This is a genomic window from Pedobacter sp. GW821-FHT01D05 (assembly GCF_059422505.1).
Genome location: NZ_JBWKXA010000003.1, coordinates 219,244 through 334,586, shown reverse-complemented (window position 1 = coordinate 334,586; position 115,343 = coordinate 219,244). Strand labels below are relative to the sequence as shown.

Below are 115,343 nucleotides of genomic sequence, written 5' to 3'. Positions count from 1 at the left end.
AATTTTAAACCTTCAGTTTTAAGTTTAGTGGCCGAAGTGTCGGTTTTTGAAACGACTTTAATGGTATCAATTAAGTAAACTACAGAATCTACTTTTTGCTCAGCGCCAAACTGCACTTTAACCTCAAATTCATTTCCTGACGGCACATTAAGACCTGTCATTGGAGAAAGAAAACTACGGTAAGTTATGGTAGAACTGTCTTTACACGAACTTACGAATGCAAGCGCGATTCCGATAAATATAAAACTTTTGATGGGGTTAATCTTCAGGCCAAAACGCATCTTCAATATGGTTTAAATTATAATTTTTATTTTTTGTAAATGTAATTGCAATAATATCAAAACGGACATCATTTTGATGGTTCATTAATTCAATATAGGCATTAGCGGCCAATTCCATTTGTATTTGCTTGGCTTTGTGTACAAATTCTTCCGGTTCGCCAAAAGCAACCGAGCTCCGGGATTTAACTTCGACAAAAATCATGATCCCGTTTTTATAAACGATTAGATCTACCTCGGCTTTACCATGTGTCCAGTTTTCATCTAAAATCTCGTATCCCTTATCTTCCAGATACCGTTTGGCAATACTTTCTCCTTCTTTACCTAGATCATTGTGAAGTGCCATCCCTAATAATTATTGAATGAATGAATTTTATAGTTTCTTTATCTAGGACGATCGTCATGATTGAAAAGCCGTCATTTCGAGCGGAGTGCAACGCAGTCGAGAAATCTGTCTTTGTAGATCTCTCCCGACTTAATGTCGGGACTACACTTCAGTCGAGACGACGACATCTCTACAAGGCTCCTGGCATTTGTAATTTATTTAACAATAACAGAACCCAGGAACTTAGAAATCTCTCGTTCAACCCCTTTAATTACCCCATAACGCTGCATTAAAATCATTTGGTTATCTTCGTTCTTCTCCTCTTTAATTTCTTTCAACAGGTTCATCAATATTTTTTCGACTTTACGTTTTTTAAGGTGAAAAATACCGCCTAAAATAGTGGCTTTTAAATTCATCGATTCATCTTTAACATAGATAAGATGTTTATTTAACCAGTTCTCACTTAATGCATATTCTGAGGTTGAAAGTGTAATGGCCAGATCGGCAATATCCCTATCCTCATGTTTAACAAAGTGGTTCGATGTGGGTAATCTGCCATTGTCGATTTCTGATTTATAATAATCGATAATTCTTTTGCAAAGTGGATCATCAAATTCTACATCGCTCAGGTTTTGCATGATGAATGAACCGATGTACATATCATCAATTTTATCCCAGTTTACAAATTCGTGTCCGAAAGCCAGTAATAAGCGCACAATTTCTTTTTCCTGATGCTCATTCTCTTCTACGGGTTGTTCGTAACCCATAGGGCCTGCACTATCATCCCATAAATCATCGGGTGGACCAAGTGGCTCAGGTGCACCTGAAAAATATGGTTTTGGACTTGATGACGGATTTGCCCGCTGGTTATTATCAAAGCTTTTTTTGAGCTTAGTCGAACGCATTTTGTTTAATTCGCTCAGTAGGATATGCTCATCAATTTCGAGCAAACTGCTACACTCGCGGATAAAAACAGAAGCTTTAATTGGGTCAGGAATTTTGGCAATACTCTCCACAATATCGCGGATAATGCCTGCTCTTTTAATCGGATCATTACCCGCATCTTTAAGCAGCACATTCGCTTTATATAAAATAAAGTCTTTCCTATTTTCCTCGAGATAGGTTTTAAAAGCACCTGCCCCAACATGGTGCATATAAGAATCGGGATCATGACCATCGGGAAAGGAAACAATTTTCACGTTCAGACCCTCTTCCAAAATCATATCCAAACCACGGAGCGAGGCCTTAATACCCGCAGCATCGCCATCAAATAAAATGGTAATATTCTGGGTAAAACGCCCGATCAGTTTAATCTGCTCTACCGTTAACGAAGTACCTGATGAGGCCACTACGTTTTCTATTCCAGCCTGATGAACGGAAAGCACATCGGCATAACCTTCCGCCAGGTAACAGTTATCTAAATCGCGAATGGCTTTTTTAGCATGAAATAAACCATACAGCACATTCGACTTGTGGTAAATCTCACTTTCCGGTGAGTTTACATATTTCGGAACGTTTTTATCCGTTTTTAGCGTTCTGCCACCAAAACCGATAATCCGGCCTGTAAAATTATGGATCGGAAACATTACCCGGCCGCGAAAGCGATCGTAAATTTTGCCGTTATCGTTTTTGATCGATAATCCGGTGGCTTCTAAAAACTCTAATCTATGTCCGGCGTTGATTGCGCTTTGTGTCATCGCATCCCAAACGTCGGGAGAATAACCCACCTCGAATTTCTTCAGGATATCTTCTCTAAAGCCGCGCTCTTTAAAATAGCTCAGGCCGATCCCCTTACCCTCATCCGTCTCCCAAAGTTGTTTTACAAAAAATGCAGCAGCGTACTGCGAAACTACGTAAAGACTTTCTTTGGCACTTAGCGCTTCGGCATCCTGAGGGCTTAGTTCGGCTTCCTCAACCTCTATATTATATTTATTGGCTAAAAATTTAAGTGCCTCCGGATATGAATATTTTTCATGATCCATAATAAAGCGCACTGAATCGCCTCCTTTACCGCAACCAAAACATTTGTAAATACCTTTAGTTACTGATACGTGAAAGGAAGGGGTTTTTTCGCCATGGAATGGGCAATTACCAATTAAACTGGTTCCGCGTTTTTTTAAGTGCACAAAATCCCCAACTACCTCCTCAATGCGGGCGGTATCCATTATCTTATCTATCGTTTCGCGGTTTATCATATACGCACAGCTCTTTCCTCTTCTTATTTAACCACAAAGATAACAGAGAAAAAACACAAAGAACACAGAGAAAAAATTCTTTGTGTTCTTTGCGAAAATACTTTGCGCACTTTGCGGTTAAAATGCCTACTACTTCACCATAGGCAATAACTGATCAGCAACCAATTTATTACCTGTTTCATTTAAGTGTACCCTATCAACGGTTAAAATTCCTTTTTCTTTATCTTCCGGATTGTTTTTCGCTTCGTATTCGGCAAAAATTTTCCTTAAATCGCATACAGGGAGATTATTTTTCGCTGCTAATGTTCTAATCCCTTCAGCATATTTATTCAAATCGGCATCTAGCTCATTCGTACCATCTTTTTTCTCACCAACAACTGATGGAGTAACCAATACCACTTTGCTACCTACACCCTGAATTTTATTGATCAAAGCCTGATAAAACTTTAAATATTTGTCATAATCGGTTCCGGTATGAGAAGATTGTTTATGCCAAACATCATTAATACCGACATAAATCACCACTAAATCGGGTTTCTTGTTGAGCACATCATCTTCTAAACGCAGGTATAAATCGTAAACCTTGTTGCCGCCAACTCCGGCCCCAATTACATCATATTTAGTAGAATCAAGCGATTTTTTGATCAGGGTTACATATCCGTTTTTAGAAACACCCTGTTGGGTAATCGAGTCGCCAAAGAAGATAATGCGTTTTGGTTTAAATGTCATTGATGTTAATGCAAGTAAGCAAAAGCTTAGTAAAATACTCGTTTTAAATAATGTTTTCATTGTATAATTGGTTAGGTTATTTTTTATCGGTCTTTTTAAAATCCAGGTCCTGAAAATCGAAACTAAAATCGGTTAGCGGCGAAATCGCTTCTATTTTAAAACCATCGGCCAAAGCATTGTTATCTAAACTAAAATTAACAAAAGCATCGGCATCTAAACTTCTATCATACCATTTTACAATAAAGGTATTTCCTTTGTAATAAGTCATGTCGCCTTTCAATTTTGGAGCGTTTTTGGCCTGAAAATGCATCTTGCCGTTCACTTCACTAATGGTCACATCGCCAAACCATGAATCGTGGAAAGTGCCATAATAATGTTTAGCATCTGGCTTTGTGGCCGACAGTTTTTGCTGAGCCGCAATATCGTTCCAAACTTTGCTCACCATTTCATCGGCCTGTTTTTCGTTTCTGAGCCTGTTATCGTTATAGGTTTTAATCCTATCTTGTCCTTTAATACCAAGATAACCATCTTTAATCGAATTGGTGATCGAATTAAAAGCAGCACCGGATTGCTGGTTGGTTAATACAATAATGCCCAATTTCATTTCGGGAAGAATGGTTACCTGCGTTACGATTCCAGATAGACCGCCAGTATGCGTAGCCTGAAAATTGCCGTTTACATTGCTTAAAAACCAACCTAAGCCATAACTACTGAAAGCTGCCGGATTACTACCTGCAATAATGGTCTGTGGGGTCCAAAGTTCTCTTGCTACAGCAGGGCTGAATAATTTCTTGTCCAATGCCTCACCGTATTTCCCACCATTAATCATCGCCATTACCCATTTGCTCATATCGGTGATGTTCGAATAAATTCCACCGGCGGCATTTGCGATCTCTCCGAAGCTTAGTCCTACGGGAAGCAGTTTACCTTCATAAGGGGCATGGCCGTCAATTACATTCGATTTGTCTTTTAAGCGGTACCAGGAAGCTGCAGTTTTGGTCATGCCCAACGGTTTAATGATCCTGCTTTCAATAAAATCTTCATAGGTAATACCCGAAACCCTTGCTACCACATCGCCAGCAACAATATACATCAGGTTATCGTAATCGTATTTGGTACGGAAAGACGAAACTGGTTTTAAATAGCGGAGGTTGTGGATCAATTGCTTTTTATTTACTGTTGAAGAATCTGGCCAGATCATTAAATCGCCAGCCCCTAAACCTAAACCACTGCGATGTGTAAGCAGATCGCGTATGGTAAATTCGCTGGTTACATAGGCATCGTACATTTTGAACTCGGGAATTACATCGGTAACTTTAGTATCCCAGGTGATTTTCTTTTCATCAACCAGCATACCCAAAGCGGCCGCGGTAAAAGCCTTTGTATTTGATGCCACGCCAAAAAGCGTATACTCATCAACCTTTTTATTGGTTTTGATAGAACTTACGCCATAACCTTTTAAATGGATTATTTTACCATCTTTAATTACAGAAACTGCAATTCCGGGAACATTAAAGATGGTGAGTGTTTTTTCTACAACACTATCGATCTGTTTTGAAGTGAGCACCTGTGCATGCACATGAATGCCAAAAAACAATGATAAAGCAAATGATATTTTAAATTTCAATGAAGAAAAGAGTTGCATATTAATCGGTTTAAATAATCGTTTAAAGATAATAACCTGAGTTCGATTAATATTTATTCATATTGATTATTTTTTACTCTTTATCCCAGTGCGATCGTCATCGACCACTTACCCAAAGCCTTATTTGTCCTTTTCGAGTTTATAATCTTTGTGTACGATTAAAAAACTTGCTCTTTCTTCTTTTTTGAAAGGATAATCCCAGTTACCCTGATAGGTAATTTTGGTTGGTAATTTATCCTCTCCGAAGTAACCCATTTCTATATTCATCTGCACATCAAAATCAAAAAGCATGTTGCTGTATTTCATATCAACATAACGCCCCAAAATATTGAAATTTCGTTTATCGAAAATGGTAACCAGTTCTTTGATCATAATGCCATCTTTTGTCCAGCTGCTTAAATCGGGTTTAACTGAAACCTTAAAACGGTAAACCGGAATAGAATCGAGATAGGTACCGCTAGTGAAACCATAATCGTAGTACTGGCGCATATTGGCTGAAAATATTTCGGTTTTACTGCCAATAAAAGGAACTTTTACAGGCCTACCTGGATTAAAAATCAGTGTTTTGAGCTTGTCTTTATAACTTTCGTTTGTTCCACCCTTTCCGTCAGGCTTGGGTGCATTGGGTACAAAATCAGTATTATAGGCATTCATAAAAATGTAATCGAACATCTCTACGGTATAAAGTTGGTATTTGCCGTTTTTCTTGTAAATTTTTCCGGTATCCTGTTTTACCAGATACTCCATTTTATAAGGGCCATTATTGTTATGTCTTATTTTACGGTAAATTTTTCCATCAACCTTGTTCTTTTTATCGTAACTATAAATCCTGTTTTCGGCAATGAAAGTATAACGTTTCATATCCCTAAACGACTGATAAAAAGAAGTATCGTACATCACCTTTCTGATAAATGTTTCTACATTTAATTTTTCGGCCTTGATATTTACTGCAGAATCGAGCGTAATGGTTTTAATTGTATCAGGATTAAAACGGTTGATTTCCTGAGCAAAACCTGTGTTAAAGAGCGAAGTTAGCAGTAAAAACAAAAATACTTTTTTCATGGAAGGTAGATGTAAAAGGTAAAATGGATAATGTATCATGAAAGATGTAAAATAGGAGAATAATCAATTACGTCCATCTTACATCCTTCATCTTATCATTAATTCCCTAGTTGTTTTAAAGCAATATAAGCCATTAATCCTGTTGATATTTTCAAAGCGTCTTCATCAATATCAAATCGCGGGGTATGTACTGAATATTGCGTGTCTTTTGCGGCATTACCAGTACCTAAACGGTAAAAACAGGCATCTGTTACCTGCGAGTAGAAAGAAAAATCTTCAGCAGCCATCCAGATATCTAAATCAACCACATTGTCTTTACCCAAAAATTCTTCAGCAAAGGTTCTTGCATTTGCCGTTAACTTTTCTTCGTTAATTAAAAATGGATAGCCTCTATGGATATCAAAATCGCAGCTTCCCCCCATACTTTCGGCAATACCTTCAGCCATTTTTTTCATGCGTTTGTGTGCTTCATCTCTCCAGTTTTCATCTAAGGTTCTAAACGTACCTTCAATTTTTACCTCATTTGGAATGATGTTAGTTGCTCCATTGGCATTTACTTTACCAAAAGATAAAACCGATGGTGTACGTGGATCGGCATTGCGACTAACAATCTGTTGCAAAGCAATAATGATGTGCGAAGCGATTAATACCGGATCGATATTTTGGTGAGGTTGTGCACCATGACCGCCTTTCCCGGTTACCGTAACATACAATTCATCGGTTGAGGCCATGTAAATCCCTGAACGAAAGCCTACTTTACCAGCATCAATTAGCGGCATTACATGCTGACCAACAATATAATCAGGTTTTGGATTCTCCAATACACCTTCTTTAATCATGATACTCGCTCCACCTGGCAATAACTCCTCTGCGGGCTGGAAGATCAATTTAATGGTTCCACCGAATTCATCTTTCATCTGATTTAGGATATGAGCGGTTCCTAAAAGTGAAGAAGTATGAACATCATGTCCGCAGGCATGCATTACACCATGGTTTTTAGAGCGGTAAGGCTTATCATTGGCTTCATGGATAGGCAATGCATCCATATCGGCACGTAAGGCAATTACTTTATCAGATGAAAGGTTACCCTTAATTAAACCTACCACACCTGTATTGGCACAGTCGGTATATTCAATTCCCCATTTTTTTAATTTATCCTTGATGAACAATGACGTTTCGAATTCTTTGAAAGATAATTCAGGATTGGCATGGATATGTTGACGATAAGCTACTACATCGTTAAAAATGTTGGCGGCCAGTTCTTGGATTTTATTTTTGATCATTGTTTGTTGTGGTATCTAAACTTGGTGCATTAATTTTCTCCCTAAAAATAAACAGTGTCGGGAAGTTTGGTCTGAGTTCGTTTATGAGGCGTTGCGCTTCTAAGCGCGTGCGGAAGTCACCAACCCGAACATAATAATTGGGTTCTTTATAAACGAGGTAGGTATTATATTTAGGATAAAGTCCTTTAAACCTTGCCTGTTCGTTAAAAACCTCGCGCCGGTCTGACCCATAGAAAATCTGTACGCGATAACCATAGGCGGAAACAATGGGTTTGCCCGGTTTTACCTCTCCAGAAGTTTTATAAACTGCCAAACGTTTGGCAATTAAACTATCAATTAAGGGATCTTTTATAACCGTTACCTCCCCTTTTTGTGCAAAAGCAGCAGTAAAAAGAAACAAACAGCATATAAAAGTTAGTATTATTTTCATGTGTAAAAATCCTGGCATTTAGTGAGTAGATGAATAAAATATCATCTCCTTTCTTCTTAACAACAAGAATGCCGAAATCGTTGCAAAAATCGGCATTCTTTATGGGTTAAGCAAATAGTTATTATTTGGGCAGATTTTTTCGGTTCGTCATTTCGAGTGCAGCGCAGCGAAGTCGAGAAATCTTTTAAACTAGGTAATCGGCTAGGGTTAATTCAAAAATTCTAAAGTACGGCCGAAAATCAGTTTCTCGGAAAAGATTTCTCCATTCCGCTGCCATGAAAAATCGGCATGCTTCAGTCGAAATGACGATTAATTTATGTGATGACATAATAAAAAAGCCCTGACAAAAAATGTCGGGGCTCAATAAGCTATTATAAGTATTGATTATAAATTAGCGCCGTGGCAATTTTTGAATTTTTTACCGCTACCGCATGGGCAAGGTTCGTTTCTGCCAACGGTTACTTCCTTACGGATTGGCTGTTGTGGAACGGCCTCGCGCGTATCGCCAAACTCGATACCTGGTTCTTCTCTACCAAATTCTTGTTTAGTAGTTTGCAGCTTCGGTTGTTTTACCGGGGCTGGTGCCTCTCTAACCTGATCTGGTTCTTGTTGAACCGGAATACCGCCTTTATATAAGAAACTTACCACTTCTTTATTCACCGCATTAAGCATGTTTTTAAACAAGTTGAAAGCTTCCATTTTATAAATTACCAATGGATCTTTCTGTTCGTAAACCGCATTTTGTACGGATTGCTTCAAATCATCCATTTCGCGTAAATGCTCTTTCCAGCTATCATCGATCAAGGCAAGGACAATGGTTTTTTCGAATGAGCGAACCACTTCTTTTCCTTTATTATCGATAGCTTTCTTCAAATCAACCGCTACCTGAATACCGCGGATACCATCAGTAAACGGAACCACAATCTGTTCGATGTGTTCACCACGTTCCTGATAAACCTGGGTTAAAACTGGTAATGATTGTTGGATAATGGCTTCCGATTTACGTGCGTAAAATGCTTCAGCTTCGTCGAATAACCTTTCAGTTAACTGAGGAATACTGGTTGAAGTAAATTCTTTTTCGGTAATGGCCGTATCTAAAGAGAAGTTTTTGATTACTTCCAGTTTAAAACCATCGTAATTTCCTTCTTGTTTATATTCGCTTACGATATCTTCGGCAACATCGAAAACCATATTGTTCATGTCTACATCTAAACGTTCGCCAAATAAAGCATTTTTACGTTTAGCATAAATTACGGTACGTTGCGAGTTCATCACATCATCGTACTCCAATAAACGTTTACGGATACCAAAGTTATTTTCTTCTACTTTTTTCTGTGCACGTTCGATAGATTTGGTAATCATTGAGTGTTGGATCACTTCGCCATCTTCGATACCCATGCGTACCATGATACCAGAAATACGCTCTGAACCAAATAAACGCATTAAGTTATCTTCTAATGAAACGAAGAACTGAGATGAACCTGGATCACCCTGACGACCCGCACGGCCACGTAACTGTCTATCTACACGACGAGACTCGTGACGCTCGGTACCAACAATGGCTAAACCGCCAGCTTCTTTAACACCTGCACCCAATTTAATATCGGTACCACGACCAGCCATGTTGGTTGCAATGGTTACGGTTCCTGCCTGACCAGCTTCGGCAACAATATCGGCCTCTTTCTGGTGCATTTTCGCATTTAATACATTGTGTTTAATTCCACGGAGTTTAAGCATACGGCTTAACAACTCGGAAATCTCTACCGATGTTGTACCCACTAGTACCGGTCGACCAGCTTTTGGCTCTAGTTGCCCTGTTTCAGGATTAACCGCAGGAATTAATGCGCCTTTAGCATCGAGCTTAGGCACAGCTCTACCTGTTGGATCGTATTTAATTACCGGTTTGCCATCTTTTTGTTTCGGATTTCCTTCTTTATCCAGCTCATATTCGGTTTCGTAATGAGAATACGGAAAAACAAGGAACTGAATTTCTGACGCAACGGCGTTATATTTTTCACGAACAGTACGGTAAACGTAATCCTGCTCATCTTTTCTAGAAATATTTCTGTTGGTTGGAATTTCTACTACGTCTAATTTGTAGATAGACCAAAACTCACCAGCTTCCGTTGTTGCAGTACCCGTCATACCACAAAGTTTGTGATACATACGGAAATAATTTTGCAGGGTTACGGTTGCATACGTTTGGGTAGCATCCTCAACTTTTACATTCTCTTTAGCTTCAATTGCCTGGTGTAAACCATCAGAGTAACGACGGCCATCCATAATACGACCTGTTTGCTCATCAACAATTTTAATCTTTCCTTCATCGATGATGTACTCTACATCAATCTCAAATAAAGTATAAGCTTTTAACAATTGGTTAACCGAGTGGATGCGTTCTGCTTTAACAGAATAATCGCGCATTAAGGCATCTTTTTGAACGACTTTTTCTTCTAAAGGCAGGTCAGATTTCTCTAAATCTGCCACTGCAGTACCTACATCAGGCAATACGAAGAAATTTGGATCTTCACCCGATTGGGTAATCAGTTCGATACCTTTTTCGGTTAATTCAACCTGGTTATTTTTCTCATCTATATAGAAATACAATTCAGAATCTACCTTAGGCATATTCTTAGATTGATCTGCCATATAGTGGTTTTCGGTTTTCAACAACAAACCACGAACGCCACTTTCGCTTAAAAACTTAATTAAAGCTTTGTTTTTTGGCAAACCACGGTATGCACGTAATAAAGCTAAACCACCTTCACCTTCTTCGGTTCCGCTGTTTCCTGCGTTGATTAATTTCTTCGCTTCGTTTAATGCTTGCGTTACGTATGCTTTCTGTGCATTCACTAAACGTTCGATGCGTGGCTTTAATTCATAAAACTCATGCTCATCACCACGTGGAATCGGACCTGAAATAATCAAAGGTGTACGGGCATCATCAATCAACACTGAATCGACCTCATCCACCATTGCAAAGTGCTGCTTACGCTGTACTAACTGGTCAGGTGTCTGCGACATATTGTCACGCAGGTAATCAAAACCGAACTCGTTATTGGTTCCGTAGGTAATATCTGCGGCATAAGCTTTTCTTCTTTCCTCAGAGTTTGGCTCATGTTTATCAATACAATCTACACTTAAACCATGAAATTCGAACAATGGCCCATTCCACTCACTATCACGACGGGCTAAGTAATCATTCACGGTAACGATGTGAACACCTTGTCCGGCCAATGCATTTAAATAAGCTGGTAATGTACTTACCAGGGTTTTACCCTCACCGGTAGCCATCTCGGCAATTTTACCGCTGTGCAATACAATACCACCAATTAACTGTACATCGTAATGTACCATGTTCCAGGCAACTTCAGTTCCTGCAGCATCCCATTTATTGGCCCATTGTGCCTTATCGCCAACAATTTTAACATTGTTTTTTCTTGCAGCATAATCTCTATCGAACTGGGTTGCGGTAACCTCTAAATAATCGTTTTCGCTTAAACGACGAGAAGTTTCTTTAATCACAGCAAAAGCTTCAGGAAGGATTTCCAAAAGTACTTTCTCCAATTCTGTATCGCGCTCTTTACCTAAGGCATCAACCTGGTCATAAATCGCTGTTTTTTGGTGAAGATCTAAATCTTCGCTCTCTGCATCAGCTTTTAGTGCTGAAATTTTCTCATCAATTTCGGTTAAAAAGGCCGAAATTTTTTCTTTAAATTCTATGGTTTTACCACGTAACTCATCGTTACTAAGCACAGACAGTTTACTGTAGTGTTCGTTAATTTTAACAACCAATGGCTGAATAGCCTTTATATCTCTTTCTGATTTACTTCCGAAAACCTTCGCTAAAAATCCTAACATTATAATATTTTAAATCGTATTTATTATTAAAAAAATGGTGTGTTACAACAACCAAGCCATTGTCTTTTTTAAGTCAGCTTGGCAGTTATTGCTATAAATGGGGGATAAAATCTTGTAAAAGATCTTTTAAGAAAGAAAGCTAGGGGCTGTTATTCTTTGGTTTTTTCCTGATTGTTAAATCAGCAATTACCTGATTTACGCTCACATATTTTGCAACTTTTAACGGGGCTTGGGTGCCTATTAATGCGAGCTTGGTATACGATAACAAGTATGGATTACGATCCTCATTAAGTTGAACCGATTCTTTACCCGTTGAATTAATACTGATATTATGCTCATTACAATATTCGTTTAATATCCTTAGCCCTTCAACACGTTCGGCTTTTGCCAAATGTGTTAAGCTAAAAAATACAAGCGATATGGTAACCAGGTGTTTCATTAATAGCGGCAAAGCTAGTTTTAATCTTTTATAAAAAGAAATTACATCATCGCAAAAAGCATACCTCAATTTTCTAAGCTTTATATAATAATAACTCCATCATAATGACAAACGATGGAATCATCCATACAAAAGCGTAAATTACCGATACCCATTAAATAAATTTTGTGGATATATGTTAATTTGTTTATGCTTAAGAAATTAAACTTTAGGATAATTATTCAAGTTATTGCCGCTATATTTCTGTTAAGTCTGCCGCTTCTTTTAGTTTCAGATCAAAACATTAAATACATCCTTACGACTTCGGGATTAGTACAATATTTACTTTTTTGCCTGATTTTTATAGCAATTTATTTTATACATGCCCTTTACTTGTTCCCAAAATTATATGACAAATCACGATATGTTTTATACTTATTTGGATTGATGATTATTTTGGCCGGTATATTAGAACTCAGGCCTTTTGATAAATTTATTTTTCAAAACAGGAACTTTGCTGAGCGACCGGCCACATTTGACCGCCCTCCGATGCCTCCAGATCAGAAACAAATTCTACCATTTAACGGCAAACCATTTCCAGGCGGCCACCAAAGAGGCGCTAAGACCGGCCCACGAATTGATGTGGCAAGTCTTTTTCTTTTTTTCCTAACCATTATAATTAGTTTTACCAAGGAAACAAATAAACAGTTAAGTCTAACTACACAAAGGGCATTGATTGCAGAAGCCGAAAAAGCGCAAGCAGAGTTGTCTTTTTTAAAAGCCCAGGTCAATCCACACTTTTTATTTAATACACTCAACAACATCTATACACTTGCCGTAATTAAAGATACAAATACAGCACCCTCGATAATGAAGTTATCCAACATTATGCGCTATATAACCGATGAGACCAAGCATGATTTTGTAAGTTTACAACAGGAACTGGATTGCGTTACCGATTTTATTGATTTACAAAAATTAAGGCTAACCCAAAAAACAACCTTATTATTTGAACTTGAAGGTGACTTTGAAAATAAAAAAATTGCCCCTTTAATATTAATGGCCTTTATTGAAAATGTTTTTAAATATGGCATCAGTAATCACAACAGCAATAAATTAATCATCAAAATTTTTAGCAGGCAAAATTCATTAATTTTATTTTGTCAAAATACTTTATATCCCGATAAGATCAATACCGAACGAAGTGGTATTGGTTTGAAAAATACAAAACAACGTTTAAACTACATTTACCAAAATAAGCACATTTTAAGCGTAGATAACAGCAATAACCTATTCACAGTTAATTTAACGATTCAATTATAATGGCTAAAACCTTAAAATGTGTAGTTATTGATGACGAACCACTAGCTGCAGCCCTGATAAAAAGTTATGTAGAAGCATCGGATAACCTGGAAGTTGGAAGTGTATTTGAAGATGCAATTGCGGCTTCAGAATATTTAAACAACAATAAAACAGACCTTCTTTTCTTGGACATCAATATGCCAGATATTACAGGTATAGATTTATTTAAATCGTTAAAAAATAAACCAATGTTAATTTTTACTACGGCATATAAAAACTTTGCTTTTGAGGGATTTGAATTGGAAGCCATTGATTATTTACTCAAACCAATAGATTACCCGAGGTTTAAAAAAGCGGTAAACAAAGCTAAAGAGTTTTATAGTTATCAAAATAATAAACAAGCTACAGATTTTGTAGAAAGCATATTTGTTCATTCAGAATACAAGCTTATTAAAATTAATTTGCCTGATATTTTATTTGTCGAAAGTTTGGAGGATTATGTCAAAATTCATTTACAGGGCAGCAAGATGGTTTTAACCTTAATGCCGCTAAAAAAAATGATGGATAAACTCCCTGCAGATCGTTTCAAACGTATACACCGGAGTTTTGTGGTATCTACACAAAAAATTAAAGCCATACATAACCGAAAAATAGAATTGATAACCGGAGAAATACTCCCAGTTAGTGATAGCTATGCTGATGTTATAAATGAATGGAAAAAGAGTTAATCTCTCTTAACACTTTTTAACTAAATTTTAACTGACCGATACAAAACTTCTCCTTATCGATACACACTTGCCTGGTTTATAGAATCTTTCGACTTTAGAATCAGTAACTAACAAGAAGATAATAGCATGGAAAGAAAAAATTTCATCAGGAGTTTAATGATTGGAGCAATCTCTACTCCTGTAATAATTGAAGCATGTAAAAAAAGTAGTGTTACTGATGAAACTTCATCAGGCTCGGGAACAGCTGGAACAACTACCAGTACAAACGGAACCTGTACTGTAGCACCTACTGAAACGGAAGGGCCCTTCCCTACAAAAGTACCTGCATCATATGTTCGCAGTGATATTACCGATGGACGTACAGGTTACAAAATGACAGCTAAAATTACAATTGGCAACTTGAATAACAATTGCGCTGCTTTGGCAGGAGCTATAGTAGATATCTGGCATTGTGATGCAGAGGGAAATTATTCTGAGTATGGCGGCACAGGTATGCAGAGCACAAATTATCAATCAGTCCATTTTTTACGCGGTAGGCAAACCACTGATGCAAATGGACTGGTAACTTTTACCACGATCTTCCCGGGCTGGTACAGTGGCCGCGCAACACATATCCACGTACATGTTTATAATGCAGCCGGCACATCATTAAATGTAACACAAATTGCTTTCCCCGAAGGTGCAGGAACATCATTGGCTTTAGTAAATGGCTATAGCAAAGGTATGACGGGCTATACCTATAATAATGCCGACAATGTTTTTAGCGATGATAAAACGGGTGTAGAAATTGCAGCCGTAACGGGAACATTGACGGCAGGTTTCGAACTCACATTTAAATTGAACGTAAAAGCATAGCATAATCCTTATAATTGTTTTATTTTCATAAAGACGTTAGGATTTCTTAGCGTCTTTTTTAATTTTATGCCATGTCGAGGAAAGTAATTACGCTATGTTATCGAAAAATAATTGATGCAACCAATACCAGCGCTTGGGACAAGTTTGTACATGAAGACAGTTTTGCTGAGTTTAAAATGCAGGCACAGTTTTATAATCAGGAAGAGCGATTTACTACTTTTGCCGAAATGGTATTGAATGTTCCAGAGGCTGAGAAATTACATTTTCTGGTCAGCGCAGCAATTACTGGCTATTTGCGCCAGTTAAATGGAATTATCCCTGATGTACTGGATAATTTAGGCAGACGTTTCCTGTTTTTTGAAAACTTTAAATTCGAATTAATCAATTCGGATATTAACAGTCTTGAAAAGCATAAAGTGGCCATCAATTTTTTCTCAAAACCGCTGGTTTGGCACGATACAATAGATAATTTGCTTTTGGTATCGCAATTTAAAGAAAGTAATGAAGATGAAGTTTTCACAAATCTTTTTCAGATCCAGCCTTTCGTAAGTATCCATGCCATAAAAAACATTGATTAACGATGGAACTCAAACCTGGAAAAATATTTTTAGCCGATGAGCGGGGCTTAACAGAAACCTCGGCACTAAGAAGATACAGCACCTTTAATTTTGAGAAATATTACAGCGAACACAGAGAAGCTTTTGGTAACTTATTTTTATGCAATGATGAATCGATTGCTGGCGGAAAGGTTACCTTTTTTCTATGCAAAGAAGATTCGCTCCAGATATTTATGCCCATTACCGGCGGAATTGATATTGTTGCCAATGGAAAAGAATTTGCTTTAGAAACCGGGCAAATACAGGTGTTGAATATGGGTAAAGGTGAAGTATTGGAAATCAGCAATCCTTATCAAAACGACACAATTAATTACATGCAATTTGGAATTAAAACCGATATGTTTTTAATGCGGGCAAGCGAAATGCTTTTCAACTTCGATTTTGAAAAAAACCAGAACCAGCTACTCGAAATTATTGCGAACCCGAAATTGCCTTTTAAATTAAGTGCAGGCATTTTTGCTGGTCGCGAAGAAGCAGTTTATAAAATGCAAAGCCCAAATCATCAGTTTTATGCTTTTATTATTGATGGGGCTTTCGAAATTGAAGGCCGCTTGATGCATGCAAGAGACGGTTTAGCACTCTGGGATATTGAACAGGTAGCGTTGGAGGCCTTGAGCAATAATGCGATTGTGGTGGCTTTGGAGTTTGGATTTTAGTTTTTTTGTCATTCTGAACGCAGTGAAGAATCTTTAATTTACTAATAGATTCTGAAACAAGTTCAGAATGACGGATGGAATGAAAGGATTTCTTTGTTTCGTCGTGAAGTCAGATGTTACCATCTGACTTAGTGCATATCTAAAAAGATTTGATGCAGTGTAAGATGGTAACATCTTACACCACAAATAAAAGCCTATTATTTAAAAACTACTTCCGTAGCGCCATAGCCAAACTTTTCTTTTCTGGCATCCATATATGTTTTCACATGTGGGTTTTTACTGATCAGTTTATGGATTTTATCTCTCAAAGTACCATTACCAGAACCATGGATAAAAACGATTTTATCGAAATGATGAACAACCGCAGCATCCATGGCGGTTTGAAAATGATTGACCTGGATCTGCAGCATTTCATCAGCTTCTAAAAAATGATGATCATCTCTCAGTTTTTCGATATGTAAATCGATTTCTTTTTGAGGAGCTGCCACCGTTTTTTTCTCTTCGGTAGATTTGAAAAAACTTTCTTTTAATTTCTGTGGATCGATGGTTACCGGAACCAGATCATCCAAACGGATTAACCAGCCCTTATTTCTCAATTGAGGTAATTCCTTTTGTTCGGTGCTAAAATCTTTTGCCCTAAATTTCTTACGGATTACTAAAGGGTCGATAGGTTTCACATCAGCTTTGCTAAATACCAAAACCTGAAAGTTAAATTCTGGCCAAAGGTCAAGATCGGCCAAGGAAGCAGAATAAACTAAAGTAGAGCCGTAAGATTCGATTATCCCATGAAAAGCACCTGCATATTTCTCTTTACGCTCAGTGGTTAAGCTTACCAGTAAAATATTTGGAGAATGGTTCTGCAGGTGAAAATGCACCACATTACCGGCCTTATCATCGGTAGCAATAGCTATATAAATACCGTTTTCGATTTTGTTAATGCCGGGGATATTTACCTGGATGGGTTTGGGGGCATCCAACGCTTCGGCTACCACACCATGACCATGCACAGAAGTTAAATTACTCACCGCAACAGGTATCTCGAAACCATCTTCATCGGTAACACCCAAAGTTTGGCTATCGATAATTTTAGTTACATAACCTTCACGTTTTTCATCAACAAAACGCACAAAATCTCCCAGTTTAAATTTCATTTTCTTTATTTTTTTGGCAAAGGTTTAGTCCCATGCATTTAATCAGATTATATCTTCGGACCTCAGACTTCCGAGCCCTGACTCAATTAATGACGAGTATCGTTTCCGTGATAAATGCTCAGGTAACTTTCATACCTCGAAACGGCAATTTCACCATCGTTTACTGCTGCTAAAACGGCACATCCAGGCTCGTTAACATGCCTGCAGTTGTTAAAACGGCAATCGTGCGAGGTTTTAAAGATTTCTCTAAAAAAATGACCTAGTTCTTCTTTTTCAATATCAATAACTCCCAGTTCTCTAATTCCAGGAGAATCGACAATGAAACCGCCCTGTGGCAGTTCGAACATTTCGGCGAAAGTAGTGGTATGCTGCCCTTTATCGCTCCAGTCTGAAACCTCCCCCGTTCTTAAATCGCGATCGGGCAATAATGCATTAATCAAACTCGATTTCCCCACACCCGAGTGACCAGATATCAGTGTAATTTTATCTGTAATCAATTCCTGAATAACCGGAATATTAATACCTTTTAAAGCCGAAACTTCATAGCAGGCATAACCGATATTCTCGTATATATCTTTGAACTCCTGAAGAATTTCTAAACCCTCTTTACTAAACAGATCGAGTTTATTAAACACCAAAACTGCAGGTACATCGTAAGCCTCGGCCGTAACCAGAAAACGATCGATGAAACCTAAAGATGTACGGGGCGAAGCTAGCGTAACCACCAGCATGGCCATATCCAAATTTGCAGCCAATATCTGTGCCTGCTTACTTAGGTTGATCGATTTGCGGATGATGTAGTTTTTACGTGGTAGCATTTCGTGTATCAAACCCTGGTTACTATCCCGTTCCAGATCAAATTTCACCCTGTCGCCAACCGCAATCGGATTGGTGGTTTTAAGTCCTTTAATCCTGAATTTCCCTACAATCCGGCAATCATAGCGTTCGCCATTATCGGCCAAAACACTATACCAGCTCCCTGTAGATTTAATAACTAATCCCTGCATATTTGCGGTAAAGGTATGAATATGATTTCATTGGTAGAAGCGGCTAATCAGGATAAAAGTTTGTACATTAATGATGGAGAATAAAAAGGAATACAGACATTTCGGCGATATATTTTGTTATCCATTAAATATCTTACATAAATCCAACGCTTTAAAAGGCAAAAAACCTAAATTTGCGACAACAAAAATCAAAAATATAATGAGTTTCAGAATAGAACACGATACCATGGGCGAGGTGCAGGTACCAGCCGACAAATACTGGGGTGCACAAACCGAACGCTCACGCAATAACTTCAAAATCGGACCAGAAGGTTCGATGCCAAAAGAGATTATCCACGCTTTTGGATATCTGAAAAAAGCAGCTGCGCTTGCCAATACCGAGCTGGGTGTATTATCAGCAGAAAAAGCCGATTTAATAGCTAAAGCATGTGATGAAATTATTACTGGACAGTTAGATGATCAATTCCCATTGGTAATCTGGCAAACTGGTTCGGGTACGCAAAGCAACATGAATGGTAACGAAGTGATCGCAAACCGTGCTCATGTAATTAACGGTGGTTCATTAGCTGACGATAAAAAAGTGCTTCACCCTAATGATGATGTAAATAAATCACAGTCATCAAACGATACTTACCCTACTGCAATGCACATTGCAGCCTATAAACTTACGGTAGAAAATACCATTCCAGGTTTAGAGAAACTAAGAAATACTTTAGCTCAAAAAGTTGAAGAATTCAGTACAATTGTTAAAACTGGGCGTACACACTTTATGGATGCTACGCCACTTACCTTAGGGCAGGAATTTTCGGGTTATGTACAGCAGATCGACAATAGCATCAGGGCCATTAAAAATGCTTTGGTTATGGTTGCCGAACTGGCTTTGGGTGGTACCGCGGTTGGTACAGGCTTAAATACGCCAAAAGGATACGATGTTTTAGTGGCTAAAAAAATTGCCGATTTAACCGGATTGCCATTTGTTACGGCTCCAAATAAATTTGAGGCTTTAGCAGCACATGATGCAATGGTAGAGCTTTCTGGCGCTTTAAAACGTACGGCGGTTGCTTTAATGAAAGTAGCTAACGATGTAAGAATGTTAAGCTCTGGCCCACGTTGTGGTATTGGCGAAATTGTAATTCCTGATAACGAACCGGGATCTTCAATTATGCCAGGTAAAGTTAACCCTACGCAACCAGAAGCCTTAACGATGGTTTGTGCACAAGTAATCGGTAACGATGTTGCCGTTTCTGTGGGCGGGATGAGCGGCCATTTTGAACTGAACGTATTTAAACCGCTAATTGCGGCTAACGTTTTGCAATCCGCCCGCTTAATAGGTGATGCCTGTGTTTCTTTTACCGATAAATGTGCGGAAGGAATCACCGCTAACTTGCCAGAAATTGAGAAACATTTACAAAATTCTTTAATGTTGGTTACGGCTTTAAATCCGCATGTGGGTTACGAAAACGCTGCTAAAATTGCAAAGAAAGCGCACAAAGAAAATAAAACTTTAAAAGCCGCAGCTGTAGAGTTAGGCTTGTTAACCAACGAACAGTTTGATGAATGGGTTCGCCCGGAAGACATGGTTGGCAGTTTGAAATAATTAATTTTCAAAGATGTTATAAAATATAAAATTTGTCATCCTGAGCCTGTCGAAGGACCCGCTATAAATTTATAATTAAGCGTTTCGACAGGCTCAACGTGACAAATCCAAGTGAAAGTATTTTATGCTACAACCTCTTTGCTAGCTTCAACAATTACAGTTCTAATCAATACGGTTAATTAAAACACAGGTAAAATGAATTCAGTACTCTCTACATTGCTCAGCTTAGTATCCATCATATCGCCTTGCATCGTATTTGGAACCTGTTGCTTTTTTTTAATAAAAAGATCTTCAGTTGAGGCCATTTTAATGACCATTGGCTCGGGTATTGGCCTGCTCATTAACCTATTTTACAGTTTTTTAATGCCATTACTAATTTCAGCTCAACATTTAGCTTATACAGAAGTTTCAAAGTACTATTCTATCGTAGGCGTCATTAGCTTTATAGCCAGTCTTTGTTTTGCAGCCGGGCTTTTCATTTTGGTTTACAATACCGTTAAAAAGGATGCTGTCATCCACGATCAATTTCCTAAAAGCATCGATTAACAATACAATGAACAAGCTGCACCCCGGTTTAAAGAATTTCTACATCATCCTTACATTATCTATCTTACATGTAGCTTGTAGTCCGCGGCCTAATATACAGGGCAAAGGTGAAGATTTTATGCAAGGTGTCTGGAATGAAGATTCTGTCGCTTTTAGCAATAAACTGAGCAACTACACACAGCACCACTTCAAATTTACCTGCGATTCTGTTTATATTGATATGGTTACCCACAGCAAAGTGAATTTTTACGAAGATTCCTGCTACAACAATGGCATTTGGAAAGAATATGCCAAAGGTGTTTACGTAGTTAAAGGTGATACCCTATTTGTTGGCGCCACCTTTACGCATGCTAATCATAAACAAAAAATATCGGGATGTTACCGCATTGGCCGATACGATAAGAACTTCCTGATCAAAAAGAAATCTGCAGATACCTTATTCTTAGAAAGTTTAAGCGATCAGCGCGAAATCAAATTAATCCTCAAAGAAAAAATTACCTGTATACAAAAAGAATTATAAAATGATTTTAACATCCATTAAAAAGAAATTAACCATTGCGCTGGTTTTTGGTTTTTTAGCCTATTTACCAATTCAGGCAAATGCCTGGGGGACTATTGGTCACCGGGTAGTTGGCGAAATTGCCGATAGCTACCTAAAAGCTAAAACACGCAAGGCTATTCAGGGCATTTTAGGTTACGAAACTTTGGCCATGAGTGCCAACTGGGGCGATTTCATCAAATCAGACTCTACCTACAATTACATGTATAACTGGCATTTTGTTAATCTTCCTGTGGGGCTCAACAAGGATGGTGTTTACAACTTTTTAGAAACTGAAAAATCGCCTAATCTTTACAACAAAATACCTGATCTAATTGCTGTATTAAAGAAAGTAAGCAGCACCCCAGCCGAAAAGAAATTGGCTTTACGCATGTTGGTGCACCTGGCTGGCGATTTATCTCAACCGATGCATGTTGCCCGTAAAGAGGATTTGGGTGGTAACCGCATTTCGGTATTATGGTTCAATGAAAAATCGAATATCCACAGGGTTTGGGATGAACAGCTTATCGAGTATCAGCAGTTAAGCTATACAGAATATGCGAAAGCAATTAATCATCCTTCGGCTGTTCAACTTTACAACTGGCAGAACACAAACTTGAAAGATTGCATTTATGAATCGTACACCATTTGCAACAAAATTTATGATACCACCAAACCGGATGCTAAATTAAGCTACCGCTACAATTTTGATTGGGTTGAAACCCTCAACAGCCAGTTACTAAAAGGTGGTGTGCGTTTGGCTAAAATGTTAAACGATATCTACGGATAATATTTCAGATATTCTTCGATGCCCTAATGCTAAAAGCTTGGGGCATTTTTTTTGTCTGTAGCATATCAACCATAAAACTCGTTTAATTAGATATAAACCAAAACCGATTATAAACCATGAAAAAATTAATACTTATTTTAACTGTTTGTTTAGCGTTCGGCTGCAAAAAAGATCTTGACAAAACATTAACCCAAAAAGACTGGCGCATCGAATCGGTTACAGTTAGCCCGGCAATGACCATTGGCCAAAAAACGAGCACCAACTATATGGAACTGATGGGATCAGCCAGTTGTGTGAGTAATTCCATGATCTCTTTTTCTCAGGATGGCACATACACTTCAGGTTCCAACGGAGCGCTTTGCGATATGATATCTGACACAAGCATTAGAACCTGGAGAAGGGATGGTGATCAGATTTTTTTATCTTATGCGCCACAATCACCAATGACATTAAAGGGAGATAGATTAACACAAAGTACTTCAAACCCAGGAGAAGGGGGAATTATTTATACATTTGTTTTTGTATATAAATCCAAATAATATTGAAAATTTTAATGGTCTGCCTTGGTAACATCTGCCGTTCACCGTTGGCTGAAGGCATTATGCGCCATCTGGTTAATGAACGAAACTTAAACTGGGAAATTTCTTCGGCAGGAACGGGTAACTGGCATATCGGCAAAGCCCCGGATCACAGGAGTATTTCGGCAGCGAAAGCGCTAGGTTACGATATCAGCAAGCAGCGGGCGCAACAATTTAACCATTCCATGTTTGCTAAATACGATCTGATTTTGGTTATGGACAGGAATAATTTAGCTGATGTTCAAAGTCTCGCTAAAACCAATGAGGAGCGGAAAAAGGTTAAACTTTTCCTTGATAACGACGAAGTTACAGACCCATATTGGGATAATGCCCTGTTTAACCCCGTTTGCAGACAGGTTGAAGAAAGGTGTAGAGAAATTATCAAACAACTTTCTTAAATTTAAAGCTCAATATCAATCACTAACCAAGTCAAAAATGAAAAAGTACCTGTCAGTATGTTTGTTAATTACATCCGTTTTTTTATTCCAAAGCTATACCACTGCTAAGAAATCGGCAAAAGTTTTAGTTTTTTCCAAAACCAAAGGCTTTAGGCACAACTCTATTGAAACCGGAAAAGAAGTTATCCAAAAATTAGGCACCGAACATCATTTTGATGTAGATACCACAGAAAATGCCGATCTGTTTACAGAAGATAACCTTAAAAAATATGCTGCTGTTATTTTTCTAAATACAACAGGCGATGTTTTAGACAATAAACAACAGGTAGCCTTCGAAAGATATATCCAGGCAGGTGGAGGTTATGTGGGCATCCATGCCGCAACGGATACTGAATACGATTGGCCTTGGTACGGCAAATTGGCCGGCGCTTATTTCATCAGTCACCCGGCCGTACAGGAAGCTAAATTTATCATTAAAGACAAAAAACATCCTTCGACCAAATTCTTTGCCGATTCAGTTTGGATGAGAAAAGATGAGCTATATAACTTTAAGGATATCAATCCAGATATTAAAGTGCTGATTACTTTAGACGAGAAATCGTATACTGGTGGTAAAAATGGCAATTTCCATCCTTTTAGCTGGTACCACAATTTTGATGGCGGCAGGGCTTTCTATACCTGTATGGGCCATACTAAAGAAGGCTGGACAGAAGGTAAATTCCAGAACCATTTATGGGGCGGCATTGAATATGCCATAGGCGGACAAAAGAAACTGGACTACAGTAAGGCTCATTCAAAATTATAAGATCAAGGTTGAGCCCGCTGAACAATTAGCAGCGGGCTCAACCTTTCATCCCTATCTAATAAAACAACTGAGAAAGCACATTGCTTGCACTTGGAGCCGCAGGTTTCAGGAATAAATATTTATGAAGATCTGGCTTTTTTCAGATTAACCAAATAAATATAATTCAGCATACAGAAAGAAGCTACGGCCCCGAAAGTATGCCATAAAAAGTGAGTACCAATTGTAAACACATCCCATTTATCGGCAATGCGAAAAGTTAGCGCAAAAATGAAAGCAATTAGCGCAAAGCCAACCCATTTGCCATTTTTCCATTCTGTTTTGATCAGATAGCCAAATACAGGAAATAAAACCAGCCCAGCCATAAAAGCATAATTGATATTGATAAAAATCTGAAAATCGCCATTGCTAAAAAGCCTTCGGACATAAAACTGAAAGAAGGCATATATCGCTACAATTAGAACGGCAAAATACCACTTGGTTAACTTCGAAAGAAAGTAAACACCAGCCGAAAGGCACAAAATCATAATCGGCATCCAGTCCATCATAATAAAAATTGGCCAACGCCTCAATCCATGATAAGTGGTGCCTCCAATTCCACCTATATAAAGTAAAACCAGGGCAATGGTCAGAAAAGTATGCTGTTTAAAATTCCCCCAAATTTTTATTGTCCAATACACTGCAATAGCTAAAAAAAAGCAACTAGTTATAGTATTAAATGGCTCAGGAAAAAGCTGGCTAAGATTCGTTTCAGTATACATTGTACCTCCATCGGGAGGATTCTGGATAAAAGCGCTCATAGTTAATTAACGTAAACTGAAATTAAATGTTTGGTGAATCCATGTAACGATCAAGATGTAAAAATAATTTCGTGTTTACATTTTCAAGACGTTAAATATTGATTAACTCTTTTCCTTCAGCTGTTATTTTTTTGTACTTTAGTTAGATCTAAGCTATAATGATGATGAAACCCATATTAATTCTTTTTCTATTCTTAACAACAGCAATTTACGCCCAAACACCGCCTAAACCTTACGGTGTACTACCATCAAAAAGGCAACTGGCCTGGCATGATATTGAAGTTTACGGCCTAATCCATTTTACGCCAACTACATTCGAAAACAAAGAATGGGGCTTCGGCGATGCGGATCCGAAAACATTTAACCCGACAGATTTTAACGCCGATCAAATTATTAAAGCAGCTAAGGCTGGTGGATTAAAAGGCATTATCTTAGTTGCAAAACATCATGATGGTTTTGCTTTATGGCCAACCAAAACGACCGATTATAATATCAGTAAAAGTCCTTTCAGAGCAGGAAAAGGAAATTTAGTTAAAGAAGTGGAGCTGGCCGTACGTAAAAATGGTTTAAAGTTTGGCGTATACTGCTCGCCATGGGACAGGAACAATGCGCTTTATGGTACCGATAAATATCTGGCCATTTATCAGGCCCAGTTAAAGGAGCTTTATAGCAATTTTGGCGAACTTTTTATGAGCTGGCACGATGGTGCAAACGGTGGTGATGGCTATTATGGTGGTGCAAAAGAAAAACGCTCTATAGATAACACTACCTATTACGACTGGAAAAATACCTGGGCGATTACCCGTAAAATGCAACCGATGGCCAATATTTTTAGCGATATTGGTTTGGATATCCGTTGGGTAGGCAATGAAGATGGACATGCTGCACCAACCTCCTGGGCTACCTTTACACCAATGGCTCCTGATGGAAAAAATGAAGCTGTTCCCGGTCAGGCAAATTATCCGCAAAGCCCTGAAGGAATACGAAACGGTAAATTCTGGATGCCTGCCGAATGCGATGTTCCTTTAAGAAAAGGGTGGTTTTACCATGCCAACGAAAAACCTAAAACCCCAGAAACACTGTTCGATCTATATTTAAAAAGTGTTGGCCGCGGCGCGGGTTTAGATCTGGGTTTAGCACCCGATACCCGTGGACAACTTCATTATGATGATGTAACTGCTTTGAAAACTTTTGGCGATATGGTTAAACATACCTTCGAGCGTAACCTGGCCAAAAATGCATCGATTAAAGCGAGTAATGGCCGGGGCAAAAAGTATGATGTTGCTGCCTTGCTCGATGGCAACAGGGAAAGTTACTGGGCCACGCAGGATGATATTCATCAGGCAAGTTTAGAAGTAGATTTAAAAACAGCTAAAACCTTTGATATCATTAGCCTGCAAGAGTATATTCCTTTGGGTCAGCGAATAGAGGCTTACACCATTGAGGTATTTGAAAACAATGCATGGAAAAAAGTTTACGAGGGCACGAGCATCGGCGCGAAACGTTTGATTAAATTGGAGAGCCCTGTTACAACTAATAAAATAAAAATAAATATTACCAAATCGCCTGTTTGTATTACTTTAAGTGAAATTGGGATATATAAATTCACAAACTAATTTTGATTTGCCCTGCTTAAGCTATCGCTAAGTTTGAAAGTGAGTTCTGCAACATTGGATATTTCTTTGGATGTTTCTTTACTGTACTTTGATACGCTATCAGCTTGAATATCCCTTAACATCAAAGCAACAGCAAGAGACATTTTTTTTGCAATTTCCGCTTTCTTCGAACGATCGTAAGCCTCTAAATCTTTAAGCTTAAGAGGCTTCATCTGTTTGATAATTTGCAGGTTATTCTGGCTGGGGATAATGCCATAATCGTTCACTTCTCTAAGTTTTTCCTCTTTTGATAAGGAGGCCTTCAAATATAAAAGCTGATTAAAGGAAATCAGGTTATCGCTAAAACTATCCCTTAGCTTCTTGTATTGTTGCGTTTGATAATTCGGAGTAAAAAAGGCTACTCCAAACGAAAAAGCAATAAATAAAATAAACACGCCCGCATAGCGCAATTGAGTATTCTGCCAAGGCTGCTTTTGTAATTTAAAGCTAAAAATATAACAGATTATAAAACCAGCTATCATGCCTGCAATATGTGTTGCATTATCAGTTGATTTAGATAATGATCCGTTTAAAATAATTATCGCAGTTACAAAAACTGTACTGATCAACAATGCCCGGCCTGCATTTTTCTCAAAATATTTATTGAGCAAAAGTGCTATAAGTGCACCCATTACGCCCATAACCGCACCAGAAGCGCCAAAAATATAACCCGATTCGTGAAAAAGTAAACTGATAAATCCGCCACAAATGCCACTTAACAAATAAATAGTTAAGAATTTTTTCCAACCTAATTTATTTTCAACCATTAACCCTAAATAGATTAATGCGTACATGTTAAAAAACAGATGAGAAAACGACACATGGATAAATAAGCTTGAAATTAGTCTCCAATATTGCCCATCAAGCACCAGGAATTTATTGCTCACACCAAAATAAACCAATAAGGTTTGTATTTTTTCAACAAAACTTTCTTTAGAACCTGTTTGGTAGGCTTGTGTTAGTAAGTATTGCCTGTAAACAAATGTTACAAACGTTATTAAAACCCAATACAGAACATTCAATGCAACCAGGATTGGGGTAACGATATAACCCTTTTGAGGAAAAAACAGGAAGAAAACATTTTTGATCTTATTTTTAATGGCTAATGGGGCCTTTTCAAAATAAGTACCATCGGAAGTGGCAACTAATTCATGGAATTTAACTCTAATTTCATCCCACGAATCCTTTAGGTGATACTCCACGTATTCAAATTCATGAAAGAACTTTTCGAGGTTTGCATCATTCTTCCCATAATCATTTAAAAGCAGCTGAATACCTACGCATTCGCTTTTTACTACGGCAAAATTGCGGATAATACGGATCGAGATCTCCTCACTATAGGATTGAAAAGATAATGGTGTATAAGCAATAATCCCGGTTTCTGATAAGTGACTTAACTTCCATCCCAGATTTTCAATGGCCTGCCTGGCAATGATTAGGTATTTATCTGCCGGAAAATCGGCCAAAGGAATATATTTTTCAATTTTAGGCGAGTACCCCCAACTGATTGACATAGCGCGTTATATTTTTTTCGCTACTAAGATAATATAAGGTGATAGATTTTTGCTTTCGAATGGGATAATCTTTGTAAATACTTTTCCGGTCAGCCAAACTACTTTCTTAAATAAACGAACGCCTGCCGATTTCTGGCTTTCATTTTCCAGCCACACACTAAAACGACCAAAATAACCAGATTTTACTTCTTTAAGTCCGGCCTGCTCGCAGATAGATTTCAATAACACTGGGTTCATGCTATCAATATTGTGTTTATCGTAGTTTTCCTTATCAAAATTCTTTTGGAACCAGCCGTTAACCGCCTTAAAATTTGGCAGCGTGATAAACAAAGTGCCGCCTGGTTTTACGAAAGCGATATGACGGTTAATAATATCAGCAGTATCGTTAAAATGTTCAATTAAACCGCAGCTTAGTACAAGATCATACTGCTTTTCGGGCGTGTAATTAAAAAGATCAGTTTCAATGATATGGATATCCTTTTCGGTTAAGCCGTTCTTTTCTAAAAGCTCATTTACAACCGGTGGATGAACAAAATAATCGAGAAGGGTAACATCAAGCTGAAAATATTTTTTCAGGAATACGGCATAATAACCCGGAAAACCACCCAATTCTATAGCGGTTTTAACATTATCTTTCTGAATAACATCTGCCAGTTGCTGATGAAATAAATAGTTTGAAGGTAACTGAACCGCTAGTCCTTTTTTACTTTCCCAATAATTTACCCAAAAAGCCCTGTCGGTTAATAAATTTGCCATGTTTTAAATAATTCCACTCCCAAAGAAACGGAAAAATTTGGTTAACTGCCTAAAATGGTTAACTGTTTAAACTGATAAAAAATATCACATTGAAACTTCATCGTCATTTCGACCGCAGTGGAGAAATCTTTTAAAGTCGCAGAAAAGATTTCTCCATTGCAGTTCATCTGATAGCTATCGGATCGAAATGACGATTTTGAGCGCTTAATTAACTTTATTTCAAATCTTTCAAAATCTCTGCCACCGCTTTTTCGAGTTGAGGATCTTTATCTGCCAGACGGTCTTCAAAAGTATTTTTCACGAAGATATCTGGCTTAACGCCTTCTTTCTCGATGTTTTTGCCATCCATGGTATAACAGCCCCACGATGGCAAACGGTAAGAAGAACCATCAACCAATCCTTTAGCCGAAGTAAAAATAATCCAACGGTAGGTTTCTGTACCGATAATCTTACCCAATTTTAATTGTTTAAACCCTGCAGCCGTCATTTCAGCATCACTTAAAGATTGTTCGTTAATAAGCAATACAATTGGCTTTGCTGCCGGGCCAAAATTACTTTGTGGCGCCATTTTACCGCCGCGGTATTTCCATTGTAAATAAGGGCGCTGAGAAAGGAATTTTAGCACATCATCATGTACGTTTCCTCCGGTATTGTAACGCAGATCGAGGATAATGGCTTCCTTATTTTCTTCTTGAGCAACCATATCCAACAAGAAAGTTTCCAATTCTCCACCACCCATGTTTTTCATGTAAGAATAAGCAATCCTGTTGTTGCTCCATTTATCAACATTTTTATGGTTTTGAGTGATCCACTCATCGTAAAGATTTCCACGCAAAGTACCTGAACTTTCAGGATGTACGTTTACAAAAACATCTTTTCCGTTACGCTTAAAGGTCAAAGTGATTTCTCTATCCAATGATGGTTTACTAAAATAATAATCGCGGTCTATTTTTTCATCTACCTTAACACCATTTACTTCTGTAAGAATATCTCCTGCCAAAATATTGGTTCCGGTACGGGCGGCATTACTTTTAGCCGCAATACGTTTAACCTTTAAAGGATTTTCATTATCGAAGATGATTCCTGTTTCGTTGGTGATGTAAGTAAGGTTTTTACGTTCCTCTGCCCCTGCACTGTTAAAGCCCATATGCGAAGAATTCAGTTCGCCCAACATATCGTTCAATAAAATCCTCAGGTCACTGCGGTTGTTCACATAGGGCAGATAAGCGGCATAACGTGTTCTCATTTTATCCCAGTCTACACCATGAAATTTTTCATCATAGAAATTTTCATCCAAACCTACCCAGGTTTCGTAAAACATCTGGTTAAACTCGGCATTCAGGTTTCTGGTAAATTTATAACCGTGGTCTACGCGGTCAAGCTTGTTCCCTTCTAAGGTATATTTATTGATTGCACCTCTTGATAAAACGAAAAATTTATCCCCTGATGAAATAATCGAATAATCGCCCCCATCAGCAACTTTTTCTGTTTTATTGGCTTCAAAAGGCTCAATAGTAGTGCGGTAAAGGCCTGGGGCGCCACCTTCGTGGTTAGATGAATAAAAAACATAAGTTTTATCGCCTTTTGCAAAAGCATCAGTTCCGTACTGGCCACCAAATGAAGGGCCAACCAGTTCTACCCGATCTAAAATATCCTGTGTATTAATGGTAATTACATTTGCTGGTTTTGGCGTAGGTTTTACCTCAGTTTTCTTTTTAGCTGTATCTGCTTTTGCTTTTTTATCATTTTTATTATCAGTTATTGCAGGCTTAATTTCAGTTGGTGCAGGTTTGGTTTCTTTAAACAGGTCATCAAACTTATCAGAACGGTAAGGTTCATCATAATTGTTCAATGCCATCCGGTAAATGTGCGCATTCTGCATTCCCGTTGGGTAAGAAGGCTTGGTACGGGCGCTGGTAAAGAAAATATACTTGCCATCTGGCGACCATGCAGGCCCTGTTTCGGTAACACCTGTATTGGTTAAATTAATGGTTTTATTGCCTTTAATGCTGTGTACCATAATGTCCTGCTCGAAATTCCGGTATACCGTAAAAAGCACATATTCATCATTAGGTGAAAAGCTTGGCGCAGCGCTTTGTAGGGCCCAAAACTCGTCGGTTACCAACGTTTTAGCATCAAAAGTTTTAAGATCCATTAGCTTGAGTTCGTTTCTGCCGCTCAGGTACACCGCCATGGTTTTAGTTTTGTTCAAGGTAATATCGCGTACATTTGCTTTATCCTTTGTAAGCTGTTTTACAGATCCTTTTCCATCACCAGTAATGGTAAACCAGTTTTGATAGCCATTTGCCGTTTGACTGAATAGAATTGTTTTGTTATCGGCCAGCCATTTGCATTCTAAAGCACGTTCACCACTGTTGGTAATCTTACGGATAAATTTTCCGTCTGCATCGCTTACAAATACTTCACCACGTGAAATAAAAGCCATTTTTTTCCCGTCAGTAGAAACATCAAAAGCCGAAATATTTCCGCGAACATCGTACTCCTGCTCCTTACTCAACACCTGGTTACGCGAAGTACTGATATTGATTTTCTCGGTTTTCTTCGAAGCTACATCGTAGGTATACAATTGATAATCCTTCTCAAACACAACTGTAGTTCCATTGGCCGAAACAAAGGGGCGTTTAATGGAAGTATCAAAATTAGTCAGACTTGTTTTTTTGCCACCAATAAAAGTGTACAGATTGTATTCCTCATTGCCCTCATCTGATACAAAAAAGACATTCCCTTTTTGATCAACACTGGTCCAGAAATCTTTCCCGATATAATCGGTATAACTTTTATAACTTTTCGATTTTGGGTTGTACGATTGAATATCTGGATTGTAGGCTCCTTTGTAGTGTTTGCGGTTTGCAAATCGGTAACTCTCCCAGGTATCGTTAAAAAACAGTTCACCACTTGGCGATTCGGCAATATGGTGCGTAGTATTGAAATAATTATCGAATAAACGAACGGCAGTACCACCGTTTACACTTACTTTATAACTCGAAAAAGAATTATAGCGACCAGATGTGAAATAAATTGTTTTTGAATCCCAGCTCCAGTTATCCACTTCATCCGCAGCGTCGTTAAAAGTTAATTGTTTAATATCACCACCGGTTAAAGGCATAACATACACGTCGTAATTACCAAACTGATTGGATGAAAAAGCCATCCATTTCCCATCAGGAGATATTTTCGGATTAATCTCTTCGCCCTGCATGGCGGTAACCCTGGAGGCTACACCTCCTTTTACAGGTACTTTCCAGATATCGCCATCATAGCTAAATACTATTGTTTGTGCATCGGGCGTTAAAGCAGGGTATGCGGCAAAGTAGGTTTGGCCTTGAGCAAATGAATGAATGGGCAACAAAAATGCGAATGTTGCAAGCGATTTCAACAGCGATTTGATCATGATTTATTTTGTTTGGCTTTGGATGCCTTAACCCGGCTTGTTTAAAATAACCATCAAACTTTGAGACGATTATTTTAGACATTAAAGGATACATCCTACAATAAAAAAGCGATAAAAAATATTAATATGAAATTACGCAACAGATTTTATATTCGTAAACAATAAAATGTATTTTTGATTGATTTGAAAGTAGTACACCTAAATACCTATGATGGAAATGGCGGAGCAGGGCGTGCCTGTTTGCGCTTAAGTGATGCCTTAAAGGCCAGTGGAATCGATTCAAAAGTATTGGTTTACTATAAATTTGGTCAAAACCCGAAGATAGATACCTTTAGCAAGTCGCCTTTTCAAAAAGCGAAAGCCATTTACAATATCCTATCCGAAAGATATTATTCAAAATGGTTAAGCAAATCAATAAAGACGCCTTTCAGTTTACAATGGTTCGGCCGTTCGGTAATTAACCACCCCGATGTTAAAAATGCTGATATTATCCATTTACATTGGGTAAACCACGGTTTTCTTAATCCTAAATTTTTAGCCCAGCTTGATGAGCTGGAAAAACCGATTGTATGGACTTTTCATGATAGTAACGCTTTTACAGGTGGGTGCCATGTGCGTTATGGGTGCGAAAATTTTCACCAGCAATGCGGCAACTGCCCGATTTTAAAAATAAGCGGCAAAAATGATATTTCTCATAAAACCTGGGTACGTAAACAAAAGGCTTATACCGAATTGAATTTTCACATTGTGGCACCTAGCAAATGGATGGCTGCATCGATAAAGTTCAGCAGTTTGTTGGGCACGAGGAAAGCTACAGTTATCCCGAATACGATTGAAACAAAAATTTTTAAACCTTATGTTAAATCGGAGGCAAAAAAAATCTTAAAGATCAATCCGGATAAGTTTGTATTGATGAGCGGATTTATGCCCTCAAAAAACGACAAACACAAAGGAACGCCTTATTTAATCGAAGCTTTGGAAATCCTTTCGCGCAGAGCAGGGATACAAAAAGAAAATATTGAACTGGTTATTTTCGGTAATAAGGAAAATGCAGAAATGCCCGAATTTCCTTTCAAAACTACATTTTTGGGTACCATTAATAAAGACGATCATTTGGCAAAATGTTATTCGGCCGCCGATGTTTTTATTACGCCTTCTCTCGAAGATAATCTACCCAATACAGTAATGGAAAGTTTGTCATGTGCTACGCCTGTTGTTGCTTTTACTACGGGAGGGATTCCGGACATGGTGAAACACATGCAGAACGGTTACCTGGCCGAGTATCAAAATGCGGAAGATTTAGCTAACGGCATTGAATGGCTATACCACCGCCCGAATAAAGAAGAAATCCAAAAGGCGGCCAGATTGAGTATTTTAACCGATTTCTCGGAAGAAGTAATCGCTGCGGAGCATATCCATCTTTACGAAACATTGATTGATTTACAGCCGAAGTAAATTAAGCGCCACAAAAACACAGAAATCAAGGGAATTTAGATTGACTACAGCGCGTTTTGATGCAAAATGTTTCCCCAATTTCATTTTCACATTGAGGCAGAAAATTCGCACAATCTTTATTAAATTTACTCCAATCCAAAAAAGCATCCCTTGCCAAAGCTAACTGTCATCACCATTGTATACAATAACGTTCGCGATATCGAACGTACCATTCAATCTATCCTTAAACAGACCTATGAAAAAATCGAATATATTGTAATAGACGGCGCATCAACTGATGGCACTTTGCAGGTTGTGGAACGTTATAAAGATCAGATTACAAAAATTGTATCAGAACCCGATAAAGGGATTTATGATGCCATGAACAAAGGTTTAGCATTAGCAACGGGCGATTATGTTTTATTTATGAACTCAGGTGATGAGATTTATGATGAACAAACAGTAGAAGATGTTTTTGCCTCTGCCCCCGGTGCCGATATTTATTACGGGGAAACGGAAATGTACAATGATAACTGGGAAAATTTAGGCCGTAGAAGGCACGAAGCGCCCGAAGAATTCGACTGGACCAGCTTTAAATATGGCATGAACATCAGCCATCAGGCCATTTACATCCGCCGCAGTATTATTACACCATACGATTTAACTTATAAGTATAGCTCAGATATTGATTGGATTATCAAAGCAGCAAAAAAAGCCTCTAATATTGTTAATGTTCACCGTTATGTAGCCAAATACCTGGTTGGTGGCATGAGCAAGAAAAAACACCGCGAAAGCTTAAAAGAACGGTTTAAAATCTTCACCAAATATTATGGTTTAGTACCGAATATCTTTAATCATATTATCATTGCAGGTAATTTAGCTTTGTATTTTGTAAAACACCGTAGAACCAACGATTAACCAATCTCCAGCAGGTCGTCATTCTGAACTTGTTTCAGAATCTATCCAGCTAGACAGTATTATTACCTTAAAGATGCTGATCCCGAAGATTCGGGACAGCATGACGATCGGGTTAATTAATATGGCAATCTCAAATTTTTAAAAACAATAATTTTCCCTAACTGTCTTTAATACATCACCTATTAAAAATTTAAAGATTATGGGACAATTAAGTAACCGCACTATTGCTGTACTTACAGAAAGCGGATTTGAAGAAGTAGAATTAACCGAACCAGTTAAAAGGTTAAAAGAAGAGGGCGCAACCGTTCACATTATCTCCTCAAAAAGTGGAAAAATAAAAGCCTGGGACCATGATCATTGGTCGATAGAAGTTGATGTAGACAAAACCATTTCTGAAGCAAATGCCGAAGATTATAATGGTTTGCTGCTACCGGGCGGTGTTATTAATCCCGATCAGCTTCGTGTTAACGAAGATGCGATAGCATTTGTAAAATCTTTCTTTGCCGATGGGAAACCAGTTGCGGCAATCTGTCATGGGCCTCAAACCCTAATTAATGCAGATGTGGTTCAGGGCAGAAAAATGACCTCAGTAAAAAACATTTCACAGGATCTGATCAATGCAGGTGCACTTTGGTCGGATGAGGAAGTGGTTGTAGACCAAGGTTTGGTTACGAGCCGTACACCAAAAGATTTACCAGCTTTTAATGATAAAATTGTAGAGGAATTTGCCGAAGGTGTTCACGAAGGGCAGCACGCCTAAAAACTTTGGACGCTCTTTCTAGATTCACTCAAAAACGGTTGGCAAATTGTCAGCCGTTTTTATTTTGTCTTTTCCGCGCTCCGTCAGACGTTACCATCCGACGGAGCGTTATTCTCAATAAATAGGATTACCTTGTTTAATCCTTTTCAGTGTCGGATGGTAACATCCAACACCACGCTAACATCTGACACCACAGCACTTTACAATTTAACCTGCCTAATAATATTTTTGATGTTCAATTCAATAATGTCGGTCATGGTTTTACAGCGCAAATAATTTGTATCCTTAAAATAATCGCTCATACTCTGTTTTAGCAGCGCGATATTTTCCGGTGTGGTGAGTTCTTCTTTGTTCGAAACGTCGCGGAGATCAGTTAATCGATGGCGTTCGCTCCTAACCCTGTGCACAATAGACGAGCGTTCTTCCTGTTGATATTGGAGTACGGTTTTCTCCGTCAGCTGCTCCATGCTCATTTTAACATAAGGTAAATTCTCTTTAAAAAACTGGGGCAGATAAACCTTTAAATTTCCTTCGTAAAACTGTTGGTCGAAATCTATTGCACGGATACGGAACTGAATATCATCAAAATCGGGTGTTATCTGTACTACAAAATTATAAGCCCGCATATCACCTAAAAGCATAATTAAACAACGTTCGTTAAACTTAACAAACTCTTTTGCAATACGGGTTGGATTAAACTCTGGTGTATACAACTGCCCTTTTGTAAAAACATCACCTGGAATCCCCGCAATATGTTCTTCCACTAAGGTATTGCCATCAACAAGATAATTTACCTGATTGGGCGAAAGGATTTCTTCCATTTCCAGGCCATAAATACGCGAAGCATCGGCTTTTTTAATGTAGAAATAATCGTAAACATCATTTAAACGATTTACAATGCGGATACGAAATGGATGGGTATTTCCGAAGGTGCAATATTCTATTTTATCGATGTACTTATGCTCCACAATCCGCAGATTGCCAGATGCTTTTAAGTTTGCATAAATTTCCTTTAAACCATCATGCAAAGTTTCAATTAAATCCTGTGCATAAATCGGCCCTTCCCAGAGCGAATCTTTCCCAAACTTATCCATTAAAGGGAAAGCTTCGTTAAACTGCATTAAATCATTATAACCGATGGGTAATTTTGCCTCCCGTTGGTAAGTGCGTAAATATTTCTGCAAAGCAGGCGTTACCGGAAAAATCGGTTTCTTTTTCGAAATTCTTACATCGTTGTTTTCCATGCAGCGGCAATGTACAGTTTTATAGAAAATATATTAATTTTTTTGCCATGAATATTAACCACAGCGCGCACCGAGAACGTCACAGAGCTAACAGCGTATAGTTTAAACCAGTAAAAATGCTTTGTGGCCAACAAAAAAGAAAATCATCCATTCTCTCTTTTGTCTCTGTAAAACCTTAGTGTGCTCGGTGGTTACTAACGATTTGGATAGCTAAACGGCAATGCACTCAAATACCTGCTGATTTTTCGATAAGGATAATTCCCTGCGCCGTGATCGGCAAACTGAACAATAATGGTATTCGTTTTCGGATCAATGTATAACCTTTGGCCCAGCATGCCTTCAGCAGCATAATCGCCGTTATCACCTTCTTGTGGAATCCACCAGAGATAGTGATGGGCTGATTTTTGCCAGCCTTTTGCCGATGCAGGTTTTTCTGAACCTATATTTATCGATTGATTTACCCAGCTTTCTGGAACGACCTGTTTGCCGTTGTATTTGCCTTTATTTAAATACAACCGGCCAATTTTAGCGAAATCGATAGCCGTAACCTGCAAACGGCTCGCTGTATTTGTTAAACCGTTAACCTGATCCAATCCCCAGGTTGCGTTATACTGTGTTCCCATCTGTTTCCATACATTGGCTTCGAAATATTGAGCTACCGATTTACCAGTTGCCTTTTGCAAAACCCAACCCAATAAAATCGGATCGATACTTTTGTACTTCCAAACCGTACCGGGTTTATTTACCAGTTTAACTTTCATCAATTGGGCTTTCATATCATCCGTATAATAATATTTGGCTTCATCAGAAAAAAAGGCTTTAACAATTCCACCTACAGCATCCTGAAACTCCAGGCCTGATTTCATATCTAAAAGGTTTTTTAATGTGATCTCCTCAAAGGCGGAATTCGGTTTTAATTCTGGAATATACTGAGTTACTTTATCGTTTAAACTTTTAATGCTATGCTCATTTAATGCTTGCCCGATCATAATAGAAAGCATGCTTTTGGCACCAGAAAATATGGTGGTTAAGGTGCTATCACGATAACCCTTATCATATTTTTCGTATAAAACACTGTCATTCCTGATCACGATAAAAACATTGACCTGTCCGTTTTTTAAATATTCTTTCAATGGAATAATTTGATTATTTCCGTCCAGGACATGAAGTGTATCTAAATCGTTCCGTTGCCTGGCCGATCTGATAAAATGAAAGGCAGAATCACTTTTATGCGAAATTTCCTGAGGGAAAATTTTATATGTTTCGGCACCAGGTGTTCTATTTTTTAGCACACTTAATAGGTAGGGCTTCCAAAGAAATAGCGCAAACAGCGATAAAAAAAATGAATAAATCAGAATTAAGAGTATTTTTTTGAAAGTTTTCATGGGTAGGCGTTATACCAACAAATATAAAATATTTAGGAAATTATGCCTGCTTTAGCAATTCATTTGTGGTAAAAAGAAGTTGATGTTTAGGTTTATATTTCCACCTTTTATGGCTCCACAACCAATACTCGGGCTTTGCCCTGATAATTTCTTCCAAAAAACGGGTGTGCATTTCAGTAATTTCGAACTCAGCGGTCCCGGCCGGATTTAAACAAAGAGGCACACAATTTACCTCGTAAAAGCCGCGTTTAAGCACCTTGATTTTAAAATAAAAGATAGGCTGGTTGGTACGTTTTGCAATTTTTTCAATCCCTAACTGAACCGAGCTGGGCTGATGCATAAAACTTGTCCAATAATGAGATTCATCTTTCGAGGGTGCCTGGTCATTCCCAAAACTAAATATGCTCGGTTTATCTTTACTCGCCTGCAAAGCCCTCATGGTTTGTCGCATGGCAATTAATTTGTTGCCGAATTTGCTTCGTACTTTTTTAAACCAAGTATCGAAAACTGGATTGGTTAAGGGCTTATAAATAGGATAATGATCTGCAGAAAAATTGAGCCCGATACCTAAGGTACCCCATTCCCAGTTTCCATAATGTGCTGAACAGACTAATACACTTTCTCCCCGATCTAAATATTCCTGAACCTGTGCTTTATTTTTAAATATGAAACGCCTTTCGATTTCTTTTTTTGAGATATTGCTCATTTTAATAATCTCGAAGACCAGCGAAGCCAGGTATCGGTAAAAGCGTTTTTCGATAACCAAAATCTCTTCTAATGTTTTATCAGGAAGCGCATTTAATAAATTTTCCCGAACAACTTTACGCCGGTAGCCGAAAACAAAATACAGTAGTAAATAAGCTCCATCGGCCAAAATGTATAAAGCAGATAATGGAAGCAGAGATAATACGCCTAAAAAAAATATTCCCAAATGGGAAATCCCCTTTTTAATCATACCAGAAATTTAAAGTGCTAATTTAAAAAGCACCTTAAAAAATTATGCCACGAAAATGTTAGATTTCATATTTAGACAGATGGATTAGCTAAGCCATGGCATCCATTATGTTCTGATCTTTTTTGATGACTTCTGAAATCTTTTGCTCAGGTTTATATTTCCATCTGCGGTGACTCCATAACCAATATGAAGGTGCTTCATTAATCATATCCTCTAAAAAGTGCGTATGCATTTCGGTTATTTCGAACTCAGCAGTTTCTGCTGGGTTTAAACAGATCGGCACACAATCTACTTCGTAATATCCTCTTTTTAAATAATTTATTTTGAGGTAAAACACTGGTCGGTTTGTTTTTCTGGCAATTTTCTCAACCCCTAACTGGATGGAAGATTCCTGATTTAAAAAGGTCGTCCAGTAGTTCGATTCATCTTTTGAAGGCGCCTGATCGCTTCCAAAAGTAAACATGGTCGGTTCATTTTTACTCGATTGAATAGCCCTTAAAGTTTGACGCATCGACACCATATGGTTGCCAAATTTGCTTCTCATCGTCAAAAACCAATTATCAAAAGCTTCGCTGCTCAACGGTTTATAAATTGGGTAATGTTTGCCAGAAAAGTTTAATCCGATAGCCATGCACACCCATTCATAATTGCCATAATGTGATGAACAGAAAAGCACACTTTCGTTATTTTTGAGATAGGCTTCTACCAGATCGGTATTTTTAAATTTTACCCTTTTATTTAATTCCTTTTTAGAAATGCTTTTCATTTTAATCACCTCAATAAAAAGTGAAGAAAAAAATTTATAAAAACGTTTCTCTATGGCATTGATTTCAGCAGTATTTTTCTCGGGGAATGCATTAACCAGATTTTCTTTAACCACTTTCCTACGGTAGCCAAAAACATAAAATATTAACACATAAAAAGCATCCGCCAATCTGTATAAAATAAATAGCGGCAACAACGAGAGCATATTTAATAAAAATATACCCATTTTGGATAACCCTTTATTAATCATGATGTGGGATGATTAGTTTGCTTGCAAAAACACAAAATTAAAGCTGAGCGCAAAATTAATTGCCATATAATTGTTAGTTTTTTTATTCCCAAAGGTTTTATGAAAAAATGCTGACAAAAAATCGCGCACTTGATTAACAATTTAACTGGCCAGCAACGACTTGCCTGATGTTGTTCTCCACTTGCCATTAGAACCCGCAACTTTGGTGATCAGACGAATTACCAACCCAACCTATTAGCACAACCCTAACGATTCTAAACCTTATTGCAGCGGTATCCCCCGATTCTTCATCGGGGATTTAGCGGAAAGAAGGACTAACATTAAAAAATGTACTGAAACTGCTTTCCTTATTATTTTTATCACCGCCTAAGAATCTAATTCCTTCAATTGACAAATTCAGGGGTTCTTACTATTAAGTTGTCAACCCCAATAAAACCTTTAAACGCAAAAAAGCCCCGATTTCCATCGAGGCTTTAGTAATCTATATTTTTAAGTCCCCATTAGGGGATTTAGGGTTTAAGCGAATTGCTTTCCTTTAACTTTACGTTCTTGTTCTGTTAAGAAGATTTTACGTAAACGCATGCTTTGCGGCGTAACCTCGATATACTCATCAGCCTGGATATATTCCATTGCTTCTTCTAAAGAGAATTTAATTGCCGGTGCAATACGGGTATTATCATCAGTACCAGAGGCACGCATGTTGGTTAATGCTTTACCTTTTACCACGTTTACCACTAAATCGTTATCACGGATGTGCTCACCCATAATCTGACCTTCGTAAACATCAGTTCCCGGATCGATGAAGAAACGACCTCTATCCTGTAACTTATCGATTGAATAAGCAGTAGTTTGTCCTTTTTCCATTGAAACCAATACACCATTTAAACGACCAGGGATTGTACCTTTCCAAGGCTCATAAGCTTTGAAACGGTGAGCCATAATCGCTTCTCCTGCTGTAGCAGTTAAAACGTTGTTACGTAAACCTATGATACCACGTGCCGGGATTTCGAATTCTAAGTGCTGTAAATCGCCTTTTGGCTCCATAATTAACAACTCACCTTTACGTTGAGTTACTAATTCGATTACTTTACCAGAAACTTCGCCAGGAACATCAACGATTAAAGTTTCAATTGGCTCATGTTTCTTACCATCAATTTCTTTAATGATAACCTGAGGCTGACCTACCTGAATCTCATAACCTTCACGACGCATCGTTTCGATCAGTACAGATAAATGGAGAATACCACGGCCATAAACCAACCATGCATCAGGAGAAGCTGTTTCAACAACTTTTAAAGCTAAATTTTTCTCCATCTCTTTGTACAAACGTTCTTTAATACGTTGAGAAGTTACTAATTTACCTTCTTTACCAAAAAATGGAGAGTTGTTAATGGTAAACAACATGTTCATTGTTGGCTCATCAATGCTGATAACCGGTAATTGTTCTGGTGCTTCAAAATCAGCGATTGTATCACCAATATCAAAACCATCAATACCTACAACTGCACAAATATCACCTGAACTTACTTCAGTAGTACGGATTTTACCTAAACCTTCGAAAGTATAAAGTTCTTTTACTCTTGATTTTACGATTTTACCATCGCGTTTGATTAAAGTAACCGGTTGGTTTTCTTTAATTGTACCACGGTGTACACGACCGATTGCGATACGACCTACGAAAGATGAATAATCTAACGAAGTGATCTGCATCTGTAAAGTACCGTCGTTAATTGGTGCAGGTGGAATGTTTGCCACAACCGCATCTAACAAAGCAAAAATATCGGTAGTTGGTACTTTCCAATCTGTACTCATCCATCCTTGTTTAGATGAACCGTAAATTACAGGAAAATCCAACTGATCTTCAGTTGCTTCAAGGTTAAAGAACAATTCGAAAATCTGCTCATAAACCTCTTCTGGGCGACAGTTCTCTTTATCCACTTTGTTTACTACCACAATTGGTTTTAAACCAAGGGCTAGAGCCTTTTGCGTTACGAAACGCGTTTGAGGCATTGCACCTTCAAAAGCATCGCAAAGTAAAAGTACACCATCTGCCATTTTCAGAACACGCTCAACCTCACCGCCGAAATCCGCGTGACCAGGAGTGTCAATAATGTTAATTTTTACGTCTTTGTACTGAACGGATACGTTTTTAGATACAATCGTGATGCCACGCTCGCGCTCCAAATCGTTGTTATCCAATATCAAATCTCCTGTTTGTTCGTTGTCACGAAAAATAGAACAAGAATGTAAAATCTTATCAACCAAAGTAGTTTTGCCGTGGTCAACGTGTGCTATAATAGCTATATTTCTAATCTTTTGCATAAAATGCGCCTCAAATTTGGCGCAAAGATAGTGTTTTGAAATGGATTTTCTACTATATCTATCACTATTTAATATGATGATAATGTTGTAATTATCTCATTTTAAACAGAAAAGCGAATACCATATTTTTCACCTTTATTACAGCCCTTACCTTTCCGTCGGATTGTTAGAAAATCCTGAGCAAGCTTAAACTAAATTTAGTTTTAGATTCAGTTGTAGAACATAATTAACAGATTTTTAACCAGATTCTCCTGTTAAAAGCATAATTTTTATATTATGAATATCATTACTTTTACCTGCCTATTAAAATCAACAGATGAAAATTGAATCGCACACGTTAAACAATGCCAATATTGCCGAAGTTCTTTCAGAAGAAATAATTATTAATAATGCAGCCGATGGATTAGACTTATTGGGAAACCTATACTACCAGGGATTTGATAAAATTATGATACACGAACAGAACATTACACCTGCTTTCTTCGACCTGAAAAATGGAATAGCAGGAGAAATTCTACAAAAGTTTTCAAATTACCGGGTAAGCCTCGCAATTATAGGCGATTTTACCCCATATCAAAGCAAAAGCATTAAAGATTTTATTTACGAAAGCAATAAGGGCAAACACATCAATTTTTTGGGTTCGACAACTGAAGCCCTAACAAAGCTAGCTGGATGAAGTTTATGATATGCTTAACCAATCCCCGTAAGAGATTACGCCTAGCTCTGGCCTTGCCTTTCCTTCTAAAATGGCAATAAACTCCAATGCATGTCCGTCAGGATCATTAAAGTAAATGGCCAAAGCAGGCATCCAGGCGAAAACCATGGGTTCGCAGCTTCCACTTTTAAGAAAGTTATAGGGCTTCAGGTTTTTAGATCGGAGAAAGCTGACAGATTTATTCAATACATCATCTAGATCACAGCTGAAGGCAAAGTGCCTGATATCGATTTCGTCTTTAGGTTTTTCCCAGATCCCCAACATGGCTTGCTGGGGTTTTCCGATCCAGAAAAAGGCAATTTTGCGTTCTTCTTCGTAATGGCACATCGTTAAGCCCAATGTATTACTGTAAAAATCAATCGACCTGGCTAAATCTTCTACATAAATATGTGTTTCAAACAGTCCTTTTATCATATAGTGAAGGTAGAGATAAGTTATAGGCACAAAAAATCATGTTTTTCGATACTGCCATCAATAAAATCGATATCTGAAGCCGAATGGGTTACCAAAACTCAAATGCTGCATTAAGAATAAATAACACGATCGAAATGAGCAAAAGGTTTTTAAAATATGCAGGCAGGTGCAGCATTACTTTTATCGCATTGATTGGGCTTTATTTTCTGATCGCCTTTTGTTGCTCACGCATTACCATAAATGCCAGCCCTTCAAATCCCAAAGAGGTTGCCATCTACATCATGACGAACGGCGTACACACCGATATCATTGTTCCGGCTGTTAGTGCAGAAATGAACTGGACAAAAGAAATCAGTTACCAAAATACACTTGAAGCCGATAACACTTATCAATACCTGGCTATGGGCTGGGGCGATAAAAAATTCTACCTCGAAACACCAGAATTTTCGGACCTTAAACTCAGTAACGGCTTACGGGCAATCTCTGGACTAAGTACATCTGCCATGCACACCACCTATTACAAAAACATATGGGAAGATGCGAACTGCAAGAAAATTATCATCAGCAAGGCGCAATACCGACAACTGATCGATTATATTTTAAATAGTTTCAAAAAAGACGAAACCGGACATTTGATCAATGTTAAATCAAACATCCATTATGATATTGGCGATGCCTTTTACGAGGCAAAGGGAAGTTACAGCATTTTTAAAACCTGCAATACCTGGGCTAATGCAGCACTAAAAGCATGCGGACAAAGAAGCTGTTTGTGGACCATTTTCGACACCGGTATTTTTTTAAAATATCAGTGATAAGAATACCGTGAAATAACTATACAGGTATTTTACACCTTTAAGCAATTCTGCGTACAAATTTACTTGTCATATTAATCGGACAGCACAAAGCGTTAATTTTATTCTTAAACGAAGTATTAACCTTAACGCTATGCTGTTCAACTCTTTTAGCTTTGCTGCTTTTCTGCCCATAGTTTTTATACTTTATTGGGTTTTGGGAAAAGAACGTTTAAGATCTCAAAATATATTATTGCTGGGGGCAAGCTATTTCTTTTATGCCTGCTGGGATTGGCGTTTTATGTTCCTGCTCATTTTTTCCACCCTACTGGATTATTTCACCGGCTTAAAAATGACGGAAAGTAAAAACGGAAGGTCCAAAAAATTTTGGTTCTGGCTGAGTATTTCCATTAATCTCGGTTTTTTAGGCGTATTTAAATACTATAATTTCTTCGCCGATTCTTTCGCTGATGCTATTGCAAATTTTGGCCTTCAGGTAAACCCATGGACATTAAAAGTCATTTTACCTGTTGGTATATCATTTTACACTTTTCATGGCCTGTCATACGTAATCGATATTTATAAGAACCGTATACCGGCAGAAAAGAACTTTATTGATTATTCTTTATTTGTGAGTTTTTTTCCCCTACTGGTTGCCGGGCCAATAGAACGGGCAACGCATTTACTTCCTCAGATCAAAAAAGAAAGATCTTTTGATTACAGCGGGGCGATTGATGGTTTACGACAGATTTTATGGGGCTTGTTTAAAAAAATCGTCATTGCCGATCAATGTGCCAATTACGCCAATATGATTTTTAATCATTCCGGAGAATACTCGGGGAGCACATTATTGCTCGGCGCCATTCTTTTTGCCTTTCAGATTTACGGCGATTTCTCGGGCTATTCGGACATTGCCCTGGGTACAGCACGGTTATTTGGGATAGAGCTGTTAAGAAACTTTGCCTACCCCTATTTCTCCAGGGATATTGCCGAATTCTGGCGCAGGTGGCATATCTCCCTCTCTACCTGGTTCAGAGATTATTTGTATATCCCATTAGGTGGGAGCAAAGGTGGAACCTGGATAAAAGTACGGAACACATTTATCATCTTTTTGGTAAGTGGTTTTTGGCACGGGGCCAACTGGACATTCATCATCTGGGGCTTATTAAATGCGCTGTACATTATGCCGTCGATTGTTTTTAACACTAACCGATCGAACCTGGATACCGTTGCTCAAGGAAAAATATTCCCAAGCTTAAAAGAATTAGCAGCGATTGTATTAACCTTTGGTTTAACCATTTTCGCCTGGATATTCTTCAGGGCAAATTCTGTTCAGCATGCTTTTAATATCATATCAACCATTGGTTCCGAATCATTTTTCTCCATTCCTCAAATACTGCCAATTAAACTATTTCTATTACTGGCTTTATTTATTTTAATCGAATGGAATGGCAGGATGGAGCAATATGCCATTGCCAAATTTGCCTTGTCGTGGCCAAAACCAGTAAGATGGGGCATTTATTACGGCCTTGTTCTGGTGATATTCTTTTTCGCAGGCGCCGAACAACAATTCATTTACTTTCAATTTTAGTTATGAAAAAATTCACTAAATCTATCGTCATCTTTCTGCTTCCAATTATCTTTCTGGCTGTTTTTTGCGAAGTTTTGATCCGAAGGATTCCAAACGATTACGAGTACAAAAAAAGTTACCTCGACCATCACGCCAAAGAGGTAAGTATTTTGTTTCTGGGCAGCTCTCATGTCTATTATGGCATCGATCCGAAATACATCAAATCAAGTTTTAACGCGAGTTACATTTCGCAGTCTTTTGATTATGATCTGGAAATTTTAAAAAAGTACAGTCAACAATGGGATCATTTAAAATACATTGTCATCCCTGTTGATTATTTTTCCTTTTATGGCCGCTTAGAAAATAGTCCCGAAGCCTGGCGGGCAAAAAATTACCGCATTTATTACAACATCAATACTGATCATAAAATTTTTAACAGTACGGAAATACTGAGTAACAAATTAGACATCAATTTAAGCCGGCTTTTAAACCATTATGTTAGAGGGGAAAATGACATTAGCTGCAGCAGCCTGGGTTGGGGCTCGAGCTACAAAGCGATTCATCACAAAGACTTAATCAAAAGTGGCGTAACAGCCGCAGCACGGCATACTGCGAAAGATAATCTACAATATTCAACTAACCTGCATTTACTGGATGAAATTATCGCCTTTGCAGAGCATAAACATATTAAGGTGGTATTGTTTACCAGTCCGGCTTATAAATCTTATGTATCGCATTTAAGCAAAAACCAGTTGAAGACTACGCTTTCTACCATTAAAAAACTGAATACTTTTCACTCCACAGTCAGGTACTTTAATCTTTTGCAGGATAGTTCATTCCATGCGCAGGATTTTTATGATGGCGATCACCTTAACGAAATCGGGGCTAAGAAACTCAGTTTAAAAATGAATGCGCTTTTGGCTGAGATATAATCCGCTAAACCTCAAATGCCCAATCTAAAAAGGCAGGCATTACACTTTCCCAGGTGGGGACATCGTGTCTGCCACCGACTTTTTCGTAATAAAAAACATTTTCAGGTCGTTTATAACCTTTATTCAGGAGTATTTTAACAACATCGATCGTATCATCTATCGAGTCGATGATCATATTTTTATTCCGATCAGCTTTCTCATCTTCCGTTCCGGTCATTAACCAGAATTTCATATCGGGCCTGGTAGAGGTGCTTTCCAGCTTTGCATGCATAATGCGATCTGCATCAGTATACCCTTCGCTCAGGTCTTTTTTTCTCCACCAAAATGCTCCAGAAAAAACACCGATGGCATCAAAAGCAGAAGGATTATTCCAGGCAATATCAAAAGCAGACAAACCACCCAAAGAAAACCCCGCGAAACCTACTTTACCGGTTATCGGCATTGCAATTTTCTTTTTAACAAAAGGTAAAAGCTCTTTCATCACAAAATCAGTGTATAGGTTAGCTTTCGCTCCACGTCCTTTAAAATCGGGAACATCCGCAACACCATATTCCATTAATCGGTCTTCTGATGCTTTAATGGCCACAACAATTAACCTGTGGTTTCTTTTGCCATGATGGGCTTCTTCCAAAATCCGGCTAAAATCCATTTTGGCCACATCCTGTCCATCATTTAATAAAAGAAGCTCTATTTTCTCATTCCCTAAAATACCTTCGGGTGTATAAATATCTATTTCTACCTCGTGCTTTAAATAAGCCGAGGGTATTTTAAAGTTACTGGTATTAACTTTTACCGATAAAATTGTGGTGTACATCATAATCAAAATCCCTATCACATGGCTATCGCCTCAGAATTAGGGTGCAAAGGTACAAATCTCCGTAAACTATTAATTATCATGGGTTAATTTTTACAATACGCCTTTAATCTGCATCATTTTACTGCTTAAACTATTCTTTTTGTAGATTTAAATTTATACCTTAAATCATTCAATTTTTATTATGGTTAAAGAAGAACATAAGAAATGGTACAGCCCGAATTTAAGTGGCGAAATCGACATGCTCATCTTTGGTCACGGTGGTATCCCTATCCTACTGTTCCCGACAAGCATGGGTCGATATTTTGAAAACAAGGATTTCAAACTGATAGATTCTGTTGAGGGATTTATCAATGAAGGAAAAATTAAGATCTATTGCCCCGATGGTGTCGATAAATTAAGCTGGTACAACAAAAGTATTCATCCTGCCGACAGGGTTAAAAACCACATCTGGTACGACAAGTATTTACTGGAAGAAGTAGCCCCTTTGGCAAGGCATGAAACCGGGCACAGCAAAATTATTACTGCTGGCTGTAGTTTCGGGGGCTATCATGCTGCTAATTTCGCCTTCAGGCATCCCTGGCTGGTTAGCCATATGTTCAGTATGAGCGGCGCTTTCGATATTTCTGGCCAGTTGGATGGTTTTTATAATGATGATGTTTATTTCAATAATCCGGTTGATTATCTGCTGAACAATAGTAACCCCGAACTGCATTATATGAAAATTGTTTTAGGCACAACAGATCGTGATATGTGCAGGCCAGATAATGAACGTTTATCCGACATCTTAAACAAAAAGGGCATCGACCATTGGCTTGATATCAGACAAAATGCTGATCACGATTGGCCCATCTGGAGGGAAATGTTTCCAGATTATATTGCACAGCTTTAGTTTAGTCCAAAGTCGGCAATCTTAAGTCCCGAGTCGATTTAGGATTAATTATCAAACAATTAACCGATTAACCAGTTAAACATTTAAACTAAAGTTTACCAATGAAACCATCATGAGCAAACAAGTACAACCAGCAACACTGCTCATGATTGCTTCATCACCATTGAAAGACAAATTTAAAACGATGAAAAAAATAGGGATTTTATTTGGACAGGAACGCTCTTTTCCTGAAGCCGTAATCGAAAGAATCAATCAAAAAGCAGAAAAGGGTATAACCGCCGAAGCAGTCAAAATCGACAAAATATTTCAGAATGCACCATTAGGTTATTCGGTAATCATTGATCGTATTTCACAAGATGTACCATTCTACCGCGCATCATTAAAAAATGCCGCCATTACCGGAACTGCCGTAATCAACAATCCATTTTGGTGGAGTGCCGATGAGAAGTTTTTCAATAATGCGTTGGCCGAACAGATTGGCGTACCTGTTCCCAAAACGGCATTAATCCCATCACGGGAGCACCCTACAGGAACCACAGGAGAATCTTTTTCTAATTTAACCATGCCTTTAGATTGGGATGCCATTTTTGAATACACTGGTTTTCCGGCCTATATGAAACCCTATGACGGTGGAGGCTGGAGAGATGTTTATAAACTTCATGATAAAGAAGATTTTTTTGATAAACACAGTGGCACACAACAATTGGTGATGCTTTTGCAGGAAGAAATCATTTTTGAAGAGTATTTCAGGTGTTATTGCATAGGCGGCAAATACGTTCGTATTATGCAGTACGATCCACGGAACCCACATCATTTACGCTATGCAACAGAAGGTAAATCGCCAGATCCAAAACTGCTTAAAACTGTACAAGAATACACCTTAAAACTATGTAAGTATTTAGGATACGATTTCAATACGGTAGAATTCGCGGTGCGTGATGGAGTGCCTATTGCAATTGATTTCTGTAACCCTGCTCCCGATGCAGATATTAAAAGCGTTGGTCAGGAAAATTTTGACTGGGTAGTGGAAACCACGGCAAATTATGCTATTGAAAGGGCTAAAGCGCAAAAAGACGGACAAGATAATTTAACCTGGGGCGAGTACATTAAATCGTCGGTTAGTGGCAAACCATTAATTGCGAAAGTTACTCAGAAAGTGGCTAAAGCGGCCGCTCCAAAGAAATCGGCAACAGCAGAAAAAACACCAGCAAAACCTAAAAAAGCTGCGCCAAAAAAATAATTGGGATTTAAATTTTAATCAATACTAAGGATGAACGAGTTTACGCTGGGCATAGAAGAAGAATATATGGTAATTGATCCCGTTACCAGAGAGCTTACTTCTCACGACCAAAAAATTGTAGAGGCCGCACAGAAGATCCACAAAGACCAGGTTAAGGCAGAAATGCACCAGGCTGTGGTAGAAGTTGGAACGGGCATTTGTAAAACCACCACCGAAGCACGTAAAGAGATTTCCCAGTTACGTTATACGGTATCGCAACTCGCCGGAGAACAGGGATTACGGATTGGCGCTGCTGGTACCCACCCGTTTTCGCATTGGGAAAAGCAGTTAATTACAGAACATCCCCGTTATAATGAAATTGTGAACGAACTACAGGAGGCTGCACGTTCTAACCTCATTTTTGGCCTGCACGTACACGTAGGTTTTCAATCTCGCGAGCTGGCCATTCATATTGCCAACCAGGTGAGGTATTTTTTACCACATGTTTTTGCCTTATCTACCAATTCTCCATTCTGGGAATCGCGGAACACAGGGTACAAATCTTTTCGCACTAAAATTTTCGATAAATTTCCCCGTACGGGCATTCCTGATATTTTTAATAGCATCGAGGATTACGATAATTATGTAAAACTGCTCATCAAAACCAATTGCATGGATAATGCGAAGAAAATTTGGTGGGATATCCGTGTGCATCCGTTTTTCGATACCGTTGAGTTCCGCATTTGCGATTGCCCGATGCTGATTGATGAAACGATGGCTTTTACGGCATTATTTCAAGCCTTATGCGCCAAACTGTACAAACTGCGTTTGCAGAATATGGAGTTTATCAGCTATTCGAGAGCACTAATTAATGAAAATAAATGGCGAGCTGCCCGTTATGGAATTGATGGGAACCTAATCGATTTCGGGAAAGAAATGGAAGTAAACTGCCGCAACCTTATTTTAGAATTATTGGATTTTGTGGATGATGTGGTGGATGATTTAGGCTGCCGTGATGACATTAATTATGTGCATAAAATATTGGAGCATGGCACAGGTGCAGACCGGCAGTTGGCAGTTTACCAACAAACTGGTAACTTTGAGGCGGTGGTAGATTACATTACTACTCAAACACTTATAGGCGCAAAGTAATTTTATAATGGATAAAAGTAGCTTAAAGGTGGCCGTTATTGATATGAATAACGGTGCACCTAATCAGGGTATGCGGGGAATTCAGGAAATTTTATCCCGTTTTAAAAACGATAACAATATCGATTTAAGCTATGATATATTTGATTTAAGGCAAAAAGGAGAAATACCGGGCATCGGTTATGATGCTTATATTTCTAGTGGTGGCCCGGGGAGTCCGATTGAAAGTAAGGGCGAGCAATGGGAAAATGATTTCTTTAATCTCTTAGATCAGATAGAAGCTTTTAACCGTAAAAATGACGAAAGAAAAAAGTATGCTTTTTTGATCTGCCATTCCTTCCAGTTGGCTTGTAGAAAATATGCATTGGGTAACGTAACCGAAAGACGATCGAATGCTTTTGGTATTTTCCCGATTACCTTAACAGAAGATGGAGAAAAAGACGAAATTTTTAATGGCATCACCAACCCTTTCTTTTCGGTCGACAGCAGAGATTGGCAAGTGATCGAGCCAGATTTTGCTGCTTTTGAGAAAAAAGGCGCTAAATTATTAGCCATCGAAAAAGAACGTAAACATGTCGATTTAGAACGCTGTATGATGTCGATCCGCTTTTCCGATGAAATCATCGGTACGCAATTCCATCCAGAAGCTGATCCGGTAGGCATGAAAATGTATTTGCTTCAGGAGGAAAAGAAAAAAGCAATAGTTGATATGCACGGGGAACAAAAATACCTGGATATGTTGAACAGTTTAGACGATCCGGCAAGGATTGTGCTTACCCAAAGTGTTATTTTACCTAATTTCTTACAAAAAGCAATTGGGGATTTGCAAGAGGCATAGAACTAACACTCATGAAAGCGGTAGAAGACTATAAGCTACAAGATATCGAATTACAGGATGTAGAAGATACATTAGGCTACATAGCAAAAGCTTTCGAACTGAATTTGGCATTTGATGCTTTTTCAGAAACAAAAACATTTGGAGATATCTGCCAGGTTTTCCAAGACAATATTGCTTATCAGAATGAAGAAAGTTGCACCTCTCAACAAGCCTTTTATAAGATCCGCAGTGCCATCGCTGTTTCACAAAAAATTGATAGCGGAAGTATTACCCCTAGAACTCGCCTTGATGAAGTTTTTCCTAGAATAGGTCGTAGGAAAAAAATAAAAGCATTTCAAAAAGAACTAGGTATACCAGTTAATTTTTTAACCATGAAAACTTGGCTAATACTTTTAATTATTGGCGGTTTTATAACCTCATTGGTAGCTTTTTTCTTTAACTCGAAATTTGCTTTGACAGGGATTTTGACTTGTTTGATTTTTAACTGGCTAGCAATGAAGTTCCGTCAGGAGATTGAATATATCTCAATTGGAGAACTCACTATGAAAATTACAAGGGACTATTATATGCAAGTGAGAAGAAATCCTAACACCATCAATAGAAATGAAATCGTAAAAATAATTCAATGCACTTTTATGTCAGGTTTGGATTTAAAACTGTCGGAACTACATAAAGACGCACTACTTGGTAAAATCTAAACAGCACATTATACATGATACCCTCACAACGCCAAAAATATAACCAGCAGTTTACCGAAGAGAAGTATCAAAACTTCCTTATCGAATTGCAAAATGGCTATCCACCAATTCCTTTTCGTGTGGCAGAAACGCCAGTTTTTGTACCTAAAGCGTTAAAAGAAAAGTTGATTGCAGCGGGTGAAGAAATCATAAACTTAATAAAGCAACCTAACTTTAAAGAACTAACGCAAAAATCAATTCCTGTAAGCTGGAATGTGCACAATGAAAATGAACAGCCTCACTTTTTAACCTTCGATTTTGGCATTTGTAAAAATCGACACGGAGAGCTTACCCCCATGCTGATCGAAATGCAGGGATTCCCTTCCTTGTATGGCTTTCAGCATCATTTGGCTAAAACTTTTCAAGCGAGTTTTGAAATAGACCATTCGGTTAATTATTTCTTAAATGGTTTTAATGAAGAAAATTACATCAGGCTGCTTAAAGAAGTCATTATTGGCTCCCATCAACCAGAAGAAGTAGCCCTGATGGATGTAGATGCACCTAACCAGAAAACGGCCATCGATTTTTTTGTGACCCAAAAAATGTTGGGCATTAAAATTTTGGCACTGGAAGACATTAAAAAAGTAGGCAAACAGCTCTTTTACGAAGAAGATGGGAAACAGATCCAGTTGAAAAGAATTTATAACCGCCTGATTTTTGATGAAGTGGCCAATAATACTGAAATTTTCAAAAACAGTTTCGATCCGCGTGAGGAGCTGGACGTGGAATGGGTAACGCACCCCAACTGGTTCTATCGCATCAGCAAATACACCATGCCTTTCTTGAAAAGCGAATTTGTACCTGAAACACGTTTTTTAAACGAGATAAAGATTATCCCTGAAGATCTAGAAAACTATGTACTTAAGCCATTATTCTCTTTCGCCGGCATGGGCGTAATTATCGATGTGAGCGAAACGGACATCACCAATATAAAGGATCCCGAAAACTGGATTTTACAAAGAAAAGTAAATTACGAGCCAGCTGTACAGGCACCAGATGGCGGCGTAAAGGCCGAAGTAAGGATGATGTACTTATGGCCTGATGGTGGTGAACCACAGCTTTGCATTAATTTGGCAAGGTTAAGCAAAGGAAAAATGATTGGTGTACGCTACAACGCCGATTTCGATTGGGTTGGAGGTACGGTTGGCTTTATGGAGGAATAGTTCTTCAGTCTAACCGCAAAGCGCGCGAAGGGAAGACGCAAAGATTAATTTTATTTAACCACCGAAAGGCACAGATGATCACAGAGAATAATCTTTCTTAAGCCAAGCTCCGTATCTATACAATTATTAACCACCTTATAATTAAAGAAAAAAGCGACAATACACAGCAGCACAATCCATCTGTGTTTTCTGTGAATCCGTGGCAAAATATCTTAAAACCCTCTCTGTGTCCCCCAGTGAAAAAACCCGGTTTCCTCTGTGGTAAAAATGCGAATCAATAATTTACATTCATCTGAACACCTTCCTCCTAAAACCCTTTATATTTGTACTATGGATATTCAAACGATTTTAGTCTTTTTACTTTTTGCGGTTGCATTGGTATATGTTGGCCGTTTGGTTTTTAAATCTTTACAGGTAAAAAAAGATGGATGTGGCGGTAATTGTAAATGTGGTGTAGATTTTTCCGATATTAAGCCCGTAAAAAAATAACATCCCACCTTTATGATTCATCAGTTCCAAAAATACTTACAGGAAAAAATAGAGATAACTGATGAGCAGTTCGAAAGCATATCATCTGTTTTAAAGGTTAAAAAATTCGAGAAAAACGAAATAGTTCAATATACGGGCGATAATTTTAAACACGGATATTTTGTAGGTAAAGGTTTGTTACGCGCGTATTCGATTGATGCGAAAGGCAAAGAACATATCCTTCAGTTCGCCCCCGAAAACTGGTTGGTTTCTGATCGCAACAACATGAATAATGAGCCTTCAATATTTTTTATCGATGCCATCGAAGCAACCGAAGCCGTGTTAATGCCCAACAATTTCATGGAAGAAGCAGCCAGGCAAGTACCATGTTTGCAACCCATGCAAATTAAACTACTCAACAATTCGATCCGCTTTATGCAGAAAAGAATTAATATGTTGTTAAGTGCTACGGCCGAAGAAAGATACCTCGATTTTATAAAACTTTACCCTAACCTTACCCTTCGCGTACCACAGTGGATGATTGCCTCCTATCTGGGCATTACCCCCGAATCGCTAAGCCGTGTGAGAAAGGAACTGGCCAATAAACATTTCAGACCTTAGAATGAGTTTTGAATGAATGAATGTCTTGGCTAAATCCCAATATTCGATCCTTCTCTCAATTTCTCATTCAATAACTCAATCATTCTGTCATTCAATTATTTCCCTTTCTTACCATACATCAATCTGTAGTAAAAACCTGCGCTGTACTTTTGTGTTGTAAATATTAAACATCTCAAAAAACAAAAGATATGGCAACTACAAAATGGACATTAGATCCAACCCACAGCGAATTACAATTTAAAGTAAAACACTTAATGATTACTACTGTAACCGGTAGTTTAAAATCTTTCTCAGCAGAGTTATCATCCGATGGTGATGAATTTGAAAATGCAGAAATTTCTTTCAAAGGTGACATCGGTTCAATTGATACCGGAAATACTGACCGCGATAACCATTTAAAAAGCGGTGATTTTTTTGATGCTGAAAAATTTGCACACATCGAATTTAAATCTAATTCAGTAGAAAAAGATGGCAGCGATTATATCGTTAAAGGTGATTTAACCATTAAAGGCGAAACCAAACCTGTAAAATTAACTGCAGAATTTGGCGGTATTGCTACCGATCCATGGGGAAATACCAAAGCCGGATTTACTTTAAGTGGAAAAATTAACCGTTCAGAATTCGGTTTAACCTGGAATGCGGCATTAGAAACCGGTGGCGTAATGGTAAGTGAAGAAGTTCGCATTTTAGGCGAATTACAGTTTGTAAAAAATGCATAAGTGATAAGCGTTTGGCGATAAGCGTGGATTATCCGCCAAATGCAAAACGCATAACAGAAAGGTTCCAATCATGGAAACAAAACAAATAGAAAAAGTACTAAAAGCGCCAGCGCCACATATGGTTGGCGATGGCTTTAGGGTACACAATTTTTTCCCAAGTGGATATAAAATCAACATGAGTCCGTTTTTCTTAATGGATTATGGCTCAAAGATCGAATTTTCTGCCAGGAAAGAACCAAGAGGCGTTGGGGTACATCCACATCGAGGCTTCGAAACGGTAACTATTGCCTATCATGGCGCGGTTGCCCATCACGATAGCGCTGGAAACAGCGGGGTGATTTACCCGGGCGACGTACAATGGATGACCGCTGCAAGTGGTGTACTACATAAAGAATACCATGAACCGAACTACAGCTTAGCTGGAGGTCCTTTTCAAATGGTTCAGCTTTGGGTTAACCTGCCATCCAAAGATAAAATGGGTAAACCTGGCTATCAGGCAATTAAACAGGCCGATATGGCTCATTTTGATCTTCCCGAAAATGGTGGAAAAATCGAGATCATTGCTGGTAATTATAATGGCATAAAAGGCAATGCAAATACCTTTACTCCCATAGAACTTTATAATGCCAGGCTAAATAATGGTGGTGAAGCTACTTTTAATTTTCCTGAGCATTTTAATACCGCATTTATAGTGATTGAAGGCTCGATCAAAATCAACGGATCGGAAACTGCAGTAGCAGATAATTTTATCCACTTCAAAAACAAAGGTGAAGAGATTAAGGTCGAAGCGCTAGAAAACAGCGTGATTTTGGTTCTAAGTGGTGAACCTATAGATGAACCGATTGTCCAATATGGTCCGTTCTTAATGAACACCCAGGCAGAAATCCATCAGGCCATTGAAGATTATAACCAGGGCAGATTTGGTTATTTAGAAGAGTAAACAGAAAATCGTCCATCCATCATATTAAATAGCTAAAAATAGCCAGCAAATTTTAAAAAATGCTGGCTTTTTTTGTAGATACATTTTGCAGAATAACCCCATATCATTAAGTAAGCATAAATGTTGTCAGTCTGAGCCTGTCGAAGACCTTTAATAGTCGAAAACAAAAAACATTTGTCCTTCGACAGGCTCAGGATGACAATGCTTTTTTCGTTTCCTCTTGTCGCATTTTAACTTATTCAAGAAAACCTTAACTACCCTAAATCCTTAATGATGTAAAGGCCCAGAAGTCCACCTATTCACCTGATAAATAGAGAGATAAATTAGCATTTTAAAACAGGCCAAACCATCAACCTTCTTAACCATTCCAATTAATCATTCATACAATCTTCATATTCGTTAGTGACATTTGATTAATAAATCAGAACAGAAAAATGTCCGGAAAACAAATATTTCAAACTGAGACCAAAAGACGCTGGCATACATTTACATGGGTAAGCCGTACGTTTTTTTTAGTCTTCATTATCGCAATCATCTGCGTGGTATACACACTGTCTTCGGTAGAGGCACCCAATTTGCCTTTTATCAACACAAATACACCGTTAACACAAAAACAATTAGAGAAGTTAAAAAAATCACAGCAGTATAAGGATTTCGCCATCGAAAAATCTAGGCTGCAAAAGATCAAAAAAGATCGCGAACTCCGTATTTTAAGCCATCGTGGTAACAGCAAGCGCATCAATATGGCCTTTTATGTAAGCTGGGCAGCAAGTAAAGAATCATCAATATCAGATTTAAAACGCAACATCAGCCATTTGGATATGGTGGCTACAGAATCGTTCTTTTTAAATGGTGATTCTATTGTAGATAAAGTAGATACTGCAGCTTTAAAAGTAATACATACCGGCAAAAAATCGGCTATTGCGGTGGTTTCAAATTATAATAAAGATCATTGGGATGGTGCTGCGGTAAGAAGATTATTAAACGATCAATCTGCCCAGCAAAAATTGATCTACGATCTTATAGCGATCGCCAAAAAATATGGCTATAGTGGAATTAACATAGATTTCGAAGAGCTCAACCTCCAAAATAGCGATAGTTTTAACGCTTTTATGGAAAATCTATACAAGCAGTTTCATGCCGAAAAATTGATCGTTTCTCAAGATATTTCACCCGAAAACGACGATTATAAGCCAGAAATTCTTCAAAAATATAATGATTACCTCGTATTAATGGCTTATGATCAGCATACCGAACAAAGTAATGCGGGCGATATTTCCCATCAGGAATGGGTAGAAGAAAAGCTTGATGATATTTGCAGTAAAGTTAATGCCGGCAAAGTAATCCTTGCTTTGGCTTGCTACGGTTACGATTGGCCCAAAAATAGCATTGGGCAACCGGTTACTTACGAGCAGGCCATGACAATGGCAGTTAATTACAAAAGCAAAATAAACTACAATCCTGCTTCTGCCAATTTAAACTACACTTACAACGATGGCAGTGGAATTAAACATGAAGTTTACTTTACAGATGCGGCAACCTATTTTAATCTAATCCGCAAGGCTGATGATTGGGATATTGCTGGTATAGCCCTATGGCGTTTAGGTTCGGAAGACAAACGCCTATGGTCTTTTATTTCTAACGACCTTAGTTTGGATACGCTAAAGAAAAAACCCTTCGATTTACGCAAAATTGCTTCGTTAAATATGGGTGGAATCTCTTATTTGGGCGATGGTGAAATTCTGGACCTGATTTCTACCCCAGCACCCGGTAGTGTAAAGTTCACTTTAAACAAAGATAACTTTTCTATTGCCGATCAAAAGTATATCCGACTTCCGGAGCAATATGTAATTAAAAGGTTTGGAGAGGCCGATAAGAAAATCGCATTAACCTTTGATGATGGGCCAGACCCTGTTTATACACCACAAGTATTAAATATTTTGAAACGGGAAAAAGTACCTGGCTGCTTCTTTGTGGTTGGCATTATGGCTGAGCAGAATATGGAATTGCTAAGACAGGAATATAATGATGGTTATGAAATTGGAAACCATACTTTCTTCCATCCTGATATGTCGGCCATTGGGCCACGACGGGTAAAATTCGAGCTAAATGCTACCCGTCGATTAATAGAGGCAGTTACCGGCCACAGCACAATCCTGTTCCGTGCACCATTTAATGCTGATGCAGAACCCCAAAATATTTCCGAAATTCTACCTGTTGCACAAAGCCGTAAAGAAAATTACATCAATATCGGGGAATATATCGATCCTGAAGATTGGGAACCAGGCAAAACTGCCGATCAGATTTTTAACGAAGTAGTGAAACAACAGGACAACGGTAATATTCTTTTATTACATGATGCAGGCGGAAACCGTGAAGCTACCGTTGCAGCCTTACCCCGGATTATAAAATTCTTCAAAGCCAAAGGTTATACTTTTACAACCGTTGGCGATTTAATGGGCAAAAAAAGATCAGAATTAATGCCTGCGGTAAAATCTATGGCAAATAGTGGTTTTTCTGGTTCTGGTGATTACTTTTTCATCAATTTCTTTTACTATGGAAACATGATTTTAAACATCGTATTTTCTGTAGCAATAGTACTTGCTATTTTAAGGACGATATTTATTGCCTATTTAGCCATTAGACAGCGAAAAAGAGCGAAACAGAATGTTAGCAAATTGGTAGTAAATCCTTCAGAAAAAGTAAGTATTATCATTCCGGCTTACAATGAAGAAGTTACTGCTGTGCAAACCATTAATAGCCTTTTAAAAACCACCTACCCCGATTTTGAACTGATTTTTGTTGATGATGGTTCGAAAGATAAAACCTTTGAAATTATTGACCAACATTTTGGCAATCATCCTCAGGTAAAGGTTTTCCGCAAAGCAAATGGAGGCAAGGCTTCGGCCTTAAATTATGGTATATCAAAAGCTACCTCAGATTTTGTGGTCTGTATAGATGCCGATACACAGCTAAAAGATGATGCCGTTACCGAACTGATGCGTTATTTTTATAGTGAGCAAATTGCGGCAGTAGCTGGCACTGTAAAAGTTGGGAATGCCAACAACATCATTACCAAATGGCAGTCTATTGAATATATCACCGCACAGAATATGGATAGGCGTGCTTTCGACTTATTAAATACAATTACTGTTGTGCCTGGAGCAATAGGTGCTTTCAGAAAAGATATAATTTTAGAAATCGGCGGGTTTACCATTGATACACTTGCCGAAGACTGCGATTTAACCATGCGTATTTTGAAAGCAGGTTACCGCGTAAAAAACTGCGATACTGCAGTTGCTTATACAGAAGCACCAGAAACGGTAAACATGTTGCTTAAACAACGTTTCCGCTGGAGTTTTGGCGTAATGCAAAGTTTCTGGAAAAACAGAAAAACACTGCTAAACAAGAGATACGGTTATTTTGGGATGGTAGGAATGCCGAATATTTTGATCTATCAGATCATTTTGCCACTATTTTCACCACTTGCCGATCTTTTTATGTTCATCTCGTTAATTAGCGGTCTCTTCTCGTTAAGTGCTATAAATAATTTAACCCTAACCGGATTCTCTGGAATTTTAAGCCTGCATAACGGTTTTGGCCAGGTACTTTTTTATTATATTATCTTTATTGTTGTAGATATGATTTTTGCTGCAATCGCCTTCCGTATGGAAAAAGAAAAATACACGAATTTACTTTACATATTCCCACAGCGGTTTTTCTGGCGGCAACTGATGTATATTGTACTATTCCGTTCGTTCAGAAAAGCCATAAAAGGTGAACTGGAAACCTGGGGAACGTTAAAGCGGACAGGAAACGTTAAAGAGCAGTTGGCGTAATGCTTGTCCTGGAGATTATATTATAAACAATGGATGTCACCCTGAGCCTGTCGAAGGGCTGGCTAAAATGCACAGTAAAGCATTTCGACAAGCTCAATGTGACAGTTCCGATCAAAATTTAATATATTATATTGCACCAGAAAAAACATAAACAATTCATAACAAGCTATTTAAAAAAATATTATTATTGTTTATGGAAAAATCTAACCAAACTATATTTTCCTTTAAACAGGTTTTATTGATTGCGCTTATTGCGGGAACATTAGATGGACTGGCGGCAGTTATATTTTTAGGAAAGATGAATTACACAGGTGTATTTCAGTATATCGCCAGTGCTATTATGGGGCCAGAAGCTTTTGCAGGAGGTATTAAAACAGCCCTTATTGGTCTGGCGCTCCACTACTTTATTGCTTTTTGCTTTACCCTGATTTTTGCCATAGCATCAACAAAAACCCCCGCTTTACGAAAGCATATTATCGTATCGGGAATAATTTATGGGATTGTCGTTTGGATGATCATGACCCTCCTGATTGTTCCATTAACCAAAATACCGGCTGCACCATTTCATTACGAACGGGCGATTTTAAATGCGGTAATTCTGATTTTCCGTATTGGCTTGCCAATTTCTTACTTAACCGCCCGAAAATTCTAGTATAGATTAAGGTTTTTCTATCAGGCAAACGGCATAAGAAACAACACCTTCTTCCCTGCCGATAAATCCCATTTGCTCATTGGTAGTGGCTTTTATCGAAATATCTTCGGTAGAAATTCCAATGGCTTCAGCAATATTTTGCTGCATGGCAGGAATATGAGGATTAATCTTTGGTGCCTCTAAACAAAGCATTGCATCTATATTGCCAATTTGCCATCCTTTTTCGGCCAGCAATTTAACCGTTTCTTTTAATAAGATCAGGCTACTGATGCCTTTCCACCTATCATCTGTATTCTTAAAATGGAAACCAATATCGCGAAGGTTGGCTGCACCTAAAAGTGCATCACAGATGGCATGAAGCAAAACATCAGCATCCGAATGCCCAAAAGCACCTTTATGATGATCTAATGTAACCCCACCAACAACAAAAGGATGTTGATCTTTTAACTGATGTACATCGAATCCGAAACCTACTCTAATTTTCATCTATATTTTGCTTTAGTCTTTTTTATCTTTTGCTTTTATTCTCGCCAAAGTTAAACAATAGACCAAAACGTAAGGTATTTGCAAGCGGACTAGTTTGTGCATTTGCAATTAAATAAGAGAAATCGATATTAAAAACGTTGTACTTTAACCCAACTCCTAAGGTAAAATAGCGGCTATCGCCTTTCATGGGGCTTTGGTAGTTGTAACCGGCTCTAACAGCAAACTGTTGATTATACCAATATTCCAATCCTGTAGAAATCCCAACTTCTTTCAGTTCTTCGCTAAAACCACCAGGTGCATCACTAAACGAACCAAAAATCCCCGCAGGAACGGATCGGTTTGGATCTTTTCCACTTACGATGTTATTGTTCGAATCGTATATCGGTTGTGTAGGCACCAACAATTTATTAAAATCGAGTGCAAATGTTAAAGTGCTAAAATCGTCCATCGTGAAGGTAGACGCCCCCCCTAGCTTAAAATTGGTAGGTAAAAAGAAGTTCTCCCCACCATCAGAATAGCTCATTTTTGTTCCGATGTTGGAAATATTAGCACCAGCAGAAAGAACAGCCTGTTTACCAAATACCGTTGTACTCGTTTTATACAATCCGGAAACATCAACTGCTACCGCATTTCCGCTGTGCACTTGCCCTGAGGATGCAAACTGACCGGAAACTAAATTTGAATAAATATATCTTAATGAAGCTCCCAATGAAAACTCTTTACCAAAATTACGGGCGAAAGAAACATCGAACGCCAGTTCATTCGGATTGGAAATTCCCAGGTCTTGTTGGTTGATATCGGTAAGCTGAATAGAGCCTAAAGAAAAGTACCTTAATGAGGCACCAATGGTATTACGATCATCCAATTTATAAAAGCCACTTAAATAAGCAAGATTAATATCAGGCACCAGGCTTTTTAACCATGGGCTATAAGAAACAGAAAATCCGTAAGGTTTATCTAAAAATGCAAGTTTAGAGGCATTAATGCTGGCTGAATTTACATCACCTGCAACGGCTACGCCAGCATCGCCCATTGCACCGGCACGGGCATCGGGTGTTATTAGCAGAAATGGAACTGCTGTTACAATATTGTTTGCCTCGCTACCATTTGTTTGGGTATTGCCTATGGTTACCTGAGCATTTGTTTTACCAAACACCAAGGCCATTGAGAGTGCAGAAAAAGCAAGTTTACTGATGTACTTGAAATTCATCCTTTAAAGGTACGTAATTTTAGATTTTGGTATTTAGCAATAACTGGAGAATATATTCTGTAACGTAAAACCAAAACTTATATTTCACCAAATTACGAATTCTATGATTATTTACTAATTAAACCTACGATTTTTACATACGGGTGTGACTGCAAAAAATGTAAACACATAACTAATAACCATTTAGCATCATAATTGAGCTGTTTTCTTTTTTCTATAAAAAATTATGTTCGATCTGTCAACTTAATAATCTTTAAATCAAATATGGTTAAATTATTGCAATCTCTATAAACTATAACAATACTCTTTTTTATATATGCGTATTTAAGTAGTCACTAAAAACATAAAAAATTAATATTGAGATGACCTGAACCGTAACAAAAGTAATTTCGCCTATTGGGCTAATGGCTTACTAACACTACTTCTCAATCATCTCCCTTTCTTTTTTATCTTGCTTATTTATAATTATTTAACCTAAATTTAACTGAAAAAGTAAGTAGACACAATACGATATAAAATAATACGTTATCACTCAAAAATATAATCGATATTTTATTACCACATTATTTATATATTCATTTAAAATTGTTTAATTTTATCGGTTGAATCCCTATAGGGACGATATTCCCAACGAACTATATGAAAAAACTATTACTATATTCTTTTACTTGTTTGTCATTAGCTGCCCTACTTACGAGCTGTAGCTCAAAAGGAGGGAACAGTTCTAGCAAAACAGGTATTCCTTATGCCGATAGGAAAAGCAAAAACAACCAATCTGGTGCATTTGCTGTAGCTACTCAATACAAGAGAGCTCCGGGGCCCGGTTTAATTCCAATTGAAGGTGGAGTTTTAGTTGTGGGTGGTAGCGCCATCGAGGTTGCAGGTGTTGAACCAAATATTTACAATTATAAAAGACAGGTTACTGTTCCATCTTTTTACATGGATGAAACTGAAGTATCGAATACCGATTGGTTAGAATACTTACACTGGATCAGATACAACTATCCTGAAGATCGCGAATTTTATTACAATGAGCTTCCTGACACTTTAGTGTGGCGCCGCGCATTATCTTATAACGAACCTTATGTGGATAACTATTTAAGGCACCCTGCTTATCGCGACTACCCTGTTGTAGGTGTTTCATGGGAGCAGGCATCACGTTATTGCGAATGGAGAACTTCGAGAGCTAACGAATTTATTCTACGCGAAAAAGGAATTTTAACTGATTATAAAACTTTAGCTGGTAATGGAAAAGGCAAGGCAGCTACTACAGCAGCGGCAACACCAAAACCAGACAAACCTTTTAATACTGATGCATATTTAAATGGCCAGTATGATGATAAGGGGAAGAATGCTCCAGTCGACTACAATACAAAATCAGGTGCAGCTACATCAACTGCGGGAGGAACAGCAGCCCCGGCAGCTGGAGGCAAAAACAATCAGCCACGAAGAACTGCGACACTAGAAGATGGTGTAATTATGCAGCCTTATCGTTTACCAACAGAAGCAGAATGGGAATATGCTGCTTTAGGTTTAATTGGCAATACGGAATACGAAAACATCAATCAGAATAAAATCTACCCTTGGAATGGTTTAGGTGTGAGTTCGGCCAAAAAGAAAACCAGAGGTATGATTCAGGCCAACTTTAAAAGAGCACCTGGTGATTATATGGGTGTTGGCGGTTCATTAAATGATAAAGGAGATTTAACTGTCCCGGTTATTCAATATACACCGAACGATTTCGGCCTATATAATATGGCAGGCAACGTGAATGAATGGGTTAATGATGTGTACAGAACGGGGACATTTACCGATGCAGATGCATTTAACCCATATCGTGGTAACTACTTTACCAATAAAAAACTGGAAGATTCACAAAGCGGGAAAATTGCATTAGATAAATATGGTAATCCGATTAAGGAAAATGCTTACGCTGGAAGAAAACAAACCTGGGCAGAAAAACAGGCACAGGCAAAACGTTCTGATTCGATTTCAAAATCGACTGATCCACAATCTCCAGTAGCATCAACCAGTTATCAGGCCGATCAGAGAGGTTACCGTGATAGACAAAACACCTTATTAAACGAAGAAGGTGTTACACTGGTTAACGATAAATCCAGAGTTTATAAAGGTGGTTCCTGGAATGATATGGCTTACTGGTTAAACCCCGCAACACGCCGCTTTATGCAACAAGATGAATCATCAGCAGAAGTTGGTTTCCGTTGTGCCATGACTATGCTTGGCGCACCAGAAATTAGTACCGCAGGAAAAAGAAATTTTAAAAACCCTCCTCAAAAACCTTACAGGGTAAGTAGAGGTAAATAAAAAAGGAAAGTCCCGACATTAAATCGGGACTTTTTTTTTTACAGTTATATTTTAGTATATCTAACTTGAATAATTCAACCGAAATTCGTCATCTCGACTGAAACGCAGTGGAATGGAGAGATCTATCTAAACAGATTTAGCTTCGCTGAGCACTAAGTAGTTCTCGACTTCGTTTCACTCCGCTCGAAATGACATACCTCAGAGGCAAAAATTATTTAAACTGAATCAAAATCTGATTCTTCTCTACTTTATCGCCCTGCTTAATCAAAACTTTCTTGATCACACCATCGGTTGATGATTTCAGGATATTTTCCATCTTCATAGCCTCCAGCACCAATAGGTTATCACCTTTCTTTACCTCAGCGTTCTCTTCAGCCAAAACCTTTAGCACCAAACCGGGCATCGGCGCTTTAATTTCTGAAACTTTATTAGCGGCTAAATTATCCAAGCCCAGCTGTTTTAACAAAACATCAAACTGATCTTCGATGCTAATCTGATAAATATTACCGTTAACCTTTATTTTACAGGTTTTATCTGCTTTGTTAAGCTCAATTAGCTCTGTATTAAAAGATTTATTCTGGTATAAAACATGCGTACTATTATTCCCAATTGAACTCAGATCGAACTGAATAGGTGCTCCGTTTACCAAAAAAGATGACTCCTTCTTTTCAACCTCGAATAAAAACTGATCGTTTACTTTTACTTTATACATTTGTTATTGGGTTAAAGCATACTGAACCAAATTTGCACCCATTTTAAGCGCTTTAGTCCTCGTTTCCTGTGTGTCTTCAGGATAAGTGCCAAAATCTTCCCACCCATTCCCCAAATCGCATTCAAAGGTATAATAGCACACTACTCTGCCTTTATATATCAATGCAAATCCCTGAGGTCTTTTATTATCGTGCTCATGGATTTTTGGCAAACCTCCGGGAAACTTAAATTTCTGATTATACATCGCATGGTTGGCTGGCAATTCAACAAAACTCAGTTCTGGAAATACCTTTTTCATCTGCGGGCGGATAAATTTATCCAATCCATAATTATCATCTATATGAAGAAAACCTCCACCTGTAAGGTACTGCCTTAAGTTTTTAACTTCCTGATCGTTAAAAACTACGTTTCCGTGGCCAGTCATATAAACAAATGGATAATTGAATATTTCTTTCGAGCCTACTTCAACAATGCTTTCTTCTGCGTAAAAATTGGTCTTCAAATTGGCATTACAGTAGGCAATTAAATTGGGCAAAGCGGTCCTGTCTGCATACCAATCGCCACCGCCGCTATACTTTAATTTGGCCATGCGGTAGGTTGGTGGAATAAAAGCAAAAAACATAAAGCTAAAAGCTAAAAGGCCAAAGCTGAAAGACCAAAGCTGAAACCTAGAAAACTGAAAACTGAAAACTGAAAACTTCAAATGATTATCGGTTAAGGTAATTGATTTCAAAACAAACAGATAAAGCAGCCGTTTCCGTGCGCAATCTATTATCACCTAAAGTTAATGCTTTAAAGCCTTTGTTCAAAGCTAAATTAACTTCATCAGGTGTGAAATCTCCTTCAGGACCAATAAGGATCAAGTATTTTTGATGTGGATTTACTAGTTTGGATATGTATTGTTTCTCTCCGTTATCAATACAATGTGCTATTAGTTTATCACCGTTAAATGGTTCTTTTAAAAAAGTTTCAAAAGAAATAGCATCGTTCAATTTGGGATGATAAGCTTTAATGGATTGTTTTACGGCAGAAGTAATCACTTTGTTGAGCCGATCTTCTTTAACAACCCTTCGCTCCGATCGATCGGTAATAATCGGTGTAATTTCATCAATACCCAACTCTGTTGCTTTTTCTAAAAACCATTCGATGCGGTCGATATTTTTAGTTGGCGCAACAGCGATATGCAGGTAATGATTTCTTTTATGAAACTCCGTTTCTATTTTTAAAATGGATAAGGATACTTTTTTCGGATTATCAGAAGTGATTTCAGCAGTGTAAAAACCACCTTTCCCATCAACCAGGTTAACGATCGAGCCTATAGTAAGGCGAAGTACCCTAATACAATGTTTGCTCTCTTCTTCGTTAAGCGTATAAGTATTCTGGGTTATATCTGGTGTATAAAAAATATGCATAGTTGAAATTAATGATTATCAACCATATCTGCTTTATTGATCACCAGTTCTAACTTGATTGTTTCGATATTCTGTTCGGTCTTTTTAAGAATGGTAAACAGGTAACCGTATGATTCGTTGCTTTCGCCTACCTCAGGGATACGTTCAAAAACATGAGAAACCAATCCTCCAATGGTATCGAAATCTTCATCCTCTGGCAAATCGTGAGGCAGATGTTCATTTACATCATATACAGTAGCAAATGCATTTACGATAAACTCATTGTCAGACACTTTTTCTACCAGTGGCTTTTCTTCATCGTATTCATCCTGGATTTCTCCAACAAGCTCTTCAACAATATCTTCCAAGGTAACCATACCCGCTGTACCGCCAAACTCGTCTAATACAATAGCGATCTGTATGCGGTTACTTTGCAACTCGCTCATCAGATCGTTAATTTTCTTGGTTTCTGTAACGAAATATGGTTTTCTGATGATATCGTTTAATGTCCAATGCTGATTACCCGCTGCAACCAATGGTAAAATATCTTTTGCATGGATAATCCCTACAATTTTATCCATAATATCATCGTAAACAGGCAAACGGGAATATCCTTCTTTAATAATCGTATCAATCACTTCTTCTTTTGGAGAAGTTAATTCAATACCCGAAATCTTGGTGCGGGGTACCATGATATTCTTCACCACCCGCTCATTAAAATCAAATACGTTTTTAATCAGTTCATGTTCATTATTATCCAATGCGCCGCTTTCTTTACCCTGGTCTAATAAATACTGAAGTTCTTCCGTACTGTGAAGTGATTCGTGCCCTCCGGAGGTATCAATTCCAAATGGCTTTAAAATAATAGCGGCCAGACTGTTTAATGTCCAGATGAATGGCTTAAATACCACATAAAATAGCTGTAATGGAACAGAAACGAATAAGGTTGTTGCTACCGGCCGTTGGATTGCAAATGATTTCGGAGCCAACTCACCAAATACAATATGCATAATGGTGATCACTGAAAACGCGACTACAGTTGAAGCCGAATGGATAAAAGCATCGCTAAAACCCCATTGCAAGCTATCGAAAAGGTTTTTGAAAATAGTATGCATAACGCCTTCACCTACCCAACCTAAGCCAAGTGATGCAAGCGTTATACCTAGCTGTGTGGCGGCCAGATATCCATCAAGATTATGGATAATCCCTTTGGCCATTTTGCCAACACGACTGCCTGTTTTTGCTTTAATTTCAATCTGTGATGCCCGGACTTTAACAATTGCAAACTCTGCTGCAACAAAAAATCCGTTTAGTAACACCAAAAATAATGCAAAGAATAATCGCCAGCCTACAGAAGTGGTATCGGGTTCTTGTAAAGCAACCAAAACTACGTTTGTGGGCAGGATTGCACTTAGCTCAAAATTTAAAAACAAACATACCGTGGGTAAATCCATTAAGCCAATTCTCTAAATGTTGTGTTATAAAGTTCTATGCTTTCTTTAATTACTTTATGCGCATAACGAACACCAAGTAAATGTTCGATCGTTACATTTTTATCTTCTAATGCTTTATAATCCTGAAAGAAACGAACAATCTCTTTCATTTGGTGTGGAGGTAGTTCATCTAAATCGTTGATATAGTTTACCGACATATCGTGAGCAGCAACTGCGATAATTTTATCGTCCTGCTCTCCGTTATCTACCATGTGCATTACACCTACAACTTTCGCTTCTATCAATGTCATTGGATAAACATCTACCGAGCAAAGCACCAGAATATCTAATGGATCTTTATCATCGCAATAAGTTTGCGGAATAAAGCCATAGTTTGCCGGGTACATTACTGATGAAAAAAGAACCCTGTCTAACTTGATCAGACCTGATTCTTTATCTATTTCGTATTTTGCTTTTGATCCTTTTGGAATTTCAATAATTGCGTTTACAATTTCTGGAACATTGTGTCCAGGAGATACGCTATGCCACGCGTGATGATCGTCTTTTGCCATTTTTAATTTAAATCTGTTTTATCCTCTTCAGGGCCACTCACTACTTTACTTTTTACAAAGGTAATTAATAATGGTATAGTTGTAATAAGGATAAAGCCAATAATAATATATAATAAATAATCGTTTATTTCTTTTTCAAATCTTTTGCCCAAAAAATAACCAAGCAAAGTTAAGGAACAGATCCAAAGTACCCCACCCACAACATTGTATAAAGCAAATTTTTTAAAGTCCAGTTTTACAACCCCCGCAAAAATCGGTGCAAAAGTTCTAACAATTGGTACAAATCTGCCCATAATCAATGCAAAGGCACCTTGTTTATGATAATAATCTTCTGCCGCTTTTAAATATCGCTTTTTAAAAAAGAAACTGTCTTTTCTGGTATACAATACAGGACCAGTTTTACGTCCGAACCAATAACCTGTAAAATTACCAGAAATTGCTGCAATACATAAACCGGCTAAAAGCACCGCAATGTTCACATCGAGCTTTCCGGTTGCAACAAACATTCCGGCTAAAAACAACAAATAATCACCAGGAAGAAAAAAACCAAAAAACAGGCCTGTTTCTGCATAGATAACGAATACGACTAGATAGAAACCACCCTCCCTCAATAATTTCTCGGGATCAAGTAGCTGATGCAGGTTATTCCAAAAATCGTGCATATTCAATTATTCGTAAAACTACAAATAATTATCAAACAACAGCATACCTATATCAGGTTTAAAATAATTGCAGGATAAATACCTAGCACTAATGTTATTGCTACAGAAACCAATAGTACAACCTTATACTGCGCTGGGGCTGAAAGCTCCGTTTCTGCGCCATCTTTAAACCACATGGCTACAATTACCCTAAAATAATAATAGAAACCAACCAGTGCATTCAAAATCGCAAATGCAACAAGTAAGGTTTTATATTCGGTCATTACATTCAGGAACATTAAATATTTCCCAATAAAACCAGCTGTTAAAGGAATACCCGCTAATGAAAGCATTGCTACAGTTAAACATAATGCTACCATTGGATTACGTTTAGCTAAACCATTAAAACTTTCAAAGCTATCGCTACCTGTTTTTTGTTTTACCAAAATTAATACCGCGAAAGCGATAATTGATGCGAAAGTATAAGCTGCTGCATAAACCAATACGTTGTTTCCAGAGTTTTTGGTTAACACAATAAGCGAAAACAACAGGTAACCCGCATGCGAAATACTAGAGTATGCCAGCATGCGTTTGAAGTTCTTCTGGAACAGCGCAGTAACGTTTCCGATAAATAAGGTTAAACAAACAATCACCATAAGTGGTGCAACCCAAAAATCGTGAAGTGGCGCAAGTGCACCGGCAAACAATCTTAAGAAAGCTGCAAAACCTGCAGTTTTAACCACCGTACTCATAAAAGTGGTGATTAAAGACGGAGCGCCTTCGTATACATCTGGCGTCCAGAAGTGAAAAGGAGCCGCACCAACCTTAAAGCTTAATCCAATCATCATCAGGATAACGCCTGGATAGAATATTGGAGAAATTGCCTGACTATTTACCAGATAAGCTTGTATTTTATCCAAATCGAATGATCCCGTAGCACCATAAATTAACGTGATACCAAATAATAGAAAGCCTGTTGAGAAAGCCCCCATTAGGAAATACTTTAACGAAGCTTCATTAGAAGCAAAATCCTTTTTACGGATACCGGCCAAAATGTATAAACTCACCGACATGATTTCTAAGCCTACAAATAACATGGCCATATTTTTATATGATACCATCATGATCATTCCGGCAAGTGCAAAAAGAATTAGGGTATAATATTCGGCTATGTTATCGCTTTTAGCGTGGAAATAATTCTGTGTTAATAAAAAAATTAAAAGTGTACCGAGAATACAGATCCCGGAAAATGCCAGGGCGAAGTTATCTGTCTGCATCATCCCAAAATGAACAGCATTGCCGTTCCATGCGCAGAAAGTAAATCCTAGTGCAGTAAGTAAGCCAACAACGGTAAGTGGTAATAATGCTTTATTTGCCTTAAACAAACCTGCATAAAGCACTATAAAAGCTGTTATACTAATGGTTATAATAATATTCATTGCTTAATTTACTGTGTTTAATTTTTGATTTACCTGCTCTAATAAATGTTGTACAGATGCCTCTGTTAAGTGTAAGATTGGTTTTGGATAAACACCCAAAACAATAATCAGTGCACATATGGTATAAAGAACCAATTTTTCAGTTCCTTTAATATCGGTGAAAGTGATGGTTAAACTGTTTGTTTCGCCCAGCATTACATTCTGGTACATACGTAACATGTAAACTGCACCAAAGATAATGGTTAATCCTGCAATAGCTGCAGCCCAAATGCTGTAGTTGTAAACGCCCATTAGCAGTAAAAACTCACCTATAAATCCGTTTGTCCCCGGCAAAGCTACCGTACCCAATACAATGATCAGAAAAGTAAGCGCCAATTGTGGTGCTACTTTAGCAATTCCGCCCAACTCTTCAATTTTGTTGGTTTTAACACGAGAGAAGATAATATCCAAAACAAAAAATAAACCCACTACGTTAATACCATGGCTCAACATCTGTACCATCGCACCTTGCATACCTTGCTGGTTGAACGCAAAGATACCTGCTGATATTAATCCAACGTGAGCAATGGATGAATAAGCCACTAAACGTTTAGCATCTTTCTGTGTAAAAGCAATCAGCGAGGCGTAAACAATACCAATAATTGATAAAATAATAGCTACCTGCCCCCAATCGTGAACGCCTGCCGGAACAATTGGTAATAACCATCTAATTACACCATAAATACCCATTTTTAACATAATGCCCGATAACAGCATGGTTCCTTGTGTAGGTGCCGCCGTATACGTATCAGGCTGCCAGGTATGGAAAGGAAAAATTGGCATCTTAATGGCAAAAGCAATAAAGAAAGCCCAGAAGATCCATCCCTGTTGTGCGCTATCTAAGTTTAAAGCATAAAAGGCTTGAATATCAAAATTGTGTGCCGGGTTTTGAAGATATAAGTAAATAATACCCATCAACATAAATAATGAACCTGCAATGGTATACACGAAAAATTTCATGTTGATACGGATGCGGTCTTTTCCTCCCCAGATGGCGCAGATAAAGTAGATTGGAATTAGTGCTGCTTCCCATCCGATATAGAACAAAAATGCATCTAATGCAGTAAATACCAATAACAGGCCGCACTGCATAAACAAAATCAAAGCATAAAATGCAGCTGGATTTTTATACTCGTGGTTATAGCTCGATAAAATTATAATTGGCACCAATAAATTGGTTAGCAATACCACAAGCATGCTAATGCCATCGATACCTGCGTGGAAATTGATGCCTAAATCTGCAATCCATGGCAAATTAACCTCAAACTGGGTACTTGCATTTGGAATGAAATTACCGGCGATAACCAAAGCCAAAACCAAAGAAACGACCGAAAATACGGTCGAAACTATTTTAGCCGACTTACCAGCAAATGCAGTAATAATTGCACCTACAAGCGGAAGAAATATAAGTAGTAAAAGTTGTTCCATTATTTAATTTTGAACCCTTTTTATATGTAATAAAATGTATATGCAAGTAATGCGATGATACCAAATACCATCATAAATATATAGAAACCTACGTTTCCACTTTGTAGCAAACGAATACCTTTACTGGCTTCGTTCGTGCTCCATCCCAGTCCGTTCACAATTCCATCGATAAATTTGTTATCGATAATCCTATAAAAGAATTTCGAAAGTGCATCTAATGGTTTAGTGATCAGGAAATCATAAATTTCATCGAGGTAGAATTTATTATAGGATAATTTTGCCAATGCCGAACGCGGCGCTTCATCAGCAACCGGAACGTGTGCTCCTTTTACATATCTGGTATAAGCATATAATAAAGCAATTACCGCAGCGGCTACCGAAACGCCCATTAAAGTATATTCTGTAGCATGGCTTAAATCCAATTCATGTTGTGCAACACCTGCTCCAGCTAACCAATGTGCCAGCCATTCGTTTCCACCAAAAACGTGCGGAAGATTGATTGCTCCACCAATCGCAGCAAGAATCGCTAAAATGATTAACGGTAAAGTCATTGCTGTTGGCGATTCGTGGATATGGCTTTCTGCATGGTGTGTTCCACGGTATTTGCCAGAGAAAGTCAGGAACATCATTCGGAACATATAGAATGCCGTTAAGAATGCGGTTAAAACCCCAACTCCCCAAAGTATTGGACTAGCCTGGAAAGCATGTGCTAAAATTTCGTCCTTTGAGAAGAAACCAGAGAATGGTGGTAAACCTGCAATAGCAATGGTACCGATCATCATGGTGGCAAAAGTAGTTTTAAGTTTTCCTTTCAATCCGCCCATGTGACGCATATCCTGCTCATGGTGCATGGCATGAATAACTGAACCTGCACCTAAGAATAGTAATGCTTTAAAGAATGCGTGGGTTAAAACATGAAAGAATGAACCTGTATAAGCACCAACGCCAAGACCTAAAAACATATACCCCAGTTGAGATACGGTTGAATAAGCCAATACCTTCTTAATATCAGTCTGTGTTAAAGCAATAATTGCTGCAACTAAAGCGGTAGCCGCTCCAACAATGGCAATGATGTGCTGTGTAAGCGGAGCAAGATCGAACAATATGCTCGAACGTGCAATCATATAAATACCCGCTGTAACCATTGTTGCTGCGTGTATCAAAGCCGAAACTGGTGTTGGTCCGGCCATTGCATCAGGTAACCAGGTAAATAAAGGCAATTGGGCCGATTTACCACAGGCACCGATAAACAATAAGATGGTAATTAAAACCAGCGTATCATTACCCGGCAACATATTAGCCGCCTGAGGGAAAACTTTAGCAAATTCTACACTACCAAAAGTGGTGAAGATTAAGAATACACCTAACAAAAAGCCTAAATCGCCGATACGGTTCATTACGAATGCTTTTTTAGCTGCTGATGCATAAGCACTGTTTGTATACCAGAAACCGATTAACAGGTAAGAGCATAAACCTACGCCTTCCCAACCGATAAACATCACGATGTAATTTGAGCCCAATACCAACAAAAGCATAAAGAATACAAACAAATTCAGATAAGAGAAAAACTTACCGAATCCTGCATCACCGTGCATGTAGCTGGTAGAATATAAGTGGATCAAGAAACCAATTCCAGTGATAATCAAAAGCATGATCGAGCTTAGAGGATCAACCAAGAAAGATAATGGAATGTGTAATGCCCCTGCGCTGATCCAATCGAATAAAAATACTTCGTGAGATTTTTGTGTGTCGCCTTGTAAACTAAAGAAAATAACTACGCTAATGATAAAGGAGGCGAAGATTACCCCGCTTCCGATGATACCAACAAGTCCTTTAGATAAAGAGTTTCTGCCTAGTCCATTAATTACAAACCCTAAAAAAGGAAGTAACGGAACCAACCAAATCAATTGTTCTATTGTCATTCTTATTATATATTTACCACTTAAGGCGATTTAAAACATTAATATCTACTGATTTCGTATTTCTGTAAACCATTACAATAATTGCAAGGCCTACTGCAACCTCTGCAGCTGCCAAAGCCATAATGAAGAATACGAAAACCTGCCCTGATGGGTCATTGTTATGAACCGAGAATGCTGTTAAAAGTAAGTTAACTGCATTGAGCATCAGCTCAACCGACATAAAGATTACAATGGCATTTCTGCGCGTAAGTACACCGATTACGCCAATAGAAAAAATAATGGCACTTAAATAGATGTAGTGGTTTAGCGGAACGCCTGCTGCTTGTGTGAATAAATTTTCCATTATGCTTCTACCTCATCTCTTTTAGATAATAAAACGGCTCCAACCATTGCTGCCAATAGTAATAGAGATGACAATTCGAATGGTAATAAGAATGGGCCAAAAAGCTCCTTACCTAGATTTTCTACCAATCCTAATCCTGGATTTTTCAAAATCAATGGACTGGTAATACTTGCCGATTTTAAAGAACCGATTAAGGTTACAACCAAACAACCACCAGCAATTACACCTACGATTTTGATCAGTGGCGATTTACTCGGTTCGGTTTCTTTGTTCAGGTTAAGCAGCATCAGTACAAAAAGGAACAATACCATGATGGCGCCCATGTAAACGATAAAGTTTACCACCGCTAAAAACTGTGCGTTTAATAACACATAGTGTACAGTGAAGGTAAAAAAGGTAAGGATTAAGTACAATACACTGTGGATCGGATTTTTTGCGAAAATCACCATCAGCGAAAAGATGACACTTAATGTGGCTACGAAATAGAATACTTGTGTACTCATTAATTGTTTATTTATTTATGTTCTATGGTTTGTGTATCCACAAGCCATTAATTATTTTTCGTTTCGTGAAGACACGAACCATCATTTTATTTTTTCATTTCCAATGGTGCCTCTACCAATTTATCTTTGCCGTAAATGAAATCTTTACGTAAATAATCAGCAGGTACAATCGGCCCATCTAAGTAAATTGCCTCTTTTGGACAAGCTTCTTCACATAAGCCACAAAAAATACAACGCAACATATTGATTTCGTAAGTTGCTGCATATTTTTCTTCGCGGTATAAATCTTTCTCCTCAGGTTTGCGTTCAGCGGCAATCATGGTAATGGCTTCAGCAGGACAAGATAAAGCACATAAACCACATGCAGTACAACGCTCTCTGCCATTCTCATCGCGTTTTAGCGAGTGCATCCCTCTAAAATTGGTAGAGAATTCCCGTTCTACTTCAGGATATCTTATAGTAGCCTCTTTTTTAAATAAGTGACTGATGGTAATGCCCATACCTTTAGCAATTGCCGGTAGGTACATCCGTTCCATAAAGCTCAATGGCTTTTGTTCCAGTACTTTTTTCTTATTACTTAATGATTCCATAATTAAAACTTCTCAATAATCGCAATCACAACACCTGTTATTATAATATTTGCAATAGCCAAAGGTATTAAACCTTTCCAACCTAAATTCATCAATTGATCGTAGCGGAAACGAGGGATTGTCCAACGTACCCACATGAAGAAAAAGATGAAAGCACATATTTTACCAAAGAAAACTGCTGTACCAAAAAGTGGTGCCCAAGTTGGGCCTAGCCACACCGCCATAGAATCCATACCAGGGTAATTGTAACCGCCCCAATATAAAGCTGCCATTACTGCCGATGATACGAACATATTGATGTACTCTGCAAATAGGTAAAAACCTAATTTCATTGAAGAATACTCGGTATGGTACCCACCAATCAATTCAGTTTCACATTCAGGCAAATCGAATGGCGCACGGTTGGTTTCTGCAAATGAACAAACCATAAAGATTAGAAACCCTAGCGGCTGGTATAAAACATTCCATCTCCAGCCATGTTGCTGATCAACGATTTCTTTTAAGCTTAAGGTATTCGTCATTAAAAGCAAAGCGATGATCGATAATCCCATTGCAATTTCATAACTGATATTCTGCGAAGCTGCACGGATAGCACTTAACAAAGAGTATTTGTTGTTTGAGGCCCATCCACCAATCATTACACCATAAACACCTAAAGAAACGACTCCGAAAATGTATAAAACACCAACGTTGATATCTGAAACCTGTAAAGGAATAGTTTTGCCCGCAATTAAAACAGGGCTACCCCATGGAATAACTGCAGTACCAATACAGGCACAAAGCAAAGCCAAACCAGGGCCAGCGATAAATAAAAATCTGTTTGATGATGTAGGAATAATTTCCTCTTTCATAAACATTTTAACACCATCGGCCAATGGTTGTAAAATACCAAAAGGGCCAGCTCTATCCGGACCTAAACGATCTTGTAAATATGCAGCAACCTTACGTTCTGCATAAGTAGAATACATGGCAATAACTAAACTGATGCCGAAAATTACAGCTACCAGGATAAATTTTTCTATAACAAAAGCGCTATCCATTAGTATTTAACTGTTTTATGTAATTCAATTTCATTTGCAGCTTGTAATGCCTCATTTGGCTGAATAACATGCAAAGGTTTTAATGTTTCGTAGTGGTTAGATGCAATTACCGAAGTATCATCAATGTGCGTTGGGTGTTCAATTACCCAATCAGCAGTTGCTTTTTTATCGAAGCGACAAGTGTTGCAAATAAATTCTTCTACTTCTCCAAACTGATCTTTACGAGCCGTAACACGTAAAACATCTGCTCCTTTATACCAAAGGGTTACTTTACCGTTGCATTTTTCGTGATCGCAATCGCGGTGTGCATCAACTGGTTTGGTAAACCAGACACGGTTTTTAAAACGGAAAGTTTTATCAGTTAAAGCACCTACAGGGCAAACATCGATTACGTTTCCTGAGAAATCGTTATCAACAGCCTGGGTGATGTAAGTAGAAATTTCGGAATGATCACCACGGTTTAAGATACCATGAACACGTTTGTTTGTAATCTGATCAGCTGTAAAAACACAACGATAGCACAAAATACAACGGTTCATGTGCAACTGGATCTTATCGCCTATATCGATACGCTCAAAGGTACGGCGCTCAAACTCATAACGTGTTTTTTGCAAACCATGTTCGTAGCCCAAATTCTGTAAGTCGCACTCTCCTGCCTGATCGCAAACAGGGCAATCTAAAGGGTGGTTAATCAATAAAATCTCTACAACACCTGCACGCGCTTCCAAAACTTCTGGTGAAGTAATGTTAAGCACTTCCATCCCATCCATTACGGTTGTGCGGCAAGAAGCCACCAACTTAGGCATTGGGCGAGGATCTTTCTCCGAACCTTTAGTCACTTTTACAATACAGGTACGGCATTTACCGCCACTGCCTTGTAATTTAGAATAATAGCACATTGCTGGCGGAACAATATCCCCTCCGATCTGTCTTGCAGCATTCAGAATGGTTGTTCCGTTATCAACCTCTACTGTTATCCCATCTATCGTAACCTTAACTTTTTCACTCATGGTTAATGATATTCTTTTTATTTTTTCTACTTCTACCGTCATTGCGAGGTACGAAGCAATCTTTTTTCTAACGTCTTGGTTTATGCCTCCATGAACCAATTGTATTATTTTTGCTTTCGTTTCGTGGGGACACGAACCGGGGCGCCTTTCAAGTTATTTTTCTAAGGTCGCAAAATGCGACCTTAAGATTTTATTTCTCTTCTGTTACCGGAGCTTTTTCAATCGGCGTTGCATAATTTGCAATACCGTAGTTCTGGCTCTGGCTTTTAACAGGCTCTTTAATGTGCCATTCAAATTCATCCCTGAAGTGACGGATGGCACTGGCTACCGGCCAGGCTGCTGCATCACCCAACGGGCAGATTGTATTCCCTTCAATTTTACGTTGAATATCCCACAATAAATCTACATCTTCCATTTTACCATGGCCGTGTTCGATTTTATGCAGCACTTTTTCCATCCATCCGGTACCCTCACGGCAAGGTGAACACTGTCCACAGCTTTCGTGGTGATAAAAACGGGCAAAATTCCAGGTATTACGAACAATACACTGATCTTCATCAAAAGCGATAAAACCGCCTGACCCCATCATGGTTCCTGTAGCAAATCCACCCTCAGATAAAGATTCGTAACTCATTAAACGAGGTTCGCCGTTAGCATATTTTAAAGTTAAATTAGCTGGTAAAATAGGCACAGATGATCCACCTGCTACTGTCGCTTTTAACCTTTTACCATTGGCGATACCTCCACAATATTCGTCAGAATAAATAAATTCTTCTACCGGTAAACCCAATTCGATTTCGTAAACACCTGGTTTTACCAGATTACCTGATGCGGATATTAATTTTGTACCTGTACTTCTACCGATACCAATTTTTGCATATTCATCGCCACCATCGTTGATAATCGGCACCACTGCAGCGATCGATTCAACATTGTTAACCACTGTAGGGCAACCATACAAACCTGCAATTGCCGGAAATGGTGGTTTGATACGTGGATTACCTCTTTTGCCTTCAAGCGATTCTAACAAAGCAGTTTCCTCACCGCAAATGTAAGCGCCACCGCCTGGCTGAACATATAATTCTAAATCGTAACCTGTTCCTAAAATATTTTTACCCAACCATCCGGCTGCTTTAGCTTCAGCAATTGCTTTTTCTAAAATGCGGATCTGAGGCATCATCTCGCCGCGTACATAGATGTAAGAAACCTTGGCACCTAATGCGAAACTCGATACAATCATTCCCTCAATTAATGCATGGGGAATATAAGTCATCAAATAACGGTCTTTAAAAGTCCCTGGTTCTGATTCATCAGCGTTACACACCAAATATCGTGCAACACCTTCTGGTTTAGCCAAAAAACTCCATTTCATCCCTGTTGGGAAACCCGCACCTCCGCGACCGCGTAAGCCCGATTTCTTAACTTCTTCAACAATCTCTTCGGGTGTTAAAGTTTTAAGGGCTTTTTCCACAGCACGGTACCCGCCTTTTTGGCGATAGACTTCAAGGGTATTGATGCCTGGTACGTTTATATGCTCAAGTAACAGTTTTCGAGACATTTTAATTAGTCTAGAGTCTGTAGTCTGCAGTCCATAGTCATGAGTCAAAACGACTCTAGACTTAAGGCTTTCGACTTAGGACTTATTTTTCAAATCTTCAATCAATTTATCTACACTTGCTTCGGTAAGGTTTTCGTAGAAAGTATATTCAGGGCTAATCTGTAACACCGGACCGAAACCACACGCAGCTAAACATTCAACTCCTCTAAAGCTGAATAAACCATCGGCAGTAACTTCACCTTCTTTAACACCTAACTTGTTTTCCAAGTGGCTTAATATTTTTTCGGCACCAACCAGGCAACAAGGACCAGTACGGCAAACCTCCAAAGCATACTTACCTTGTGGTTTTAAAAAGTACATGGTATAAAATGTTGCCACTTCATAAACTTCAATGGGCTGAATATTTAAATATTCGGCAACCTTATCCATCGCTGGTGTACTCACCCAAAGGTATTCGGCCTGTACCAAGTGCAATAATGGCAACAAAGCTGATTTGTGCTTACCTTCAGGATAACGACTTTTTACATCATCAAATTTGGCCAGCAATTCTGATGAAAACACTACAGGTGTTTGTTCTTCTACTTTAAGCATCTAATTCTCCTGCAATAATATTCATACTACTCATGTTGATAATGGCATCAGACAATAACATGCCCTCGCTCATTGGTGCAAACATCTGGTAGTTTATAAAACTTGGTCTGCGGAAGTGTAAACGGTACGGCGTACGGCCCCCATCGTTAATCAGATAGAATCCTAATTCGCCATTTCCGCCTTCTACAGCGTGATAAACTTCTGCTTTTGGCGCATCAATTTCACCCATCACAATTTTGAAGTGATAAATCAATGCTTCCATATTGTTGTAAACTTCTTGTTTTGGAGGAAGGTAAAATTCAGGGACATCGGCATGGAAAATACCTTTTGGCTCTGTTTTTAATTTCACAAGCGCCTGTTCGATAATGCGGACACTTTGCCACATCTCTTCATTACGCACTAAATATCTATCGTAAATATCGCCGCTTGTACCTACAGGAACTTCAAAGTCGAAATCCTGATAGGAAGAATATGGATCGCTTACACGCACATCGTAATCTACACCGGTAGCACGCAAAAGCGGCCCAGTCCAGCTGTATTCTAAAGCAGTTTCTTTGGTTACTTCTGCAACACCGGCCGTTCTATCAATAAAAATACGGTTACGTGTTAACAGATTTTCGAACTCTTTTAATGCTTTAGGGAATTCTTTTAAAAACTTATCGATTTTAGCAAAGGCGATATCATTGAAATCTCTTTCAAAACCGCCAATACGGCCAATATTTGTGGTTAAACGTGCTCCACAAACCTCTTCGAAGATTTCGTAAATGTGCTCACGGAACTGAAAAAGATATAAGAAAGTGGTGGTTGCCCCAGTATCCTGACCAATAATCGTGTTACAGATAATGTGGTCGGCAATACGCGAAAGCTCCATAACGATTACCCGAAGATAATCTACACGTTTAGGCATCTGAATATTTAACAGCTTCTCAACCGTCATGTGCCAACCCATATTATTAATAGGCGACGAGCAGTAGTTTAAACGGTCGGTAAGTGGTGTAATCTGATAAAATGGGCGATGCTCTGCAATCTTTTCGAAAGCACGGTGGATATACCCAATGGTAGAAACGCCGCTTACAATACGTTCGCCATCTAATTGCAAAACGTTTTGAAAAACGCCGTGTGTTGCAGGGTGTGTTGGGCCTAAGTTTAGGGTTACCAGCTCACTTTGCGGGTCGTTATCTGTAAATACCGGATGGTTATGATTCATAGTTTACCTTCCAAAAAATTCGTCTTTTTTATCTACTCTGTTCGGATCTTCCAATGGATATTGTTTCAACATCGGGTGAACACCTAAATCGTCCATATTTAAAATACGGCGCAAATCAGGGTGACCTTCAAATTTAACCCCAAAAAAATCATAAGTTTCACGTTCCATCCAGTTGGCACCTTTCCAAACGGTTGTTGCTGTAGGAATAGTTGGATTTTGTTCTGAAATGAAAACTTTAATCCTAATTCTAACTTTCTCTACCATGTTGTGCAAATGGTAAATCACTGCAATACCATGATCTTTACCAGGATAATGAACCGCTGTAATATCGGTTAAGAAATTAAAACTTAAATCGTTTTTAAGGAACGATAATACATTGATGATAACATCTTTGGTGGTAGCAAAAGTTAATAAGCCATATGGCTCAGAAACTCCGGTTACCTTTTCGCCAAACTTATCGCTAAGTTTTGCCAGAATATTATTATTTAGCGTCGTTTCTTCCATTATTTAATGCCGTATTGACCTAAAAGTTCTTTGTAATAATCAGAATTTCTTCTTCTACCCGATTCGCTTTTCACTAAATCCTGAATACGCTGAAAACCATCTAAAATGGCTTCAGGTCTTGGCGGACAACCCGGAACGTAAACATCCACCGGAATAACCTCGTCAATACCTTGCAATACGGAATAAGTATCGAAAATACCACCACTACTTGCGCAGGCACCAACAGCCATTACCCAACGTGGCTCTGCCATTTGGATATAAACCTGTTTTAATACCGGAGCCATCTTTTTAGCGATAGTTCCCATAACCATTAAAACATCAGCCTGACGGGGAGAAAAGCTTAAGCGTTCGGCACCGAAACGACCAAGATCGTAGTGAGAACCCATGGTTGCCATAAACTCGATTCCACAACAAGAAGTTGCAAAAGGTAAAGGCCATAATGAATTTGAGCGGGCCAAACCAATCACTTTATCAAGAGAAGTGGCAAAAAAGCCAGATCCTTCTATTCCTGGAGGCGCATCAACTATATTAATTTCACTCATGTTTATAAACAAAAAATGCTCATCCCTTTGCAGAATGAGCAACAAATTTACAATATTTTAAAGGCAAACAAACTAGCTTTACTCGATTTAGAACCTTTCTAAATAACCAAAACAGCGCTAAGTTAGTGTAAGTGATACACATTTCAGTTTGCAGTTGCCATTTTTCAGTTTACAGTTTATAAACCAGGAACTATTAACTGCCAATTGTGAATTGATAACTGCGAACTGACTAGTTCCAGTCTAAAACTTTTTTCTTGATTACGTAGATGAAACCTAGCAGTAAGGTACCCATGAAAATGAACATTTCGATCATTCCATCCATCCGTAATGTACGGAAATTAACTGCCCAGGGATACATAAATATAACCTCTACATCGAACAGTACAAATAAAATGGCTACTACGAAATATTTGATAGAGAAAGGCTGACGTGCATTACCTACTGATTTAATACCAGCCTCAAAAGTTTCTAATTTATCGCTTGTTTTACGTTTTGGACCTAAAAAGTGGGTAGCAACCAATGTGGTTACCACAAAACCTAAAGCAACAATTACTTGAAATATAATTGGTAAAAAATCTATAGCCGAACTCTGCGCTTGCATATTATTTATTTTATGTTGCAAAAGTAAAAGAAAAAGGCAGAGTAACCAAACTCTGCCTTTTCTAAATTATTTAACTTTTTAATTATTTACCTTTAGCTTTTGGTTTTGCAGCAGGTGCAGGTGATTGTAACTCTTTTAATCTAGCCGCAGCGTAAGTGTCTGCAGGATCTAATGCCAGACTTTTGCTGAAAGCATCAATAGCCTTAGCTTTATCCTTATCTGAATACCAAGCGCCAATGTTATTATAAGATTCTGATAAGTTAGTCTTATTTGCAGCTACTTCTTCAGGTTTTACCAAACTCACATATTTCTCAAAGTATGGTATTCCGGTTCCTTTTGGATTAGCTTTGTCATCTACCAAATTTGCAATTCTTCCTCTTACAAAGTATCCTAATGCAAATTCAGGAGAAACTTTAGCTAAATGGCTTAAAGCAGAATCTGCCTCAACTAATGCAGCAGTATTAAGCGGTTTTTTCTCTTTCTGAGCAATGTAAGCTTCGTAGAATCTGGTTTGACCTAAATAGTAGTAATTAGTAAGCGATCCTTTTCCATTAGGATTATATTTAATAGCCATTTGGAAAAGTTCAGCAGATTTAGCGTATTTCTTTGCTTTCATTAAAGCTAAACCAGCTTCCGCCAAAGCGTCGGCATTGTTTGAATCAATTTTAGCAGCTTCAATAATATTCTTAACGGCTAAACTATCTTGACCAGCTTGCAATTGTGATTTTCCTAAATAAAGATAATCGTTTCCTAAGATTCTAGATTTATCCTTTTCTTTGGCAAAAAACTCAGTCATGCTTGTTAAAGCTGCTGGATAATTCTTATTCTCATAAGCAGCCCAGCCTTTAAGTCTAGCTACTGTGTTTGCCTTTGGATTATTTGCTGGAACCTGCAAAGAAGTGGCCACTTGCTCTAAGGTTTTGAAATCTTTTGCATAGAATAAAAATTGAGCATAACGTAATTGAGATTCCAAAGATTTATCCGTTAAATCCATGTATTTTTTATAATTCTCAATCGCTTTTGCTGCTTTTTCTTTATCTGTACCAAAGCTGCTCCATTGTAAATACAGCTCACCCAACTCGCGGTAAGCAGGGCCGTAGTTTGCATCAGCAGCAATTACATCTTGTAACTCTTTTTCACCTTCAGGAAAAGCCCTAGATTCTTTGTACATTTTACCAATCTGCGTTTTGGCTCTTCTGTTGTTAGGATCAACATCACCAACACGCATGTATGGGCCTAATGCTTCAGAATTTTTCTTCTGTAAAGCGTAGGCATCGCCTTGTGCCAAGAAAACTTCAGCATCTTTATCTTTAGCATCTAATTCATCAGCTTTGGTAATGTTAGCTAAAGCATTAGTAAAATCAGGTTTAGATACATCATCACTTGGTTTATCCTGCGCCAAATAAGCTTTACCGATATACAAATAAGTTTTGTAATCTTTCGGTGCTAAAGCTACTGCCTTATCGAAATTAGTTTTAGCAGAACTTGGGTTATTAGATAACATGTCTGCTTCGCCTAAACCAATTAAGTTTAAGTTGTTTTTTGGATCAGCGGTAACACCTTTGGTAAATACAGCTCTGGCCGAGTCGATATAACCGGTTTTTAAGTAAACCAAACCAAGATTGTAATAGTTATTACCATCTGATGCTTTTGAACTCACCAACGATTTAAGCATTGATGATGCTTTCTGATACTGCTCCGCGTCGATGGCTTTTTTCGCGTCATTTAAATCTTGAGCAAAAACTGCAGAACCCATCAACACCAAACCTACATTTAAGGTTATTGCTTTCTTTAAAATTTTCATCGGATATTCTGTTTTTTTATTTAATAAAAATGAAGTGTCTCTTTAGATTTACTTCGTGGTTCAATTTATAATTTTAATTTAATTTCCTTTTGTCAGGTTAATTTGTCTTGGCATTAATTTATGCGGGCCAAGTCCAGATTTAAGTACAATCAATTGTCCCCGCTGACTTCTTAACCATGTTGCAAATCCTGTGCCTAAACCATCTCTTCCTTCACAATCTATAATATTTATATTTCTTAGGAAAGGATAAACACCATTGATTAAGTTATCTTGAGTTGGTTTATAGAACTGATCGTCTCCTACCTTGCCTTTTACATTCTTTACGCCCAGCACTTTTATCTGAGAAAGGTATTCGCTCATCTCTGTATCCTTGTCGGTGATCCAATTCACGCCCAAAATACCAATAAAATCTTTATCTTCTGCAATAAGTTTAATTACTTCTTTGCTAGAATTTTTAGAGTAAACACCTGTAGCTGGAAATTGGCTGATATGGGCCAACTCTTTAAAATATTGAAAGGTACTTGAATAAGCGTTATCAAAGACCAATTTTTTATCTGATTTCTTTCCCTGTAATATATCAATCACCTCTTTAACGTTAATTGTACTATCGATATTGCCCTGATTGGTAATTAAGGCAATACCATCAATGGCAAAACGCGAAGAGTTGATTTTAATATTACGCTGGTTATAATACTTTTCTTCTGCTTTGGTTAATAACCTTGGCAAAACAATTACCCTTACACTATCATTAAGAAAGGCAGGCAATAATTTTTCTTCAGGTTTTACTGTTGTCTGAAATTTTGCTTCCGGATAATCCAAACTAAAAATATCAATCTGATCTTGAACAATCGGTCCAACACTTTCATCAACCAATATTTTTAAGGTACCGCTTGTTCTGGTTTCTTTAACTGCATTGGCTTTGTTTTTACGTTTGCAGGATACAAGTAAAGCTAGCACACAAAATATTAAAAGGAAATTTTTCATTGAAATGATTAATCGCGCCTTCCAAGGCTTAAAAGTCTTACAAATGCATAAATAATTAAGAAGATACCGATTGCGATGCGGCCCCATTGTGGAATAGTGCTTAAGCGCAGGGCAATTGGTTCATAAAATATAAATGCAAAGCCCAATACCACATAGAAAACGAACATGACAAGGCCTAAAATGAGCAAAAACCGCTGTTTAGGCGATTTTTGCTTAAAAATATCAAAATTTAACATCTACTATTAGTTCAATGTAAAGTTAACGTTGATGTTGTATTTTACCCTTACCGGCTTACCATTTTGGATACCTGGGTTCCAACGTGGACTAGCTTTCAATACACGGATGGCTTCTTCATCAGTTCCGCTACCCAAACCACGGGTAACTGTGATATCAGTTAATTTACCATCTTTTTCAACAACGAAAGATAAAAATACTTTACCTTGAACGTTGTTTTCTTGTGCCATTGGCGGGTACTTTATTGCTTTACTTAAGTATCCATAAAACTTAGAGATACCTCCTGGGAATTCTGGTTGTTTCTCGATACTAACAAAGTCGTAAACTTTATTATCATCAACTGCAACAGCAGCTTCTCTTTTTGGTCCTTCACCTACTGGTTCAGCGATAACAATATCAGCTGTTGGATCACCTTTAATATCTCTCTGCCCTGGATCAGCTTCCTTCAACTTTTCAACCGTAGGTGGTTCATCACGAACCTCAATATCTGGTTTTACAATTGGAGGTGGCATTTTCACCTGGTCAACTTTTGGTGGAGGTGGCTCTACCGGTGGTGGTGGCGGTGTTTTGGGATCTACTGGTGGTGGTGGCGCTAAAATTACTTCTTGTGCTTTTAATTGCTCATCTTCTTGATCCATTGAGCCTTGAATCAGGCTATAGATTTTAGGAGAGAAAAATAACACAATGAATATAATAGAGCCGATAATTAATGCTTTCGAGGTGTTGGCACCATTGCTTTTACGCAATTGATACGCACCGTAGGTTTTGTTTTTATCTGCAAAAACCACTTCAAGCCATTCTTTTCTGAATATATCTAACTTCGACATAACTATTGGTTTTACTGATTATAAAATTCCTTTTTCTTTCATGAACTGCTTCTCATTGTCAAGGATGTTATCATCATCGATCTGACGAACCTTAACTTTAAGAATTTCCAACTCATCCATCATATCTACAAAGTTTTGGAATGTAGAACCTGATGTTGGTTTTACCAGTACAACAAAGTCTCCAGCAACGCCTGAGGCATCAGCTGCTTTTCTATTTTTAACAATAGCATCTTCGATTTGTGAACCAGATTCTATAGTTGGTGCGCTTTCGCCAGCTACGCCCATGTACCATGCTACTTTATTGTTTTTACCCAACAAAATAGTCATTGTTTTACTTGCTTTCAGCTCCAATCTGTTCTCAGGTAACTTTTCGTTTTTATCTGGCTTTGCAATATCCATCGCTTGTGGCGTAGAGATTACTGTTGTTAAGATAAAGAATGTTACCAAAAGAAACATTAGATCCACCATCGGAGTCATATCAACCCTTGGGGTGGCTTTCTTCCCGCCTGTGTTTAATTCTGCCATTTCTTATTTCTTTTTAGCTTCAGAGTTGGTAACCAATAAAAACTTGTTTACACTTTGTTTCTGAAGTACATCAATAATCTTTTTAACTACCGGATATTCTTCTTTCGCATCACCTTTAATACTGATACGCATATCCTGATTATTAATCTCTTTAGTTGCTTTACGGGCATTTAATACCCATGAATTTAACTGATTATCAGTCGAATCTGAAGGTATACCAGGTTGTACCCCTGGTTTCATACGGTCAGCCCCATTCAAGGCAATAAGAGATTTTAAACTCTGGATCGGAACGCCGAAACTTCCTATCGCTGAAAAGCGTTGTATTTCTACTGGAGTGAACGATATTTTGTACTGTTCGCCCATTAGCTCTAATGTTTTCGCTCTTACTTTGACCCCTGCTACTTCGAAGAAAACTTTCCCCTGCCCAATGGTTAATATCGCATTGTTTTCTACCGGTACCTTAAACTCATATGTAGATGAAGGTGTAGAAACGGCTAGTGGTTCTGGTTGCCTTGCTGTAGCAGTTAAGATGAAGAAAGTAAGTAACAATGATGCCACATCACACATGGCGGTCATATCTGTTACTGTACTTGTTCTTTTAACTTTAATTCTAGGCATAATATTTTTTACTAGTTTTAATAATGATGATCTTTTTTCCGGTTTTCCATAAAGCCGGTAAAAATTTTTTCAAAATTCTTATTTATGCGAACTAGCGTATGTTTGAACGATGCTGAAACCAGCCTCATCGATAGCGTAAGTTAACTTGTCGATTTTAGAAGTTAATACGTTATACATGATAATTGCCACAGTAGAAACCAAGATACCTGTTGCAGTGTTGATCAATGCCTCAGAGATACCTACCGCTAATGCTGACTGATCTGGTGCTCCAGAGTTTGCTAAACCGGCGAATGCACGGATCATACCTGTTACTGTACCCAATAAACCTACTAATGTACCAATTGATACCAAAGTTGCAATTACAGTTAAGTTTTGCTCTAACATTGGCATTTCTAAAGCTGTAGCTTCTTCAACCTCTTTTTGGATTGCAACGATTGATTGCTCAACATCCATATTGGTATCTGCTTCAACTTCACTGTATTTTTTCAAGCCAGATTTAATTACGTTAGCAACTGAACCTTCTTGTTTATCACACTCAGCTTTTGCAGCTTCGATGTTACCTGCGCTTAATAAACCTTGTACTTTGCGAATGAAAGTGTCTAAGCTAGATTTTCCACTTGCTTTACCAATAACGATGAAACGTTCGATAGAGAATACAATTACTACTAATAGTAATCCAACTAAGATCGCTACGATAGGACCTCCTTTGTAAGCTGTTCCAAGATAGTTACCAGGTAATGGTAATTTCTCTCTGTCACCATCGATAAAGTTACTTCCTTCTCCGAATACGAATCTCCAAACACAGAATCCAATGATAATACAAATTGGAATAACGAATGTTGCAAATACATTTGAAGCACTAGAAGAGCTCTCTTTTTTAACAGTTGTTGGTTTTGGTGCGTTTGCCATTTTTTTTGAAATTTTAGTTTTAGTTCTTGTTTTTAATTTTTAGCTGTTTTTTTCTTTTGTACTACACTCAACGTTTCATATCCGAAATTGTTGCGAAAAACAAATTTATAAATTGATTTTAAATTACAAATTAATAAATCAATAAGCAATTAAATCGTTACTTAGAATTTAGTTTCGGTAAATCACCAAGGGTGTATAACAAAAAAATTGCCCCAGCCGAGGCAATTCTTTCACAATAAAAACTAAAAAAAAATCGAATTGCAAATTTTTCGCTCAAAAAATGCATTTTAAAGTGCATTTAACATAATTTTAACGCTTCGTGTCTGCTTTTTGGTACTTTTGTCAGTTCGAACTGCTTGAAATTCTCTGTAAAGGCATCCGACAATTCGTATGCTTTCAAAAAGTATTCTTCCTGATTGCTCCATGTTTTAGAGGGATCTAAAATTTCGTTCGGTACCCCAGGACAACTTAGTGGCATCATCAATTTAAATACATGGTGTTGCTTATATTTATTATGATCTAAATCTCCATTTAACGCCGCCGTAATCATCGCCCTGGTATAACTTAATTTCATCCTTTTACCTACACCGTAAGCTCCACCGCTCCAACCCGTATTTACTAACCATACATTTACCTGGTGTTTTTCCATCTTCTCGCCCAATAATGCGGCATATCTAGATGGATGCAATGGCAAGAAGGCTTTACCAAAGCAAGCTGAAAACGTTAACTGAGGCTCTGTTACTCCTGTTTCTGTTCCTGCAACCTTGGCTGTATATCCGCTCATAAAGTGGAACATGGCCTGTTCTACATTTAATTTTGAAATTGGAGGCAATACGCCAAACGCATCTGCAGTTAAGAAAAAGATATTTTTTGGAACGGCTGCTATTGATGGTAAAATGGCATTGTCAATATAATCTATAGGATAAGCCACACGGGTATTTTCCGTTTTACAGATATTGCTATAATCAACCTCCTTCGTACCTGGAAAAAAATTAATATTCTCCAGCAATGAGCCAAATTTAATTGCCTTAAAGATCTGAGGCTCCTTCTCTTCGGTTAAATCTACGCATTTTGCATAACAACCGCCTTCGAAGTTAAATACAGAATCTTTGCCCCAGCCATGTTCATCATCACCTATCAATCCCCTTTCCGGATCGGCAGACAAGGTGGTTTTTCCTGTTCCTGACAAGCCAAAGAATATAGCGGTATCGCCATTTTTACCCACATTGGCTGAGCAATGCATAGATAACGTATTCTTATATACTGGCAGGATAAAGTTTAAAACTGAAAAAATTCCCTTTTTAATTTCACCGGTATAACCAGTTCCCCCGATCAAAATCATTTTCCTGGTAAAATTGATGATGGAGAAATTTTCCTGTCTGGTTCCATCAATAGCCGGATCGGCCAGGAAGCCTGGTGCAGCAATGATGGTCCACTCTGGCGTTATACCCAAACGATCTTCTTCCGGGCGGATAAACAAATGATGAGCAAAAAGATTCTGATAAGCAGTTTCTGTAATTACCCTGATCGAGATCGAATAATCCGGATTGGCACATGCCGAAGAATCGCGTACATAGATTTTCTTATCTTCAAGGTAATTCGTTAGCTTATAAAACAACTGATCGAATTTCTCCGGAGAAATTTTAATGTTTACATCTCCCCACCAAACCTGATCTTCGGTTACTTCGTCGCATACTATAAAGCGGTCTTTAGGAGAACGCCCGGTAAACTTTCCGGTATCAACCGCCAGCGCTCCTGAATCGGCTAGCGTACCTTCTTTATTTAATAAGGCATCATCAATTAATTCCTTTGGAGATAATTGGTACTTTACAGCAATGTTTCCACCTAGATTTAAATAGCTTAAATCTGGCGTTTGCAGTTTCTTTTTGCTCATAACAATAAGTTAGTTAGTACAGCAAAGGTAAATACTTATCTTCCACAAAAACTAGTTTTTAAGCGTAATTTTTTACATATTGTAGCAAATACACTATTATGTAAACATTTTATTTACAGATATTTACATTCATTTTTACAAGGCAAAAAAAATTAAAAAATTACACTAAGTATAAAAATGAAACCAGCGTTTATACTGTCCATATACTTTCCCTAAATTTTTGTGAGATAGGGTTTTAGCCGTTTAATTTCTACTTTGGCATATCGTTTCTTGAGTGATATAATAATAACTCCTGCAGCCCCTCTTAAGCCATACACTGCTGTTGCCCCCGCATCCTTTAAAACCTGAACATTTTCTATGTAATCGGGATTAAGGATGCCATGTTTTGCCTGTATGCTATCTAAAGTATAGGTTGTCTTCTGATAGTGTATTAACCAGAGCGGTGAGGTTGGCACAATTGGCCCTCGACATACCCATTGTATATTATTAGCATGCTGTGAAAATGCCTGACCACAAAAAATGGTTAAAAGTGTGAGAAGCAAAAGCGTTCTTAAATTCGACATGGCTTTTGATGACAGGATTCATGAATGACCAGGAATCCATAAGGTGTTGAGGGAAATAAAATTAAATAGTAATAACCACCCCGCCCTGTGGGCACCCCCTTCAAAGGAGGGGAATGATTTACGCTGGAAAGGTAACTAACTTAAATAGTAGTATAAGCCCGCGTTAACTAAACCTGATAAAAGCGGCAGCTCCCGATTCTCAATCGATCAAAAAGCATTACCATCGGGACTATAGCGGTTAGCAGGGCTGCCATAACCGAAGAATTACCAGAGCACCTTTTCTAAAAATTTTTAAAACTACTTATTAACCATCTCGTCTTGCTGGCATCCCTCAAAGAGGGAACGATTCGGTTTCGGGTTCAGAAAATGCAGCTATTTCATCTACTTAAACGTTTTAATAGAAATTTCGAAATAAAAATCAAAAAACATTTGCATTTTAAAAAAATAATCTCCTACTTTACGGTGTACAAAGTACACAAAGAAAAGATGAATTTTAACACTTCGATTATTACAACAATTATTATTACCACCGGTATAAACCAGCGGGGCTAATTTGTTGTAAATTGAAAAAACATAAAACACAGAGAGCGTCCCGATGAAAATCGGGACGCTTTTTTTTTAACCCATGCTGAATGAACCTGTACGGCAACCATGAATTATCCGCACAGCATCAAACAGTTAAAACCAATATAAACTAATGAAAGTACTCAAATTCGGCGGCACATCCGTAGGTTCGGCCGAGAACATTAAAACCCTCTTACGCCTGGTTGGCGAAGAAAAACAGAAGAATAGCCCGGTAGTTGTATTATCGGCAATGAGTGGCGTAACCAATTTACTTACCGATATGGCCGAAATGGCCGAGCGTGGTGAAGATTACGACACCCATTTAAAAGAAATCGAAGCAAAACATTTTGCTGTAATCCGCTCGCTTTTACCTGCGGCGGCGCAGAATCCTGTGTTTACACGCTTAAAGATCTTTTTTAACGAATTGGAAGATCTGTTACAGGCGGTAGCCAATCTACGCGAACTGAGCTTGCAGACCAAAGATCAGATTTTAAGCTATGGCGAACGCTGTTCTACTTTTATGATCAGCCATATTGCTTCTCAAAATTTTGGCGATTCACTTTATGTTAATGGGTCTGACCTGATTAAAACCGACAGTAATTTTGGGCAGGCGAAGGTAGATACCGAACTGACTGAGATGCTAATCAAGAATTTTTACCAGGAAAACAAAGGTAAAGTACTTTTTGTTACTGGTTTTATAGCGAGCAATGCAGCAGGAAGAGTAACAACTTTAGGCCGTGGTGGCTCTGATTATACCGCAGCGGTATGGGGTGCAGCGTTAAATGCCGAAGAAATAGAAATATGGACCGATGTAAATGGTATGATGACCGCCGACCCACGCATGGTAAAAAAGGCATTCTCTTTACCCGAACTGAGTTATACCGAAGCCATGGAGCTGAGTTATTTCGGCGCAAAAGTGATCTATCCACCAACAATGATCCCTGCTTTTATGAAAAAGATTCCGATTGTGATCAAAAACACTTTCGAACCAGATTTTGCAGGAACTTATATTAAAAGCGATGTTAAAGCATCAAGTTTACCCATAAAAGGAATTTCTTCTATCGATCATATCAGCATTATAAACCTAACAGGTAGTGGTATGGTGGGTAAGGCAGGTTTTAGCGGAAGATTATTCTCATTGCTTTCGCGCGAACAGATCAATGTAGTATTGATTACCCAGTCTTCATCAGAACATAGCATTACTTTCGCCGTTAAACCAACGGATGCTTCGCAGGCCATTTCTTTAATCAAAAAAGAGTTTGAACTGGAGTTAGACGCTAAAAAACTAGAGCTGCCAGAAGTTGAAAATAACCTTTCAGTTTTGGCCATTGTTGGCGAAAACATGAAACACACACCAGGTATGAGTGGCCGTTTGTTCAGCGCTTTAGGCCGCAACGGTATCAACGTAAGAGCTATCGCTCAGGGTTCTTCAGAATATAACATCTCGGTAATCATCAGCAAAGATGATTTATCGAAAGCTGTAAATGCAGTGCACGATGCTTTTTTTACCGATCTGAAAAGAACATTAAATGTTTTCTGTTTAGGTACTGGAAATATCGGGAAAACCTTATTTAACCAATTGAAAGAGCAGATGCCTTTCTTGGCGGCCAATAACGATCTGCAGGTTAAGATAACAGGCATCAGCAATACACGAAAAATGATTTTCAGCGCTGATGGCCTTTCGTTAGAAAACTGGGAAGCGGAATTGAATACAAATGGCGAACAGGCCAATTTAGCGGGTTTTGTCGCCCAAATGAAAGCGCTAAACTTACCAAACTGTGTTTTTGTAGATAACACCGCCGCAGAATCGCCAATAGAATTTTATCAAGGGATATTCGAAAGCAGCATTTCGGTAGTAACCTGCAATAAAAAAGGAAACTCGGCAGATTATGCCCAGTATAAATCATTTAAAGATACTGCCCGTAAATTTGGTGTTGATTTCTATTATGAAACCAATGTTGGTGCAGGTTTGCCGATTATCCGTACGCTACGCGAGCTGATGATGAGTGGTGATAAAGTAGCCCGGATTGAAGCGATTTTATCAGGAACGATTTCTTACATCTTCAATAATTTTAAAGGTGACGCCGGTTTTTATGAAACAGTAAAGGAAGCCCAGGAACTTGGTTATACCGAGCCAGATCCACGGGATGATTTAAATGGAAAAGATTTTATGCGTAAAATGCTGATCCTTGCCCGTGATGCCGGTTATCCGTTAGAAGCCAGTGATGTGAAAATCGACAACATTTTGCCAGAAGCCTGCTTAAATGCTACATCGGTTGAAGATTTCTATTCTGAATTACAGGCCAATGCGGCTTACTTCGAAAATTTAAAGAATACCGCAGCCAAAGATGGAAAAGTTTTGCGTTACATCGGTAAACTTGAAAATGGAAATGTAGAAATCAGCCTGCAAATGGTTGATGACAGTCATCCTTTTTATATGTTATCGGGAAGTGATAATATTATCTCTTTTACTACGGATCGTTACAAAACCCGTCCACTGGTGGTAAAAGGTCCAGGTGCAGGTGCTGAGGTTACCGCTGCAGGAGTTTTTGCAGATATCATTAACGTGGGTACTTTAAATAAATAGTTAAGGCAATTAATAATGAAAAATAGTATAAAAGTTTTCGCTCCGGCAACTGTTGCAAACGTAGTTTGTGGTTTCGATGTACTGGGTTTCGCTGTAAACGAACCTGGCGATGAAGTTGAGATGCGATTGACCGATACACCCGGTGTGGTGATCAAAAGAATTACTGGTGATGATGGTCGTTTGCCTTTAGATGCAGCGAAGAACACCGTAAGTGCCAGTGTTCAGCATTATTTAAAGCACATAAATCGTTTGGATATCGGTGTAGAAATTGAACTGCACAAGAAAATGCCTATTGGTAGTGGATTGGGCTCAAGCTCGGCCAGTACAGTAGCTGGTTTGTTTGCCATTAACAAATTAATGGGCGATTTATTAACCACTAAAGAGCTGGTTCCCTTTGCCATGAAAGGCGAAGAACTTGCCTGTGGTTATGGCCATGCCGATAACGTTGCCCCTGCATTATTGGGTGGTTTTGTACTGGTGAGAAGTTACGATCCGCTTGATGTGATTTCTTTACCTACGCCAGCTGGCATGTATGCGGCAATTGTTTACCCAGAAGTAGATGTACCGACCAAAGATGCACGCCAAATGATCCGCAGTAAAGTAGCATTAAAAGACGCGGTTACCCAGTGGGGAAATGTTGCAGGCCTGGTGAGTGGATTGTTTATGAATGATTTTGATTTAATCGGAAGGAGTATGAAAGACGTTCTGGTAGAACCAACACGTTCGATTTTGATTCCTGGTTTTGAAGAAATGAGAAAACTGGCGATGGAAAATGGGGCAATCGGTTTCGGAATTTCAGGTTCGGGCCCATCTGTTTTTGCACTAACTCAAGATGAAGAAACAGCCAGAAAAATAACCAAATCGCAACAGCAACATTTACATAAAATAAATATTAACAGCAAAGCTTTTGTATCTCCGGTTAACGCGGAAGGGCCAAAAGTACTTTAAGTAAGGCTGGAAGGTAGAGGGTTTAAAGGTGGAGGGCTAATCATCCAAAACCTTCCAACCTTCAACCTTTCAACCCTCCAACCTCATTAAAAATGAAACTATATTCAACCAACAATAAAGATTTACGCGTTTCTTTCAAAGAAGCCGTTTTTAACAGCATGCCTCAGGATAAAGGCTTATATATGCCTGTTGAAATCCCACAGCTTGATCCCGAATTCATACAGAATATCGAAAAATATTCTTTGACTGAAATTGCTTACAAAGTGGCATCAACTTTATTAAGAGATGAGATCCCTGCCGATGATCTAAAAGCTTTAATTGATGATGCCATTAATTTTGAGGCTCCCGCCGTTAAACTTGATGACAAAACCTTTGTGCTCGAATTGTTCCATGGTCCATCTTTGGCCTTTAAAGATTTTGGCGCCCGTTTTATGAGCCGTGTGATGGCTTATTTCTTAAAAGACGGCGAACAACTTTTAGATGTTCTGGTTGCTACTTCTGGCGATACCGGTGGCGCAGTGGCTTTGGGTTTCTTGGGTGTGCCGAATACGAGAGTAACCATTCTTTACCCTGAGGGAAAAGTGAGCCCGATACAAGAACTGCAGTTAACCACCAATGGCGAAAATATCAGAGCTGTTGAGGTTAAAGGTACTTTCGATGACTGCCAGGCTTTAGTGAAACAGGCTTTTGCAGATGATGAACTGAATGCTAAATTCAGGTTAACTTCGGCCAATTCGATTAACATCTCGAGATTAATTCCGCAAACATTTTATTATTTCAATACTTATGCCCAACTGAAAAAGCAAGGTTTTAAAGACGTGGTGTTTTCTGTACCAAGTGGAAATTTCGGGAATATTGGCGCAGGTTTACTGGCCTATAAATTAGGGTTACCTGTTAAACAATTTATAGCAGCTACCAATGTTAACGATACCGTTCCACGCTTTTTAGAAAGTGGCGTATATGAAACGAAACCATCTACACAAACCTACTCGAACGCCATGGATGTAGGAGCCCCAAGCAATTGGGTACGTATTATGGACCTGTTTAATCAAGATGTAAAGGCAATTAAAAACGTAGTTACTTCTTACCGTTTTACTGATGATGAAACATTAGAGGGCATCAAAGAAATTGACAACAAATTAAATTATGTGGCCTGTCCGCATACTGCGATTGCCTATTTAGCAGTTGAAAAATACAAGAACGAAAATCCTACAGACGAAAGTGCCGCAGTTTTCTTATCTACCGCACACGCCTGTAAGTTCCCTGATATTTTCCCTGCAGATATTGCGGCTAAAATCGAAATCCCTGAGCAGGTAAAAGCTTTAGAAAGCAAACCAAAATATGCTGATCAGTTGGGGGTGGATTTTGAAGGGTTCAAAAGCTATTTGCTTAAAGGGTAGAATTGATCGTCATTTCGAGCGGAGTGCAGCGAAGCCGAGAACCACGTAGTGCTCAGCGAAGCTAAATCTAACGAGATAGATCTCTCCATTCCGCTGCGCTTCAGTCGAGATGACGACTCCTTTCTATTACTTAGTGTTTTGAGATTTTAATGTTTTCAGCTCGCGCTGTAGTGCTTCAATTTGTTGTTGTTGCTCTTTTATACTCGCTACCAAAAGCGGGACTAAACTTTCGTAGTCTACTTTGGTAATAGTGGCATTTTTAAAGGCGTTTTTGCCTGATGCATAAGTTTTTGCCTGTACAGAAACTATTTCAGGAAAAGCGGCTTTAGCATCAGCTCCTACAAAACCATATTGTGGTTTGGCAGATAATTTCAGTTTTTCGGCCCAGGCTTTATCATAACTAAAACTTACAGGTTGCAGCTTAGTAACCTGATTTAAGGCATTTTCTACTGGTTTAACATTGTTCTGTACAGCTTCTTGTGCACTGATTTTTAAAGAGGCAGCGATTAACAGCACTGCAAATGAAATTGCTCGTTTCATATCTATTATTTGTAATTTTTAAAATAGTGAATTGGTTCCGCTTTTTGCGAAACGGAGTTTAAACATAAAAGGATATGCTTATACGGAAGGCGGCGGTGTTAAAACCTCTGGAAAGTAAGCCAGCTGGAAAGAATGATCAGGAATGAGCACCTTTTTTGAAGTTTGAAGTGGAAAATATAACGCTCCATGAAACACGATCTGCTGCACCGCATATTCGGTTTCTACTTTCTTTTCTTCCTTCTCTGTTGCGTCATCATTTGTAGATAAAACTTCAACATTATCAGCAGAATAGCTTAAATACGAAACCGCATGGCTTACTTTTAAGAAAAAAGCTATCGCAATGCAGGCAATAAGTACGTATTTAAGGCCATCCAATTTCATCGGTACAAAGATAAACCCTATAACATTAAAACAATAATTTTAAGGTTAAAGTTCTGTAAGAATTTCGAGCATCGCTGTTGTAGCCAGCTCAACATCAGCGCCTGAGGTTCGCCAGTTTACAAAAGCAGCACGTATTCCTTTCTTCCCGTTATAAAATGTAGGGGTCATAAAAATTTTCCCGCCCGCGTTTAACTTATTCAGGAATGTTGCAACTAAACTTTCATCTCTCAACGAAAAACAAACAGTATTTAAACGTACTGGTGCCAAGAGCTCGAAATTTTCATTTTCATTAATGAAGTCGGCAAACTGTAAAGCCACTTCAACATTACTTTCCACAATTTCCTGATAACCCTGTTTTCCGTAACTTGTTAAAGTAAACCACGCAGGTAAAGCCTTTAAACGGCGGGAATTTTCTGGCAAGAAATTTAAATAACTGAAATTTTCCATCGGATTGCCTAAATAAGCCGCATTAGAATTCTGAAAAGTTTCTACCTGCAACAATTGGTGTTTTTCTTTCACCAAAAACACCGCGCTTTCGTAAGGTACATTTAACCATTTGTGACAATCAACCGTGATGCTATCAGCGTTTTCCCAGCCCTTAACCAAATGATTAAATTTTGGCGAACAAGCGGCAAAGCCTCCAAAAGCGGCATCGATATGCCACCAGAAATTATATTTTTCTTTTAAGACATTAATGGCTTCAAAATCATCAAAATCAACCGTATTTACTGTTCCGGCGCTGGAAATCAGAATGAAAGGTTCGCCATTTAAGGCTTGTATTTTCAGCTCAAGGTCTGCAACATCTAGTGCTTCGCGATTACCCTGCATTACGTTTACCTGAATAAAATTGCCACTTCCCAAGCCTAACATCGATAAGGATTTGATGGCTGATGAGTGTGGTGTAGCCGACAGTACTTTTACAGTACCTGATATACCTCCTCTGGCGAAATCTTTACCAGATTGTTTGCCAATCCATTGCCTGGCAACAGCTAAACAAGTAAAATTAGATAAGGTTGCTCCAGTTACAAAACCACCAAAGAAATCTTTAGGCAGGTTAAACAACGAAAGTAATAACTGGATAGTTTCGAGTTCGATGATAGCAGAAACATCGCCGTTACCTTTTGCGCTTTGCGTGTTCTGATCATAGATGGTCGACAGCCAATCGCCGGCAATGGCGGCAGGTGTGGTGCCACCAGTTACAAAGCCCCAGTATCTTGGACCAGATGAAGCCACCATGATCGGTTCAAAACGTTGATTAAATTGTTTTAAGGCTTCAACAGTCCCCGTACCTTCCTGGTTTAAATCACGAATGATTACTACATCGGTAGTGTTAGCGGTTGGCCGTTCATGAACATGGTTTAAATAATCTATTCCCTGTTGTTTAACTTCTGTTAGTATGGCATCAAGGTTTTGCTGGTCGGTATTTAGATTATTCATGATGATAATGTTTATGGAATAAAGAAAAATACATCATTGCGAGGCACGAAGCAATCCTACAACGATCGCTAATTAACCCAGCGCTTTAAGATTGCTTCGTGTCTTGCAATTACGATGCTTTTTAGGCTAAAAAATAGCCTTCGCAATCTTTTTGGTCTGCTCTGGGCGGCCCATGGTGTAAAAGTGTAACACCGGGGCACCAAAATCAATCAGTTCTTTACATTGTTTAATCATGGCTTCTGTACCAATTTCTTTTGCCTCGTTATTGTTTTTAGCATGCGATAGCGCGTCGGTTAACTCATCAGGTAAATCAATGTGAAATATCTTAGGCAGTACATTTAACTGCGATAGGGTACTAATCGGTTTCAAACCTGGTATAATTGGAATGTTGATATCGTTTTCTCTGCATTTTTTTACAAAGTCGAAATACTTCTGGTTATCGAAGAACATCTGCGTAACAATAAACTCTGCTCCTGCTTCAACTTTCTTCTTCAGGTATTTAAAATCGGTATTCATGTTAGGCGCTTCAAAGTGTTTTTCAGGATAGCCAGCCACGCCGATACAGAAATCACTTTTAAAGGTTTCTACATCTTCATGCAAAAATTTACCTTCGTTGTGGTTCTTGATGTGCTCGATCAAATCTGTAGCATAACAGTGTCCGCCAGGAGTTGGCACGAAATTCCCATCTGCCTTACGGGCATCGCCACGCAAAGCCAACACGTTATCGATACCCAAAAACTGTAAATCGATCAATGCATTTTCGGTTTCTTCTTTGGTAAATCCACCGCAAATGAGATGCGGAACGGCATCAACCTTATATTTATGGATAATGGCGGCACATATGGCAATGGTACCCGGACGCTTGCGATAAGATACCTTTTGTAGCAAACCATTGGCCTGTTCTTTATAAATATAATCCTCTCTGAGCGAAGTTACATCAATAAAAGGCGGATTAAACTCTAATAGTGGTTCTATTGCATCATAAATCCATTGTATGCTTTGCCCTTTAATAGGCGGCAATAATTCAAAAGAGAACAAGGTTTTACCCTTTGCGTTTTTTATATGGTCTGTAATCTTCATAACCCTAATCCCGAATAATCGGGACTTTAAATTTTAATTTGTATACAATTCCCTGCCCTGTAGGAGCTGGGGTTAATAAGCTAAATTTGGACTTAACCACCGCTCTACTTCTTCAATCGGCATATTCTTTCTGATGGCATAATCTTCAATCTGATCTTTGGTAATTTTTCCCAATCCAAAATACCTCGAATCGGGATGCGCAAAATAAAACCCACTTACCGCTGCTGTTGGGTACATGGCATAACTTTCGGTTAAGTGAAGTCCAATTTTATTCTCCGCATCAAGCAATTGGAATAAAGTTCCTTTTTCGGTGTGTTCCGGACAGGCAGGATAACCTGGCGCGGGACGGATACCTGCGTATTCTTCCTTAATCAATTCCTGATTGCTCAAGTTTTCATCCTGTGCATAACCCCAGTATTCTTTACGCACACGTTCGTGCATGCGCTCGGCAAAGGCTTCAGCTAAACGATCGGCCAGTGCTTTGGCCATGATGCTGTTGTAATCATCGTAATTGGATTCAAACTCATTCACCAGTTCATCAATCCCTATACCTGCAGTTACGGCAAAACCACCAAAATAATCCTGAATACCACTTTCTTTCGGCGCAATGAAATCAGACAAAGCATAATAAGGCTGCCCATCTACTTTTTCGGCCTGCTGGCGAAGGGTGTGAATAGTTACCAGTTGGGAGTTTTCAGTTTTCAGTTGGGAATCATCTGATGACTGGGAACCATCAACTGTCAACTGAATATCGTCTCCTACCGCATTTGCTGGCCAGAAACCAATTACGGCCCTTGCTGTTAACAGTTTTTCATCGAGGATGCGTTTTAATAAAGTTTGTGCATCATCAAAAAGTTTTTTCGCCTCGTCGCCTACATTTTTATCGCCGAAAATTTTCGGATAACTTCCGCGGAGCTCCCAGGTATGGAAAAACGGCGTCCAATCGATATATGGAACCAGCTCTTCTAAAGGATAATTATCGAAAACCCTTGTACCAGTAAATTCGGGAACAGGCAGGTTAGGTTGAAAATCGATCTTAAACTTATTTGCACGGGCTTCTTCCAGCGTTTTAAAACGCTTATCCGATCGTTTATTTAAATGCGCTTCGCGGGCTTTATCATATTCGGCCCTGATGCCTGCAATATATTCGTCTCTCGTATCCGGATTCATTAAAGTACTGCAAACGGTAACACTTCTCGAAGCATCTAACACGTGGATAGCAGGCCCTGAATAATTTGGCGCTACTTTTACAGCAGCATGGATCCTTGAAGTAGTTGCCCCACCAATAATTAAGGGAATGGTAAAACCTTCGCGTTCCATTTCTTTGGCAAAGTGAACCATTTCATCAAGCGATGGTGTAATCAATCCACTTAAACCAATAATATCGGCTTTTATTTCTTTGGCTTTTTTGATGATTTCCTGCGCAGGAACCATCACGCCCATATCAACAATTTCGAAGTTATTACAAGCCAATACCACGCCCACAATATTTTTTCCAATATCGTGCACATCGCCTTTTACGGTGGCCATTAACACTCTTCCGGCAGATGAGTTCTGGTCCTGATCGGGATTATCCAGCTTCTCCTGTTCGATAAACGGCAATAAATAGGCTACGGCTTTTTTCATTACCCTTGCCGATTTTACCACCTGGGGCAGGAACATTTTTCCGGCACCGAATAAATCACCCACAATGTTCATCCCGTCCATCAATGGACCTTCGATTACCTGAATCGGGCGGGCATATTTTTGCCTGGCTTCTTCCACATCATCATCCAGGTATTCTACAATTCCCTTTACTAAAGAATGCGATAACCGCTCTTCAACAGAACCTTTTCGCCACTCTTCATCTTTAACCACCTCTTTACCTTTCGATTTTACGGTATCGGCATATTCTACCAATCGCTCCGTAGCATCGTCTCTTCGGTTTAAAAGTACATCTTCTACCCTTTCTAACAACTCGGGTGGAATTTCCTGATAAACCTCTAACATCCCTGCGTTTACGATCCCCATGTCTAAACCAGCCTGAATGGCGTGATAAAGAAATGCGGAGTGCATGGCTTCGCGCACGGTATTATTCCCCCTAAAAGAGAAAGAAATATTAGAAACCCCTCCACTCACTTTAGCATGAGGTAGGTTTTCTTTGATCCAGCGGGTGGCATTGATAAAATCAACAGCATAATTATTATGCTCTTCTAATCCAGTTGCCACCGTTAAGATGTTCGGATCGAAAATAATATCCTCTGCCGGAAAACCTATTTCGTGTACCAGGATATCGTAACTTCTTTTACAGATTTCTTTCCTGCGTTCGTAATTATCGGCCTGTCCCTGCTCATCAAAGGCCATTACTACTACAGCAGCACCATATTGCATAATTTTGCGTGCGCTTTCGCGGAATTTCTCCTCCCCTTCTTTCAAGGAGATAGAGTTTACAATTCCTTTTCCCTGCAAACATTTTAAGCCATTTTCGATAACCGACCATTTAGATGAATCGACCATGATGGGCAATTTGGCAATATCAGGTTCAGAAGCAATGAGGTTTAAGAATTTGGTCATTGCTGCTTCAGAATCCAACATCCCCTCATCCATATTCACATCGATTACCTGCGCACCACCTTCAACCTGTTGTAAGGCAACGGCCAGTGCAGATTCGTAATCGCCGCCCAAAATCAGTTTAGAGAATTTCGGAGACCCGGTGATATTTGTTCTTTCACCAATATTTACAAAAATGCTTTCTGGGGTAATGGTTACAGGTTCCAGCCCGCTTAAACGCATATATGGTTGAAGAACCGGTATTTTTCGAGGTTCAGCTTTTCTCGCATTTTTGGCAATACAACCAATATGCTCTGGTGTGGTACCACAACAGCCGCCCACAATATTCACAAAACCAGAGGCAATAAAATCGTCAACCAAATGTGCGGTTTCATGTGGCTGCTCATCGTAAGCACCAAACTCATTTGGTAAACCGGCATTTGGATAGGCCGAAACATAACAACCTGCTTTTGCAGCAAGCTCCTCAATATGCGGACGCATTTCTTTAGCACCCAAAGCACAGTTAAAACCGATACTTAATGGTTTTGCATGCATTACAGAGTTCAAAAAAGCTTCGGCAGTCTGACCTGAAAGTGTTCTGCCAGAGGCGTCGGTAATGGTGCCGGAAATCATGATCTCCAGTTTACGGCCAATTACCTCTTCGTATTTTTTAATGGCTACAATAGCCACTTTAGCATTTAAAGTATCGAAAATGGTTTCGATTAATAACACATCAGAACCACCATCTACCAAACCGCGTACCTGTTCGTAATAAGCAGCTTCCAGTTCATCAAAATAAACTGCCCTAAAACCAGGATCGTTTACATTTGGCGACATGGAAAGGGTACGGTTGGTTGGGCCAATGGCACCGGCCACAAAACATTTACGGTCTGGATTTGCAGCCATGAACTCGTTTACGGCTTCTTTTGCTACCCGCGCACCTTCAAAACTCATTTCGTAAGAAAGGTCTTCCATCTGGTAATCGGCCATGGAAATGCGCTGTGTACTGAACGTGTTGGTTTCGATAATATCGGCACCAGCGGCCAGGTACTCCAGGTGTATTGTTTTAATAATATCCGGACGTGTGATGTTGAGCAAATCGTTATTGCCTTTTACATCACAGGGATGGTTTTTAAATCGCTCCCCTCTAAAATCTTCTTCGGTTAAGGTATATCGCTGAATCATGGTACCCATTGCACCATCAATCACCAAAATACGTTTTTCTAATTCTTCTCTTATGCTCATTCTTGTTGTAAGATTTGAGATATGAGGTATCAGATAGGAGAGTGGATAAGACGCAATGTCTAAAATCTCAAATCTATAGTCTCAAGTCTCTAAAAAGCTTATTTAAAAAGTTGGTACGTGAATCGTAATCCTAAACTTATCTGTTTCTGCTATTTGCAGAATAGAATTTAGCACCTTGTAGGTTACAGGTTGCTAAGACTTCGTTGGGTCTAATCCCTCCGTCTTTCTTAATAAGCATACAAAAATGCAACAAAGCAACATCAATTCCAAAATTTATCGCTTTGCTGCCAAATAAAATTACAAAGGCCATGCAATTCTGCACGGCCTTAAGAATATTGTTCTGTTAATGACTATTTTCTGCTTCCGAAAATACGAAGTAAGAAAAGGAAGATATTTAGGAAATCTAAGTATAAAGACAATGCAGCTACAATAGCCATTTTTTTAGATTCAATCTGAAGAACCTGTTCGCCGCTAGCTTCGATCCCTTCGCCAATTCTTTTGATTTTCTGTACATCATAAGCCGTTAATGCCGTAAATATGGCAATACCAATAAATGCCATAAACAAACTGAACTGCTCGCTTTGAATAAACATATTAATTACACTGGCAATCACTAAGCCAATTACTCCAACCATTAAAATCGGCCCGAATTTACTTAGATCGATATTGGTTGTATAACCCATAAATGCCATTATTCCAAATATCCCGGCTGCTCCTGCAAAACAGCTCACTACTGAACCTGAAGTATAAGTTAACAAGATAAAACTTAAACTAACTCCAGTTAGTACTGAATAAAGTACAAAAACGCCAATTAACGCCGGTAATGACAATCTACTTAAACCGAATCCCATTAATAAAACCAGTCCAAGCGGTGCAAACATGGCTACATAACCAAAAATTGACATGCTCACTTTACCAGTTGTTGGATTAATATTTAAAAGGTATTGCATTAACTGCTCATTGGTACCAAATAAATAGGCGGCTACTGTTGATAAACTCAATGCAACGAACATCCATAAGAAAACGTTTGCAAAGAATTTTTTAGAAACAGATTTTTCCTGTACAAAAACACTGTTGTCCTGATATTGATAATTTTGTTGTTCCATTTTAAATTTTGCGTATTTAACTATATAAAAATAAATATTTAGTTTAATCTTTTTGTCAGCAGTTCTTCAACTTTTTTAAAGAACTGTAGCGGTTTTAGGGTGCGCCATGGCAGATTGTCAAATGCACCACCAAAGTTAATGTAATAATCGATGTTATTATCGCGAAACTCGGTGATTACATGTTCCTGAAAATTTACCCCAACAATCCAGCCATCTTCTACTTCCTGAAACCACTCTTCGTAGTAACTATCATCTGAAGCATGAAAATTCAGTACATTTTCACCGATCAGGATAAATTTATTAATGCCTTCATCCATCATCAGCTCTAAAATATCACGTTTCAGCAGCATAATGTCGTTGTTAATGGCATCGTTCCACTCGCCTATAAATTCTATAACGGCATAACTGCGATCATAATCGGCATATAACACCTTCATGTATAGGGTATTTGAACCAAATTCGTCCCATTGCGGGTGCAGTAAAAAGTTATAAATCTGCTTATCGAAGTAAAGTTCTGAATATTCGGTATTGTAAAATGGCGAACGCTCATCTTCTGCAGAAATATAATCATCTCTCCACTGGTAATAAGGCTCAATTTCGTGCATACTTTTCTCTAATTATTGAATGAGTGAGTTTTGAATGAGTGAATGTTAAGGTCATTTCTACTTTACATCATTCTATCCTTCAATCATTCTTTCATTCTATTCTTCTCTCAATTCTTAGTGCCTTGCTTCAACTGCCTTACGCACACTTCCATAACGGGTTAACAACTCGGCAGCTTCATCATAACCAATATTCAGTTCATCGGCAACCATTTGCGTACCGCGGTCTACGAGTTTATGATTGGTTAACTGCATATCGACCATTTTATTGCCAACTACACGCCCCAACTGAACCATAACGGTAGTGCTTAACATGTTTAACACCATTTTTTGCGCCGTACCAGATTTCATACGCGTAGAACCGGTTACAAACTCAGGGCCAACCACCACCTCAACCGGAAAATCCGATTCTGCAGCAATTGGTCCGCCGGTATTGCAAACGATGCAACCCGTTAAAATACCATGCTTACGTGCCGTGTTTAATCCGCCGATTACATATGGCGTAGTACCTGACGCTGCCAGGCCAACCAAACAATCTTTCTCGTTAATTTCAAATTCCTGAAGATCTTTCCAGGCCTGTTCGGCGTCATCTTCAGCAAATTCTACCGCTCTTCTAATCGCTGTATCTCCACCGGCAATAATTCCAACAACCCAATCAAAAGGAACACCGTATGTAGGCGGACATTCTGATGCGTCTACCACACCTAAACGACCGCTTGTACCCGCACCTATATAAAAAAGACGACCACCTTTTTTCATTCGATCGGCCACTGCCGATGTTAATTTTTCGATCTGAGGCAAAGATTTTTCAACTGCAAATGCTACAGTTTTATCTTCGTTATTAATGCCCTGCAAAACTTCTAACACCGACATCTGATCGATGTGGTCATAGTTAGATTCTTGCTCGGTAACTCTATTCATAAATTTAATTTTGATAAAATTCGGTAAATTCTTTCTAAAAACTACCCTAAAAACCCAAAAATATCTGTCATAAATTTCAACCTATTACTCCATTGCGTTAATTAATGTTAAATATTATAAACAAAAGACATGAAAATGCAGTTAAAAAATATATCAACTCGCTAATTTTCATAAATTTGCAGTAACGCTGATGAAAAAAAATACCCGAAATAACATACTGATCGCTGTAAGCTATTCTGTAATTTTAATAGTGGGTATGTTTTTGGGCATAAAATTTATTAAAGACCAAGGCTTTGGCGTTAAAAAAAGCCCTCAGCTGGCCAGCAATAGCGACGAAAAATTAAACGAAATCTTACACATCATCAACGGTAATTATGTTGATGACATCAATACCGATTCGCTTCAAAACTTACCTATAGATAGCGTCTTACACCAACTCGATCCACATAGTGTTTACCTGCCGCCAACCGATGTACAGGATATGACCGATAATCTGGAAGGGAACTTTGAGGGGGTGGGCATAGAATATTATATGCTTAACGATACCATGATGGTTACAGGCGTGGTTAAAGATGGTCCTGCCTACCAGGCGGGGATAAAATTGGGCGATAAAATCCTGAGTATTGATACAGCAGTTGTAAGTGGAAGAAACTTACCAAAAGAACAACTTACCGGTCGTTTTAAAGGCAGATCAGGGACAGGTGTTAGCGTAGTACTTTTACATCCTGGCGCGGCACAAAGTAACCGCATTATGGTTACGCGCGGAAAAGTAAACATCAGTAGTATTGATGCTGCTTATATGATCAATAACGAAACAGGTTATGTACGGATCAGTAAGTTTGGCGCCAATACCGATAACGACTTCTCTGTTGCAGCCAATAACCTGAAAGCAAGGGGCATGAAAAAACTGATTCTTGATCTGCGCGACAATGGAGGTGGTTATTTTACTGCCGCTACAGGTTTGGCCGATCAGTTTTTAGCCGAGAACAAACTTATTGTATACACACAGGGCAAACATGAGCCACGTACCGATTATTTTTCTACGGGCACTGGCGCTTTTCAAAATGGCAAACTGGCTATCCTGATTAATGAAAATACTGCTTCGGCCAGCGAAATTGTAGCTGGAGCCATCCAGGATCTGGGACGCGGAATCATTGTTGGCCGCCGTTCTTTTGGTAAAGGCTTGGTACAAGAGCAATTTGCTTTTGGCGACGGCTCTGCATTGAACTTAACTATCGCCAGATATTACACACCATCCGGTCGTAGTATCCAAAAGTCGTATAAAAAAGGTTACGACGCCTACAAACACGAATTGGACGAACGCATGATGGACGGAGAGCTTACCGGAGACCGGACCTCTTTTCAAGATTCTATTGAGAAAACCGAAGGCGTAAATATCCAACCAACAAAAAAAAATAAACCTTTGGGCGGTATACAGCCCGATGTATTTGTTAAATTAGACACTAACGGCTACAATAAATTTTACACCAATTTAGTGAGCAAAAAAGTACTTTCTGATTACGTATTTAATGTACTTACCAATAAATACAGTGCCAGTTTTGTAGAACAGAATATTAATATCTTTACCATAAATGATAACGATTTTAAGGATTTCATCGGATTTCTTCAGCGCAAAAATGTTCAGATCGATCGTTTTCAATTGTACAACTCGAAGAATGTGATCCTTAATGACCTGAAAGCTTTACTTTGCCGTTATTATCTTGGCGACGTAGGTTATTATAAGGCCGCAAACCAAACCGACAACGCGGTAAGACAAGCATTACTCAACCTTCAATAGCCATATTTTATACTTCACGGGAGATAAACCCACAGGTTGAAAAGAATTTTAATTTCACAAAAACAATAAAATTCAATATAATATTCTTAATTTAAACACAATAAAAATTCTATATTTTGTTTTGTCTAATTTTGTCCGCAAATCATATTTTTATGGAAGCGAGCAAATTACAGGAAAAAGATCAACAGGTATTAATTGATCTGTTAGAGAACGTTAAGAAACAGACCGATTTATTCTTAGGTTATCCCGTTTCGAAAGACTTCGATTACCAGGCACTTTCTGATTTTTTAAAATATCCGATGAACAACCTGGGTGATCCTTTTGTTGATTCAACCTATGGCGTAGGCTCGCGTGAACTCGAAAAAGAAGTCGTTCAGTTTTTTGCTGAACTTTTCCGTGCACCTGCAGATAACTGGTGGGGTTATGTAACAAATGGTGGCTCAGAAGGCAATCTGTATGGTTTATACCTTGCCCGAGAGTTACATCCAAAAGGAATGGTTTATTACTCCGAAGCTACACATTATAGTGTGCAAAAGAACCTGCACTTACTTAATATGTCGAATATCGTTATCCGCACCCAGGAAAATGGAGAAATCGATTACGAAGATCTTGAACACACCATTAGGATGAACCGCCATATGCCGGTTATTATTATGGCCAATATTGGCACCACTATGACCGAAGCACGTGATGATGTTGCCAAAATTAAAAGCATCTTAAAAAAACTGGCTATCCAACATTATTATGTGCACGCTGATGCGGCGCTTTCTGGCACTTACAGTGCATTAATCGAACCAAGACCAGCATTCGATTTTGAAGATGGTGCAGACAGCATTGCCATTAGCGGTCATAAGTTTTTTGGTGCACCCATGCCTTGCGGTGTGGTGATTGCCAAAAAATCGAACCGTGATCGGATTGCACGTTCGGTGGCTTATATTGGAAGTGTTGATACCACCATTACCGGCTCTAGAAATGGCCATAGCCCCTTATTTTTATGGTACACCATTAAACGTTTGGGTATAGCAGGTTTAAAAAGCAGAGCCTTGCACAGTTTAGCAACTGCAGCTTATACCGAACAGAAACTTAAAGCGCTGGGTATTGCTGCATGGCGAAATGCGAATGCCATAACCGTAAATTTCCCTGCCCCATCTGCAACAATCTGTAAAAAATGGCAGTTGGCAGCGGAGCAGGGAAATACACATATCATCTGCATGCCCAATGTAACGCAAGCGCACATCGATCTTTTGATTGCCGACCTAAAAGCAGAAATGGTATTGCAGGATTAACGCGATACAAACATTTTAATGACCCCGATGTTTAATAACGATGCTAAATTAGTATTACAACGTTAAATACACAGAGTGATAAGTAACTGTACTATGGCTATCAATTTCCTGCCAATTACACAGATTAACGCGGTCTAAAATTCCAAATCAGCGCTTTTCTGCGAAATTTGTGTAATTAATGGCCCTTTTTATATTAACATTATACGCTATGAAAATAATAATTGTAGGTGCAACAGGCACACTGGGCAAAAAAGTAGCTGAAGCCTTTGCGCAAAAACATGAGATCATCCGTGTAGGAAATACCAAAGGTGATGTTCAGGTAGATATTACCAATGAAGCATCGATTAAAGCCATGTTTGAGCAGATTGGTGCATTCGATGCCCTGATCAGCACCAGTGGAAAAGGTCCTTTTGCGCCTGTAAGCCAAATGACGGGTGAAATATTTAAGCGTGGCTTATTGGACAAACTATTGGGCCAGGTTAATCTGGTGCTTATCGGTCAGCATTACATTAATAAAGGTGGGTCATTTACGCTAACTTCGGGCATATTGGCTGATCATCCTGTAGCTGCTGGTGCCGCACTAAGCGCAATAAACGGAGGATTAAATTCTTTTGTTCTCGCTGCTGCTCCAGAACTCGAAAATGGGGTTCGTATAAACGCTATTAGCCCTAACGTGGTTGAAGATTCACCTGCTTATTTCGATTCTTTTCCTGGTGAAATTCCGGTTAGTATGGAGAAAGTGGTTAAAGCTTACGAGAAAAGTGTGCTGGGCATTATAACAGGCCAGGTAATAAAGGTTTATTAATTGCGCTCCGCATTTTTAAGACGTTTTTTAACAAAAGCTTGTTCTAAAATTTTGGTTATTCAAAAGCCAAAGCTTTATATTAGTCTACCTAACAAACTCAAGCATGATAGAAACAGAACGCCTCATTTTAAGACCATTAACACACGATCAGCTTTTAAAATACATTGAAGATGATCATTCTTTAGAACAAGAGTTTGGCCTTTTACCAACCAAAAAAAATATTTCTCCATCGCTTCAAGATGCTTTGCAAGAAACAATTTTACCTAACGTTCTCGACAAGGATAAAGATTACCTGTACCATACCTTATGGACAATCATATCTAAACCCGACCATAGAATGGTAGGTGATATCTGTTTCGTTGGTGAGCCTGATCCAAATGGTGAAATTGAAATCGGTTATGGCACTTACGAAGAATTTAGAGGTAAGGGCTTTATGACAGAAGCGGTTGGCCGCTTAATAGAATGGGCTAAGCAACAGCCAAAGGTGAAATCGGTTTTTGCCGCTACCACTAAAGATAATGTAGCCTCGTATTCCATTTTAGAAAAAAATAACTTTATCCATATTGGAGAAGTTGATGATATGTTGAGCTGGAAAATTGAATTGAAATAATTTAAATCAATTGTGTTCGTTTGCATTGAAGGCAATCCATTTATTTTTAGAATCGATTATTAAACTTTACCTTATGCGTTATCTGCTTCCCTTTTTACTTTGTTTATGTGCCTTTGCCTCTTTCGCGCAAAATCCAAAAATAAAAATCAAACATTTAACTGGCGATCTTTATGTTTACACCACATACAATACCTATAAAGGTACTTTAACAGATGCAAATGCCATTTACCTGGTAACCAATAAAGGTGTTGTTGTAATCGATGCTCCCTGGGATGTTACACAGTTCCAGCCGTTTTTAGATTCTATTCAGGCTAAACATCACCAAAAAGTAGTGCTCGCCATTGCCACACATTCGCATGGCGATCGCGCTGGCGGTTTAGCATTTTTTAAAAGTAAGGGCATAAAAACCTATACCAATAAATTAACCGACGAAATTCTGAAAGCGAACAAAGCGCCACGCGCAGCCTACACTTTTACCAACGACACTACGTTTATCCTAGGGCAATATAAAATAAACACTTACTATGCCGGCAAGGGGCATACAAAGGATAATCTAGTGGTTTGGTTTCCAAAAGACAAAGTTTTATTCGGCGGCTGCCTGATTAAAAGCACCAAAGCAGATGATTTGGGTTATATCGGAGAGTCCGATTTAGCCGCATGGCCAAAAAGCATCGAAAAGTTAAAGCAGAAATACCCCGACACCAAATTTGTGATTACCGGGCATGATGCCTGGGGAAACAGGGAATCTTTAGATCATACGCAGAAGCTGTTGAGGGAGAAAAAGTAGAACTTACCGACGTCCTTATACAACTTAAGGATGCTGAAACAAATCCGATAGCTATCGGATCAGCAAAACGATCGCTTTATAAAAAAATCCAGTTATTATAACACAATCTCAAACAGACTTAAACTAATTCCTTCATAGTGTTTTGGTAGTCCATCAGTTTTTTCCATGGTTACTACACCAACATAATCAAAACCGCAACCTGTATAATATTCGAGCAGTTTTTCATTGTCTGCCCAGGTATCCATTCTGATAAATTTAATGCTGTTTTTTGCCGCGTAATCTTTGGCCCATTTGATAATCTCTTTCACAAAAGAATAGCCTCTGAATTCGGGATGAGTTACAATCCGATGGATATAAATCGCATCATGATCACGTTCTCCCCAAATCAAGCTATCGTTAAACGTAACGGCAAATACACAGGCTACAACGCCGTCTACAAGAATTTTATATTGACGGTTTTCATCGATTTCGGTCTGCACCATTTCTCTGCTAAAGCCTTGCCAGTGTTTGTTAAACACTTTTTTTTGATGGGCTATAGCCATATCATAAAATTCGAAAATGATATCGATATCAGTTGCCCGGCTATTTAGAACTTGTAATTGCATGAGGCAAAGGTAAGGGTATTTTTTTACCACAGATAAGGAGGATCGTCATTTCGACTGGAGCAAAACAAAAACAGGGCTATTTCTGAAAGAAACAGCCCTGTTTTAAATACGTTGGTTTTTCGGCATATTGGCCTTACGCCTTCTACCTTTAACCTTCCACCTCAAACTTATTTCTGTCTGAAATAAATCTGGATCGGTGCACCGGAAAAATCGAAATTTTCTCTCAATTTATTCTCGATGAAACGTTTATATGGATCTTTAATGTACTGTGGCAAGTTGCAGAAAAAAGCAAACATTGGCGAAGTAGCATTAATTTGCGTGATGTATTTAATCTTAATGTGTTTTCCTTTTAATGCCGGTGGTGGGAATTTCTCGATCAGCGGCAACATCACATCATTTAATTTAGATGTAGGGATTTTCTTGCTCCGGTTTTTATAAACTTCTAAAGCTGCTTCAATGGCTTTAAAAATACGCTGCTTGTTTAATACGGATGTGAAAATGATCGGCACATCGGTAAACGGGCGGATACGCTCGTGGATCTGCTCTTCGAAAGCCTTCATCGTTTGTGTATTTTTTTCGATCAAATCCCATTTGTTAACCAGAATTACGATACCTTTTTTGTTCTTCTCGGCCAGGTGGAAGATATTGATATCCTGACTTTCAATTCCTTCTACAGCATCGATCATCAATACCACAACATCAGCCTCTTCTAAAGCTTTAATGGTACGCATTACCGAATAAAACTCTAAGTTTTCTTTAACCTTTGTTTTTTTACGTAATCCGGCAGTATCGATCAGCATAAACTCATGGCCGAACTGGTTATAATGAATTTTGATCGAATCGCGGGTTGTACCTGCATTTGCAGTAACAATATTACGTTCCTTCCCAATTAATGCATTAACCAGAGACGATTTACCCACATTCGGACGACCCGCAATGGTAATCTTCGGCAATTGATTTTCTTCTTCCGGAATGTCTTCGAAATTTTTAACAATCTCATCCAACAACTCTCCTGTTCCAGAACCCGTCATTGACGACAATGGATATACTTCGCCCAATCCGAAACCGTAAAAAGTATGGATTTCGTTATATAAAGCAGTATTATCTACTTTATTTGCACAAACAAAAACGGGTTTATTACTTCTGCGCAATACCTGAGCAATATCATCATCTAAATCGGTAATGCCTGTGGTTACATCCACCATAAAGATTAAAACACTAGCCTCTTCGATGGCGATCATTACCTGCTCGCGGATAGCAGCTTCGTAAACATCTTCTGAGTTGGCTACATAACCACCAGTATCGATTACCGTAAATTGTCTGTCTGTCCACTCCCCCACTCCATAGTGTCTATCGCGGGTTACGCCGCTCATATCATCTACAATGGCCTTACGGCTTTCAGTTAATCTATTAAAAAGGGTGCTCTTGCCTACGTTTGGCCTGCCTACGATGGCTATAATATTACTCATGGTGTTCTTTTGATAGTTAATGGCTTATAGTTAATGGTCGTGATGTTTGGGCAAGCTGCCCAAACTATTTGGCTATCAGCCATTGACTATCAACTACTAACCGATTTATTTCGGGCTGCAAAGGTACGGTTATTTTTTCGTAACCTCTATTAATATTAATTTTTATACTTTTCTAAAAGTCCTTTTATTACTTCTTCGGTTAACTGATTTCCCTGCAATAAGGGGAAGCCCTCCCACCTTACAATTCCTTTCGGATCGATAAGAATAGCATGCGGAATACCTTTAACCTGAAGCGAGTCTTTTACTGTCCCTTTCGTGTCGATGGCTTCAAAATAGTTGATTTTAGGATTATTAAAAGCTTCTACCTTTTCAGCTGCTTCATCAGAAACACCAATAATTACAATTTTATCGGCATATTTCTTTTGAAGATCGTTTAATGTAGGGATATATGCCCTGCATGGTCCGCACCAGGTTGCCCAAAAATCGATCAGTACAAATTTCCCTTTGGTATCGGGCTGTTTTGAAATCCATTTTTCAACAACCAGGTCTGGTGCTTTTTCGTTAAGGATAGATTTCGCCCACAATTTTTTACCATTGTTTGATTCCTGAGCAAAAACTGCTGTACCGATCAGCAGCAGGAGAAACGTTAAATTTTTCTTCATATCCTAAAAATCGAAATTAATTATCGTAACCGAAGCTTTTTAAGTAATTCTTTTTACTTCTCCAGTCGGGAATTACCTTCACAAACATCTCTAAGAAAACCTTATTGTCTAAAAATTTCTCGATCTCTAAACGTGCTTCGGTACCTACCTTTTTCAACATGCTTCCGCCCGTACCGATTAAAATATTCTTTTGCGAATCGCGTTCGACCACAATTTCTGCCGTAATCCTGATCATGGCACCTTTACCATTTTTCATTTCTTCTTCTTTAAAACTCTTCACAATGACCTCGGTACTGTAAGGAATTTCTTTCTGATAATTAAGGAAGATTTTTTCACGGATAATCTCCGAAACGAAGAAACGTTCTGAGCGATCGGTTAAATCTTCTTTGTCGTAATATGGCGGGTGTTCTGGCAACATTTCGAGCACGCGATCCAATAATCCGTCGACATTATGTTTATGTAAAGCCGAAATTGCATAAATAGCAACCGGATTTAGCTTCTCCTGCCAGTAGGCAATCTTCTCATCAACCTGTTCTTGTAATGCTTTATCTATTTTATTGATGAGTACAATTGTTGGGATATTACGGTTCAGAATTTTCTCCATTACGTCTTCCTCGTCATGCTCTTCGTTGATGTCGGTTACGAATAAAAGTACGTCTGCATCGGTCAAAGATCCGTTAACAAAGCTCATCATACTCTCTTGTAAACTGTATTTTGGCTTAATTATACCCGGCGTATCAGAGAAAACGATCTGATATTCTTCTTCATTTACGATACCTAAAATGCGGTGTCTTGTGGTTTGTGCCTTAGGAGTTATAATGCTAAGTCGCTCGCCTACAAGCACATTCATGAGGGTAGATTTACCTACATTTGGTTTACCTATTATACTAACAAAACCTGCTTTATGCGCCATTAAAATATTTTTTAAAAAAAATTTGCAGCACAAAGAAACGAATTATATCTTTGCATTCCAATTCGGAAACAGAGTTAAGGATTTAATTCAAAGAAAAAACGAGTTGTATAGCGTGCGGGGTGGAGCAGTTGGTAGCTCGTCGGGCTCATAACCCGAAGGTCGCACGTTCGAGTCGTGTCCCCGCTACCAA

General features: G+C 38.5%; 108 protein-coding genes, 1 tRNA gene and 1 riboswitch (1 of these 110 running past the window's edge). Of the genes, 42 read left to right on the top strand and 67 right to left on the bottom strand.

Features of this window, described 5'->3' with window-relative positions:
* The 10 genes from AC07VK_RS13625 to AC07VK_RS13580 all read right to left on the bottom strand — a co-directional run.
* Window positions 1-281: the start of a glutaminyl-peptide cyclotransferase gene (locus AC07VK_RS13625; RefSeq protein ID WP_492961075.1), read on the bottom strand. The gene continues 802 nt to the left of window position 1, outside the view; only the first 281 of its 1,083 coding nucleotides appear in the window; the start codon lies at window positions 279-281; the stop codon falls past the left edge of the window.
* Window positions 259-624: a YraN family protein gene (locus tag AC07VK_RS13620; RefSeq protein ID WP_492961073.1), complete on the bottom strand. Its 366-nt coding sequence runs from the start codon at window positions 622-624 to the stop codon at window positions 259-261. Before AC07VK_RS13620 ends, AC07VK_RS13625 begins: the two co-directional genes overlap by 23 nt.
* Window positions 625-818: 194 nt before the next feature.
* A complete protein-coding gene (gene dnaG / locus AC07VK_RS13615; RefSeq protein WP_492961071.1) occupies window positions 819-2,798 on the bottom strand; it encodes a DNA primase in 1,980 nt (659 codons plus the stop codon).
* 129 nt (window positions 2,799-2,927) lie between these two features.
* Window positions 2,928-3,587, bottom strand: coding sequence for an SGNH/GDSL hydrolase family protein (locus tag AC07VK_RS13610; protein WP_492961069.1), 660 nt, complete (start codon window positions 3,585-3,587; stop codon window positions 2,928-2,930).
* A 16-nt stretch (window positions 3,588-3,603) separates the two neighbouring features.
* Complete coding sequence (locus tag AC07VK_RS13605; RefSeq protein ID WP_492961067.1) at window positions 3,604-5,172, bottom strand: serine hydrolase; 1,569 nt, start codon at window positions 5,170-5,172, stop codon at window positions 3,604-3,606.
* Between the two features lie 120 nt (window positions 5,173-5,292).
* Window positions 5,293-6,234: a hypothetical protein gene (locus AC07VK_RS13600; protein WP_492961065.1), complete on the bottom strand. Its 942-nt coding sequence runs from the start codon at window positions 6,232-6,234 to the stop codon at window positions 5,293-5,295.
* A 98-nt stretch (window positions 6,235-6,332) separates the two neighbouring features.
* Window positions 6,333-7,517, bottom strand: a complete 1,185-nt coding sequence (locus tag AC07VK_RS13595; RefSeq protein ID WP_492961063.1) for a M20 metallopeptidase family protein — start codon at window positions 7,515-7,517, stop codon at window positions 6,333-6,335.
* On the bottom strand, window positions 7,504-7,947 hold the full coding sequence (locus AC07VK_RS13590; RefSeq protein ID WP_492952619.1) for an SPOR domain-containing protein: 444 nt from the start codon (window positions 7,945-7,947) through the stop codon (window positions 7,504-7,506). Before AC07VK_RS13590 ends, AC07VK_RS13595 begins: the two co-directional genes overlap by 14 nt.
* Before the next feature lie 384 nt (window positions 7,948-8,331).
* Entirely contained in the window at window positions 8,332-11,808 is a 3,477-nt protein-coding gene (locus tag AC07VK_RS13585) for a preprotein translocase subunit SecA (RefSeq protein WP_492952618.1), read from the bottom strand.
* Window positions 11,809-11,947: 139 nt separating this feature from the next.
* A complete protein-coding gene (locus AC07VK_RS13580) occupies window positions 11,948-12,316 on the bottom strand; it encodes a hypothetical protein (protein WP_494932377.1) in 369 nt (122 codons plus the stop codon).
* A gap of 120 nt (window positions 12,317-12,436) precedes the next feature.
* Between AC07VK_RS13580 and AC07VK_RS13575 the strand changes: the two genes are divergently transcribed.
* The 5 genes from AC07VK_RS13575 to AC07VK_RS13555 all read left to right on the top strand — a co-directional run bounded on the left by AC07VK_RS13575 (window position 12,437) and on the right by AC07VK_RS13555 (window position 16,384).
* Window positions 12,437-13,549, top strand: a complete 1,113-nt coding sequence (locus tag AC07VK_RS13575) for a sensor histidine kinase (protein WP_492952616.1) — start codon at window positions 12,437-12,439, stop codon at window positions 13,547-13,549.
* Window positions 13,549-14,256: a LytR/AlgR family response regulator transcription factor gene (locus AC07VK_RS13570; protein ID WP_492952615.1), complete on the top strand. Its 708-nt coding sequence runs from the start codon at window positions 13,549-13,551 to the stop codon at window positions 14,254-14,256. The genes AC07VK_RS13575 and AC07VK_RS13570 overlap by 1 nt, the downstream gene beginning before the upstream one ends.
* Before the next feature lie 126 nt (window positions 14,257-14,382).
* A complete protein-coding gene (locus AC07VK_RS13565; RefSeq protein ID WP_492952614.1) occupies window positions 14,383-15,111 on the top strand; it encodes a dioxygenase family protein in 729 nt (242 codons plus the stop codon).
* Window positions 15,112-15,182: 71 nt separating this feature from the next.
* Entirely contained in the window at window positions 15,183-15,689 is a 507-nt protein-coding gene (locus tag AC07VK_RS13560; RefSeq protein ID WP_492961061.1) for a hypothetical protein, read from the top strand.
* Between the two features lie 2 nt (window positions 15,690-15,691).
* Window positions 15,692-16,384 (top strand): pirin family protein, encoded by a 693-nt coding sequence (locus AC07VK_RS13555; protein WP_492961059.1) that lies wholly within the window; start codon window positions 15,692-15,694, stop codon window positions 16,382-16,384.
* Window positions 16,385-16,581: 197 nt separating this feature from the next.
* On the opposite strand, the gene AC07VK_RS13550 is transcribed toward AC07VK_RS13555, so the two are convergent.
* A complete protein-coding gene (locus AC07VK_RS13550) occupies window positions 16,582-17,535 on the bottom strand; it encodes a Smr/MutS family protein (RefSeq protein ID WP_492961057.1) in 954 nt (317 codons plus the stop codon).
* Between the two features lie 86 nt (window positions 17,536-17,621).
* Window positions 17,622-18,542, bottom strand: a complete 921-nt coding sequence (gene rsgA, locus AC07VK_RS13545) for a ribosome small subunit-dependent GTPase A (RefSeq protein ID WP_057931375.1) — start codon at window positions 18,540-18,542, stop codon at window positions 17,622-17,624.
* A gap of 199 nt (window positions 18,543-18,741) precedes the next feature.
* On the opposite strand from rsgA, the gene fumC reads away from it, so the two are divergent.
* A complete protein-coding gene (gene fumC, locus AC07VK_RS13540; RefSeq protein ID WP_492961055.1) occupies window positions 18,742-20,139 on the top strand; it encodes a class II fumarate hydratase in 1,398 nt (465 codons plus the stop codon).
* A 179-nt stretch (window positions 20,140-20,318) separates the two neighbouring features.
* Here fumC and AC07VK_RS13535 read toward each other — a convergent pair whose 3' ends face one another.
* Complete coding sequence (locus AC07VK_RS13535; protein WP_492952609.1) at window positions 20,319-20,480, bottom strand: hypothetical protein; 162 nt, start codon at window positions 20,478-20,480, stop codon at window positions 20,319-20,321.
* Between the two features lie 22 nt (window positions 20,481-20,502).
* Here AC07VK_RS13535 and AC07VK_RS13530 point away from each other — a divergent pair, with 22 nt between their 5' ends.
* The 6 genes from AC07VK_RS13530 to AC07VK_RS13505 all read left to right on the top strand — a co-directional run bounded on the left by AC07VK_RS13530 (window position 20,503) and on the right by AC07VK_RS13505 (window position 23,794).
* A complete protein-coding gene (locus AC07VK_RS13530; RefSeq protein ID WP_492952608.1) occupies window positions 20,503-20,685 on the top strand; it encodes a hypothetical protein in 183 nt (60 codons plus the stop codon).
* 7 nt (window positions 20,686-20,692) lie between these two features.
* Window positions 20,693-21,205 carry a fumarate hydratase gene (locus tag AC07VK_RS13525; protein ID WP_492952607.1) on the top strand — a complete coding sequence of 171 codons (513 nt, stop codon included), beginning with the start codon at window positions 20,693-20,695 and terminating at the stop codon, window positions 21,203-21,205.
* 1 nt (window position 21,206) lies between these two features.
* The gene (locus AC07VK_RS13520) at window positions 21,207-22,013 is read left to right on the top strand and encodes a S1/P1 nuclease (protein ID WP_492952606.1); all 807 of its coding nucleotides are present in this window, start codon (window positions 21,207-21,209) and stop codon (window positions 22,011-22,013) included.
* 116 nt (window positions 22,014-22,129) lie between these two features.
* Window positions 22,130-22,552, top strand: a complete 423-nt coding sequence (locus AC07VK_RS13515) for a hypothetical protein (RefSeq protein ID WP_492952605.1) — start codon at window positions 22,130-22,132, stop codon at window positions 22,550-22,552.
* Between the two features lie 2 nt (window positions 22,553-22,554).
* Window positions 22,555-22,989, top strand: a complete 435-nt coding sequence (locus tag AC07VK_RS13510) for a low molecular weight protein-tyrosine-phosphatase (RefSeq protein WP_492952604.1) — start codon at window positions 22,555-22,557, stop codon at window positions 22,987-22,989.
* 37 nt (window positions 22,990-23,026) lie between these two features.
* Entirely contained in the window at window positions 23,027-23,794 is a 768-nt protein-coding gene (locus AC07VK_RS13505) for a ThuA domain-containing protein (protein WP_492961053.1), read from the top strand.
* A gap of 119 nt (window positions 23,795-23,913) precedes the next feature.
* On the opposite strand, the gene AC07VK_RS13500 is transcribed toward AC07VK_RS13505, so the two are convergent.
* Complete coding sequence (locus AC07VK_RS13500) at window positions 23,914-24,591, bottom strand: hypothetical protein (protein ID WP_492952602.1); 678 nt, start codon at window positions 24,589-24,591, stop codon at window positions 23,914-23,916.
* A gap of 164 nt (window positions 24,592-24,755) precedes the next feature.
* Here AC07VK_RS13500 and AC07VK_RS13495 point away from each other — a divergent pair, with 164 nt between their 5' ends.
* Window positions 24,756-26,207, top strand: coding sequence for an alpha-L-fucosidase (locus tag AC07VK_RS13495; RefSeq protein ID WP_494939803.1), 1,452 nt, complete (start codon window positions 24,756-24,758; stop codon window positions 26,205-26,207).
* Here the strand turns inward: AC07VK_RS13495 and AC07VK_RS13490 are convergent.
* From AC07VK_RS13490 to AC07VK_RS13480, 3 genes are all read right to left on the bottom strand, one after another.
* On the bottom strand, window positions 26,204-27,760 hold the full coding sequence (locus tag AC07VK_RS13490; RefSeq protein ID WP_492961049.1) for a rhomboid family intramembrane serine protease: 1,557 nt from the start codon (window positions 27,758-27,760) through the stop codon (window positions 26,204-26,206). The genes AC07VK_RS13495 and AC07VK_RS13490 overlap by 4 nt on opposite strands.
* A 6-nt stretch (window positions 27,761-27,766) precedes the next feature.
* The gene (locus tag AC07VK_RS13485; protein ID WP_492961047.1) at window positions 27,767-28,516 is read right to left on the bottom strand and encodes a class I SAM-dependent methyltransferase; all 750 of its coding nucleotides are present in this window, start codon (window positions 28,514-28,516) and stop codon (window positions 27,767-27,769) included.
* Window positions 28,517-28,730: 214 nt separating this feature from the next.
* Window positions 28,731-31,928, bottom strand: a complete 3,198-nt coding sequence (locus AC07VK_RS13480; RefSeq protein ID WP_492961045.1) for a S41 family peptidase — start codon at window positions 31,926-31,928, stop codon at window positions 28,731-28,733.
* Between the two features lie 174 nt (window positions 31,929-32,102).
* On the opposite strand from AC07VK_RS13480, the gene AC07VK_RS13475 reads away from it, so the two are divergent.
* The 3 genes from AC07VK_RS13475 (at window position 32,103) to AC07VK_RS13465 (ending at window position 35,040) form a co-directional block, all read left to right on the top strand.
* On the top strand, window positions 32,103-33,383 hold the full coding sequence (locus AC07VK_RS13475) for a glycosyltransferase family 4 protein (protein WP_494939802.1): 1,281 nt from the start codon (window positions 32,103-32,105) through the stop codon (window positions 33,381-33,383).
* A gap of 150 nt (window positions 33,384-33,533) precedes the next feature.
* The gene (locus AC07VK_RS13470; RefSeq protein WP_492952595.1) at window positions 33,534-34,280 is read left to right on the top strand and encodes a glycosyltransferase family 2 protein; all 747 of its coding nucleotides are present in this window, start codon (window positions 33,534-33,536) and stop codon (window positions 34,278-34,280) included.
* Between the two features lie 199 nt (window positions 34,281-34,479).
* Window positions 34,480-35,040, top strand: coding sequence for a type 1 glutamine amidotransferase domain-containing protein (locus tag AC07VK_RS13465; RefSeq protein WP_492961041.1), 561 nt, complete (start codon window positions 34,480-34,482; stop codon window positions 35,038-35,040).
* A 200-nt stretch (window positions 35,041-35,240) separates the two neighbouring features.
* On the opposite strand, the gene AC07VK_RS13460 is transcribed toward AC07VK_RS13465, so the two are convergent.
* The 5 genes from AC07VK_RS13460 to typA form a co-directional block, all read right to left on the bottom strand.
* Window positions 35,241-36,284: a hypothetical protein gene (locus AC07VK_RS13460; RefSeq protein ID WP_215130037.1), complete on the bottom strand. Its 1,044-nt coding sequence runs from the start codon at window positions 36,282-36,284 to the stop codon at window positions 35,241-35,243.
* Between the two features lie 194 nt (window positions 36,285-36,478).
* Entirely contained in the window at window positions 36,479-37,669 is a 1,191-nt protein-coding gene (locus tag AC07VK_RS13455; protein ID WP_492961039.1) for a serine hydrolase domain-containing protein, read from the bottom strand.
* 40 nt (window positions 37,670-37,709) lie between these two features.
* A complete protein-coding gene (locus tag AC07VK_RS13450; protein WP_492961037.1) occupies window positions 37,710-38,624 on the bottom strand; it encodes a lysophospholipid acyltransferase family protein in 915 nt (304 codons plus the stop codon).
* 88 nt (window positions 38,625-38,712) lie between these two features.
* A complete protein-coding gene (locus tag AC07VK_RS13445) occupies window positions 38,713-39,639 on the bottom strand; it encodes a lysophospholipid acyltransferase family protein (RefSeq protein WP_492961035.1) in 927 nt (308 codons plus the stop codon).
* A gap of 516 nt (window positions 39,640-40,155) precedes the next feature.
* On the bottom strand, window positions 40,156-41,961 hold the full coding sequence (gene typA / locus AC07VK_RS13440; RefSeq protein WP_057931394.1) for a translational GTPase TypA: 1,806 nt from the start codon (window positions 41,959-41,961) through the stop codon (window positions 40,156-40,158).
* A gap of 316 nt (window positions 41,962-42,277) precedes the next feature.
* On the opposite strand from typA, the gene AC07VK_RS13435 reads away from it, so the two are divergent.
* Window positions 42,278-42,637 carry a DUF4180 domain-containing protein gene (locus AC07VK_RS13435; protein ID WP_492952590.1) on the top strand — a complete coding sequence of 120 codons (360 nt, stop codon included), beginning with the start codon at window positions 42,278-42,280 and terminating at the stop codon, window positions 42,635-42,637.
* 3 nt (window positions 42,638-42,640) lie between these two features.
* Here the strand turns inward: AC07VK_RS13435 and AC07VK_RS13430 are convergent, their stop codons facing one another.
* The gene (locus tag AC07VK_RS13430) at window positions 42,641-43,090 is read right to left on the bottom strand and encodes a VOC family protein (RefSeq protein WP_492961033.1); all 450 of its coding nucleotides are present in this window, start codon (window positions 43,088-43,090) and stop codon (window positions 42,641-42,643) included.
* 134 nt (window positions 43,091-43,224) lie between these two features.
* On the opposite strand from AC07VK_RS13430, the gene AC07VK_RS13425 reads away from it, so the two are divergent.
* The 3 genes from AC07VK_RS13425 (at window position 43,225) to AC07VK_RS13415 (ending at window position 46,383) form a co-directional block, all read left to right on the top strand.
* Window positions 43,225-43,902 carry a TIGR02117 family protein gene (locus AC07VK_RS13425; RefSeq protein ID WP_492961031.1) on the top strand — a complete coding sequence of 226 codons (678 nt, stop codon included), beginning with the start codon at window positions 43,225-43,227 and terminating at the stop codon, window positions 43,900-43,902.
* 133 nt (window positions 43,903-44,035) lie between these two features.
* A complete protein-coding gene (locus tag AC07VK_RS13420) occupies window positions 44,036-45,472 on the top strand; it encodes an MBOAT family O-acyltransferase (RefSeq protein WP_492961029.1) in 1,437 nt (478 codons plus the stop codon).
* A gap of 2 nt (window positions 45,473-45,474) precedes the next feature.
* On the top strand, window positions 45,475-46,383 hold the full coding sequence (locus tag AC07VK_RS13415) for a hypothetical protein (RefSeq protein WP_492961027.1): 909 nt from the start codon (window positions 45,475-45,477) through the stop codon (window positions 46,381-46,383).
* A gap of 4 nt (window positions 46,384-46,387) precedes the next feature.
* Here AC07VK_RS13415 and AC07VK_RS13410 read toward each other — a convergent pair whose 3' ends face one another.
* Window positions 46,388-47,200 carry an alpha/beta hydrolase gene (locus AC07VK_RS13410; protein WP_492961025.1) on the bottom strand — a complete coding sequence of 271 codons (813 nt, stop codon included), beginning with the start codon at window positions 47,198-47,200 and terminating at the stop codon, window positions 46,388-46,390.
* Window positions 47,201-47,381: 181 nt separating this feature from the next.
* On the opposite strand from AC07VK_RS13410, the gene AC07VK_RS13405 reads away from it, so the two are divergent.
* The 12 genes from AC07VK_RS13405 to AC07VK_RS13350 all read left to right on the top strand — a co-directional run bounded on the left by AC07VK_RS13405 (window position 47,382) and on the right by AC07VK_RS13350 (window position 60,434).
* Complete coding sequence (locus tag AC07VK_RS13405; RefSeq protein WP_029274721.1) at window positions 47,382-48,089, top strand: esterase family protein; 708 nt, start codon at window positions 47,382-47,384, stop codon at window positions 48,087-48,089.
* Between the two features lie 112 nt (window positions 48,090-48,201).
* On the top strand, window positions 48,202-49,329 hold the full coding sequence (locus AC07VK_RS13400) for an ATP-grasp domain-containing protein (RefSeq protein WP_492961023.1): 1,128 nt from the start codon (window positions 48,202-48,204) through the stop codon (window positions 49,327-49,329).
* 30 nt (window positions 49,330-49,359) lie between these two features.
* Window positions 49,360-50,460, top strand: a complete 1,101-nt coding sequence (locus AC07VK_RS13395) for a carboxylate-amine ligase (RefSeq protein ID WP_029274724.1) — start codon at window positions 49,360-49,362, stop codon at window positions 50,458-50,460.
* A 7-nt stretch (window positions 50,461-50,467) separates the two neighbouring features.
* The gene (locus tag AC07VK_RS13390; protein WP_492961021.1) at window positions 50,468-51,295 is read left to right on the top strand and encodes a type 1 glutamine amidotransferase; all 828 of its coding nucleotides are present in this window, start codon (window positions 50,468-50,470) and stop codon (window positions 51,293-51,295) included.
* A gap of 11 nt (window positions 51,296-51,306) precedes the next feature.
* Complete coding sequence (locus AC07VK_RS13385; protein ID WP_492961019.1) at window positions 51,307-51,993, top strand: hypothetical protein; 687 nt, start codon at window positions 51,307-51,309, stop codon at window positions 51,991-51,993.
* A 14-nt stretch (window positions 51,994-52,007) separates the two neighbouring features.
* Entirely contained in the window at window positions 52,008-53,195 is a 1,188-nt protein-coding gene (locus AC07VK_RS13380) for a hypothetical protein (protein ID WP_492961017.1), read from the top strand.
* 330 nt (window positions 53,196-53,525) lie between these two features.
* Window positions 53,526-53,684 (top strand): FeoB-associated Cys-rich membrane protein, encoded by a 159-nt coding sequence (locus AC07VK_RS13375; RefSeq protein ID WP_082458743.1) that lies wholly within the window; start codon window positions 53,526-53,528, stop codon window positions 53,682-53,684.
* 12 nt (window positions 53,685-53,696) lie between these two features.
* A complete protein-coding gene (locus tag AC07VK_RS13370; RefSeq protein ID WP_029274727.1) occupies window positions 53,697-54,284 on the top strand; it encodes a Crp/Fnr family transcriptional regulator in 588 nt (195 codons plus the stop codon).
* A gap of 188 nt (window positions 54,285-54,472) precedes the next feature.
* Entirely contained in the window at window positions 54,473-55,003 is a 531-nt protein-coding gene (locus AC07VK_RS13365; RefSeq protein ID WP_492952581.1) for a YceI family protein, read from the top strand.
* A 70-nt stretch (window positions 55,004-55,073) separates the two neighbouring features.
* Window positions 55,074-55,943, top strand: coding sequence for a pirin family protein (locus tag AC07VK_RS13360; protein WP_492952580.1), 870 nt, complete (start codon window positions 55,074-55,076; stop codon window positions 55,941-55,943).
* Between the two features lie 434 nt (window positions 55,944-56,377).
* Window positions 56,378-59,782 carry a trifunctional glycoside hydrolase family 18/polysaccharide deacetylase/glycosyltransferase family 2 protein gene (locus AC07VK_RS13355; protein ID WP_492961015.1) on the top strand — a complete coding sequence of 1,135 codons (3,405 nt, stop codon included), beginning with the start codon at window positions 56,378-56,380 and terminating at the stop codon, window positions 59,780-59,782.
* A gap of 193 nt (window positions 59,783-59,975) precedes the next feature.
* Window positions 59,976-60,434 (top strand): hypothetical protein, encoded by a 459-nt coding sequence (locus AC07VK_RS13350; RefSeq protein WP_492961013.1) that lies wholly within the window; start codon window positions 59,976-59,978, stop codon window positions 60,432-60,434.
* 6 nt (window positions 60,435-60,440) lie between these two features.
* Here the strand turns inward: AC07VK_RS13350 and ispF are convergent, their stop codons facing one another.
* Window positions 60,441-60,920 (bottom strand): 2-C-methyl-D-erythritol 2,4-cyclodiphosphate synthase, encoded by a 480-nt coding sequence (gene ispF / locus AC07VK_RS13345; protein WP_057931412.1) that lies wholly within the window; start codon window positions 60,918-60,920, stop codon window positions 60,441-60,443.
* 22 nt (window positions 60,921-60,942) lie between these two features.
* Complete coding sequence (gene porV, locus AC07VK_RS13340; RefSeq protein WP_492961011.1) at window positions 60,943-62,130, bottom strand: type IX secretion system outer membrane channel protein PorV; 1,188 nt, start codon at window positions 62,128-62,130, stop codon at window positions 60,943-60,945.
* Window positions 62,131-62,769: 639 nt separating this feature from the next.
* Between porV and AC07VK_RS13335 the strand changes: the two genes are divergently transcribed.
* Window positions 62,770-64,455 carry an SUMF1/EgtB/PvdO family nonheme iron enzyme gene (locus tag AC07VK_RS13335; protein WP_492952576.1) on the top strand — a complete coding sequence of 562 codons (1,686 nt, stop codon included), beginning with the start codon at window positions 62,770-62,772 and terminating at the stop codon, window positions 64,453-64,455.
* Window positions 64,456-64,666: 211 nt separating this feature from the next.
* Here the strand turns inward: AC07VK_RS13335 and AC07VK_RS13330 are convergent, their stop codons facing one another.
* The 29 genes from AC07VK_RS13330 to AC07VK_RS13190 all read right to left on the bottom strand — a co-directional run bounded on the left by AC07VK_RS13330 (window position 64,667) and on the right by AC07VK_RS13190 (window position 90,878).
* Entirely contained in the window at window positions 64,667-65,167 is a 501-nt protein-coding gene (locus tag AC07VK_RS13330; protein ID WP_492952575.1) for an acyl-CoA carboxylase biotin carboxyl carrier protein subunit, read from the bottom strand.
* Window positions 65,168-65,170: 3 nt separating this feature from the next.
* Window positions 65,171-65,788 (bottom strand): DUF4159 domain-containing protein, encoded by a 618-nt coding sequence (locus AC07VK_RS13325; RefSeq protein ID WP_492961462.1) that lies wholly within the window; start codon window positions 65,786-65,788, stop codon window positions 65,171-65,173.
* Window positions 65,789-65,873: 85 nt separating this feature from the next.
* A complete protein-coding gene (locus AC07VK_RS13320; protein ID WP_492961009.1) occupies window positions 65,874-66,578 on the bottom strand; it encodes a 16S rRNA (uracil(1498)-N(3))-methyltransferase in 705 nt (234 codons plus the stop codon).
* 8 nt (window positions 66,579-66,586) lie between these two features.
* Window positions 66,587-68,011, bottom strand: coding sequence for a hemolysin family protein (locus AC07VK_RS13315; protein WP_426327292.1), 1,425 nt, complete (start codon window positions 68,009-68,011; stop codon window positions 66,587-66,589).
* On the bottom strand, window positions 68,011-68,562 hold the full coding sequence (locus AC07VK_RS13310; RefSeq protein ID WP_025146339.1) for an inorganic diphosphatase: 552 nt from the start codon (window positions 68,560-68,562) through the stop codon (window positions 68,011-68,013). Before AC07VK_RS13310 ends, AC07VK_RS13315 begins: the two co-directional genes overlap by 1 nt.
* Window positions 68,563-68,564: 2 nt before the next feature.
* Complete coding sequence (locus AC07VK_RS13305) at window positions 68,565-69,224, bottom strand: DedA family protein (protein ID WP_086548880.1); 660 nt, start codon at window positions 69,222-69,224, stop codon at window positions 68,565-68,567.
* A gap of 47 nt (window positions 69,225-69,271) precedes the next feature.
* Window positions 69,272-70,642: an NADH-quinone oxidoreductase subunit N gene (locus AC07VK_RS13300; protein ID WP_492952573.1), complete on the bottom strand. Its 1,371-nt coding sequence runs from the start codon at window positions 70,640-70,642 to the stop codon at window positions 69,272-69,274.
* A 3-nt stretch (window positions 70,643-70,645) separates the two neighbouring features.
* Window positions 70,646-72,109 (bottom strand): complex I subunit 4 family protein, encoded by a 1,464-nt coding sequence (locus tag AC07VK_RS13295; RefSeq protein WP_492952572.1) that lies wholly within the window; start codon window positions 72,107-72,109, stop codon window positions 70,646-70,648.
* A 20-nt stretch (window positions 72,110-72,129) separates the two neighbouring features.
* Window positions 72,130-74,031 (bottom strand): NADH-quinone oxidoreductase subunit L, encoded by a 1,902-nt coding sequence (nuoL, locus tag AC07VK_RS13290; RefSeq protein ID WP_492952571.1) that lies wholly within the window; start codon window positions 74,029-74,031, stop codon window positions 72,130-72,132.
* A 13-nt stretch (window positions 74,032-74,044) separates the two neighbouring features.
* A complete protein-coding gene (gene nuoK, locus AC07VK_RS13285) occupies window positions 74,045-74,374 on the bottom strand; it encodes an NADH-quinone oxidoreductase subunit NuoK (RefSeq protein WP_029274746.1) in 330 nt (109 codons plus the stop codon).
* Window positions 74,374-74,877, bottom strand: coding sequence for an NADH-quinone oxidoreductase subunit J family protein (locus AC07VK_RS13280; protein ID WP_492961007.1), 504 nt, complete (start codon window positions 74,875-74,877; stop codon window positions 74,374-74,376). Before AC07VK_RS13280 ends, nuoK begins: the two co-directional genes overlap by 1 nt.
* An 86-nt stretch (window positions 74,878-74,963) precedes the next feature.
* Window positions 74,964-75,467, bottom strand: a complete 504-nt coding sequence (locus AC07VK_RS13275; RefSeq protein ID WP_426327286.1) for a NuoI/complex I 23 kDa subunit family protein — start codon at window positions 75,465-75,467, stop codon at window positions 74,964-74,966.
* Window positions 75,468-75,469: 2 nt separating this feature from the next.
* A complete protein-coding gene (nuoH, locus tag AC07VK_RS13270) occupies window positions 75,470-76,507 on the bottom strand; it encodes an NADH-quinone oxidoreductase subunit NuoH (protein ID WP_057931421.1) in 1,038 nt (345 codons plus the stop codon).
* Entirely contained in the window at window positions 76,507-77,517 is a 1,011-nt protein-coding gene (locus AC07VK_RS13265; protein ID WP_029274750.1) for an NADH-quinone oxidoreductase subunit G, read from the bottom strand. Before AC07VK_RS13265 ends, nuoH begins: the two co-directional genes overlap by 1 nt.
* A 190-nt stretch (window positions 77,518-77,707) precedes the next feature.
* Window positions 77,708-79,075 (bottom strand): NADH-quinone oxidoreductase subunit NuoF, encoded by a 1,368-nt coding sequence (gene nuoF / locus AC07VK_RS13260; protein WP_057931423.1) that lies wholly within the window; start codon window positions 79,073-79,075, stop codon window positions 77,708-77,710.
* A 75-nt stretch (window positions 79,076-79,150) separates the two neighbouring features.
* On the bottom strand, window positions 79,151-79,666 hold the full coding sequence (locus AC07VK_RS13255) for an NADH-quinone oxidoreductase subunit NuoE family protein (RefSeq protein ID WP_057931424.1): 516 nt from the start codon (window positions 79,664-79,666) through the stop codon (window positions 79,151-79,153).
* Window positions 79,659-80,873: an NADH-quinone oxidoreductase subunit D gene (locus tag AC07VK_RS13250; protein WP_131028078.1), complete on the bottom strand. Its 1,215-nt coding sequence runs from the start codon at window positions 80,871-80,873 to the stop codon at window positions 79,659-79,661. The genes AC07VK_RS13255 and AC07VK_RS13250 overlap by 8 nt, the downstream gene beginning before the upstream one ends.
* 3 nt (window positions 80,874-80,876) lie before the next feature.
* Window positions 80,877-81,377 (bottom strand): NADH-quinone oxidoreductase subunit C, encoded by a 501-nt coding sequence (locus AC07VK_RS13245; protein WP_492961004.1) that lies wholly within the window; start codon window positions 81,375-81,377, stop codon window positions 80,877-80,879.
* A complete protein-coding gene (locus tag AC07VK_RS13240; RefSeq protein WP_057931427.1) occupies window positions 81,377-81,919 on the bottom strand; it encodes an NADH-quinone oxidoreductase subunit B in 543 nt (180 codons plus the stop codon). Before AC07VK_RS13240 ends, AC07VK_RS13245 begins: the two co-directional genes overlap by 1 nt.
* Before the next feature lie 229 nt (window positions 81,920-82,148).
* Complete coding sequence (locus AC07VK_RS13235; RefSeq protein WP_029274758.1) at window positions 82,149-82,520, bottom strand: NADH-quinone oxidoreductase subunit A; 372 nt, start codon at window positions 82,518-82,520, stop codon at window positions 82,149-82,151.
* An 82-nt stretch (window positions 82,521-82,602) separates the two neighbouring features.
* Complete coding sequence (locus tag AC07VK_RS13230) at window positions 82,603-84,324, bottom strand: tetratricopeptide repeat protein (protein ID WP_492952568.1); 1,722 nt, start codon at window positions 84,322-84,324, stop codon at window positions 82,603-82,605.
* A gap of 78 nt (window positions 84,325-84,402) precedes the next feature.
* Window positions 84,403-85,308, bottom strand: coding sequence for a PstS family phosphate ABC transporter substrate-binding protein (locus tag AC07VK_RS13225; RefSeq protein ID WP_492952567.1), 906 nt, complete (start codon window positions 85,306-85,308; stop codon window positions 84,403-84,405).
* An 8-nt stretch (window positions 85,309-85,316) separates the two neighbouring features.
* Window positions 85,317-85,544 (bottom strand): hypothetical protein, encoded by a 228-nt coding sequence (locus tag AC07VK_RS13220; protein WP_029274767.1) that lies wholly within the window; start codon window positions 85,542-85,544, stop codon window positions 85,317-85,319.
* A gap of 6 nt (window positions 85,545-85,550) precedes the next feature.
* Window positions 85,551-86,369, bottom strand: a complete 819-nt coding sequence (locus AC07VK_RS13215) for an energy transducer TonB (protein WP_492952566.1) — start codon at window positions 86,367-86,369, stop codon at window positions 85,551-85,553.
* An 18-nt stretch (window positions 86,370-86,387) separates the two neighbouring features.
* Window positions 86,388-86,894, bottom strand: a complete 507-nt coding sequence (locus tag AC07VK_RS13210; protein ID WP_406825078.1) for an ExbD/TolR family protein — start codon at window positions 86,892-86,894, stop codon at window positions 86,388-86,390.
* A gap of 3 nt (window positions 86,895-86,897) precedes the next feature.
* Window positions 86,898-87,512, bottom strand: coding sequence for a biopolymer transporter ExbD (locus AC07VK_RS13205; RefSeq protein ID WP_057931432.1), 615 nt, complete (start codon window positions 87,510-87,512; stop codon window positions 86,898-86,900).
* Between the two features lie 78 nt (window positions 87,513-87,590).
* Complete coding sequence (locus AC07VK_RS13200; RefSeq protein ID WP_057931433.1) at window positions 87,591-88,421, bottom strand: MotA/TolQ/ExbB proton channel family protein; 831 nt, start codon at window positions 88,419-88,421, stop codon at window positions 87,591-87,593.
* Between the two features lie 298 nt (window positions 88,422-88,719).
* Window positions 88,720-90,315: a phosphoenolpyruvate carboxykinase (ATP) gene (gene pckA, locus AC07VK_RS13195; protein WP_492952565.1), complete on the bottom strand. Its 1,596-nt coding sequence runs from the start codon at window positions 90,313-90,315 to the stop codon at window positions 88,720-88,722.
* Window positions 90,316-90,527: 212 nt separating this feature from the next.
* The gene (locus tag AC07VK_RS13190; RefSeq protein WP_492961002.1) at window positions 90,528-90,878 is read right to left on the bottom strand and encodes a hypothetical protein; all 351 of its coding nucleotides are present in this window, start codon (window positions 90,876-90,878) and stop codon (window positions 90,528-90,530) included.
* 697 nt (window positions 90,879-91,575) lie between these two features.
* Between AC07VK_RS13190 and thrA the strand changes: the two genes are divergently transcribed.
* From thrA to thrC, 3 genes are all read left to right on the top strand, one after another.
* The gene (gene thrA, locus AC07VK_RS13185) at window positions 91,576-94,029 is read left to right on the top strand and encodes a bifunctional aspartate kinase/homoserine dehydrogenase I (protein ID WP_492961000.1); all 2,454 of its coding nucleotides are present in this window, start codon (window positions 91,576-91,578) and stop codon (window positions 94,027-94,029) included.
* A 15-nt stretch (window positions 94,030-94,044) separates the two neighbouring features.
* Window positions 94,045-94,977 (top strand): homoserine kinase, encoded by a 933-nt coding sequence (locus tag AC07VK_RS13180; protein WP_492952562.1) that lies wholly within the window; start codon window positions 94,045-94,047, stop codon window positions 94,975-94,977.
* 92 nt (window positions 94,978-95,069) lie between these two features.
* Window positions 95,070-96,377 (top strand): threonine synthase, encoded by a 1,308-nt coding sequence (thrC, locus tag AC07VK_RS13175; protein ID WP_492960998.1) that lies wholly within the window; start codon window positions 95,070-95,072, stop codon window positions 96,375-96,377.
* Window positions 96,378-96,503: 126 nt separating this feature from the next.
* On the opposite strand, the gene AC07VK_RS13170 is transcribed toward thrC, so the two are convergent.
* From AC07VK_RS13170 to murQ, 8 genes are all read right to left on the bottom strand, one after another.
* Window positions 96,504-96,917, bottom strand: a complete 414-nt coding sequence (locus AC07VK_RS13170) for a tail fiber domain-containing protein (RefSeq protein WP_492960996.1) — start codon at window positions 96,915-96,917, stop codon at window positions 96,504-96,506.
* Between the two features lie 78 nt (window positions 96,918-96,995).
* The gene (locus AC07VK_RS13165) at window positions 96,996-97,298 is read right to left on the bottom strand and encodes a hypothetical protein (protein WP_492952559.1); all 303 of its coding nucleotides are present in this window, start codon (window positions 97,296-97,298) and stop codon (window positions 96,996-96,998) included.
* Window positions 97,299-97,343: 45 nt separating this feature from the next.
* Window positions 97,344-98,735: a pyridoxal phosphate-dependent decarboxylase family protein gene (locus tag AC07VK_RS13160; RefSeq protein WP_492960994.1), complete on the bottom strand. Its 1,392-nt coding sequence runs from the start codon at window positions 98,733-98,735 to the stop codon at window positions 97,344-97,346.
* Between the two features lie 126 nt (window positions 98,736-98,861).
* The gene (gene metF, locus AC07VK_RS13155; RefSeq protein ID WP_057931443.1) at window positions 98,862-99,815 is read right to left on the bottom strand and encodes a methylenetetrahydrofolate reductase [NAD(P)H]; all 954 of its coding nucleotides are present in this window, start codon (window positions 99,813-99,815) and stop codon (window positions 98,862-98,864) included.
* A 72-nt stretch (window positions 99,816-99,887) separates the two neighbouring features.
* Window positions 99,888-103,589 (bottom strand): methionine synthase, encoded by a 3,702-nt coding sequence (gene metH / locus AC07VK_RS13150; protein ID WP_492960992.1) that lies wholly within the window; start codon window positions 103,587-103,589, stop codon window positions 99,888-99,890.
* Between the two features lie 133 nt (window positions 103,590-103,722).
* Window positions 103,723-103,826, bottom strand: a riboswitch (SAM riboswitch).
* 113 nt (window positions 103,827-103,939) lie between these two features.
* A complete protein-coding gene (locus AC07VK_RS13145; protein WP_190327277.1) occupies window positions 103,940-104,695 on the bottom strand; it encodes a Bax inhibitor-1/YccA family protein in 756 nt (251 codons plus the stop codon).
* Between the two features lie 38 nt (window positions 104,696-104,733).
* Entirely contained in the window at window positions 104,734-105,300 is a 567-nt protein-coding gene (locus AC07VK_RS13140; protein WP_131028099.1) for a hypothetical protein, read from the bottom strand.
* A 114-nt stretch (window positions 105,301-105,414) separates the two neighbouring features.
* Window positions 105,415-106,218, bottom strand: a complete 804-nt coding sequence (gene murQ, locus AC07VK_RS13135; RefSeq protein ID WP_492952556.1) for an N-acetylmuramic acid 6-phosphate etherase — start codon at window positions 106,216-106,218, stop codon at window positions 105,415-105,417.
* Between the two features lie 190 nt (window positions 106,219-106,408).
* On the opposite strand from murQ, the gene AC07VK_RS13130 reads away from it, so the two are divergent.
* The 5 genes from AC07VK_RS13130 to blaB1PEDO all read left to right on the top strand — a co-directional run bounded on the left by AC07VK_RS13130 (window position 106,409) and on the right by blaB1PEDO (window position 111,504).
* Window positions 106,409-108,016: a S41 family peptidase gene (locus AC07VK_RS13130; RefSeq protein WP_492960989.1), complete on the top strand. Its 1,608-nt coding sequence runs from the start codon at window positions 106,409-106,411 to the stop codon at window positions 108,014-108,016.
* A 152-nt stretch (window positions 108,017-108,168) separates the two neighbouring features.
* Window positions 108,169-109,302 carry a histidine decarboxylase gene (locus AC07VK_RS13125; RefSeq protein WP_492960987.1) on the top strand — a complete coding sequence of 378 codons (1,134 nt, stop codon included), beginning with the start codon at window positions 108,169-108,171 and terminating at the stop codon, window positions 109,300-109,302.
* A 208-nt stretch (window positions 109,303-109,510) separates the two neighbouring features.
* Window positions 109,511-110,107 (top strand): short chain dehydrogenase, encoded by a 597-nt coding sequence (locus AC07VK_RS13120; protein ID WP_492960985.1) that lies wholly within the window; start codon window positions 109,511-109,513, stop codon window positions 110,105-110,107.
* A gap of 103 nt (window positions 110,108-110,210) precedes the next feature.
* Complete coding sequence (locus AC07VK_RS13115) at window positions 110,211-110,717, top strand: GNAT family N-acetyltransferase (RefSeq protein ID WP_492960983.1); 507 nt, start codon at window positions 110,211-110,213, stop codon at window positions 110,715-110,717.
* A 73-nt stretch (window positions 110,718-110,790) separates the two neighbouring features.
* Window positions 110,791-111,504, top strand: a complete 714-nt coding sequence (gene blaB1PEDO, locus AC07VK_RS13110) for a PEDO-3 family subclass B1 metallo-beta-lactamase (RefSeq protein WP_492960981.1) — start codon at window positions 110,791-110,793, stop codon at window positions 111,502-111,504.
* A 95-nt stretch (window positions 111,505-111,599) separates the two neighbouring features.
* Here blaB1PEDO and AC07VK_RS13105 read toward each other — a convergent pair whose 3' ends face one another.
* The 4 genes from AC07VK_RS13105 to era all read right to left on the bottom strand — a co-directional run bounded on the left by AC07VK_RS13105 (window position 111,600) and on the right by era (window position 115,153).
* A complete protein-coding gene (locus tag AC07VK_RS13105; protein ID WP_492960979.1) occupies window positions 111,600-112,109 on the bottom strand; it encodes a GNAT family N-acetyltransferase in 510 nt (169 codons plus the stop codon).
* A 167-nt stretch (window positions 112,110-112,276) separates the two neighbouring features.
* Entirely contained in the window at window positions 112,277-113,578 is a 1,302-nt protein-coding gene (gene der / locus AC07VK_RS13100) for a ribosome biogenesis GTPase Der (protein ID WP_492952549.1), read from the bottom strand.
* Window positions 113,579-113,733: 155 nt separating this feature from the next.
* Entirely contained in the window at window positions 113,734-114,240 is a 507-nt protein-coding gene (locus tag AC07VK_RS13095) for a TlpA family protein disulfide reductase (protein WP_492960977.1), read from the bottom strand.
* Between the two features lie 16 nt (window positions 114,241-114,256).
* Window positions 114,257-115,153: a GTPase Era gene (gene era, locus AC07VK_RS13090; RefSeq protein WP_492952547.1), complete on the bottom strand. Its 897-nt coding sequence runs from the start codon at window positions 115,151-115,153 to the stop codon at window positions 114,257-114,259.
* A 113-nt stretch (window positions 115,154-115,266) separates the two neighbouring features.
* Between era and AC07VK_RS13085 the strand changes: the two genes are divergently transcribed.
* Window positions 115,267-115,342: transfer RNA gene (locus AC07VK_RS13085), tRNA-Met, on the top strand.
* Window position 115,343: the final 1 nt, after the last annotated feature.

Bases quoted from the DNA above. Each gene is read 5' to 3' on its own strand.
- AC07VK_RS13620 (WP_492961073.1), bottom strand. From the start codon at position 624: ATGGCACTTCACAATGATCTAGGTAAAGAAGGAGAAAGTATTGCCAAA.
- dnaG (WP_492961071.1), bottom strand. From the start codon at position 2,798: ATGATAAACCGCGAAACGATAGATAAGATAATGGATACCGCCCGCATT.
- AC07VK_RS13610 (WP_492961069.1), bottom strand. From the start codon at position 3,587: ATGAAAACATTATTTAAAACGAGTATTTTACTAAGCTTTTGCTTACTT.
- AC07VK_RS13605 (WP_492961067.1), bottom strand. From the start codon at position 5,172: ATGCAACTCTTTTCTTCATTGAAATTTAAAATATCATTTGCTTTATCA.
- AC07VK_RS13600 (WP_492961065.1), bottom strand. From the start codon at position 6,234: ATGAAAAAAGTATTTTTGTTTTTACTGCTAACTTCGCTCTTTAACACA.
- AC07VK_RS13595 (WP_492961063.1), bottom strand. From the start codon at position 7,517: ATGATCAAAAATAAAATCCAAGAACTGGCCGCCAACATTTTTAACGAT.
- AC07VK_RS13590 (WP_492952619.1), bottom strand. From the start codon at position 7,947: ATGAAAATAATACTAACTTTTATATGCTGTTTGTTTCTTTTTACTGCT.
- AC07VK_RS13585 (WP_492952618.1), bottom strand. From the start codon at position 11,808: ATGTTAGGATTTTTAGCGAAGGTTTTCGGAAGTAAATCAGAAAGAGAT.
- AC07VK_RS13575 (WP_492952616.1), top strand. From the start codon at position 12,437: ATGCTTAAGAAATTAAACTTTAGGATAATTATTCAAGTTATTGCCGCT.
- AC07VK_RS13570 (WP_492952615.1), top strand. From the start codon at position 13,549: ATGGCTAAAACCTTAAAATGTGTAGTTATTGATGACGAACCACTAGCT.
- AC07VK_RS13565 (WP_492952614.1), top strand. From the start codon at position 14,383: ATGGAAAGAAAAAATTTCATCAGGAGTTTAATGATTGGAGCAATCTCT.
- AC07VK_RS13560 (WP_492961061.1), top strand. From the start codon at position 15,183: ATGTCGAGGAAAGTAATTACGCTATGTTATCGAAAAATAATTGATGCA.
- AC07VK_RS13555 (WP_492961059.1), top strand. From the start codon at position 15,692: ATGGAACTCAAACCTGGAAAAATATTTTTAGCCGATGAGCGGGGCTTA.
- AC07VK_RS13550 (WP_492961057.1), bottom strand. From the start codon at position 17,535: ATGAAATTTAAACTGGGAGATTTTGTGCGTTTTGTTGATGAAAAACGT.
- rsgA (WP_057931375.1), bottom strand. From the start codon at position 18,542: ATGCAGGGATTAGTTATTAAATCTACAGGGAGCTGGTATAGTGTTTTG.
- fumC (WP_492961055.1), top strand. From the start codon at position 18,742: ATGAGTTTCAGAATAGAACACGATACCATGGGCGAGGTGCAGGTACCA.
- AC07VK_RS13535 (WP_492952609.1), bottom strand. From the start codon at position 20,480: ATGAGCAGGCCAATACCCGAGCCAATGGTCATTAAAATGGCCTCAACT.
- AC07VK_RS13530 (WP_492952608.1), top strand. From the start codon at position 20,503: ATGCCATTACTAATTTCAGCTCAACATTTAGCTTATACAGAAGTTTCA.
- AC07VK_RS13525 (WP_492952607.1), top strand. From the start codon at position 20,693: ATGAACAAGCTGCACCCCGGTTTAAAGAATTTCTACATCATCCTTACA.
- AC07VK_RS13520 (WP_492952606.1), top strand. From the start codon at position 21,207: ATGATTTTAACATCCATTAAAAAGAAATTAACCATTGCGCTGGTTTTT.
- AC07VK_RS13515 (WP_492952605.1), top strand. From the start codon at position 22,130: ATGAAAAAATTAATACTTATTTTAACTGTTTGTTTAGCGTTCGGCTGC.
- AC07VK_RS13505 (WP_492961053.1), top strand. From the start codon at position 23,027: ATGAAAAAGTACCTGTCAGTATGTTTGTTAATTACATCCGTTTTTTTA.
- AC07VK_RS13500 (WP_492952602.1), bottom strand. From the start codon at position 24,591: ATGAGCGCTTTTATCCAGAATCCTCCCGATGGAGGTACAATGTATACT.
- AC07VK_RS13495 (WP_494939803.1), top strand. From the start codon at position 24,756: ATGAAACCCATATTAATTCTTTTTCTATTCTTAACAACAGCAATTTAC.
- AC07VK_RS13490 (WP_492961049.1), bottom strand. From the start codon at position 27,760: ATGTCAATCAGTTGGGGGTACTCGCCTAAAATTGAAAAATATATTCCT.
- AC07VK_RS13485 (WP_492961047.1), bottom strand. From the start codon at position 28,516: ATGGCAAATTTATTAACCGACAGGGCTTTTTGGGTAAATTATTGGGAA.
- AC07VK_RS13480 (WP_492961045.1), bottom strand. From the start codon at position 31,928: ATGATCAAATCGCTGTTGAAATCGCTTGCAACATTCGCATTTTTGTTG.
- AC07VK_RS13465 (WP_492961041.1), top strand. From the start codon at position 34,480: ATGGGACAATTAAGTAACCGCACTATTGCTGTACTTACAGAAAGCGGA.
- AC07VK_RS13460 (WP_215130037.1), bottom strand. From the start codon at position 36,284: ATGGAAAACAACGATGTAAGAATTTCGAAAAAGAAACCGATTTTTCCG.
- AC07VK_RS13455 (WP_492961039.1), bottom strand. From the start codon at position 37,669: ATGAAAACTTTCAAAAAAATACTCTTAATTCTGATTTATTCATTTTTT.
- AC07VK_RS13450 (WP_492961037.1), bottom strand. From the start codon at position 38,624: ATGATTAAAAAGGGGATTTCCCATTTGGGAATATTTTTTTTAGGCGTA.
- AC07VK_RS13445 (WP_492961035.1), bottom strand. From the start codon at position 39,639: ATGATTAATAAAGGGTTATCCAAAATGGGTATATTTTTATTAAATATG.
- typA (WP_057931394.1), bottom strand. From the start codon at position 41,961: ATGCAAAAGATTAGAAATATAGCTATTATAGCACACGTTGACCACGGC.
- AC07VK_RS13435 (WP_492952590.1), top strand. From the start codon at position 42,278: ATGAAAATTGAATCGCACACGTTAAACAATGCCAATATTGCCGAAGTT.
- AC07VK_RS13430 (WP_492961033.1), bottom strand. From the start codon at position 43,090: ATGATAAAAGGACTGTTTGAAACACATATTTATGTAGAAGATTTAGCC.
- AC07VK_RS13425 (WP_492961031.1), top strand. From the start codon at position 43,225: ATGAGCAAAAGGTTTTTAAAATATGCAGGCAGGTGCAGCATTACTTTT.
- AC07VK_RS13420 (WP_492961029.1), top strand. From the start codon at position 44,036: ATGCTGTTCAACTCTTTTAGCTTTGCTGCTTTTCTGCCCATAGTTTTT.
- AC07VK_RS13415 (WP_492961027.1), top strand. From the start codon at position 45,475: ATGAAAAAATTCACTAAATCTATCGTCATCTTTCTGCTTCCAATTATC.
- AC07VK_RS13410 (WP_492961025.1), bottom strand. From the start codon at position 47,200: ATGATGTACACCACAATTTTATCGGTAAAAGTTAATACCAGTAACTTT.
- AC07VK_RS13405 (WP_029274721.1), top strand. From the start codon at position 47,382: ATGGTTAAAGAAGAACATAAGAAATGGTACAGCCCGAATTTAAGTGGC.
- AC07VK_RS13400 (WP_492961023.1), top strand. From the start codon at position 48,202: ATGAGCAAACAAGTACAACCAGCAACACTGCTCATGATTGCTTCATCA.
- AC07VK_RS13395 (WP_029274724.1), top strand. From the start codon at position 49,360: ATGAACGAGTTTACGCTGGGCATAGAAGAAGAATATATGGTAATTGAT.
- AC07VK_RS13390 (WP_492961021.1), top strand. From the start codon at position 50,468: ATGGATAAAAGTAGCTTAAAGGTGGCCGTTATTGATATGAATAACGGT.
- AC07VK_RS13385 (WP_492961019.1), top strand. From the start codon at position 51,307: ATGAAAGCGGTAGAAGACTATAAGCTACAAGATATCGAATTACAGGAT.
- AC07VK_RS13380 (WP_492961017.1), top strand. From the start codon at position 52,008: ATGATACCCTCACAACGCCAAAAATATAACCAGCAGTTTACCGAAGAG.
- AC07VK_RS13375 (WP_082458743.1), top strand. From the start codon at position 53,526: ATGGATATTCAAACGATTTTAGTCTTTTTACTTTTTGCGGTTGCATTG.
- AC07VK_RS13370 (WP_029274727.1), top strand. From the start codon at position 53,697: ATGATTCATCAGTTCCAAAAATACTTACAGGAAAAAATAGAGATAACT.
- AC07VK_RS13365 (WP_492952581.1), top strand. From the start codon at position 54,473: ATGGCAACTACAAAATGGACATTAGATCCAACCCACAGCGAATTACAA.
- AC07VK_RS13360 (WP_492952580.1), top strand. From the start codon at position 55,074: ATGGAAACAAAACAAATAGAAAAAGTACTAAAAGCGCCAGCGCCACAT.
- AC07VK_RS13355 (WP_492961015.1), top strand. From the start codon at position 56,378: ATGTCCGGAAAACAAATATTTCAAACTGAGACCAAAAGACGCTGGCAT.
- AC07VK_RS13350 (WP_492961013.1), top strand. From the start codon at position 59,976: ATGGAAAAATCTAACCAAACTATATTTTCCTTTAAACAGGTTTTATTG.
- ispF (WP_057931412.1), bottom strand. From the start codon at position 60,920: ATGAAAATTAGAGTAGGTTTCGGATTCGATGTACATCAGTTAAAAGAT.
- porV (WP_492961011.1), bottom strand. From the start codon at position 62,130: ATGAATTTCAAGTACATCAGTAAACTTGCTTTTTCTGCACTCTCAATG.
- AC07VK_RS13335 (WP_492952576.1), top strand. From the start codon at position 62,770: ATGAAAAAACTATTACTATATTCTTTTACTTGTTTGTCATTAGCTGCC.
- AC07VK_RS13330 (WP_492952575.1), bottom strand. From the start codon at position 65,167: ATGTATAAAGTAAAAGTAAACGATCAGTTTTTATTCGAGGTTGAAAAG.
- AC07VK_RS13325 (WP_492961462.1), bottom strand. From the start codon at position 65,788: ATGTTTTTTGCTTTTATTCCACCAACCTACCGCATGGCCAAATTAAAG.
- AC07VK_RS13320 (WP_492961009.1), bottom strand. From the start codon at position 66,578: ATGCATATTTTTTATACACCAGATATAACCCAGAATACTTATACGCTT.
- AC07VK_RS13315 (WP_426327292.1), bottom strand. From the start codon at position 68,011: ATGGATTTACCCACGGTATGTTTGTTTTTAAATTTTGAGCTAAGTGCA.
- AC07VK_RS13310 (WP_025146339.1), bottom strand. From the start codon at position 68,562: ATGGCAAAAGACGATCATCACGCGTGGCATAGCGTATCTCCTGGACAC.
- AC07VK_RS13305 (WP_086548880.1), bottom strand. From the start codon at position 69,224: ATGCACGATTTTTGGAATAACCTGCATCAGCTACTTGATCCCGAGAAA.
- AC07VK_RS13300 (WP_492952573.1), bottom strand. From the start codon at position 70,642: ATGAATATTATTATAACCATTAGTATAACAGCTTTTATAGTGCTTTAT.
- AC07VK_RS13295 (WP_492952572.1), bottom strand. From the start codon at position 72,109: ATGGAACAACTTTTACTACTTATATTTCTTCCGCTTGTAGGTGCAATT.
- nuoL (WP_492952571.1), bottom strand. From the start codon at position 74,031: ATGACAATAGAACAATTGATTTGGTTGGTTCCGTTACTTCCTTTTTTA.
- nuoK (WP_029274746.1), bottom strand. From the start codon at position 74,374: ATGGAAAATTTATTCACACAAGCAGCAGGCGTTCCGCTAAACCACTAC.
- AC07VK_RS13280 (WP_492961007.1), bottom strand. From the start codon at position 74,877: ATGAGTACACAAGTATTCTATTTCGTAGCCACATTAAGTGTCATCTTT.
- AC07VK_RS13275 (WP_426327286.1), bottom strand. From the start codon at position 75,467: ATGGAATCATTAAGTAATAAGAAAAAAGTACTGGAACAAAAGCCATTG.
- nuoH (WP_057931421.1), bottom strand. From the start codon at position 76,507: ATGGATAGCGCTTTTGTTATAGAAAAATTTATCCTGGTAGCTGTAATT.
- AC07VK_RS13265 (WP_029274750.1), bottom strand. From the start codon at position 77,517: ATGAGTGAAAAAGTTAAGGTTACGATAGATGGGATAACAGTAGAGGTT.
- nuoF (WP_057931423.1), bottom strand. From the start codon at position 79,075: ATGTCTCGAAAACTGTTACTTGAGCATATAAACGTACCAGGCATCAAT.
- AC07VK_RS13255 (WP_057931424.1), bottom strand. From the start codon at position 79,666: ATGCTTAAAGTAGAAGAACAAACACCTGTAGTGTTTTCATCAGAATTG.
- AC07VK_RS13250 (WP_131028078.1), bottom strand. From the start codon at position 80,873: ATGAATCATAACCATCCGGTATTTACAGATAACGACCCGCAAAGTGAG.
- AC07VK_RS13245 (WP_492961004.1), bottom strand. From the start codon at position 81,377: ATGGAAGAAACGACGCTAAATAATAATATTCTGGCAAAACTTAGCGAT.
- AC07VK_RS13240 (WP_057931427.1), bottom strand. From the start codon at position 81,919: ATGAGTGAAATTAATATAGTTGATGCGCCTCCAGGAATAGAAGGATCT.
- AC07VK_RS13235 (WP_029274758.1), bottom strand. From the start codon at position 82,520: ATGCAAGCGCAGAGTTCGGCTATAGATTTTTTACCAATTATATTTCAA.
- AC07VK_RS13230 (WP_492952568.1), bottom strand. From the start codon at position 84,324: ATGAAAATTTTAAAGAAAGCAATAACCTTAAATGTAGGTTTGGTGTTG.
- AC07VK_RS13225 (WP_492952567.1), bottom strand. From the start codon at position 85,308: ATGAAAAATTTCCTTTTAATATTTTGTGTGCTAGCTTTACTTGTATCC.
- AC07VK_RS13220 (WP_029274767.1), bottom strand. From the start codon at position 85,544: ATGTTAAATTTTGATATTTTTAAGCAAAAATCGCCTAAACAGCGGTTT.
- AC07VK_RS13215 (WP_492952566.1), bottom strand. From the start codon at position 86,369: ATGTCGAAGTTAGATATATTCAGAAAAGAATGGCTTGAAGTGGTTTTT.
- AC07VK_RS13210 (WP_406825078.1), bottom strand. From the start codon at position 86,894: ATGGCAGAATTAAACACAGGCGGGAAGAAAGCCACCCCAAGGGTTGAT.
- AC07VK_RS13205 (WP_057931432.1), bottom strand. From the start codon at position 87,512: ATGCCTAGAATTAAAGTTAAAAGAACAAGTACAGTAACAGATATGACC.
- AC07VK_RS13200 (WP_057931433.1), bottom strand. From the start codon at position 88,421: ATGGCAAACGCACCAAAACCAACAACTGTTAAAAAAGAGAGCTCTTCT.
- pckA (WP_492952565.1), bottom strand. From the start codon at position 90,315: ATGAGCAAAAAGAAACTGCAAACGCCAGATTTAAGCTATTTAAATCTA.
- AC07VK_RS13190 (WP_492961002.1), bottom strand. From the start codon at position 90,878: ATGTCGAATTTAAGAACGCTTTTGCTTCTCACACTTTTAACCATTTTT.
- thrA (WP_492961000.1), top strand. From the start codon at position 91,576: ATGAAAGTACTCAAATTCGGCGGCACATCCGTAGGTTCGGCCGAGAAC.
- AC07VK_RS13180 (WP_492952562.1), top strand. From the start codon at position 94,045: ATGAAAAATAGTATAAAAGTTTTCGCTCCGGCAACTGTTGCAAACGTA.
- thrC (WP_492960998.1), top strand. From the start codon at position 95,070: ATGAAACTATATTCAACCAACAATAAAGATTTACGCGTTTCTTTCAAA.
- AC07VK_RS13170 (WP_492960996.1), bottom strand. From the start codon at position 96,917: ATGAAACGAGCAATTTCATTTGCAGTGCTGTTAATCGCTGCCTCTTTA.
- AC07VK_RS13165 (WP_492952559.1), bottom strand. From the start codon at position 97,298: ATGAAATTGGATGGCCTTAAATACGTACTTATTGCCTGCATTGCGATA.
- AC07VK_RS13160 (WP_492960994.1), bottom strand. From the start codon at position 98,735: ATGAATAATCTAAATACCGACCAGCAAAACCTTGATGCCATACTAACA.
- metF (WP_057931443.1), bottom strand. From the start codon at position 99,815: ATGAAGATTACAGACCATATAAAAAACGCAAAGGGTAAAACCTTGTTC.
- metH (WP_492960992.1), bottom strand. From the start codon at position 103,589: ATGAGCATAAGAGAAGAATTAGAAAAACGTATTTTGGTGATTGATGGT.
- AC07VK_RS13145 (WP_190327277.1), bottom strand. From the start codon at position 104,695: ATGGAACAACAAAATTATCAATATCAGGACAACAGTGTTTTTGTACAG.
- AC07VK_RS13140 (WP_131028099.1), bottom strand. From the start codon at position 105,300: ATGCACGAAATTGAGCCTTATTACCAGTGGAGAGATGATTATATTTCT.
- murQ (WP_492952556.1), bottom strand. From the start codon at position 106,218: ATGAATAGAGTTACCGAGCAAGAATCTAACTATGACCACATCGATCAG.
- AC07VK_RS13130 (WP_492960989.1), top strand. From the start codon at position 106,409: ATGAAAAAAAATACCCGAAATAACATACTGATCGCTGTAAGCTATTCT.
- AC07VK_RS13125 (WP_492960987.1), top strand. From the start codon at position 108,169: ATGGAAGCGAGCAAATTACAGGAAAAAGATCAACAGGTATTAATTGAT.
- AC07VK_RS13120 (WP_492960985.1), top strand. From the start codon at position 109,511: ATGAAAATAATAATTGTAGGTGCAACAGGCACACTGGGCAAAAAAGTA.
- AC07VK_RS13115 (WP_492960983.1), top strand. From the start codon at position 110,211: ATGATAGAAACAGAACGCCTCATTTTAAGACCATTAACACACGATCAG.
- blaB1PEDO (WP_492960981.1), top strand. From the start codon at position 110,791: ATGCGTTATCTGCTTCCCTTTTTACTTTGTTTATGTGCCTTTGCCTCT.
- AC07VK_RS13105 (WP_492960979.1), bottom strand. From the start codon at position 112,109: ATGCAATTACAAGTTCTAAATAGCCGGGCAACTGATATCGATATCATT.
- der (WP_492952549.1), bottom strand. From the start codon at position 113,578: ATGAGTAATATTATAGCCATCGTAGGCAGGCCAAACGTAGGCAAGAGC.
- AC07VK_RS13095 (WP_492960977.1), bottom strand. From the start codon at position 114,240: ATGAAGAAAAATTTAACGTTTCTCCTGCTGCTGATCGGTACAGCAGTT.
- era (WP_492952547.1), bottom strand. From the start codon at position 115,153: ATGGCGCATAAAGCAGGTTTTGTTAGTATAATAGGTAAACCAAATGTA.